Origin of the sequence: Pseudomonas sp. Xaverov 83 (assembly GCF_019352905.1) — a bacterium.
Lineage (GTDB): Bacteria > Pseudomonadota > Gammaproteobacteria > Pseudomonadales > Pseudomonadaceae > Aquipseudomonas > Aquipseudomonas yamanorum.
In genome coordinates this window covers 55,220-166,153 of sequence record NZ_JAAAFU010000097.1, presented here as the reverse complement: position 1 = coordinate 166,153, position 110,934 = coordinate 55,220, and the positions used below count along the sequence as shown (strand labels likewise).

Sequence of the window (110,934 nt, the reverse complement as noted above, 5' to 3'; positions counted from 1 at the left end):
TATCAACCATGCCGCCGCCTTCGCAGCCTCGCTAAAGCTCGACAGCTCCCACATTCGATTTGCGCAACCCGAGTGCTTGCGATCAAACACAACCCCCCAGACTTCCCCCGATCCCCTGTGGGAGCCGTCGAGCCCCAGCGAGGCCGCGATGGCGGTGTGTCAGGCAACCTCTTTATCAACCATGCCGCCGCCTTCGCAGCCTCGCTAAAGCTCGACAGCTCCCACATTCGATTTGCGCAACCCAAGTACTTGCTACCGAACACACAACTCCCAGACATCCCCCGCCCCCTGTGGGAGCCGTCGAGCCCCAGCGAGGCCGCGATAGCGGTGTGTCAGGCGACCTCTTTATCAACCATGCCGCCGCCATCGCAGCCTCGCTAAAGCTCGACAGCTCCCACATTTTACCGTGTCCACTTTAGCCGTCCCCGGCCAGGGAGGACTCATGGGTCCAAAGCCGGATAGGCACGCCCCCTCAAACACACACAATATAGTTAGCCTGCTTCCTTTTACCCAAAGCCCTTGCCATGATGCGCTCACCGCCCGCCCGCGAACGAGTTCCCATGCCTGCCACACAGCCCGCCGCCCCCAGCTCCTTGTCGATCACTCTGCAGATCGTCTCCATCGTCTTCTACACCTTTATCGCGTTTATCTGCATCGGCCTGCCGATTGCAGTGATACCCGGCTACGTCCACGGCGAACTGGGCTTCAGCGCAGTAATTGCCGGGATAACCATCGGCTCGCAATACCTGGCCACGCTGCTCAGCCGCCCGATGGCCGGACGCATGTCAGACAACGTAGGCACCAAACGCGCCATCGTGCTGGGCTTGAGCGGAATCCTGCTGAGCGGCGTGCTGACGTTTATCGCAACGCTGGTGCAAAGCCTGCCGTTGCTGAGCCTCGGCATCTTGATTGTCGGGCGGCTATTACTGGGGGTTGCGCAGGGCCTGATCGGCGTCGGCACCATCAGTTGGTGCATGGGCGCAGTCGGTGCCGAACACACCGCACGCTCGATCTCCTGGAACGGCATCGCCTCCTACGGCGCAATTGCCATCGGCGCACCGCTTGGGGTCGTGATGGTTGCAGACTACGGCTACACCAGCCTCGGAATCGCCCTCACGGTGCTATCCGCCCTGGGACTGCTGCTGATTCGCAACAAGCCTTCGGTGCCCGTGGTACGCGGCGAGCGGCTGCCCTTCTGGGCGGTCTTCGGACGTATCGCGCCGTTTGGCGCCAGCCTGTGTCTCGCATCGATTGGCTACGGCACCCTCACCACCTTTATCACCCTCTACTACCTGAGCCGAGGCTGGATCGGCGCGGCCTGGTGCCTGACGGTATTTGGCGTGTGCTTTATCCTGTCACGCCTGGTGTTTATCACGGCCATCAACCGCTTCGGCGGCTTCACGGCGGCGATAGCCTGCATGACCATCGAAACCCTGGGGCTGACGCTGCTGTGGCTGGCACCGTCCACCGGCGTGGCCTTGATCGGCGCCGGGCTGACGGGCTTTGGCTTGTCGCTGGTGTACCCGGCGCTGGGGGTGGAGGCGATCAAGCAGGTGCCCAACAGCAGCCGGGGCGCCGGGTTGAGTGCGTATGCAGTGTTTTTTGACCTGGCGCTGGCGATTGCCGGGCCGGTGATGGGCGCGGTGGCGTTGAACCTGGGCTATTCGTGGATCTTCTTCTGCGCCGCCTTGCTCTCCGTCACCGGCCTGGGCCTGACGTTGCTGCTCAAGCGCCGCGCTTACTGATCCGCCGTCTGCAAGCCCGCCCGGGTGGATTGCCCAAGGGTGTGATTGAAGAACCGCCCGGCCTCGGAAATCAGGTCGCGGTGGATGCTTTCACGGTCAACCCCGTCGGCATCGGTGCACATGGCCGGCATCGCGGCCAGTTGGCTCTCATCGCAAGGCGCCATGAACACGAAGTGCCCTGCCCCGGCCAACAGCTTGAAGTCCGGCGGCTCCGGCAGTTTGCGCGCCAGGGCCTCGGCGTTCTTGTCCACGGCCACCAGCTTGTCGCCGTCGCCACTGTAGAGCAGCACCGGTACATGCACGTCCGCCAAGGTGTGGCGGCCAAACATCAGGCTCAGCGGCGCCATCAGCATCAACGCATGAATGCGCGGGTCGGCCTGGGGCTGCAAATCGTCACGGTCGACGATCAACTCGCCCTTGGTGGTGCAGGCGTCGCGGTCTTCGGGGCGTTGTTGGCAGTAACGGCGCAGGCGGTCCAGGTCCGGCTTGGCACCGGCGAGGATCAGCGCGGTTTCGCCGCCGGCCGAATAGCCGATGACACCCACCTGGTCGACGTTGACGAACGGCGACAGCATCGGGTCGCCGAGGGTGGCGGTGATGGCTTCGGAGATCTGGATCGGGCGCCCATACAGGTTGCTCAAGGTCCCCAGGCGGCTGTGGTCCTTGTAGTTGTCGCCAGGGTGCAACACCGCCACCACGACAAACCCCTTACGCGCCAGGGAGGTCGCCAGGTCGTGCAGGGCCAAGGGTGTGCCGGTATTGCCGTGGGACAGCATCAACATCGGAAAACGGCCAATGGCGATTTTAGAATCTTCAGTGGCAGCGATGTGATAAGCGCCCACCTTGGTGATGTGTTCCTGGTCGGTGGACGGATAGAACGCGACGGCCTTCATCGGCTGAAGATCCAGCGGATCGAGAAACGTCATGCGATGAAAGCCCACACTCCAATGGGGGTGCGGTGCGGGCGCGGCTTGCACTGAAATCAGGCCACCGAGCAGAGAAAGAACCAAGACGGCACAAAGACGCATCATGAGGATGTCCACCTTTGCTGCATAAGCCCGCGTAGCTATTGAAGTATCCATGGTTCAGGCGCTCGGACTGGCAGGGTTTACCCATGCGTGCATAACCTGGGCCAAAGTAGTGACAGCGGGTAAACGAAAAAACTCCGTACTCCGTTCGCTTTTCAGGCGAGCAGAATACAGAGTTTAGGCGCCTCGATTCAGATTGATATCGAGGAACAGCAAAATTTACACAAGTCTTACGCTGCGGCGAACAACTGGTCGCTGATCAATACATGGGCGTCGCTCAGTGCCTTGGTGCGGGCCTCGTCACCATAGGCCAGGCCGTGGGCACGGACGAACTCGATGTCGGTGATCCCGAGGAAACCCAACAGCACGGTCAGGTAGTCTTCGTGGGCTGCGCCCGTCGGCTGGCCCACATGCAAGCCGCCGGAGGTGGAGACAATGATGACTTTCTTGCCGCCACACAGGCCTTCCGGGCCGGCTTCGGTGTAACGGAACGTCTGGCCGGCGACGGCAATGCGGTCGATCCAGGCTTTCAGTTGGGTCGGGATGGTGAAGTTGTACATCGGCGCGGCCAGCACTACGGCGTCTGCTGCCAGGAATTCGGCCAGGGTGGAAGCGCTCAGGTCGGCTTCGTGTTTTTGCACGGCATCGCGCAATTCGGCGGCAGTGCCCAGGGCGCCCAGAGTGACACCGGAGAAGTGGGTGATGGCGTCAGCGGCCAAGTCACGATAAACCACTTCGACACCCGGCTCTGCTGCCTGCCAGGCTTTGACGACACCGGCGCTCAACTGACGGGAAACCGAGTTGTCGCCAAGGATGCTGGAATCGATATGCAACAGTTTCATGGTTCATCTCCAAGTAAGCATCGCCTTTGGCGACGGAATGGAACTAAGCCTACAGATGAATCCAATCAACGATTAGTCGGGCAGAATGCGATTGTTTGTCCCACTGACAGGACAGTGATCCTAATGTGACGAGACATAGATCGACGCGCTCGTGGGCGGCGGCAACGCGTAGGTACGTTTCATCCAGTCAATCTCTTCATGGGGCGTGCGACCGAAAAACCGCTTGAACTCGCGGCTGAACTGGGAAGCGCTCTCGTACCCCACCCTGGCGCAGGCCGTGGCAGCGCTGATGTCACTCCTCAGCATCAGTAACCGCGCCTGGTGCAAGCGTGTCGACTTCAGGTACTGCATGGGCGAGGTGTCGGTCACCGTACGAAAATGCGCATGAAAACTCGGTACGCTCATCATCGCTTCGTTAGCCAACCCTTCCACGTCCAGGCGCTGGTGGTAACACGCGTGGATCTTGCGAATCGCCCGGGCCACCTTGCCAAACTGACCCTGGAGATTCAATGCAGCCCGCATCGAACCGCCCTGCTCGCCCGTGATAATGCGGTAGTAGATTTCACGCATCAGGGTCGGCCCGAGCACCCGCGCGTCCACTGGCACACTCATCACCTCCAGGAAGCGCAGCAACGACTCACTGAGCTTGTCATCCATCGGCGAGGCGTACATGCCCTTGGGCCTGGCGTCGGGCTGCGGGGCCACCGCGTCGAGCTCCAGCATCAGCTCGGCGCCCAGGTTGAAATCCAGGCGCAAATACACCGCGAGCATTGGCTCTGCTTCGCTGGCCTCGGTTTCCATGGTGAACGGCACCGGCACCGACACCACCAGGTAGTGCTGGGCGTCGTAGACGTAGATGTCTTCCCCCAGGAAACCGCGCTTGCGGCCCTGGCACACGATCACGATACCCGGGTCGTAAAGCACCGGAACCCGCGTCAGTGGCCGATTGGAGCGCAGGAAGCGCACGTCATCCAGCGGCGTCAGGTTGTAACCCTCCACGGGCGCCAACTGTCCCATCAGCTCGATGATTCGGCGGGTACGTGGCTGCTCAAGGTTCATTGGAATGCACTGGCCGGGGAAAACCAAAAGGTAACCCGTCGGTGCTTCACTGGCCAGCCAACCGTAGTCGCAAGCTTGCTCACCGCTGTATTTTGGGGTGGATTTGCCGACGTCAGGCGCGGATAGTTCGTCCCATCGACAGGACAATAGGCCGACCATGCAAGATCTGAATGACCTCTACTATTTCGCCAAGGTAGTGGAAGCCGGCGGTTTCGCCGCCGCCGGACGGCTGCTGGGGATCCCCAAGTCGCGGCTGTCGCGGCGCATTGCCGAACTGGAGGAGCGCCTCGGCGCCCGCTTGCTGCAACGCACTACCCGCCAACTGACCCTGACCGCCGTGGGTGAACGCTACCTGCGCCACTGCCAGGCGATGCTGCTGGAGGCGGAAATGGCCGATGAGGCGGTGGCCAGCATGTCCAGCGAACCCCGTGGCCGGCTGCGGGTCAGCAGCCCGGTGGGCTTGGCTCACCAATTCCTGCAAACCGTGGTGGCGGAGTTTCTCACCGCCAACCCGTTGGTGCAGTTGGAGATGAACCTGGTCAACCGCCGCGTCGACCTGGTGGCCGAAGGCATTGATGTGGCCTTGCGCGTGCGCGAACTGGGGGATGAAGACCCGCTGCTCGTCACCAAGCGCCTGCGCCAAGCCCAGACGGCGATTGTTGCCAGCCCCGGCTTTGTGCGTGAGCGGCAGATCAACAGCCTCGAAGACCTCAAGCAATTGCCGGTGCTGGGCGCCCTGGAAGCAGACCGCATGGTGCACTTCCGCATGCTCAGCCCGGAGGGCAACAGCCACGACCTGGTCATGGAAGCCCGATTGGGCATCGACGATTTCCTGGTACGCAAGGCCTGCGCCCTCGCCGGCCTGGGGTTTACCGTGCTGCCGATGATGTATTGCGAAGAGGAATTGGCTAACGGCCAGTTGGTGCAGCTCTTGCCCGAATGGTCATTGCCGGGTGGCTGGTTGCAGGCGGTGTACCCACATCGACGCGGCGTGTTGCCAGCGGTGCGAGCCTGGATCGACCATCTGGATAACGCCTTCAAAGGTTGCGGAGACCGTTTGCTATGAGAATGACCGAAGAACAAGTCGCCACGTTTTGCCTGGGCTTGCCCGGTGCGCGGGAGGATTACAAATGGGGTGGCGTGCGGGTGTTTTCGATTGCCGGCAACAAGATGTTTGCCTTGCAGAACCTGCGGGGTGACTCGCTGGCGTTCAAGGTCGACAAGGAGCTGTTCCTGGGCCACGTAGACCGCCCGGGCATCCATCCGGCGCCGTACCTGGCACGGGCGCAGTGGATCATCATGGAAACGCCCTACCCGCTGGGCGCTGAGGAACTGCGTGGCCTGTTGCAGCGTTCCCACCAGTTGGTGGTGAGCAAGCTGCCCAAGCGCACGCAGGTGGGGCTGAGGCTGGATGACTGATACACAGCCATCAGGCCAAAAAAGCCACCCTATTGAGTGGCTTTTTTGTATCTGAGGAGGAATCAGCATCCCGTTTCCGCAGCGGGTTGTTACCGTGGTAGCGGCTAAATAAGCACGCCCCCGCATCGGCCATTACTCCAGGGGCAAACCTTGCTCCACCAGTGAGGCCAATAAGCCTGCGCCGAGGGGGATGATGCTGTCGTTGAAGTCATAGTGATCATTGTGCAACTGACAGGAACCGGCGCCCTGGCTTGGGCTGCCTCCCTGCCCCAGATAAATATAGGCGCCCGGTCGTTGTTCCAGCATGTATGAAAAGTCTTCGGCCCCCATGGTCAAGGGTTCGTTGCACTTCACGTTTTCCTCGCCTATCAAGCTACGGGCAACCTGGGCGGCGAACAGCGCTTGCTCAGTGTGATTAACGGTCGGCGGATAGCCTCGCTGGTAATCACACGTGGCCGTGGCACCGAATGCGGTGGCGACGCCCTGGGCAATCTCACCAATGCGCCGGTCCAACAAATCCCGATTGGCCGCCGTAAAGCTGCGGGCAGTTCCACGCATTTTCACCTGTGCCGGAATAACGTTAGAAGTAGTAAGTTGGCTGGTTTGCATACTGGCAACTGTCACCACGCCCGCCTCCAGAGGGTGCAGGTTACGGCTGACAATGCTTTGCAGTGCAATGACGATATGGCTCGCGACCACCACCGGGTCAATGGTTTCGTGAGGAATGGCGGCATGGCCACCCCGACCGGTCACGATAATGTCGAACGTGTCGGCGGCCGCCTCCACAGGTCCCGGCTGAACTGCGATGACCCCTGCCGGGTAATCCGGATTGTTGTGCAGGGCATAAATCGAATCCACGTTAAATTGTTCGAACAGGCCTTGTTCAATCATCACCTGCGCGCCCCCGCCGCCTTCTTCCGCAGGCTGGAAAATCACCACTGCCGTACCGCGGAACCGGCGCGTCTGCGCCAGGTAGCGGGCTGCGGCCAGCAACATCACGGTGTGCCCGTCGTGCCCACAGCCGTGCATCAGGCCGGGGTGGACCGAGCGGTGCGCAAAGTCGTTGGCCTCGACCATGGGCAGGCAGTCCATGTCCGCCCGCAGGCCAATGCTCCCGCCGGGGCTGGCGCCATGGATGACACCGACAACCCCGGTACCCGCCAGCCCACGGAAAACCTCAATGCCCAACCCCTCAAGAAAGCTTGCGACGATCTGTGAGGTTCGATGCTCGTCAAACCCCAACTCCGGGTGGGCGTGGAGATCGCGTCTCAAGGCGGTCAGTTCTTCGAGGTCTGGACAGATTGCATCTACTGGGTTTTGTGACATGGACTGGCTCTTCTTATTGGAATAGTCGAACTGCAAATCTACAGGCCGTCAGCGTTAGTTCAAGCCTCAGGTGAGGCATCAGGCGCGTTTGCCGACCCTCCAAATACGCCAAGGTCGCGAAGGTGATGTATCAACTTCCTGGGCTGACGCACTGCGGGCGAACTCAAGCCAAATGGAACGCAGGGCTTTACCCTGAATTTCAAGGTCACTCCATACCGCGCCCTCAAGCATCGGCGCAGTTGACCAGGCACCTTCATCGCCTAACAAAAAGGGCAGTTCAATACAGTGGGCAGCGCCCCAGATAGAGTCGGGTGCTTGCCAGGAGAAGTTGTAGAGATAAACCGGCTGGGTACCGTCAGCCAGCGTGGAAGCCAGCTCTTTTATGCCATCGGTGAACAGCGAATGAGTCAATGCCTTTCCATGCTGGCGCATTGCCAACTTGCGTTGCTCCTTTGACAGGTGTTCCCCGTCCACCACGGGAAGGAACGGCAATGCTTCATCGTCTACCCATCCCATTAATGTCGGTATGCGACAGGCAGACCAGGCCTTTTCCAGTTCAGGCAATCCAGGCAGTGGGTAGCAATCGACAATCGGCCCTACGATCATCACGGACTCGATTTGCGCAGCGGCCTGGGCTTGTGCGGCCAACAACTCTTCTACCGTTGCGCTGAGCGGGTCTTTGCCCAGCAGTGCTGCGAACACGTTACCGAACGCCCTGGCAGTTTTTTGATCCTGGTGGGATCCCATGGGTGGACTTTGCAAAATGGCATGGGCGAACAGTGGACGGTCTTTTCCCATCGCCATCATATAAGCAATCGAATGAGCGCCCGCAGACTGCCCGAATAATGTGATGTTGTTTGGGTTACCCCCCAGTTTTGCGATATGGCGGTTCACCCAGCGAACGGCCTCAATCTGATCCAGCAGCCCCAGGTTGCCCTGGCAGACTCCATCCAGCATCAAGTAGCCGAATACGCCCAACCGATAGCTCACATTGACAACGATAACGTTACCTTCCTGCGCAAGCTTTTCAGCCCCGTACCAGGGCATTCCTCCACCGCCACTGAAGTAGCCACCGCCATGAAACCAGACCATCACCGCACGGTTTTCAACGTTGCCCGCTGGCAAAGTGATATCCAGCAGTAGGCAATCCTCACTCTGCGGCATATCCACCGACGGCTTCCCCATTACCCGCTCCAAACGTGAAGGCAACTGACAGGGGATCTTCGATAAGGTGGACGCCGATCGTAAATCTTCAGGAGGCAAGACCGGCTGTGGAGGCTGAAAACGTTCGGCTTGAGCGTAACGAATACCTGTCAGGCGCGTAATACCCGTATCGGGCAATGAACCTGAACCATTTTTTTCTTTCGACGACATGGAAACTTCCTGTTAGTTGGCGATTAATGAACACAACCGGATAAATATGACCTGACAATGAAACGTGATATAGGTCAGACACATGAATATCGAATTCCAGAGAACTATTTACCGTAACCCGGCTTTGGAGAGATTACATGGATGCTTACTCGAACTTGCTTCTTCAGGTGTTCCACGAAGAAATACTCACACCGTTAGCACTGTCATTCGCCTTAGTCATATTTTTGAACGGTATCGTCAAAAAGGTAAAAAACACCGCCCTGTGGAAAATATCGATACTGCTAACCCTGGGGCTGGTTTTAATCATTTTTTGGCCTCACGTTTGGTTTATGTTCTATCCCGAACCGTGCATTCAGGCGGCTGGCCCTCCAACAGCCCCTTGCCATTTCAGCCCTTGGGCTCGGATTAAACTGGGTTTGTTCTCCGCGATGCTCGGATGCCTGCTGGCTTTACTCTCGGTGAAAGCATGGCAGTTCTTGGGCGAAAGAATGCTTAACCCTAAATAGACATTTAAATCAGATATTGGCACGTAGTTGATCGTAGCCACGCACGTAATAATTAACGGCCGAGATCAACCAGCACAGCACAAAGATCCCAATAATCCAGTAGCCAATCTGGCCGAAGTTATCGCTGATGGCGTTGATTGGCGTCCAGATACCACCGGTCAATTCCAGCTTTTCGGAAATCAGGCCCAGTGCTTCAACACCACCGATAAACAGCGCAACGACAACCGAGGCCGCCGTGATGGTGATGTTGTAGTAGAGCTTGCGTACCGGCTTAGAGAACGCCCAGCCGTAGGCGCCCACCATCACGAAGTTATCCAGCGAATCGATCAGCGCCATGCCCACCGCAAACAGCACCGGGAACACCATGATCGACCACAGGCTGATGCCGTGTGAGGCGCTGGTGGCACTGATGGCCAACAATCCGACTTCCGTAGCGGTGTCAAAACCCAGGCCGAACAGAAAACCTACCGGGTACATGTGCCAGCTCTTGTTGACCAGGTTGAACACCCGCCGAAACAGGCGAGCCATCAGACCGCCGACATCCTGGAACCAGGCCATGTTGTCCTTGAATGCCATCGCGGTGACGGCAATCGCAAAGCATGCCAACACCACGATGGTGGAATGCCCCAACGAGAACCAGGTGCCCACCGCAATAGGCCGTTTGCCTTGTTGCATCAGCTTGCGGATTACGTTGTCGATAGCCGCGATATGGTCGGCATCCACCGCGTGGCGCAGACCGAAGCCGTAAGCCAGTAACGCGGTGCCCATCAGCACCGGGTTGTGGCAGAACTCGATCAACGCCCACGCCCACGCGAGGCCGTTGGCGGCAAGCAGGCCGGTGAGCAAGTAGAGTGCGTGTCGCTTGGTGGTTGCAGGCTCGCAGGTGCTGGATAACGGAGTGATAGCGTTCATTACGGTTTCTTGTTTGGCAGTGAGCGTGCGGGGTTGGCTCAGCGCCAAAGGACTGTGTGGTGACATGCCCGCAGGCACCCACAACCTGCCGTGGAGATCATGGTGACGCAGGGCAAACCGGGCAGCTCTTCGTCCCGTTACAACGTCTTCTGCACCAGCGACGGCACGCGCCGCTCAATGTCCGTCAGGACACTGCGATTGCCGCGCTTCTCAAAACCCAGGCGCAGATAACCGCTTTTGCCGACCGCCCCACTGGATCGAGGTCGAATGCGCAGTCACTGAGTGAACGTTTGGAAACAGCCGAATAATCGGCTGCTAGCGGAGGAGTCTAGGCTGCGGGGGGCACATTTGATCTTGATCGGCTCCCGCGAACCTGTAGGGAATTTCCCAAGGATAGATTTTTTCGGGCTAATAGGGCGTTAGAAAATCGATAACAGTGTGCCACCCAGGAACAACTGATCAATCCAGAACACCTGGTGCAGCAACACGATCAGCCAGAACACCACCTGGTAAGACACCTTGCGCGTCTTGTGGCGGAATACCTGCTGGGCAATCAACGCCCCCGGCCAACCGCCTGCCAGCTCCACGGCGTGCAGGACGTTTTCCGGGGTGCGCCAGCTGTCTTCGCGAGCCTTACGCTTGTCGCTCCAATACAGCAGGAACGCCACCACGCTGACCACGCCATAGGCCACCAGCGGGATCAGCGAAACCCCGCGGTACCACAGCAGCGCCGAACCAAACAGCGGCGCGGCGCACAACAGTGCAAACACCAACGCCTTGAAGCGCGGATGCTGGAGGGTCATGGCTTGACGGCCGACCAGTCGATCCAGCCGAACTGCCAGGTGGCCAGGATCACCAGGCCGAAGGCGATCCGGTACCAGGCAAACGCCGCGTAGCTGTGGCTGGCGATGAACTTGAGCAGCGCCTTGACCGCGATCATCGCGAAGATGAACGAGGTGACAAAGCCGATGGCGAACACCGGCAAGTCATCCGGCTGGAACAGGTGGCGGTACTTGTAGCCCGAATACACCGCCGCACCGACCATGGTCGGCATCGCCAGGAAGAACGAGAACTCGGTGGCGGTCTTGCGCGACAGGCCGAACAACAGGCCGCCAATGATGGTGGCGCCCGAGCGCGAGGTACCCGGGATCATCGCCAGGCACTGGGCGAAGCCAACTTTGATCGCGTCCTTCCAGGTGATGTCGTCGACGGTTTCGGCGTGCACTTCATGCTGGCGACGCTCGGCCCACAACATGATGACGCCGCCCACCACCAACGCCGCCGCCACGGTGATCGGGTTGAACAGGTAGTGTTTGATCAGGTCGGCGAAAATCACCCCCAACACCACCGCCGGCAACACGGCGATGATCAGGTTGACGGTGAAGCGTTGGGCATTGCGCTGGGTCGGCAAGCCGACCACCACGTCGAGGATCTTGCGTCGAAACTCCCACACCACCGCCAGGATCGCGCCCAGCTGGATGATGATATTGAACGCTTCAAAGCGTTCGCCACCAAAGTTGATCAAGTCGGCCACGATAATCTGGTGCCCGGTACTGGAGATCGGCAAAAACTCCGTCAATCCCTCTACAACGCCGAGTATCAGTGCCTGTACGGCGGTCCAAAGATCCATCGATTCCCCCAAAGGTCATGCCCACGGCATGCCTCGTTGATATTTTTTATACGTTCACTAACGAAGAGTGCGCTGCAAGCACAGCGCAAATAATCAAGGCCGAACTGCGAAAATTCCGTGAAAAATCAGGCAGGACTCAGGTTTTTTGATTCTGGGCCGAAAGCCTATCAGACAAGCCGGAAAAGTCGATGCAGCACCCAAAATTATAAGAACACGGAGTGACAGGACCATGAACAGTTTGCGCAATATGTCTATCAGCCGGCGCCTCTGGCTGATCCTGATCGTCGCCGTGCTGATGCTGCTAACCCTCGGCCTGCTTATGCTCAAGCAGATTCATGGCGACCTGTACCAGGCCAAGAGTGAGCAGACCCAGCGTGTGGTGCAAACCGCCAGCGGGATCCTGACTTATTATCACAGCCTCGAAACCAGCGGCGTCCTGACCCGTGAAGCGGCGCAGAAGCAAGCCTTGAGCGCGGTACGTGGCCTGCGCTACGGCAAGGACGACTACTTCTGGATCAACGACCTCACCCCCGTGATGATCATGCACGCGGCCAACCCCAAGCTCGACGGCCAGAACCTGTCGGCCATCCGTGACCCGGATGGCTTTGCGGTGTTCAATGAGTTCGTGATCCTGGCCAAGGCCAAGGGCGCCGGGATGGTGAATTACCGCTGGCCCAAGCCCGGCGCCGATGCACCGGTGGCCAAGACCTCCTATATCCAGCTGTTCGAACCCTGGGGCTGGATCATCGGGTCCGGCGTGTATGTCGATGACGTGCAAGCGGAATTCCGCGGCCAGGTGTGGAAGGCCTCGATGGTGGGCCTGGTGATCGCCGTAATCATGGCCCTGCTGGTGGTGCTGATTGCCCGCAGCATCGTGCGCCCGTTGCAGCAAGCGGTGAACGCGATGGCCAATATCGCCAGTGGCGAAAGCGACCTGACCCGCACCCTCGACACCCACGGCCAGGACGAGGTCACTCAACTGTCCCGGCACTTCAACAGCTTTACCGCCAAGTTGCGGCAGGTGGTCGGCCAGTTGCAGACCTGCGCCAACGCGCTGGGCCAGTCGTCCACCGAACTGGGCAGCAACGCCAGCGACGCCCATGACCGCAGCCAGCAGCAATCGCAGCAGATGGAACTGGTGGCGACGGCGATCAACGAAGTCACCTATGGTGTACAGGACGTGGCCAAGAACGCCGAGCACGCGGCCAGCGAAATGCGCGATGCACAGGTGCAAGCCGAACAGGGCCAGCTCAATATCGACGGCAGCCTGCAACGCATCGACCAACTCTCCAGAACCATCAGCCAGGCCGTGGACGTGATCCGCACGCTGTCGACTGAAAGCACAGAGATTGGCGGGGTACTGGAAGTGATCCGCTCCATTGCCGACCAGACCAACCTGCTGGCCCTCAACGCCGCCATCGAAGCAGCCCGTGCCGGGGAACAAGGTCGTGGGTTTGCGGTGGTGGCCGATGAAGTGCGGCTGCTGGCCCAGCGTACACAAAAATCCACCGCTGAGATCCAGGCCATGATCGAGCGCCTGCAAGGTCATTCGGAGGCAGCGGTCAAGGTCATCAGCGACAGCCACCAGGCCTCGCAACTGACCATTGAGCAAGCGGGCCAGGCGGGAGCGAGCCTGACTGCCATCGGCCAGGCGCTGCGTAATCTCAATGGCTTGAACGCTTCGATTGCCAGCGCCACGTTGCAGCAGGCGCATGTGGTGGAAGACATCAACCAGAATGTGACCCAGGCGGCTGGTTTGTCCCACAGCACGGCATTGGCGGCGCAGCAGTCCAGCGTGGCCAGTGCGCACTTGAAGGGCCTGAGCGAACAACTCGACAGCCTTCTGCACCAGTTCAAGGTCTGACGCCGATGATCGTTCCCACGCTCCGCGTGGGAACGCATCCTGTGACGCTCTGCGTCACCGTTGCGCAGAGCCGGGACGCGGAGCGTCCGGAACTGCATTCCCACGCAGAGCGTGGGAACGATCTACCCCCGCGCCCACCACTCTGGTTACAATCACCGCCCTCTTCGACTCCCCCAAGGAACCGCCATGTCCGGACTTGAACTGTTTGCCGCCGCCCTGGGGGTGATCGCTGTCTGGTTGACGGTTAAACAGAACCCGTGGTGCTGGCCCATCGGCCTGGTGATGGTGCTGCTGTACACCTGGATCTTCTTCGATGTGAAGCTCTACTCCGACATGCTCCTGCAAGTGATCTACGCCGCCCTGCAACTCTACGGCTGGTGGCAGTGGACCCGCGCCGGCGAGGTCAAGCAAGGGCGGCAAGTCACTAGCCTGGGCCTGCAACCGATCCTCCAAGGCCTGGCCGTGGGCGCTCTGGGCAGCCTGTTGCTGGGCGCCGCCATGGCCCACTGGACCGACGCCGCCCAACCCTGGCTGGACGCGGCCCTGACTGGCTTCAGCCTGGTGGCGCAGATGTGGATGGCGCAGAAGCGCGTGCAGTGCTGGCCATTGTGGGTTGCCCTGGATGTGATCTTTGTCGGGCTGTTCCTCTATAAAGGCCTGTACCTCACCGCCGCACTCTATGCCTTGTTCACCGTGATCGCGGTGCAGGGCTGGCGCGAATGGCGCGCCGACCCGGCGTTGCATGCATGAAAGTCGTGGTATTGGCCGGCCCGGAATCCAGCGGTAAAAGCTGGCTGGCCACGCAGTTGCAGGCGCATTTTGGCGGGGTGATGGTGGGCGAATACGTGCGCCATTTCATCGACCACCACCAGCGCGATACCACCCTGGCCGATATCCCCGACATCGCCCGTGGCCAACTGGCCTGGGAAGACGCCGCCCGCGCCCGGCAGCCAGCGTTGCTGATCCTGGACACCAACCTGCTGACCAACAAGCTGTGGAGCCAGACCCTGTTTGGCGACTGCCCGGCCTGGCTCGACAGCGAACTGCTCGCCCGCCACTACGACTTGCACCTGCTGCTGTCGCCGGAAGACGTGGAGTGGACCGCCGATGGTCAACGCTGCCAGCCGGAGTTTGCCGACCGCCTGGCGTTTTTCCAGGCCAGCCTTGACTGGCTGGAGCAACATCATCAGCCGTTACGGATCATCCGTGGGGATTGGCAAGCGCGCCAGGACCAGGCGTTTTCAGCGGTGGAACAACTGTTGGATTGACCGACGAGGACAGTTTTCATGAATAGCTCATTACGCATTGCCATCGTCGGAGGCGGCCCTGCCGGGCTGACCCTGGCACGGATTCTTACGATCAATGGCTTTACCGCCAGCGTGTTCGAGCGCGAGCGCGGGCCACTGGAACGACCTCAAGGCGGGACTCTGGATTTACACGTTGAATCCGGCCAGCTGGCGCTCAAAAAAGCCGGCCTTGAAGATGCCTTCCACACCATCGCCCGTTATGAAGACCAAGGCTCGCGCCTGATGGATAAACACGCGCGACTGCTGTTTGAAGACCCCAGTCCGGCCGCCGGCGACCGTCCGGAAGTCGATCGCACCGCCTTGCGACAAATCCTCTTGGATTCGTTGCCTGCTGATTGCGTGAAATGGGACGTCAACGTCAGCGAGATCCGCCAGGCAGGCGACACATGCTGGACCCTGCATCAGGGCGACACCGTCCACGGCCCGTTCGACCTGGTCGTCGGCGCCGACGGGGCCTGGTCGAAAGTGCGCCCCTTGCTGTCGCGCTATCAGCCTCAATACAGCGGGCTGACGTTTATCGAATTCGGGGTTGATGACGTCGACCGCCGCCACCCGGCCCTGGCCACGCTCGTCGGCCAGGGCAAACTGGACGTTTCGGGCGACGCCAGGTTGCTGGTCGTGCAACGCAACGCCAACGCGCATCTGCGCGGCTATGGAATCTTTCGCGTCCCCACTGACTGGGCGGCGCAGCAACTGGACTGGTCTTCGCCACAGGCGACCCGGCAATCGCTGCTGGCGCAGTTCGAAGGCTGGCACCCGGACATCCTCGCGCTGCTGCACGCCTCAAACGAGCGCTTTCTGTCCCGGGCCATTTACGCGCTGCCCGTCGGGCATCACTGGGCACACCGCCCAGGCCTGACCCTGATTGGCGATGCCGCACATCTGATGTCACCGTTTGGTGGCGAAGGCGTCAATGCGGCGATGCTCGATGCTGCGGAGCTGGCCCGGCACCTGATCGAAAACAGCACATGCTCCGAGGCGGTAAGGGCCTATGAAACGCAGATGTTCGACCGCATAGAGCCGATCGCCCGTGACAGCGCCGAAGCGGCCGTCACCCAACTCTCCCATGATGATATCGCCCTCTCCCTGGCGCATTTTCGCAGCCACAGTGCGCAAGACTGAAGACCGGTTATCGGGTCAACGCAGTTCTCCACGCAGGGCACAGGTCAATCCTTAAAAGGAGATTGGCCTATGAACATGCGCATTGTTGCCCGCTTGATCAACTTGCCCGAAGACCGCGGCGTTCGCGTTGAAACCGCCGCCCACAAGCTCCTGCTGGTGCGTTCGGGTAGCCAGGTGCGGGCCTATCAGGCGGAGTGCCCCCACGCCGGGGCGCCTTTGGAGCAAGGCGTAATCTGTGACGGGAGGATCATTTGCCCGTGGCACAAGGCGGCTTTCCGGGTAGACGACGGCCAGGTCTGCGAGCCGCCCGCATTGGTGCAGCTCACGCAATATCCGGTGGAGATTCACGATGGTGTGGTCAGCGTGGGAGACGAAGCGCTGCCCTCTTCATCAGCCCCACAACCCAATGATTCCCGCTGCTTTATCGTGATTGGCGCCGGCGCAGCCGGTTCGGCGGCCGTCGCCACCCTGCGCCGAGAAGGCTTCAGCGGCCGCCTGCTGTGGATCGACCAGGAGCAAAATCCTGCCTACGACCGCACTGCCTTGAGCAAATTCGTCATCGCAGGCGAGATGCCGCCCGACGAAACCCCACCGTTGCTGGATGAAGCCAGCTACCGCGACATCCAGATCCACGGCGAAGTCCAAAACCTTGACCCTCACGCCAAATGCCTCCAACTCGTAGACGGTCGCCGCTTCGACTACGACGCGGCGTTGCTGGCCACCGGCGGCGAGGCCAAACCGCTGGATATTCCGGGCACCGTACTCAATAACGTCTTTGTGCTGCGCTCACGAGACGACGCGGCGCGCATCGTCAAGGCTGCGCAACCGGGCAAATGCGCGGTGATCATCGGCGACAGTTTTATCGGCCTGGAGGCCGCGTCAGCGTTACGCAAGCGTGGGTTGACGGTGCAAGTGGTGGGCCGTCACGAGATTCCGCTGGCAGCCCAACTGGGCAAGCGCATCGGTGCATCACTGCGCCAATTGCATGAGGCCAATGGCGTGATATTCCACAGCGCCAGTGAGCCCGCGCGCCTCGAAGGACACGGGGACGTGACGACGGTCGTGCTGAAAAACGGCCACAGACTGGCCGCAGACCTGGTGCTGGTGGGCGTCGGCGTGACACCTGCCACCGGTTTTGTTCAGGGGTTGGAAAAGGCCGAGGACCAGTCACTGAAGGCCGATACGGATTTGCGGGTCGCACCCGGGCTATGGGCAGCGGGCGATATGGTGACCTTCCCATGGAACGATCAGCCCGTGCGCATCGAACACTGGCGCGTGGCGCAGCAACTCGGGGTGCTGGCGGCGCGCAACATGCTGGGAGCGCCGCAGGCGTATGCCGACGTGCCGTTCTTCTGGACCTATCACTTCGGCAAGACGTTCGAACTGCTGGGCCATCCCCGTCACTGGAATCAACTCCACGTGGAAGGTGACCTGCAGCACCACCACTTCATCGCCCTGCTCTGCCGTGGCGATGAAGTGGAAGCAGTGGTTGCCTGCGAACATCAGCGGGCCATGGCGCTGCTCTCGCAACGCATGAAGCACCCGCTGAAAAAAGCCGAGGTGCTTGAGCTGATCCGCGGGCTCTAACGGGCCTTGCGGGTGCCGAGCTGGATCCAGGTCGGCGCATGGTCGCTGGCATGGGGCTCGTTGCGCACCCACGCATCCACCCCGGCGCCTTTCAGATAAGGCTTGAGCGCCGGATTGAGCAGCAAGTGATCAATTCGCAGGCCGGCGTTTTTCTGCCAGTGCTGGCGGAAATAATCCCAGAAGGTATAGACCTGCTCGTCGGGATACAGATGGCGCAAGGCGTCCGTCCAGCCTTGCTCCAGCAGGCGCTGATAACACTCACGACTTTGCGGTTGCAACAACGCGTCCTTGAGCCAGGAGCGCGGGTTGTAGATATCGAGGTCGGTGGGCACCACATTGAAATCCCCGGCCAGCAACACCGGGTGTTCACTGGATTGCAGGTGCCTGGCGTAGTCGATCAGCCGTTCAAACCACGCCAGCTTGTAGTCGAATTTCGGCCCCGGCTGGGGGTTGCCGTTGGGCAAGTACAGGCAGCCCACCAGAATGCCGTGCACGGCGGCTTCGAGGTAGCGGCTTTGATGGTCGGCGTCATCACCGGGCAAACCCCGGCGGCTTTCCAGCGGTTGCGCGTCGCGGGCCAGAATCGCCACGCCGTTCCATGAGGCCTGGCCCAGGCACAACGCACCGTAGCCGGCGGCGTCAAAGTCGTTGAAGGGAAACAGGCTGTCGGGCGCCTTGAGTTCTTGCAGGCAGACAATATCCGGCTGTTCCCGCGCCAGCCATTCCAGCAGATTGGGCAGGCGGGCGCGGATGCCATTGATGTTGAAGGTCGCGATCTTCAGCGCTTTCATGGGAAGGGTCCTTCCAGGGCTCTTGGAGTAGAGCCTGGAAGGTGTTCGGTCGTTCCGTTTTCAGGCGCGATTGACCTCAGTAGCCCAACGACAACCCGGTATTGCGCCGTGGGTCGTTGGCCCCATAGAAACGGTTATTGCCCACCGGCTTGCCGTCCAGGGACGGTGCGCCCACCAGGATGGCTGCCAGGTGGTTGGCATCCTGCGGGCCGGCAAACTTGTGGCCCCAGCCTTCGAGGATTTTCTGGGTGTCGGGGCTCAGGGCATAGCGTTCGATATTGGTCGCCTCAGGCAGCCATTGCTGGTGGAAACGCGGGGCGTCCACGGCTTCCTGAATGTTCATCTTGTAGTCGATGACATTGAGGATGGTCAGCAAGGTGGCCGTGATGATGCGGCTGCCACCCGGCGTCCCCACAACCATCACCGCTTTGCCGTCCTTGGTGACGATGGTCGGGCTCATGGACGACAGCGGCGTCTTGCCCGGCGCGATAGCGTTGGCTTCGCCCTGGACCAGGCCGTACATGTTCGGCACGCCGATCTTGGAGGTGAAGTCGTCCATTTCGTCGTTGAGGATCACCCCGGTCTTGCTCGCCATCACGCCGGCGCCGAACCAGTCGTTGAGGGTGTAAGTCACCGAGACGGCGTTGCCCCACTTGTCGACGATGGAGTAGTGGGTGGTGTTATTGCCTTCGTGGGGCGAAACCCCGGGCTTGATGTCCTGGGAGATCCCGGCTTTCTGCGGGTCGATGGCGGCGCGCAGTTTGGCGGCGTAGTCCTTGTCCAGCAGGTGCTCGACCGGGTTCTGCACGAAGTCCGGATCGCCGAGGTAGCTGTTGCGGTCAACGTACGCATGGCGCATGGCTTCAATCTGGTAGTGCAGGCCCTGGGCCGAGTGATAGCCGAGGTCGGCCATCGGGTAACCTTCGAGGATATTCATGATTTCGCAGATGACCACCCCGCCCGAGCTCGGTGGTGGCGCGGACACCACGTGGTAGCCACGGTAGTCACACTCGATGGGCGCCAGTTCGCGGGTCTTGTATTTGTCCAGGTCGGCCTGGGTGATGATGCCTTTGCCCGACTGGCTGGAATCCACAATCGCCTTGGCTACCCAGCCTTTGTAGAAGCCGTCGGTGCCCTTGGCGGAGATTTCCCTCAGGGTTTTCGCCAGGTCTTTCTGCACCAGCTTCTGGCCCACCAGCATCGGCTCGCCACCGTGCAGGAAGATGCCGCGCAGGTCTTTGTCTTTCTTGAATTCGTCGGTAGCGGTGTGCAACAGGTCGACATCGCCCTGCTCCAGGGCAAAACCGTCTTCGGCCAGCTTGATCGCCGGGGCGATCACCTGGGCACGCTTGAGGGTGCCGTATTTGCTCAACGCCAGTTCCATGCCCGACACGGTTCCGGGTACGCCGACGGCCAGGTGACCCTTGGAGCTGAGGTCCGGAACGACGTTGCCGTCCTTGTCCAGGTACATGTCGGCAGTCGCCGCCAGCGGGGCTTTTTCGCGGAAGTCGAGGAAGGTCTTGCGTCCATCGGCCAGTTGCACGGTCATGAAACCGCCGCCGCCCAGGTTGCCGGCCGCCGGGTAGACCACGGCCAGGGCGTATCCCACCGCCACCGCCGCATCCACCGCATTGCCACCGGCCTTGAGCACATCCACCCCCACATGGGTAGCGAGATGTTGGGCCGTGACCACCATGCCATTTTCGCCAGCCACCGGGGCCTGGGAGGCCGCCTGTACACCGCTGACGGTCAGCACCAACGCGGTGGCAATCAAAGTTCGGGTAAACGGTTGGTATTTCATCCCTGGCTACTCTGCTTATTAGAAGAACTAGAAAGTAATACGTTTCCGATCCAAGCCCCAGCGTTATGCCGCGTTTGTGACAGAGCCTGTCGGTAACGGAATAATGCCCATGCTATATTCCGGGCCTTTACGCTGCGCAGCAGAGGCTTTTCGATGGTGATCAAGAAGACCGGTATCCGCGCCCAGCAAGCCGACCAGACCCGCGCGCGGATTCTCCAGGCGGCGGTCAAGGTCTTCACCCGCGACGGCTATTCCGGCGGGCGTGTGGAAAGCATTTCCCGGGAGGCCGACTCCAACGACCGCATGCTGTATTACTACTTCGGCAGCAAGGAGCACCTGTTTGTGCGTGTGCTGGAGCACACCTATGAGCAGTTCAATAAAGCCGAAAGCAAACTCAAGCTCGACCTGAGTGCGCCGGTGCAAGCGTTGCAGGCGTTGGTGGGGTTTATCTGGAATTACTACGTCAAGCATCCCGAGTTTGTGGCGATCCTGAGTATCGAGAACCTGCACAAGGGCAAGCATGCGAAGCAGTCCGGGGAGCTGCGGCGACTGTCCGGGGAGGCAGTCGGGGTGTTGCGGCCGATTATCGAGGCGGGTCAGGCCCAGGGGCTGTTTCGTGAGGATGTGGACATCAAGCACGTGTATTTGATGATTGCTTCGTTGTGCTACTTCTATAACTCCAACCAGCACACGCTGAGTTCGTTTCTGGGGGAGGATTTGGCGGACAAGAGCCAGCAGCGGGATTGGCTGGGGTTTATCAGTGATCTGGTGTTGCGTGGGGTACGGTAGAAACCGAATCAAAATGTGGGAGCTGGCTTGCCTGCGATTGCGGTGGGTCAGCTCATAATTCAGTGACTGGCGCACCTCTATCGCAGGCAAGCCAGCTCCCACATTTGATCTCCATATGGCTTGAATCCGTCAGTGAGTGCCGGGATTGGCTCGCAGGTGAGCGACCTTTTGCTCCAGGCCTTCCCACTGTGGCGCATTGGGCGCGAAGCGGGTACGCAGGTATGACGCCAGCTCTGCCACTTGGGTATTCGACAGGCTGTCCTTGAAGCCCGGCATATAGCCCAGGTCCCTGGTCGCCGGAGTGCTGATCCCTTGCAAAATCACCTTGATCAGATTGTCCGGTTCATCGCTGTGCACGTTGGTATTGGTCGCCAGTGACGGGCTGACCCCGAACAGCTTCGGCCCCTGCCCGTCGGCATGGCAGGCTTTGCACGAGCCTTCGAATACCCGCCGCCCGTTGGCATTGGGCACTGTCACAGCCGCCACCACCTGTGCTTCGGCGGCGCCGCTGTCATTCAGCGAGGCCAGGTATACCGCGATCGCGCGGATATCGGTCTTGGGCAGTTTGGCCAGCTCAGTCACCACCGGCCCCATCGGCCCCGTTGCCACCCCATGGGCATCGGAATAACCGGTGCTCAGATAGGTGAACAATTGGTCCTCGGTCCACGGCGTCGGCGCCTTGGACAAGCCATTCAACGCCGGAGCTTCCCAACCATCCACCCTGCCGCCCGCGAGGAATGCTTTACCGCCCTTCTCCGCTCCCATCAGGTTGCGCGGCGAGTGGCACGCCGCGCAGTGCCCCAACCCGTTGACCAGATAGGCGCCGCGATTCCATTGCTCACTTCTTTGGGGTTGCACGCTGATTTCCCCTCGGCGCAAAAACAGCGCGTTCCACCCGGCCATCAACGGCCGGATATTGAACGGAAACTTCATCGCATTCGACACCGGTGCCTGGCTGACCGGCGCCTGGGACATCAGGTAGGCGTACAGCGCCTGCATGTCCGCATCGTTGATATTACGAAACGCGGTATAGGGAAACGCCGGGTACAGGTTGCGCCCGTCACGGCCGATGCCGTCGCGCATCGCCCGCTCGAACGCCGGGTACGACCAGCCGCCAATCCCGGTCTTCTCATCCGGGGTGATATTGCTGCTGTACAGCGTGCCGAACGGCGTGTGCATCGCCAGCCCGCCGGCATTGGTGGCGCCACCCGGCGCCGTGTGGCACACCGCGCAATCCCCTACGGCCGCGAGCAAACGCCCACGTTCCAGGGTGGCCTTGGACCAGGTGCCGGCGCTGGGCGGCGCGATCGGGGCGATTTCACTGTGAAACGGCCACGCGGTGGCGGCCATGCCCAGCACCGCGCCAAAGGCGGCGAACAATGAGCCGAACAACCATTTGCGGCGCTTCTCCGGGGACTTCGCCGGCTCGCCCAATGTGCCTGCATTCAGCGCCGCCAATACCCGCTCGGGAGTAATCGGCAGCTCGCGAAAACGAATCCCGGTGGCGTCGTAGATCGCGTTGGCAATCGCGGCTGCGCTGGGCACCGAGGCGGATTCACCGGCGCCCATCGGTGGCTGGTCCTGGCGCGGCATCATCAGCACGTCGATCTGCGGCACTTCAGGGAAGGTCAGGATCGGATAACCGCCCCACTCTTTGCTCGCCACGGTGGACTCTTCAAAGGTCACGCGCTCCTTGAGCACGCGGCTGGTGGACTGGATCACATTGCCGTGGATCTGATGCTGCACCCCCGCCGGGTTGATCATCATCCCCGAGTCGTGCCCGATCACCACCCGGGTCACCGAGACATCGCCGGTCTGTTTGTCGATGGCCACATCCGCCACCCAGGCCGCCCACGCGGCGCCGAAGCCAGGGAACTTGCTGTGGATGTAGCGCGCGTAGGCAAAGCCCCGGCCTCGCAGCAGGTGGTCTTCGTTGGCAGTCTGCATCGGCGCGGTACGCGGTGCCCAGTTGGCCCGCTCGGCAGTGGATTTCACCAGGTCGATGGCGCGCTCGTCCTTCAGGTAACGCAGGCGGTATTCCACCGGATCGACGCCGGCGGCGAACGCGAGTTCGTCGATATAGGATTCATGGGCGAAGGTGTTGGGCAACGCCGACACGCCGCGCATCCACGAGGCGCGCACGATCGGTGCCATGTCGTTGATGGTGATGCGCATGTTCTCGATGTCGTAGGGCGGGATCGAGGTGCGATCGCCCATCTCGAACATCGCCGCCACCGGCTCGACCCGGCCGGTCAGCAGCAGTGCCAAAGTGGGCGCGCCGTTGGACGGGTAGCTGGTTTCAAAGTCATAGGCGGCGATGCTGCCGTCGGCGTTCAGGCCGCCGTCGACCTCCATCAGTTGCGCGGTGCCCTTGGGCTCCCACAGGTGTTCCTGTTCGCGGGTCAGTTGCACCCGCACCGGCTTGCCCACCGCACGGGACAGCAGCAAGGCGTCGGCACACACGTCATCGGCGCAGTTGCGGCCGTAGCAGCCGGCAGCCTCCATGCGGATCACCTCGATGGATTCTTCCGCGCATTCCAGCAGCCAGGCCAGGTCGGCCCGCAGCAGGTGCGGGTTCTGGCTGCCGGACCAGACCCGGCTGACCCCGGGCTGATAATCCGCCACGCCGCAGGAGGGGCCGATGGAGCCGTGCATCTGGTACGGCCACAGGTAGGTGCGCGGCATGCGCTGGCTGGCGGCGGCCAGGGCTGCGTCGACGTTGCCCTGGTCGAGCACGGTTCGGCGTACCCGTGGGTTATCGCGAATCGCCTGCTCCACGTCGCTCATGTCCGGCAGTTGGTTATTCCAGGGTTTCCAGTGCACCCGCAATTCCTGGGCGGCCTTGATCGCCTGTTCTTCACGCAAGGCGACCACACCGACAAAATCACGGATCACCACCACGGCAACAATGCCCGGGATATGGGCAACGGATGATTCGTCGACGTTCAGCAGGCTATTGCCGACAAAATCACCGCAATCCAGCCCCGCATAAGGTGGGCGGATTACCCGGCCGTGAAGCATGTCCGGTACGCGCATGTCGTGAACGTAAGTCAGCTCGCCGGTAGCTTTGCCGGGGATATCCACCCGGGCTGCGCCCTTGCCCACCAGGCGGTAATCGACGGTGGCTTTAAGCGGTGCATCGCCGCTGATGCGCAGTTCGTCATGCTCGCCCATGACCAGTTCGCCATAGGTGATGGTTCGTCCGTCTTCGGCGGTAATCACGCCCGCGTCGACCGTGAGGCTCTGTGCACTGACCGACCAACGTTGCGCCGCCCGCATCAGCAGGAAACGCCGGGCTTCGGCGGCAGCGTTGCGCAACGGGATTGCGGAGATCTGCAACGTTGCGCTGGCAATGGTCGCGCCCTGGTTCGGCGCCCGTTCGGTGTCGCCCAGCACCATGCGCACCTGCTCCATGGTCAGGTCCAGTTCTTCGGCGACGATCTGCGCCAGGGAGGTGCGAATGCCGGTGCCCAGGTCCACATGCCCGTTGAAGGCGTACACCAGCCCGTCATCGTTCACCGCAATAAACAGCCCCAGTTCCTTGGGTTTGATCGTCGGAGTACCGCCTTTGGCCACCGGCCCCGAAGGTGGCAGCACGTCGTCGACGATCAGCAGGACGCCGGCCTTGGCCAGCCATTGGTCGCGGGAAGGGATTGCGTCAGTCATGGTCATCGATCCACGTTCAAGGCGTTTGGCGGGCGGCACGCAGCACCGCGCGGAGGATTTCGATATGGGTGCCGCAGCGGCAGAGGTTGCCCGACAGCTCGGTGCGCACCTCGGCTTCGCTGGGGTTGGGATTGCGGTCGAGCAAGGCCTTGGCGGTCATGATCATGCCGTTGAGACAGTAGCCGCACTGGGCGGCCTGCTCGTCGATAAAGGCCTGTTGCACCGGGTGCGGGGTTTCGCGGGTGCCGAGGCCTTCGAGGGTGACGATGTCGCGGCCCACGGCGCCCGACAATGGGAAGACGCAGGAGCGTGCAGCCACGCCGTCGATGATTACCGTGCAGGCGCCGCACTCCCCCAGGCCGCAGCCGTATTTGGGGCCGTTGAGTTGCAGGTCATTGCGCAGAATCAGCAATAGCGGGGTGTCGGCCATTGCGCTGACTTCGGTGGTGTGGCCGTTGACCTCAAGCGTTACCGTGATGTGCTGGCTGATCATTCGCTTCGCCCGTTGGGTTTGGTGAAGTGCCCACTACATCAAACAGTCAAAAAAAAAGCGTCGCGCACCTGGGGTCTCGCGACACACTTGACTGGTGAAGTGGTTACTACATCAACGTAGAGCAAAAACGGTGCCAGACCATCGTGGAAATAACATATCCGCCGTAGCAGCTGTCGAGCCTTGGCGAGGCTGCGTGGCGGGCGACGCGGTTTTGTGCCTGGCTCGATAACGGCGGTGCGGCCGACGCGGTCTTGTGCCTGGCTCGATAACGGCGGTGCAGCCGACGCAGCCTCGCTGGGGCTCGACAGCTGCTACGGGGTTTGGGGGTCGTCGATCATTTTGCGTAGCAGGAACAGTACGGCGACGCGTTCGGCGGGGTTGAGGTTGCTCAAGGTCAGTTCGGTGATGGTGGCGGCGCAAGGCACGGTTTGCTGCACCAGGGCGGCGCCAGAGTCGGACAGGTTGACGACGACTTTGCGTTTGTCCTGGGGATCGGGTTCGAGGGTGATCAGTTCGCGGGCCTTGAGGCGTTCGACGATGCCGCGGATGGTCGCCTGGTCGACGGCGGTAGCCTTGACCAGTTCGGTGAGCGAACTTGCACCGTGATCGCGCAGGGCGCACAGGGTGACGAACTGCACGGCGGTGAGCTGGGAGTCGCCGACGTTCTGCTGGAAGATCGCCAGGTGGCGCTGGTAGGCCTTGCGCAACAGGTGGCCGACTTGCTCGGAGAAAACGTAGGAATCAGGCACGGCGGGCTCGGGAAGGCGGTGGTCGATGGAGTGGCATGATGGCGGGCTTACCCGAGGTTCTCAAGTTTCTCATCGAAGAAACCCGATCAAAAATGTGGGAGCTGGCTTGCCTGCGGTAGCGGTGTGTCAGGCACATTGGTGTTGAATGTGCCGGCGCTATCGCAGGCAAGCCAGCTCCCACAGAGATTTTCAGTGTGCCAGGGAGGCCTTGGGGGCTACGACGTCGCCGGCGATGACGACGGCTTGGTCATCGAGGTAGACGTCGCAATTGCGCAACGGGATGTCCATGTGGCACGGGGTTTTGCGGGTGCCGCCGACTTCGGTGTTCGGGCCGGTGGAGAACAGGAAGTTGCCGTAGAACGCCCGGGCGTCCATGCACATGCCGTCGTTCTTGTCGTGCAGGCCCATCGCCGTCCATTGCGCCCGTGGCTGCAGGCCCCAGCCGATGTGGGAGATGCCGTAAACCTCAGGGTCGTTGAAGTATTTCATATAGTCGCGCAGGTATTCGGCTTCGAAACCACCGTGGATTTTGGTGATGAAGCCCTTCTCGATCTCCAGGGTGATTTTCTCCCGGGTGTAGGTCTTGAACGGCAGCAGGATGTCGCCGATGTCCAGCACCAGCACGCCTTCGGCGGTTTCTTCGTTGGGCCAGGAGAACAGAAAGCCGCTCGGCCAGTGGTCCCAGCGCCCAGGTTCGTCAGCAAAACCGTATTCGGTGACGGACGGGTATTGCCCCAGCGCTGCGCGGAAATCGCTGCCGGCGCGGGATTTGACGTGGATCGAGCGGGCCTTTTTCAGCAGTTCTTCAGCGGCCAGCACCCGTACCTTGTCTTCTTCGGTGGGCAGCATGCGCGCCAGTACTTCCGGGGGTTCTACCGCCAGCAGGATGCGGGTGCCGGTCTTGAGGATCTGTTCCTGCTCCGGCGAGTGCAACAGCATCATGGTGTCGACGATCAGGTCCGCCGCTTCCAGCGCCCGCTGGGCCGCGATATTCCCGGTCAGCGCGGTGTCGCCGCAGTAGGCGGTCATGTCATTGCCCATCGCCCGGGGATGGTTGAACGACGGCAACTCCACCGCATACACCTTGGCCCCCAAGCGCTGCGCCGCGTCCATCGCGGCGCGCACGGTGCGCGGGTCGGAGTAATGGCTCTTGAGCACGGCAACGCTCTGGGTCGGGTCGACCTTCGAGAGCTTCAACACGTGTTCAAACATCTGGGTCAGTTCGCAATCACTTACCGGCATTTTCTGTCTCCTCAGCTGTTGCACCAAGATCTGGCAGCGCGCTTCACTTCAGTGCGTTTTTATAGCGTATACGCCAATTAAACACGATAAGAACTGATTTCGGCATGGACTGCAAGCACCACGCCAAAACGTTACGATTCCACACAACCCCAATGAAATATGGCTATTTACGGTTACACGGGATCGATGTGGCCAAAAAATAATTTTTCAGGTGTGGGCTTTTCATTTGAAAAAATGAGCGTATACACTTTAAAAACCTTGCGGACTGACGCCGCTGGCCATCATTCGAAAAAGAGGACCACGCCCCATGGCAAGCACACAAAAAATCGCAATCGTCGGCGCCGGCCTTGGCGGTGCCGCCGCTGCCACGCTGCTGCAACAGGCAGGGTTCGACGTGGACATCTACGAACAGGCGCCAGAATTTTCGCGCCTGGGTGCCGGGATCCACATGGGCCCCAACATCATGAAAATCTTCCGGCGCATGGGCATTGAAAAACAGCTGGACCTGATGGGCTCGCACCCCGAGCACTGGTTCAGCCGCGACGGTGAAACCGGTGATTACCTGTCCCGCATTCCCCTGACCGGCTACGGCGCGTCCTACATCACCGTGCACCGCGGCGACCTGCACGCGCTGCAGATGTCCACCCTCAAGCCCGGCACCCTGCACTTCAACAAGCGCCTGGAAACCCTCGAAGAAACCGACACCCAGGTGCGCCTGACCTTCGCCGACGGCGAGGTGACCTACGCCGACATCGTGATCGGTGCCGACGGCATCAACTCGCGCATTCGTGAAGAGCTGCTGGGCGCGGAAAAACCGCTGTACAGCGGCTGGGTCGCCCACCGTGCGTTGATCCGTGGCGATCAACTGGCCAAGTACGACCTGAAGTTCGAAGACTGCATCAAGTGGTGGACCGAGGACCGGCACATGATGGTCTACTACACCACCGGCAAGCGCGACGAGTACTACTACGTCACCGGCGTGCCGCACCCGGAATGGGACTTCCAGGGCGCCTTCGTCGACAGCAGTCGCGAAGAGATGTTCGACGCCTTCAAGGGCTACCACCCCACCGTCCAGGCCCTGATCGAATCCACCGAAAGCGTGACCAAATGGCCGTTGCGTAACCGCAACCCGCTGCCGCTGTGGAGTCGCGGCCGCCTGGTATTGCTGGGCGATGCCTGCCACCCGATGAAGCCGCACATGGCCCAGGGCGCCGGCATGGCCATCGAAGACGCGGCGATGCTCACCCGCTGCCTGCAGGAAACCGGCATCAGCGACTACCGCACCGCTTTCGAACTGTATGAAGCCAACCGCAAGGAACGGGCTTCCCGGGTACAAGCCGTGTCCAACGCCAACACCTGGCTGCGCACCCAGGAAGATCCTGACTGGGTCTACGGCTATGACCTCTACGCCCAGCAGCTGAAATCGGGGGTGGCCGCGTGAGCAGCTTTCTCTACGGCGGCAACGTCCAGGCAAACGGCATTCGCCAGCATTACCTGCGCTATGGCGGCAAGGGTCCGGCGCTGATCCTGATTCCCGGCATCACCAGCCCGGCGATTACCTGGGGTTTTGTTGCGGAACGCCTGGGCCTGCATTTCGACACCTACGTGCTGGATGTGCGCGGTCGCGGCCTGTCGTCCACCGGCCCGGAACTGGACTACAGCGCCGACACCTGCGCCGATGACATTGGTGCCTTTGCCGACGCTCTCAAGCTCGACAGCTATCACTTGGTAGGTCACTCCATGGGCGCGCGGTTTGCGGTGCGCAGTGCGGTGCGCCAGCCACGAGGGGTTAACCGTGTGGTGCTGATCGACCCGCCGGTGTCCGGCCCCGGTCGCCGTGAATACCCGAGCAAACTGGCGTGGTACGTCGATTCGATCCGCCAGTCGCTGGTGGGCATGGACGCTGAAGCAATGCGCGCCTTCTGCGCCACCTGGACCGAAGAACAATTGCAACTGCGCGCCGAATGGCTGCACACCTGCTACGAGCCGGCCATCGTTCGCGCCTTCAACGACTTCCACACCGTCGACTTCCATCAGGATCTGCCGCACCTGGAGGCCCCTGCCCTGTTAATTGTTGCCGGACGCGGCGGTGTTATTCAGCCCGAAGATGTCGCGGAAGTCCGGCAGTTACAGCCAAGCCTGCAGGTCGCCCATGTCCCGAATGCGGGGCACATGATCCCTTGGGACGACCTTGAAGGTTTTTTCAGCGCCTTCGGCGACTTCCTCGGCCAGCCCCTGACTGCATAACGGAGACCATCATGCTCAAGCCTTACCGCATCGGCCAGATCGTGCCGAGTTCCAACACCACCATGGAGACCGAGATCCCGGCGATGCTCAACGCACGCCAGGCGATCCGCCCGGAACGTTTCACCTTTCACTCCAGCCGCATGCGCATGAAGCAAGTGCGCAAGGAAGAACTGGCGGCGATGGACGGCGAGTCCGACCGGTGCGCCATCGAGCTGTCCGACGCCAAGGTCGACGTGCTGGGCTACGCCTGCCTGGTGGCGATCATGGCCATGGGGCTCGGTTACCACCGCAAATCCGAGCAACGCCTGCGCAAGGCCACTGCCGACAACGACGCCAACGCCCCGGTGATCACCAGTGCCGGCGCCTTGATCGAAGGCCTGAAAGTGATGGGCGCCAAGCGCATCGCCATCGTCGCACCGTACATGAAACCCCTCACCGAATTGGTGGTGAACTACATCCGCGAAGAAGGCTTTGACGTGGTGGACTGGCGCGCCCTGGAAATCCCCGACAACCTCGAAGTGGCCCGCCATGACCCGGCCAACCTGCCGGCCATCGTCGCCGGGATGAACCTGGAAGGCGTCGACGTGATCGTGCTGTCGGCCTGCGTACAAATGCAGTCGCTGCCGGTAGTGGCCAAGGTCGAAGCGCAAACCGGCCTGCCGGTACTCACCGCCGCCATCGCCACCACCTACGCCATGCTCAAGGCCCTGGACCTGGAACCCATCGTCCCCGGCGCCGGCGCCCTGCTCTCCGGCGCCTACTAAAAACGCTTTTGTGGCGAGGGAGCTTGCTCCCTCGCCACAGGTTATGTGCACTGTCCATTACCGAGGACTGAAAGATGAGCGAACAATCCGCCGATGCCAACTACCAGGGCGTCTGGGGCAACCGAATCGGCTTCGGCAAAAAATCCGCCTTGCTGATGATCGACTTCATGCAAGGCTATACCACCGAAGGCGCGCCACTGTTTGCCCCCGAAGTGCGCATCGCCGTGGCCGAAAGCGTCGAGCTGCTGGCCTGCGCCAGGCGTCACGGAATCAGCGTGGTGCACACCAATATCCGCTACCATCCCGGCCATTTCGCCGACGGCGGTATCTGGATCAAAAAGGCCCCGGTGATGAAAGACATGGTGGAGGGCAATCCCCTCGCCGCCTTTTGCACCGAGGTCTTGCCCCTGGCCAATGAAGTGGTGATCACCAAACAATACGCCAGTGCGTTTTTCGGCAGCAGCCTGGCCCCGATGCTGCACGCCCAGGGCATCGACACCGTGGTGCTCGCCGGCTGCTCCACCAGCGGCTGCATCCGGGCCACGGCGGTGGATGCGGTGCAACACGGCTTTCGTACCATCGTCGTGCGCGAATGCGTCGGCGACCGTCACCCGGCGCCCCATGAAGCCAACTTGTTTGATATCGACAGCAAGTACGGCGATGTGGTCAGCAAGCAGGAGGCGATGAGCAAGTTCAAGGAGCAATAAGGTTTCATAAGAACCGCGCCACAGAGCGCGGTCTTGCACTCTTCTGACACTGCCTTTGGACGTCGCTTTCACAGCACTCCGAAGTGCTGAAAAAAAGCGGCTGTATAAAAACCATAAGTCACCGCCAGGAGACACCCCAATGCCCATTGCGAATGCAGCGCCCGCGACTACGGTCGCCGATCCGGTCAACACGCTCTACCACAAGATCACCTGGAAGCTGATTCCGTTCCTGTGTTTCTGCTACCTGGCAGCCTACCTGGACCGCATCAATATCGGCTTTGCCAAACTGCAGATGCTCGACCAGTTGCACTTCAGCGAAACCGCGTTCGGCCTCGGCGCCGGGCTGTTTTTTGTCGGCTATATCCTCTTCGAAGTCCCGAGCAATCTGATCCTGGAAAAGGTCGGTGCGAAGATCTGGATCGCCCGCATCATGATCACCTGGGGCCTGCTCTCGGCCTGCACCATGCTGGTCACCTCCACCACCCAGTTCTACATCCTGCGGTTCCTTCTGGGCGCCGCCGAGGCCGGGTTCCTGCCGGGCGTACTGTATTACCTGACCACCTGGTTTCCCACCCATCGCCGGGGGCGGATCATCGCCCTGTTCATGATCGGCCTGCCGCTGTCCAGCGTGATCGGCGGCCCGCTGTCCGGCTGGATCATGGGCCACTTCGACAACATGGGCGGCCTGCGCGGCTGGCAGTGGCTGTTCCTGATTGAAGCAGTGCCCAGCGTATTGCTCGGTGTGTGGACCTTCTGGGCCCTGCCCAATACCTATCAGCAAGCCAAGTGGTTGTCGCCGGAAGAAAAGACCCTGCTGGAAAGCGAACTGCGCAAGGATGACGCCGACGGTGCCGACAGCAAGCACAGCTTCCGCGACGGGTTCTTCAACCTCAAGGTATGGATGCTCGGCGGTATCGACTTCTCGATCCTGCTCAGCGCCTATGCCATGGGGTTCTGGATGCCGACCTTTATCCGCAACGCCGGCATCACCGACACCTTTCACATCGGCATCCTCACCGCCTTGCCCAGCGTGGCGGCGCTGCTGGGTATGCTGCTGATCGGCGCCAGCTCCGATAAACACCGCGAACGCCGCTGGCACATCATCGTGCCGTTTTTCATCGGCGCAGCGGCGATGGCCACCAGCACCTTCTTCACCCATAACGTGGTCGCCACCGTGGCCTTGTTTGCGATTGCCTCCGCGGCAATCATCGGTGCGGTGCCGGTGTTTTTCAGCCTGCCGGCGACCTTTCTCAAAGGCACCGCAGCGGCCACCGGTTTTGCCCTGGCCTGCTCACTGGCGAACATCGCAGGCCTGGTAAGCAATTCGTTGATGGGGGTGGCGATCGACGTCACCGGCAGCAGTGCCGGGGCTTTATGGTTTTTCGCCGGCTGCCTGATTCTCAGCAGCTTCCTGGTCATCGCGTTGCCGGCGAAACTGGTAAACCGTTAACAACAATTCCTGGGGTGAGTCTCCATGCAAGGTTTCATCAAGCGCTGTGCCCTGCTTGTCGCCGTCGGCCTGTGTGCCGGTACGGCGCAGGCCGCAGAAAAGGTGATATTCGATACCGACTTCAACGTGCTCAACGATGACGGCCAGGCCTTTATCATGCTTGCCCAGCTGCATGGGCAAAAACGCATCGACCTGCTGGGCATGACCCTGGTCAGCGGTAACGCCTGGGTCGACCAGGAACAGGTGGACGCCCTCAAGGCCGTGGAGCGCATGGGCGTGGAAAAGGCAGTCGGCGTCTATTCCGGCGCCGCCTACCCGTTGCTGCATGACTACACCACCTATGAGGCGGAAAAAGCCCTGTTCGGTTCCGGCTGGCCGGGCGCATTCAAGAACCCGCGTCCAACCAGCGCATCCCAACTGGCAACCCCGCCGGACGGGCTGGCCACTCACACCCAACTGCGCAAGGAAACCGCCGTCCAGTTCATCGTCGACAGCGTGCGGGCCAACCCCCACGAGGTGACGATTCTGGCGGTCGGCCCACTGACCAACATTGCCCTGGCGATTCGTTCGGCGCCGGACATCGTGCCGTTGATCAAGCGCATCGTATACATGGGCGGCGCCTTGGAAATTCCGGGCAATACTACGCCGGCGGCGGAGTTCAACTGGTGGTTCGACCCGGAGGCCGCGAAGATCGTGTTGCGCTCGCCGATCGAACACGTGATTTTCCCCAACGATGTCTGTGAGAAAGTCACCTTCGACAAGTCGGTGTACCAGCGGGTGATTGCCCACAAAGGCGCAATTGCCGACCTGTATAAACACGAGTTCGGGCCGCTGTTCGACAAGGACCCGGCCTACCACAGCTTCACCTGGGACAGCCTGCCGGCGCTGTTTCTCGTCAGCCCCGAGATCGTCACCGAGTCCCGCGAACTGTGGGTGGATGTAGACGCCACCTTCGGCGCCGATTACGGCCGGGCACTGGGCTACCAGAAAGGCGCGCCGGTGGGCACGCAGAAGGCCAAGGTGGTGTTTGCCGTGGACCAGAAGAAGTTCTGGGATGGCTACGTCAACCTGGTGACGTTGCCCACGCCGGTCAACATCTCCCGCTGACTGCGCTGTAACTTGAAGGGCTGTGGTTTAATTGCGCGTTTTGCCCAGCCCTTCAAGGAATCCGTTGTCGATGAATCAGCCCGCCACCAAAGTCCTGGTCATTGGTTACGTTTGGCCAGAGCCCCGCTCCTCGGCAGCCGGCGGGCACATGATGCAGATTCTCGAGAGTTTCCTGGCCCAGGGTTGGGACATTACCTTCAGCAGCCCCGCCGCCTCGGGTGAGCACAAGGCCGACTTGCCCGCCCTGGGCGTTCGCGAATGTGCGATCGAGCTGAATAACAGCAGTTTCGACGAATTCATTCAGCAACTTGCCCCGGATATCGTGCTGTTCGACCGTTTCATGATGGAAGAACAGTTCGGCTGGCGCGTAGAGAAATGCTGCCCGAATGCGCTCCGCGTACTCGAAAGCTCCGACCTGCAAAGCCTGCGGGATGCCCGGCACCAGCGCCTCAAGGACTTCCTGAAGACGCAACCCGAGGCTGACGACTTCAGCCCTTTGTTCAGCCAGGACCTGGCCGCCGAATTCACTTACATGGCCGATACCGACCTGGCCAAGCGCGAGATCGCCGCGATCTACCGCTGCGACATCAGCCTGATGATCTCCGATGTGGAAATCCAGTTGCTGACCGAACACTTCAACGTGCCCGCCGCCCTGCTCCACTGGTGCCCGCTGATGGTGATACCGCCCACCGAGGCCTTCGCGCCGTTTGAAGACCGCGCGCACTTCCTGAGCATCGGCAACTTTCGCCATGCGCCGAACTGGGATGCTGTGTTGTGGATGAAGAACAGCGTGTGGCCGCTGATCCGCCAGCAACTGCCGGGTGTTCAACTCCACGTGTATGGCGCCTACACGCCGCCCAAGGCCACTGCCCTGCACAACCCGGCCCAAGGCTTCCATGTGATGAACTGGGCCGAAGACGCGTTGCAGGTCATGACTGCCGCGCGCATCTGCCTCGCGCCTCTGCGGTTTGGTGCCGGGATCAAGGGCAAGCTGGCCGACGCGATGCTCTGTGGCACACCGAGCGTCACCACACCAGTGGGTGCCGAAGCCATGGGTGAACCGTGGCCCGGCGTGGTCGAGCACAGCGCCAGTGCGCTGGCGGCGCAAGCGGTTGCGTTGTATCAGGACCAGGAGCGCTGGGCCCAGGCCCAGGAAGACGGTAGGCAATTACTCGCCCGCCGGTACGCTCAGGATCTTCACGGCCCGGCCCTGGTGGCGCGCCTGGAGCAGTGCCGCAGCGAGCTGGCCGAGCACCGCCGCAACAACTTCACCGGCAGCATGCTGCGCCATCACCTGCACAAAAGTACCCAATACATGGCGCAGTGGATCGAGGCGAAAAACCGCAGCCTGTAAACACAGACGCTGGCGAGGTGGCGCGCAAGGGGGCATTATCCTTTTTGCGCCCCCACAATAAAGCGACTGCAGCATGACCCGAGCAGCGAGAATCACCGATCCTTCCTATGAGCTGATGGACGATCACAACGGTCTGTCCATCATCTACCGCCAACACGGCTTCCCGTGCCCGTTGGTGCGCTGGCATTTCCACAAGGAATATGAGCTGCACCTGATCGTCGCCAGCTCCGGCAAGGTGTTTATCGGCGACTACATCGGCAACTTCTACCCGGAAAGCCTGTTCCTCACCGGCCCCAACCTGCCCCACAACTGGATCAGCCAGGTGGCCGAGGACGAAGTGGTGCCCAAGCGAGACATGCTGGTGAACTTCACCGACGAGCTGTTCGACGGCGGCAGCCATATCTTTGCCGAGCTCAAGACCCTGGCGCCGCTGCTGGAACGGGCGCAATACGGCATCGAATTTCGTTGCAAGAAGACCATCGCCCAGGCCATGACCCTGATGCAGCGCATCGAAGACGCCCAGGGCATGGCGCGCCTGGGGCATTTCTTCATCCTGATGGAGGTGCTCAGTGCCTGCGAGGATTACCAACTGCTCTCCGGCGTGACCACCCCGCAACTGGCAGACGAACACAGCATCGACCGCACCAACCGCGCGGTGGACTACATATTTGCCCACTACGCGCGTGAGTTGTCCCTGGAAGAAGTGGCCGAATACCTCGGAATGAAGCCCACCTACTTCTCCCGCGTATTCAAACAAGCCACCGGGCGCACCTTCATCGAATTCGTCAATCGGCTGCGCATCAGCAAGTCCTGTGAGCTGTTGGCCGATGGTGACAAGGCCGTGACCGATGTGTGCTTCGAGTCAGGCTTCAACAACATCTCCAATTTCAACCGCCGCTTCCAACAGCTCAAGGGCATGACACCGTCCCACTACCGGCGTTTGGCGGTGCAGCGGTTAACCGAGCAGAACCTGGCCTGAAAACCGCAACGCAGGGCTGCTTTACTGTGGGGAGCTGGCTTGCCTGCGATAGCGGCGGATCACCAATGGCTGAGTTGACTGGCACACCGCTATCGCAGGCAAGCCAGCCTCCCACATTGAACCGTGTTCCCGGGAAACCCTACCCGCCTGGTAAACCGTTTCAGTAATTTTCCGATGCAGTGCAAAAAAGTATCAGTAAAAGTGCTCCCAAGGATTTGTCAGCACGTCAATTGAAGGCTGTAATCAACGCACACTCTTCCAGCTGTCGTGGAAGACACAACAACAATAACTGTCCTTCTGCAGCCCCTGGGCGCAGAAATGGAGTGCGCGATGAAGTTCACAGCTAAAGCTCTGCTTGCCTGTACCTGCATGACCCTCAGCGCCGTCAGTCTTGGCGCGCAAACCCTGACCATTGCCACCGTCAACAACAGCGACATGATCCGCATGCAAAAGCTCTCGAAAACCTTCGAGACCGAGCATCCGGAGATCAAGCTGAACTGGGTGGTACTCGAAGAAAACGTCCTGCGCCAACGCCTCACCACCGACATCGCCACCCAGGGCGGACAGTTCGACGTGCTGACCATCGGCATGTACGAAGCTGCACTCTGGGGCGCAAAAGGCTGGCTGGAACCGATGAAGGACCTGCCTGCGTCCTACGACCTGGATGATGTTTTCCCGTCCGTGCGTGACGGCCTTTCCGTCAAGGGTTCGCTGTACGCCCTGCCGTTCTACGCCGAAAGCTCCATCACCTATTACCGCACCGACCTGTTCAAGGACGCCGGGCTGACCATGCCTGAGCACCCCACCTGGACGCAGATCGGCGAGTTCGCCGCCAAACTCACCAACAAGGACAAGGAACAGTACGGCCTGTGCCTGCGGGGCAAAGCCGGTTGGGGCGAGAACATGGCACTGATCACCACCCTCGCCAACGGCTACGGTGCACGCTGGTTCGATGAGAAGTGGCAGCCGGAATTCAACGGGCCTGAGTGGAAGGACGCGCTGAACTTCTACGTCGACAACATGAAGAAGTCCGGCCCGCCAGGTGCTTCCAGCAACGGTTTCAACGAAAACCTGGCGCTGTTCAACAGCGGCAAGTGCGCGATCTGGGTCGACGCCAGCGTCGCCGGCTCGTTCGTCACCGACAAGACCCAAAGCAAGGTGGCTGACCACGTCGGCTTTACCTTTGCACCGCACGAGAAGACCGACAAAGGTACTTCGTGGCTGTACTCGTGGTCCCTGGGGATTCCAACCAGCTCCAAAGCCAAGGACGCCGCCAAGGTCTTCACCACCTGGGCCACTTCCAAGGAATACAGCCAGTTGGTCGCCAAGACCGACGGGATTGCCAACGTACCGCCAGGTACCCGCACGTCGACCTACAGCGACGAATACATGAAGGCTGCGCCGTTTGCCAAGGTGACGCTGGAATCGCTGAAAGTCGCGAACCCGAAAGATCCGTCGGCCAAGCCGGTGCCGTATGTGGGTATCCAGTTGGTGACCATTCCTGAGTTCCAGGCGATTGGTACCCAGGTCGGCAAGTTCTTCTCCAGCGCACTGACCGGTGGCTCCACTGCCGAAAAAGCCCTGGCGGACGCACAGACCTTCACCGAACGCGAAATGAAGCGGGCCGGTTATCCCAAGTAAAGCGGGCACACCCCACTGAATGTGGGAACCCGCTTTTGTGTGAGAGGCTCTTGGTGGGAGCTGGCTTGCCTACGATGCACACACCTCGGTCTGTCAGTTAAACCGAGGGGATGCCATCGCAGGCAAGCCAGCTCCCACACAAGCCAGCTCCCACATCGACCGCGCTCGACGCTCGCTCTGCATGTACCTGACTGGTCCTGATCACCATGAATACCACCACTGCCCAAGTGCAAACCGCTTCGCCGGACAAGCCGCGTAAAAGCCGCCTGATAAATCCCGGCTGGTTCCTCGTCAGCCCCTCGGTGGCCCTGTTGCTGCTGTGGATGATCGTGCCGCTGGGCATGACCCTGTACTTCTCGCTGATTCGCTACAACCTGCTCTACCCCGGCGAAAACCAGTTCGTGGGGCTGGAGAACTTCACCTACTTCATCACCGACTCGGGCTTCTTGCCCGGCGCCACCAACACCCTGTTGCTGGTGGGCAGCGTCTTGCTGATCAGCGTGGTGTTTGGCGTACTGATCAGCGCCCTGCTGGAAGCCAGCGAGTTCTTCGGTCGCGGCCTGGTGCGGGTGTTGCTGATTTCACCGTTCTTCATCATGCCCACCGTCGGTGCGCTGATCTGGAAGAACCTGATTTTCCATCCGGTGTCGGGGATCCTCGCCTACGTGTGGAAGCTGTTCGGCGCCCAGCCAGTGGACTGGCTGGCCCATTACCCGTTGCTGTCGATCATTATCATCGTGTCCTGGCAGTGGCTGCCCTTCGCGATCCTGCTGCTGATGACCGCCATGCAGTCCCTCGACCAGGAACAGAAGGAAGCCGCCCGCCTCGACGGTGCCGGCGCCATCGCGATCTTCTGGCACCTGACCTTGCCGCACCTGGCGCGCCCGATTGCCGTGGTGGTGATGATCGAAACCATCTTCCTGCTCTCGGTGTTCGCCGAAATCTTCACCACCACCAACGGCGGCCCCGGCTACGCCTCGACCAACCTCGCCTACCTGATCTACAACCAGGCGCTGGTGCAGTTCGATGTGGGCATGGCCTCGGCCGGCGGCTTGATTGCCGTGGTCATCGCCAATATCGCGGCGATCATCCTGGTGCGGATGATCGGCAAAAACCTGACTGACAAGCCTTGAGGGCCGCGCCATGACGCTTCAACAATCCCGCCGCCTGCAAAGCGTGCTGCTCGGCACCCTGGCCTGGGCCATCGCGATCCTGATTTTCTTCCCGATCTTCTGGATGGTGCTGACCAGCTTCAAGACCGAAATCGACGCGTTCGCCACGCCGCCGCAGTTCATCTTCACGCCGACGCTGGAGAACTACCTGCACATCAACGAGCGCAGCAACTACTTCAGCTACGCCTGGAACTCGGTGCTGATCTCCTTCAGCGCCACCGCGTTGTGCCTGCTGATCTCGGTACCGGCCGCCTACTCCATGGCGTTCTACGAGACCAAGCGCACCAAGGGCACGCTGCTGTGGATGCTCTCCACCAAGATGCTGCCGCCAGTGGGCGTGCTGATGCCGATCTACCTGCTGGCCAAGAGCTTCGGCCTGCTGGACACGCGCATCGCGCTGATCATCATCTACACCCTGATCAACCTGCCGATTGTGGTCTGGATGGTTTACACCTACTTCAAGGACATCCCCAAGGACATCCTCGAAGCCGCACGCCTGGACGGCGCCACCCTGTGGCAGGAAATGGTCCGGGTGCTGCTGCCGATCGCCAAGGGCGGCCTGGCTTCCACGGTGTTGCTGTCGCTGATCCTGTGCTGGAACGAGGCGTTCTGGTCGCTGAACCTGACCTCGTCCAACGCTGCGCCGCTCACCGCGCTGATCGCCTCCTATTCCAGCCCCGAAGGTTTGTTCTGGGCCAAATTGTCTGCCGTGTCGACCCTGGCCTGTGCGCCGATCCTGATCTTTGGCTGGATCAGCCAGAAACAGCTGGTCCGCGGTTTGTCCTTCGGCGCCGTGAAGTAACGGTTCCTTTAAAAATATTTAGAAGCGGAGGCCCATCATGGCCAACCTGAAAATCAAGAATCTGCAAAAAGGCTTCGAAGGTTTCTCCATCATCAAGGGCATCGACCTTGAAGTGAACGACAAGGAGTTCGTGGTGTTCGTCGGCCCGTCGGGCTGCGGCAAATCCACCCTGCTGCGCTTGATTGCCGGCCTGGAAGAAGTCACCGAAGGCACCATCGAACTGGATGGCCGCGACATCACCGAAGTCACCCCGGCCAAGCGCGACCTGGCGATGGTGTTCCAGACCTACGCCCTGTACCCGCACATGAGCGTGCGCAAGAACATGTCGTTTGCCCTGGACCTGGCCGGCGTCGACAAGAAGATTGTCGAGAGCAAGGTCAACGAAGCAGCACGTATCCTGGAGCTGGGCCCTTTGCTTGAGCGCAAGCCCAAGCAGTTGTCCGGCGGACAGCGCCAGCGTGTCGCCATTGGCCGTGCGATTGTGCGTAACCCGAAGATCTTCCTGTTCGACGAACCCCTGTCCAACCTCGATGCCGCCCTGCGGGTGCAGATGCGCCTGGAGCTGTCGCGCCTGCATAAAGAACTGCAAGCCACCATGATCTACGTGACCCACGACCAGGTCGAAGCCATGACCCTGGCCGACAAGGTGGTGGTACTGAACAGCGGCCGCGTGGAACAGGTGGGCTCGCCGCTGGAGCTGTATCACCAGCCGGCCAACCTGTTTGTCGCAGGCTTTTTGGGCACGCCGAAAATGGGTTTCCTCAAAGGCAAGGTCAGCCGCGTGGATGCCCAGAGCTGCGACGTCGAACTGGACGCCGGCGGCCGCATCAGCCTGCCCCTGAGCAGCGCCACCTTGAGCGTTGGCAGCGCGGTGACCCTGGGCATTCGTCCGGAACACCTGGAAATCGCCACCCCTGGCCAGGCCACCCTGACCGTTACCGCCGACGTCGGTGAGCGCCTGGGCAGCGACACTTTCTGCCACGTCATCACCGCCAGCAAGGAGCCGTTGACCATGCGGATCCGTGGCGACATGGCCAGCCAGTATGGCGAAACCCTGCAGCTGTACCTGGACCCGACCCAATGCCATCTGTTCGACGCTGACGGTGTTGCCGTGGCCCGTCCACTGCGCGCCGCCGCCTGATTTCGCGAGAATTTCCCGATGAAACTGAACAAGCAAAACCTCACGCAACTGGCGCCTGAAGTGCAACTGCCAGCCTATGCGATTGCCAATACCAGCCAGGGCATCGCGCACATTGGCGTCGGCGGCTTCCACCGCGCGCACCAGGCGTATTACACCGACGCCTTGATGAATACCGGCGTGGGCCTGGACTGGAGCATTTGCGGCGTGGGCCTGCGGACTGAAGACCGCAAGGCCCGAGACGACCTGGCCGGCCAGGACTATCTGTTTACCCTGTATGAACTGGGGGACACCGACGACACCGAAGTGCGTGTGATCGGTTCCATCAGCGACATGCTGCTGGCCGAAGACGGTGCCCAGGCGCTGATCGACAAGCTGGCCAGCCCAGAGATTCGGATTGTCTCGCTGACCATCACCGAAGGCGGCTACTGCATCGACGACAGCAACGGCGAGTTCATGGCCCACCTGCCGCAGATCCAGCACGACCTGGCCAACCCGGGCTCGCCGAAAACCGTGTTCGGCTTTATCTGCGCTGCGTTGACCCAGCGCCGGGCGGCGGGGCTTCCGGCGTTTACCGTGATGTCCTGCGATAACCTGCCCCACAACGGCGCCGTGACCCGCAAGGCGTTGCTGGCCTTTGCCGCGCTGCATGACGCTGAGCTGCATGAGTGGATCAAGGCCAACGTCAGCTTCCCGAACGCCATGGTCGACCGCATCACGCCGATGACCAGCACTGCGCACCGCCTGCAACTGCATGACGAGCACGGCATTGACGACGCCTGGCCGGTGGTCTGCGAACCGTTTGTGCAGTGGGTACTGGAGGACAAGTTCGTCAACGGCCGCCCGGCGTGGGAAACCGTAGGCGTGCAGTTCACCGATGACGTGACGCCGTATGAAGAGATGAAGATCGGCCTGCTCAACGGCAGCCACCTGGCACTGACGTACCTGGGTTTCCTGAAGGGTTACCGCTTCGTCCACGAAACCATGAACGACCCGTTGTTCGTGGCCTATATGCGCGCCTACATGGACCTGGACGTCACGCCCAACCTGGCACCGGTGCCGGGGATCGACCTGACCGAATACAAGCAGACCCTGGTGGATCGCTTTTCCAACCAGGCGATTGCCGACCAGTTGGAGCGCGTGTGTTCCGATGGCTCGTCGAAGTTTCCAAAGTTCACCGTACCGACCATCAACCGCCTGATTGCCGACGGGCGCGAGACCGAGCGTGCCGCATTGGTAGTGGCAGCGTGGGCGCTGTACTTGAAAGGCGTGGATGAGAATGGGGTGATCTACCGCATTCCGGACCCCCGCGCCGAGTTTTGCCAGGGGCTGGTGACGGAAGATGCGTTGATCAGCAAGCGGCTGCTGGGGGTCGAAGAGATTTTTGGTACGGCTATTCCCAACTCGCCCGAGTTTGTGGCAGCGTTTGAGCGGTGTTTCGAAAGCCTGCAGGATGTGGGTGTGAGTAAAACGCTGGAGCGGCTGCTCGCCAATCTCAACTGACGGAACCGAATCAAACTGTGGGAGCTGGCTTGCCTGCGATAGCGGTGTATCAGTCACACCATTACTGACTGAACAGGCGCCATCGCAGGCAAGCCAGCTCCCACATTGATCGCATTCCACATCCCTAATGTGCTGAGCGACCTACCATGACCCAGCAAAACCTCTATCTCGGCATCGACTGCGGCACCCAGGGCACCAAGGCCATCGTGCTGGACGCCAGCAGCGGCAAAGTCCTGGGCCTGGGCGCCGCCAGCCACACGCTGATCAGCGGTGCCAATGGCCGCCGCGAACAGCACACCCAGGAGTGGCTGGACGCCTTTACCGAAGCCACTCACCGCGCCTTGCAACAGGCTGGCGTGGACGGCCAGGACATCCTCGCCATCGGCGTTTCCGGCCAGCAACACGGCCTGGTACTGCTCGACGACCAGGGCCAGGTGCTGCGCCCCGCCAAACTCTGGTGCGACACCGAAACCGCACCGGAAAACGATCGTCTGTTGCAGCACCTCGGCGGTGAAAGCGGCTCCCTGGAACGCCTCGGCGTGGCCATCGCGCCGGGCTACACCGTGTCCAAGCTGCTGTGGACCCGCGAGCAACACCCGGACGTGTTCGTGCGCATCGCGCATATCCTGCTGCCCCACGACTACCTCAACTACTGGCTCACCGGCCGCGCCTGCGCGGAATACGGCGATGCTTCCGGCACCGGTTATTTCAACGTACGCACCCGGGCATGGGACCTCGCACTGCTGCGCCACATTGATCCCGACGGGCGACTGGAAGCGGCACTGCCCGAATTGATCGAAGCGAATCAAGCCGTGGGCACCATCCTGCCCGCCATCGCCGAACGCCTGGGCATCAACCCGAATGCGCAAGTCTCCAGCGGCGGCGGCGACAACATGATGGGCGCCATCGGCACCGGCAATATCGCCCCCGGCGTGATCACCATGAGCCTGGGTTCATCCGGCACCGTGTATGCCTTTGCCGATCAGGCCAACGTCAGCCCGCAGGCATCGGTCGCGACCTTCTGTTCCTCCAGCGGCGGCTGGCTGCCGTTGATCTGCACCATGAACCTGACCAACGCCACCGGGGTCATCCGCGAGCTGTTCGACCTGGACTTGGCGGCGTTCAACGCGCTGGTGGCCGAGGCGCCGATTGGCGCCGACGGCGTGAGCATGCTGCCGTTCCTCAACGGCGAGCGGGTGCCCGCCCTGCCCCACGCCACCGGCAGCCTGCACGGCTTGACCATGACCAACCTGACCCGCGCCAACCTGTGCCGCGCCGTGGTCGAAGGCACCACCTTCGGCTTGCGCTACGGCCTGGACCTGTTGCGCCAGACCGGTCTGCAAAGCCAGAGCATCCGCCTGATCGGTGGCGGCTCGAAAAGCCCGGTGTGGCGTCAGATGGTCGCAGATATCATGAACACCGAAGTGGTCTGCACCGAACAAAGCGAAGCCGCGGCCCTCGGCGCGGCGATCCAGGCCGCGTGGTGCCAGTCCGGTGAGAGCCTGGCGCAGTTGTGCCAGCGTTGCGTCAGCGTCGACGCGACCAGCCGCACGGTGCCGAATGCCGGCAGCGTCAGTGCCTACCAGCAGGCTTATGAGCGTTATCAACAGCACGTGGCATCCCTTTAAGAGCGAACGAATATGTATTTGGTATGTGGCGAAGCGCTGTTTGATTTTTTCAGCGAGGACGATGCCAGCGGCAAGGCATCCAGGGTCAATTACAAGGCGATTGCCGGCGGCTCGCCGTTTAACGTCGCAGTAGGTTTGCGTCGACTGGGAATCGATGCGGGCTTTTTCGCCGGGATCTCCGACGACTACCTGGGTCGACGCCTGTTGCAGGTGCTCAAGGACGAAGGCGTGGGCGAGGAGTACCTCGTGGAGTTCGCCGCGCCGACCACCCTGGCAATGGTCGCCGTGGGTGCCAACGGTTCACCGCAATACAGCTTTCGCGGTGAAGGTTGCGCCGACCGCCAGTTGCGACTTGAGCATCTACCGGCGTTGGGCGACGAAGTGCGTGGTGTACACATCGGCTCGTTCTCACTGGTGGTGCAGCCGATTGCCGACACGTTGCTGGCCCTGGTGCGCCGGGAAAGTGGCAAGCGCCTGATCAGCCTCGACCCCAACGTACGCCTGAACCCCGAGCCGAACATCGAGCTGTGGCGCGCCCGCGTGGCCGAGCTGGTCAAGCATGCCGACCTGATCAAGGTCAGTGACGAAGACCTGCACCTGCTCTACCCCGGCCAAGCCCCGAAAAGCGTCCTGCAAGGCTGGTTGCAGCACCGTTGCCAACTGGTATTCCTGACCCGTGGCGGCGATGGCGCGACGGTGTTCAGCCGCCAGCACGGCAGCTGGTCGGCGCCAGCGGTCAAGGTCGTCATGGCGGACACGGTAGGGGCTGGCGATACATTCCAGGCCGCGTTGATTGCCTGGCTGACCGAGCAGCAACTGGACTCGGTGGAGGGCCTGCAACAGCTGACCCGGGAGCAGATCAGCAGCATGCTTGCCTTTGCCATCCGTGCTGCGGCACTCACCTGCAGCAAGACCGGGCCGGACCTGCCCTATCGTCGTCAGCTGGACTGACAAATACGCGGAAAAAAATCAATATGCCACTATGTAAGCCACGTATCACGTGGCTTACAGCCCTGCGGTTATCTGTCCGAAAATTCTGCATTGTGTAAAAAACTGTACTAAACCCAAAAAACATGTGCAGTTTTTATAACAAAAACAGGGCAGATCAATGCGTAATAAACGGACTTTTCAGCCTCGCGCCGTGTTGGCTGTCGGCATCCTCTCACTGCATTACCTGGCCCCCCAACAAGCCCTGGCGGCTTGCGTACTCACCCCGGGCCCGGGCAACGATACCTATACCTGCGACAGCGGCAGCAGCCCCACCGGCCTGACCGACCTTACGGGCAATAACACCCTGACCCTGCCTGCAGGCGGCACCGGCACTATCAACGGCAATATCACCTTCGGCGCCGGCACGGATTTCGTCGATATGAACTCCGGGCGCATCGTGGGCAGCATCACCCAGGGCGACGGTGCCGATCGCTTCCAGATCAGCGCGGGGACCGTGACCGGCGCCGTTTCCCAGGGCAACGGCATCGATGATTTCGTGATGAGCGGCGGGCAGATCCAGTCCCTGGCCCAAGGCGATGGCCGCGACACGTTCCTGATGACCGGCGGCACCATCGTCGGTGCTTTTGAGGATGGCGACGTGGCCCGGCAAACCGGTGGCACCATCGGCCGGGTCGACATGAAGCTGGACAACAATATCTATGACATGTCCGGCGGGGCAATCCTCGGCAATCTGGTGACCGCCTTCGGTACAGATACCATCATCGTCTCCGGCGGCAGCATCGGTGGCAATATCAGCACCAGTGGCGGCAACGACAGCATTACCGTGAGTGGCGGCGTCATCAGTGGCGAGATCCGCGCCAGTGTCGGTAATGACACCTTCAACTGGATCAATGGTGGCCAGATCAAGTCCGCCGTGCTGATGGGCGACGGCGACGACACCGCACTGATCAGCGGCCTCAATGAAACCCTGCTCGGCACTACGCCTTCGATTGACGGCGGCCTGGGCAATGACCAACTGACCTTCGACAACACCACTTCCAGCACCCCCGCCCGGTATATCGGGTGGGAAACAGTCAACCTCAACAACAACTCGCGTTTCGACCTGGCCGGCGACTTTTTCCTCGGCGACAGTGCCAGCAATACCGGCACCTTCAACATCGATGGCAGCAGCACCCTGGGCGTGACGCAAGGCAGTATCCGCCCCTACACCGCAGGCGCACTGGCCACCCTGAATAATGCCGGCACCGTCGACATGACCAGCCGCAGCAACAGCGCCACCGATACGTTGACGGTGTACGGCAACTACGTGGGCAACAATGGGCAGCTTTGGTTGCAAACCGTGCTGGGCGACGAGAACTCGGCTACCGACAAACTGGTTGTGTCTGACGGGACCATCAGCGGGCACACACAAATGACCGTGAGCAATCTCGGCGGCCTGGGCGGTCTCACGCAAAACAGCGGGATCGAAGTGGTGCAAGCCCTCAACGGTGCCACCAGCAGCACCGATGCGTTTGCCCTGAAAGGCTCGGTATCCGCCGGAGCTTATGAGTACCTGCTGTTCAAAGGTGGTGTAACCGCCGGCACGGAAAATAACTGGTACTTGCGTTCGTCGGTGGTCGCCGTGCAGCCACCGGTGGTTCCACCTGTCCCGCCGACGCCACCGGTGGTGGTGCCCGTGCCGCCGATCCCGCCAGTGCCGCCCGTGGTCGCGCCGGATGAACCGCCCGTGGAGCCACCGACCGCGCAACCCGTCGCGCCGGTGGAGCCCCCTGCTCCGCCACCCAGCCAGGTCGCGGCCGCCAACTCGCCGGAGTCGGCAGCGAGCAACCCGGTGTTGCCTACCGCCATCGCCGGGGCCGAGCCGATTCCGTTGTATCGCCTGGAGGTGCCGGTGTACTCGGTGGTCGTCCCTGCCGCGCAGTTGATGACGCTTCAGGCCCTGGGCACCTTCCACGACCGCCAGGGCGAACAAAGCCTGCTCAGCGAAACCGGGCCGGTCCCGGCGGGATGGGGCCGTGCCTATGGCAGTGGCTTCAACAAGAGCTGGTCGGGCACGGTATCGCCGAGTTTCGACGGTTCCATCAAGGGCTATCAGGTCGGCCACGACCTCTATGCCTCCGAGACCAGTGGCGGGCAGATCCAGCGTTTCGGCCTGTTTATCGGTCAAAGCCGCCTGCAAGGTGACATCAAGGGCTTTTCAATGGGCTTCCAGGACAACCGCTCCGGGCGGGTGAAGCTGGATGGCGATAACTTCGGCGCCTACTGGACCCTCACCGACCCCAAGGGCTGGTACGTGGACCTGGTAGCCATGGGCACACGCTTGGACGGTGACAGCAAGTCCGACCGTGACGTGAAGATCGACAACAAGGGCCACGCCCTGGCCCTGTCGGCAGAAGCGGGTTACCCGATTACCGTCTCCGAACATTGGGTGGTGGAACCTCAGGTGCAGGTGATCAACCAGCAGATTGACATGGACCACCAGAACGATGGCATCTCGAAGGTTTCATTCGATTCCCAGGACTACTGGACCGGCCGCCTGGGCGCACGCCTGAAGGGGCGTTACCTGGTGCAGAACACCCCGATCGAGCCCTATGTGCGGGCCAACGCCTGGCGTACCTTCGGTGGCAGCGACACGGTGACCTACGACGACGTGGACCGGATTAAAACCGATCACAAGTCATCCACCGCCGACCTCGGCGTGGGCGTTGTCGCCAAGCTGTCGTCCACCGTCAGCGTGTACCTGGCGGCGGACTACAACACCCAACTGGACAGCAATACGCTGGAGGGTTTCAGCGGTAACGCGGGGCTACGCGTGAGCTGGTAGGCTCACGCCTCCCTTGGGCAGGTGACCCCTCGCGCAACGATGGCGCCGATCATCGCGCCCACTGTCGGCGCCACCCAGAACAGCCACAGTTGCATCACGTACTCCCCCCCGGCAAATAACGCCGGCCCCGTGCTGCGGGCCGGGTTGACCGAGGTATTGGTGACCGGCATGGTCACCAGGTGAATGAGGGTCAGCGCCAGGCCGATCGCGATGGGCGCGAACCCCGTTGCCGAACCAGGGCCGGTGACGCGCATGATGATGAACACCAAAAAGAACGTCGCTACGGCTTCAACCACCAATGCCGCCAGCAGGCCGTATTGCCCCGGGCTCAACTGACCATAGCCATTGGCGGCGAAAGCGCCGATCTCGAAATCCGGGCGGCCGCTGGCGATCAGCGCCAACACGGCGGCAGCGACTATCGCACCGGCCACCTGGGCGATGATGTAGGGCACTACATCGATGCCGGCCACCCGACGGCCGACCCACAGGCCGATGGTCACCGCCGGATTGAAGTGCGCACCTGAAATGCCGCCCACCGCGTAAGCCATGGTCAACACTGCCAAGCCAGCGGCCAGGGCCACACCGGCAAAGCCAATACCCAACTCCGGGAATGCCGCGGCCAGTATCGCACTGCCACACCCCCCGAAGGTCAGCCAGAACGCTCCGAGAAACTCTGCTGCGATTTTCTTTTGCACACTCAACTCCGCCCTTTTACATGCACCATCCGATGGATGGATCCACAGGCGACGGTAGCAAGCACGAATACCTGGCCCGTATCGGACTATTCCGGATGATGTGAGCGATCTTGCGGATACGCTGAAGATGAAGCTTTTGTCAGTAAAGCCTCACTTAATCGATGGTTAATCCCCCGGGAAGACAGTTGATTCGACCGCACTCGCACGGCTCCAGCCGTTGCCCAGGGCGGCCGCGGCTCATCACGTTGATGCGCCTGCGAACGACTTGCGGAGAAACACCATGAAACTGCGTACGTTAATGCTCGGTGCTGCACTGGCCCTGACGGCTGTAACGGGGATGGCGCAGGCTGACACCGCCCCCGTCGTCACGCCTTATCACTACGGCGAGAAGATGGATGTGCAAAAGGTACTTGCCATGCACGAACCCGACACCAATGTCTGCAAAGTGATCAACGCCGATATCAAGTTCGTGGACAGTCAAGGGAAAGTCCAGGACGTGGGTTATCGCAAACTGTCGGAAGCCTGCGATTGGCAGAACTGATCCCGTGCACTTTGTGGTAGGAGCGAGCTTGCTCGCCAGCGAAACGCGGGAGTTCTGAATTGACGCCGTGACTTTGCGTTCTTCGCGAGCAAGCTCGCTCCTACATGGGTATCCTTGAGCGCTCGTTACGGCTGAAAGGATTCGCCATGCAATTGCACTTCCGTCCCCTCGCTACCTTCACTGCCCTGCTGTGCTTTGCCCTCGCGCTGATCTGGGGTTTGCGCCCGGACCTGCTCCTGTGGGTGTGGAGTGTTGAATACTCCAGTGCCACCGGCCTGGTTGCCCGTCGCAATGCCGCGCTGTTCCTGGCCATCGGCATCATGTTTTACCGCGCCCGCCACTCCCCCCCTGATGCGACACGGCACGCCATGACCTCCGGCTTTGTGATCGGCTGTTTTGTGCTGGCGATGTTGGGGATCAGCGAATGGATCAGCGGCCACGCGGGCCCGGGAATTTTGCTGGCGGTAATCACGGAAACGGCGTTGGGCCTGGCGTTTATCCAGGCCCGCAAGTCTTCACTGATTGAAGCTCAACCGTCCGTTTAATAGAAAGGACGCGCACCGGCTCGTTTGAGGGCCGGGGCATGGGTGTGGGTGTGCTTGAGGTCTTCACGCAACTCGGTAATCAAGTTGCAGATCGCCCGACTGCTGTCGAGCTTGTTCGCGCAAATGCCGGTGACCACCAGGTCGACCCGGTCATGGTCGATCTCGTGATAAACCTTCACCGTCAGCGAGGCGTCTGGCGCCTTGGTGACTTCACAGCGCTTAGGCAGAAAACTTCCTTCAATAATGCCGCGTAGTTCCAGATCCGAAAGCATGGCCGACCTCTCCTTTTATGAGATTGCCAATCGATATTTATCAATATTCGTACCGCTGGCGACCGCGATATCACGCTCACCGTTTGCGCCTTGCCAGCCCTGGCAGACGGCTTCACGTACCCAGCCTACTAGGCCCTTTGAAGTTGCGTTGGAACCTTTCCTCATAAGCGACCACATTACTTATATAAGTTACGTGGCAGACCGCTATTACCCCATCCGTTCGGGGTATTAACCGCTGTATTTGTTGCTCATTCAGAGTTGTAACAGGATCTTATAAAGCATTAACCGTGCCCGCAGACGCACAGCTGTGCGCACTAGAAAAATCGGGGCTTTCGGAAAAAAAACGCCCGCTGGTTCATGCGTATTGCAACGAGCCTCCGTTGGCGTCATGCAAATTGAAAGACAGCTCGTTATAAGTGCCCGCAAAAACTTTTTTCCACCTTAATAGCGGCTATCCAAACGGGTGAATGTAACTAAATTAAACATTCGTTAGATTAAACGTTTAACCTGCCTGGGCGGCCACTCGTTCAGCAACATGCCGCAAACTATCGAAGTTAATATTGGCCCCAGAGTTGATCGCCACCCATGTTTGCCCCTGGATGCCGGTCTTCGCCACATGCTTGCGGATACCGGCCACCGCCAGGGCACCTGAAGGCTCAGTAATCGATCGCGTATCGTCGTAGATCAGCTTGATGGCACTGCACAGCTCGTCATTGCTGACGGTGATCACCTCATCTACGTGGTGCCGACAGATTTCAAAGCCGTAGGCGCCGATCTGGGCCACTGCGGTCCCATCGGCAAAGCTGTCGACACTCGGCAGCACCACCCGACTCCCCGCACGCAAGGCTGCCAGCAGGCAACTGGAGCCTTCGGGCTCGACGCCGATGATGCGCACTTCGGGGCGCAGGTATTTCACGTAGGCCGCGATACCGGCGATCAACCCGCCGCCGCCCACCGGGACGAAGATCGCGTCCAGCGGGCCCTGCTGCTGACGCAGTACTTCCATCCCCACTGTGCCCTGCCCTGCGATCACGTCCGGGTCGTCGAACGGCGAGACAAAGGTGCTGCCCGTAGCCTCGGCCAGTTGCAACGCATGGGCCAGGGCAAACGGAAAGCTCTCCCCTTGCAACACCGCCTCGCCGCCTCGGGAGCGCACCCCCAACACCTTCAGTTCAGGGGTGCTGCAGGGCATGACGATCGTCGCCTTGATCCCCAATTCCCGCGCCGCCAATGCCACGCCCTGGGCATGATTGCCCGCCGACGCGGTGATCACGCCCCGGGCCTTTTGCGCGGCACTGAGCTGCACCAACTTGTTGTAGGCACCACGGATCTTGAAGGAAAAGGTCGGTTGCAGGTCCTCGCGCTTGAGCAGGATCTGATTGCCCAGCAAGGCCGACAGCGCCGGCGCCACCTGCAACGGCGTGCGCACCGCCAGGTCGTAGACCGGGGCGGCCAGGATCTTCTTCACGTAGTGCTCAAGCAATCCCGAATCTTGGGGCTGGCTCGCCGGGCGAGTACTCATGGATGTCTCCTGGGTGTTTACAAGGCCCTGGAGACGGAAAAACAAAACCCGCCTCTAGGGCGGGTTTGGGTGCAGCCGTGCGCTATCCCGCCAAATGAGGAATGGCGGTAATAATGCTTGGCTGGCAACGAAAGGTTTGAAATGTCATGAATCAAAATTAACCGGCGCCATCGGGCAAGTCAATGGCGAAACGCCAGGCTTTACGCGAAGCATACGAAACGTATACGCTTTGTATATCAACCCTGCACAGTGAAGCTCATGGGCATCGTCAAGATCACCGACCAATTGCACGAACAACTCCGTCTGGCCAGCGCCACCATGGACCGTTCCATCAACGCCCAGGCCGAGTTCTGGATCAAGATCGGCCTGCTGGCCGAGCTCAATCCGCACCTGGCCTATAACGACCTGATCAACAAGCTGTTGCTGGACAAACCCGACCTGATCCGGGGGCGCGCGCAATGATCAAGACGGCGGAACAACTCGCGGTGATGCGCGAATCCGGCCGTCTGTTGGCCCAGGTGTTTACCATGCTTGACGGCTTTGTTGCCGCCGGCCAGTCGACCCTGGAGATCGACAGCGCCGTCGAAGCCTTCATCCGCAACGACCTGCAATCACGGCCTGCGAGCCTGGGGCAGTACGACTACCCCTTCTGCATCAACACCTCGATCAACGAGGTGGTGTGCCATGGCATGCCGAGCGCCAAGGCCGTGCTCAAGGATGGCGACATCGTCAACATCGACATCACTCTGGAAAAAGGCGGCTATATCGCCGACTCCAGCAAAATGTACATGATCGGCAACGTCGCGCCCAAGGCCCGGCGCCTGGTGGAAATGACCTTTGAAGCCATGTGGGCCGGCATCCGCCAGGTCAAGCCCGGCGCGCGCCTGGGGGATATCGGCTACGCCATCCAGAGCCATGCCCAGAGCAACGGCTACAGCGTGGTGCGTGAGTATTGCGGACATGGCATTGGCCGCGAGATGCACGAAGAGCCGCAGATCCTGCACTTCGGCCGCCCCGGTACCGGCCTGGAACTGCGTGAAGGCATGGTGTTTACCATTGAGCCGATGCTCAACCAGGGCAGCGCCAAGGTGCGCAGCTTGAAGGATGGCTGGACGGTGGTGACGCGGGATAACAGCTTGTCGGCGCAGTGGGAACATACCGTGGCGGTGACGCGGGATGGGTTTGAGGTGTTGACGTTACAGCCGGACGTCTGAATGGCGCAAATCCCCTGTGGGAGCGGGCTTGCTCGCGAAAGCGGTGTGACAGTCGCCATCTACAGCGACTGATCCAACGCTTTCGCGAGCAAGCCCGCTCCCACATTTAGACCTCAGTGATATTCAAGATCTTAGTCAAACTGCCTTGTCGCCACTCCCCGCAATCCGCTTCAACCCCAACACCATCAACCCCGCTCCCAGCCCCATCGCCGTCATGAACAATGGGTACGAAATCCACCACGGCGTGCCCGCCGTCATCATGCTGAACTCCGACATCCCGCCCACGCTGGCGATCAGGTTCAACGGCAGGAACACCACGTTGATCAGCGTCAGCTTGCGCAGCAGGTTGTTCATGCTGTTGTTCATCAGGTTGCCCCGGGCATCGATCAGCCCGGAGAACACGTTGGAGTAAATCTCCGCCTGCTTGTAGCACTGGTTGTTCTCGATGATCAGGTCATCGATCAGGCCCAGGGTCTCAGCACTGAAATGCTCCTTTTCCCCATGGTTGCGCAGGCGCGTCAGAACCGCGCCGTTGCTGTGCAGGGCGTTGATGTAATAGATCAGGCTTTCGCTGAGGTTGAACATCTGCATCAGGTGGCGATTGCTCATCGATGCATTGAACTGCTGCTGCAACTCCCGGGCGACCATCTTGATCACCTTCAGGTGGCCCAGGTAGTGGTGGATGTTGTTGAGCAGCAAGTCCAGCAACACATCCAATGGCGTGCGTAATGGCCGGCGGGCGCCCAGCCCGGAAAGCTGGCTGTCGTCGGTGGCGATCACCAGCAACTGGTCCCCGGAAAACAGCAAGCCGCAGGACGCCACTTCAAACACAAGGTTGCCGCCGCCGGAATAGTTCTCCGGGCGCTTCCAGATCAGGAACAGGTTATCGGGGTGGAACTCGATGCGCGACACTTCGTCCGGGTCCAGCGCCGAGGCCAGGGCGTGTTCATCGAGCTTGTAGCAGTCGCGCAGGTACTTGCGCTCGTGGGGGTCAGGATTGCTGAACAGCAAGACATCCCCGCCGTCCCCCAGGCTGTTGTACAACTTGCCATCGGCTAATTCAAAGCGCTGGATCATCGCGCGTCACCACACCTGGCCTTGACGCTTCAACTCCAGGCGTCGTACGAACTCCTCCAGTATCAGGGAATACAAGTCGTCTTGCAGGTAGGCATCTTCGATACCGGCGTCCATGTTGGGGTTGTCGTTGACCTCGATCACCACCACCTTGTCGCCGGATTGCTTGAGGTCCACGCCGTACAGGCCGTCGCCGATCAGGTTGGCGGTTTTTACCGCCAGTTCCACTACCGCCTTGGGCGCTTCGTGGACCGCCAGGGTGCGGCACTCGCCGTTGATGTCCTGGCCGATGGCCTTGTGGTTATAGATCTGCCAATGCCCCTTGGACATGAAGTACTGGCAGGCAAAGATCGGTTTGCGGTTGAGGACGCCGATGCGCCAGTCGTACTCGGTGTAGAAAAATTCCTGGGCCAGCAGCAACACAGAATGCTCGAACAATTCGGCGGTGGCGGTCAGCAGCGCTTGCTGGCTTTCGACCTTGATCACGCCACGGGAGAAACACCCGTCGGGGATCTTCAGCACCAGCGGGAAGCCAAGGCGCTCCCCCACCCGTTCAAAGTCTTCGGGTCGCTCCTTGTAGAGAATTTCGGTGGCGGGCATGCCCAACTGGTGGCTTTTCAGCAGGTCGGTCAGGTAGACCTTGTTGGTGCAGCGAAGGATCGACGCCGGGTCGTCCATCACCACCAGCCCTTCGCTCTCGGCTTTTTTGGCGAAGCGGTAGGTGTGGTTATCGACGCTGGTAGTCTCGCGGATCAGCAAGGCGTCGTATTCGGCCAGGCGGGCGTAGTCCTTGCGTTCGATCAGCTCCACATCGATGCCCAGGCCCTTGCCCACCCGGACGAAATTGTCCAAGGCACGGGCGTTGGATGGCGGCAATTGTTCTTGGGGATCGTGCAGGATCGCCAGGTCGTAGCGGGCCAACCGTCGGGAGCGTGGTTGACGCCAGATCTTGCGGCTGAAGTTATCCAGCGCATTGGCAAATTGATCTTCCTGGTCATCGCGCAACTTGTGCAATACGCCAGACTTGATGCCTTCGATGTGCCAGCCGTTATTCTTGCGAAACTCAACTAACAGGATTGGACAAGGGAAGGCTTCAAACAACTGACGAGCCAAATCCTGCAAGGGTTCAATATTGGTTCGACCAAAATAAAGTGTCAGGGTAAAGCCTTCGGTGTTGCTGTAGAGATGATGACTCAAGGCTTTGTCGAGGGTTTTATCCAGGTCATCCAGGGCCAGGCCGTACAGAGACTTTTTCGTCAGTTCGCTGATGGTGCGCACCGACGGAATTACCTTGTGGCCCCGCGCCTCGGCCAACAGCGAGCAGTAGTAGCCGTGCCCCAGGTACTTGTAGCTGCGGCACAGGTTGATCACCTGCACACGCTTGCCCGTCTCGTTTTCCCGGGTTTGCTCAAGGTATTCCTGGGCGGTGACGATGTCTTCGCTGGGGAAGTACGACGCCCAGTCTTCCTTGCGCTCGACAATAATCACGACTTGACTTGCACTCTTGGGAGGGCTGGAAAAATAACCGCTGGAAGTTATTGTCGCCGCCACTGTTTGCTCGGATACTTCACGCCAATGACCTTGTACCGCTGACATATTGATTGATCCGCTTTAGAGAACTAGACCTTTTCTATTAAGCACGATCTTTTAGAGAAGTCCCGTTTCGTTACGCAACTTTTACGGCGGTCACATGGCTCTTTCCTTTCGCGTTGCAACACCCGATGACGTGCCTGCATTGGTGGCATTGGAACAGCACTGTTTCACCACGGACCGGCTCTCCACCCGCAGCTTCCAGTGGATGGTCAGCCGCGCCCACGGGCAACTGCTGGTGGCGGAAAAAGGCAACGATTTGCTGGGCTACGCCCTGGTGCTGTTCCACCGTGGCACCTCCTTGGCGCGCCTGTATTCCATCGCCATCGCCGAGTCCTCCCGGGGCCTGGGTTTGGGCAAGCAACTGCTGACGCGCATCGAAGCCTGTGCGGTGGAACATGACTGCGCCTACCTGCGCCTGGAAGTGCGCACCGACAACCCCGGCGCCATCGCCCTGTACGAGCGCAACGGCTATCGGCGCTTTGCCCTGGTCAACGACTACTACGAAGACCATGCCCCCGCCCTGCGCCTGGAGAAACGCATCCTCCAGCACCAGGACGCGCGAGCCTTGAGCGTGCCCTATTACCAACAGACCACCGACTTCACCTGTGGCGCCGCCAGCCTGCTGATGGCCATGGGCGCCCTGGAACCTGCACGGGTGGCCCAGCGCCGCGAAGAACTGCAGATCTGGCGCGAAGCAACCACCGTGTTCATGACCGCCGGCCACGGCGGTTGCAGCCCCCAGGGCCTGGCACTCGCCGCGTGGCGGCGGGGCTTTCGGGTGCGTATGCAGGTCAATGTCAGTGGGCCGTTGTTTCTCAACGGGGTGCGTGATCAGCATAAAAAAGACGTCATGCGTTTGGTGCACGACGCCTTCGAGGAAGAGTTGGCCTTGAGCGACGTTGAGCAAGTGCTCGGCGGCCCGCTGGATTTACCTCAGATGCTGCGGGACGGCGGGCAGCCGCTGGTGTTGATCAGCAGCTACCGGCTGACCCGCTCCAAATCGCCCCATTGGGTGATCGTCACCGACTGCGACGAAGACTTCGTGTACCTGCACGACCCGGACGTGGATCACAGCCAGCATCGCCAACCCATGGACTGCCAGCACCTGCCGGTCAGCCACGGGGAGTTCGAGCGAATGTGCCGGTTCGGCAACAACAAATTGCGGGCGGCGGTGGTGGTGTTCAGGCGACTTGCTTGATCCCGGCCTTGGCTTCCAGCTCGCGCACCAGCGGCAACACGCGCTGGCCGAAGTACTCGACTTCTTCCTGGAAGTGCAGGAAGCCAGCCAGCACCAGGTCCACGCCGACCGCCTTCAACGCCACGATGCGCTCGGCGATCTGTTGCGGGGTGCCAATCAGGTTGGTCTTGAAGCCGTCGTTGTATTGCACCAGATCCTCAAAGGTCGACTTGGCCCAGTTGCCCTCGCCTTCCGGCGATGCCTTGCCCGCCTGCTTTGCCGCATCGCCAAATGCGTTGACGGCTTCCGGGTCGGCCTGCTCGATGATTTGCGCGAGCACGGCGCGGGCTTCTTCTTCGGTGTCGCGGGCAATCACAAACGCGTTGACCCCGACTTTCACCGAGTGGTTGTTGGCAGCGGCCTTGGCGCGAATGTCGTCCACCTGAGCCTTGATGCCTTCCGGCGTGTTGCCGTTGGTGAAGTACCAGTCCGACACCCGAGCGGCCATGTCCCGCGCGGCCCGTGAACTGCCGCCCTGGAAGATTTCCGGGTGCGGTTCGCCCAGTGGCTTGGGCTTGAGGCTGTAATTGTCGAAGCGGTAGAAATCACCGCGGAAGGTGAAGTTGTCCTGGGTCCAGATGCCTTTCAGGGCGCGGATAAATTCTTCGGAGCGGCGATAACGCTCGTCGTGCTCCAGCCAGTGTTCGCCGATGGCCTGGAACTCACCCTTGAACCAGCCGCTGACGATATTCACGGCGACGCGGCCGTTGGTGAGTTGGTCGATGGTTGCCAATTGCTTGGCCGCCAGCGCAGGTTGCCAAGGGCCGGGCAAGATCGCCGCAATTACCTTGAGCTTGGTAGTGGCCGCCAGCAACGCGTGGCTGAACGCGACGGACTCATGCTGGTATTCGGCGCCATAGCCGGCGGTGAAGCGAATCTGCGTCAGGGCGTATTCGAAGCCGGCTTCCTCGGCCAACTGCGCCAGCTTGCGGTTGTAGTCGATGCCCCAGTGGGTGCGCTGTTCGATCTTGCTGACCACCAGGCCCCCGCTGACGTTGGGTACCCAGTAGGCAAATTTAACGGCTTGCTGACTCATCGGACTGTACCTCGTGGATTGGCATGTACAGCGTAGGGAGCAGCAACTGTGCCAGTCACCGTGAGAGGCCCGTCCCAAGTGGCCTGGCGCGCTGAAAAGGGCGAAAAACGACCTGCGGGAAGGTGTCATGGATTGCGGTGGTTTGTCGTTTTGCTGTTGCCGCAGCAACAGTTGGATTCGCCCCGCCCCCGCAAACAGGGCCGTTGGCACCCGGCATGGACCGTGCAACAGCTCCACTGTCCAACTGCCCAGGAGCCGTCCCATGACCGAACATCACATGATCAATCCACTGTCCACTGGCGTCGACTATCACGCCCTGGCCGAACGCTTCCGGCCGATTTTCCAGCGCATCGCCGAAGGTGCCGTAGAACGCGAACAAACCCGCGCCCTGCCCTACGAGCCGATCCAATGGCTCAAGCAAGCCGGCTTTGGCGCCGTGCGCGTCCCGGTGGAATACGGCGGTGGCGGCGCCTCCCTGCCCCAGCTATTCGAACTGCTGATCGAACTCGCCGAAGCCGACTCCAACGTGCCCCAGGCCCTGCGCGGGCACTTCGCGTTTGCCGAAGACCGCCTGAATGCCGCACCCGGCGCGGCGCGAGACCTCTGGTTCAAACGCTTTGTCGACGGTGACATCGTGGGCTGCGCCTGGACCGAAATCGGCAGCGTGGCCATCGGCGATGTTGTCACTAAAGTCAGCCCCGACGGCGATAAATGGAAACTCAACGGTGAGAAGTTCTACAGCACTGGCAGTCTGTTTTCCGACTGGATCGACGTCTATGCCCAACGCAGCGACACCGGCGGCGATGTGATTGCCGCCACCCGCACCCGCCAGCCTGGCGTGGTGCAAAGCGATGACTGGGACGGCTTTGGCCAGCGCACCACCGGCAGCGGCACCTCGCGCTTTACCGACGCGGTGGTGGAGGCAGAAAACGTCATCGACTTTGCCACCCGTTTCAAATACCAGACCGCGTTCTACCAGTTGGTCCTGCTCGCCACCCTGGCGGGCATCGGTCGCGCGGCCCTCAAGGATGTGGCGCATCAGGTGCGCAGCCGCAAGCGGATCTACAGCCACGGCAATGCGGCCCATGTGAGCCAGGATTCGCAGATTCAGCAAGTAGTGGGCGAAGTCGCGGCGCTGGTGTATGCCGCCGAAGCCAGTGCGCTGAAGGCCGCAGTTCCGGCGCAGCGGGCTTATGTGGCAAGGTTCGGTGGGGATGATGCGGTGGAGCGCGAAGCCAACGTCGCCGCTGAAATCGAATCAGCCACGGCGCAGGTGGTGGTCTCGGAACTGATCCAGCGCGCCACCACCGAACTGTTCAACGCGCTGGGGGCGTCGGATGTGCGCCAGGGCAAAGCCCTCGATCGGCACTGGCGCAATGCACGCACGGTGTCGTCCCACAATCCGGTGATCTACAAGGCGCGGATTGTCGGCGATTGGGTGATCAATGGCTCCGAGCCACCGTTTGTATGGCAGATCGGCAATGGGCCGGCGCGTTAAAGTGCCAGCTTGAAGCCGATCATCACCAGCATGAACGCCAGGCAAGGCCGCAATATCCCGTCCGGGACCTTGCCAGCCATGTGGCTGCCGACATAAATCCCCGGCAGCGAGCCCAGCAACAGGAAACCCAGCAGGGTCCAGTCCATGTTGCCCATGCTCGCGTGGCCGAGGCCTGCCACCAGGGTCAATGGCACGGCATGGGCGATTTCCGTGCCCACCAGGCGCTTGGTGGCCAGGAACGGGTACAGGATAAACAGTGCCACGGTGCCCAGGGCGCCGGCGCCGATGGAGGTCAGGGCCACCATGGTGCCGAGGATCGCGCCGGTGACGACGGTCAGCCCATTGAGGTTGCGCGGCGCCATCTTGTAGTCGTCGCCGGCGTGCCGCTGGGCGAAGGCCAACAGCTTGTTCTTGAACAGGATCGCCGTGGCCGTCAGCAGCAGCACCACGCCCAGGGATTGCTTGATGACCGCGTTCAAGGCGGCGGGATCGGTGTCCAGGCTCTTGAGGAACCACAAGGTCAGCAACACTGCAGGCACGCTGCCCAAGGTCAACCAGCCAGTGATGGTCCAGTCGATGTTGCGATTCTTGCTGTGAACCAGCACCCCACCCGACTTGGTGATGGCGGCATACAACAGGTCGGTGCCCACGGCGGTAGCCGGGTTGATGCCAAACCAGAGCAGGATCGGCGTCATCAACGAGCCACCGCCTACACCGGTCATTCCCACGATAAATCCAACAATCAGGCCAGCAATCGAGAAACCAAAATTACCTACATCCATTACCACTACCTGCGGCCTTATAAAATTCTGGCCGCAGCATAGCGATTTTTCTTATAACGACTTATATCAATACGATCTGACTTTATGCTTTTTTCGTCAGTCGCTGGCTGCGATAGGCCTGGGTCTGGTACGGGAACGCGACGGTCTCACGGCCACGCAAGGCCGGGTGGGTGTTGATCAGAGACTGCAACTGCTCGGTGACCAGCGCCTTTTCCGCCTCCGGCAACGCCGCGATAAAGCTCACGGAGAGGAAGCGATCCATGATCACTTCCTGAGGGCTGCCCACGTGGTTGTAGGGGAAGCAGGTCATTTCGGGGGCGGAAAAATACTCGCCGGTAAACGCCTCGCGCCAACGTCCGGTGTGAAAGCGCGGGGTGTCACCCTCGTAGGGCGTGATGATTTCGGTGATTGCCGCGACCCAATCCACCGACTCGTCACGCACGTTCCAGATCAACCCCAGGCGGCCGTCCGGCTTGAGCACCCGGTGAATTTCCGCCAGGGCCGCTTCCGTGGAGAACCAGTGGAACGCTTGGGCGCACACCAGCGCATCGGCGGTTGCCGCCTCAAGCGGAATGGCTTCGGCGATGCCCGACAGCAGGCGCACGTTCGGCAGCAGCTTTTTCAACTGCGCGCCCATCGCCTCCACCGGCTCGACCGCAATCAACGTCGGCGCCACGGTATTGAGCAAACGGGTGAACTTGCCGGTGCCCGCGCCCAAGTCGATGACTGTGGAGTGGGAATTGATCTGCAGGGCGTCGGTCAGCCAGCCCGTGAGCTGCCGTGGATAGTCCGGTCGGCCTTGGGCGTAGGTGACGGCCTGAGTAGAGAAACCCTGTTGAGCAGACGTGTGAACACCGGTCATTGCCAATCTCTCCTCTGGTAGTGCGGGGGGCCACAGTGTGCGCCCTTACCGATTTATTTTCTAATCGCTGCATCCGTTTGCGCGTGCCGTGGGTAGTACCGGTAGCAGCGCCTTGCTGCCCTTAAGGAGAGATACCGATGAACGCCAAAGCCCTGTTCTGCGTGACCTGCCTGTTTGCCGCTGCACCGACCGCCTTCGCCCAGACCGGTTTACCCGACAGCATCAAGGTGCCGGACGGTCACAAGGTGGCGATGGAAACCACTGGAGTCGGCGAAATCACTTATGAATGCCGGGACAAGGCCAACATTGTCGGCCAGACCGAATGGTTCTTCGTCGGGCCCAAGGCCGTGCTCAATGACCGCAGTGGCCAGCAGGTCGGCAGCTACTTCGGCCCGCCGGCCACCTGGCAGGCCAAGGACGGCTCGAAAGTCACCGGCACCCAGTTGGCGGTGGCACCGTCCAGCCCCGGCAACCTGCCCTATCAACTGGTCAAGGCCAACCCAGCCGAAGGCAAGGGGGCGATGAGTGGCGTCGCGTACATTCAACGGGTTGCCCTCAAAGGTGGCGTAGCACCAAGCACCGAATGCACCGCGGCCAACAAGGGCCAGCAGGCAGTGGTGAAGTACCAGGCTGACTACATCTTCTGGGCGGCCAATTAACCAAACTCGTCTACGCTGCTGCGAAAGCGCCCCGGGCTCACCGCCGGGGCCTCCACCTGGAAACCTGTCTTTGCCTGAAACCGATTTTGACTATGAAGCCTGCCTGCTGGCCTGCGCCCGTGGCGAACAACTGGCCTTGCGCGGGCTGTATCAACAGGAAAGCTCCCGGCTGTTGGGAGTTGCCTTGCGCATCGTGCGCGACAAGGCCGTGGCCGAAGACATCGTGCATGACGCCTTTATCAAGATCTGGAGGGGTGCCGCCAGCTTTGACCCGCACAAGGGCTCGGCCCGCGGCTGGGTGTACAGCGTGACCCGACACCTGGCGCTGAATGCTGTGCGCAGTAGTGGCCGCGAAGTGCCCCTCAGCGAAGAACATGAAAGCGCAGCGCCCACCGACACCTTCGACTATCAAGCGCGCTCGGGGCGGATCTACAGTTGCCTCGAACAACTCGACCCGGCCCGCCGCAATTGCATCCTGCATGCGTATGTAGACGGTTATTCCCACAGCGAAATCGCGCACAAACTCGGCACTCCATTGGGCACCGTGAAAGCGTGGATCAAACGCAGCCTCGCGGCATTGCGTGAGTGCATGGCATGAACAGCATCGACGAACTGGCCAGCGAATATGTGCTGGGCACCTTGCCCGCCGAACAGCGTGCCGAGGTGGAACAGCGCCTGGCAACCGACACCGCGTTGCGCGCAGCGGTGGACGCCTGGGAGCAGCGCCTGCTGCCATTGACCGAACAGGCTGCGCCCGCAACGCCGTCGGCGTATTTATGGCGACGCATCGAGCGCAGCCTGGGGCATTCGACCAATCACGATTCGCCCGTCTCGTGGTGGAACCGGCTGGCCCTGTGGCGCGGGCTGGCCGGTGCGGGCATCGCGGCAAGCCTGGTATTGGCGACGTTGCTACTGACCCGTACGGCTGCCATCAACCCGACCGCTTATGTGGTGGTGCTGGTCGCCCCGCAAAACCGGGCGCCGGGCTGGGTGATCCAGGCGAGTAATACTCAGGAAATCCAGCTGATTCCACTGGGCGTCATGGAAGTACCGGCAGACAAGACCTTGCAGTTCTGGACCAAGGGCGAAGACTGGCAAGGCCCGGTGTCGCTGGGCTTGGTCAAACCCGGGCAGACGTTATCTGTGCCCCTGGACAAACTCCCGCCACTGGCACCGAACCAGCTGTTTGAGCTGACCCTGGAAAATCCGGGCGGCTCGAAAACCGGCAAGCCGACAGGTCCGATTCAGGCAATCGGCCGGGCGGTTAAAGTAATCTGAACGTAATGCAATGTTGTGGAAGGCCAGTTCGTGCACTGGCATTACATCTCGGGGCTATGGCGTCACCATTGCGCTATAGAATCGGGCTCGAAAACCCGGCTCCCTGGACCCTTCATGCCCTCAAAAACCCGTTCGCTGCTGATTCTCGCCCTCGTCGTCATCTTCACCGGCATCGGCGCCGGCCTGGGCGGCATGCTCCTCGCCTTGCTGCTGCACGGCATTCAGCACCTGGCCTACGGCTACAGCCTCGACAGCCTGATCAGCCATGAAACCTTTCTGCTCGGCGTCACCGCCGCCGCGCCCGAACGCCGGGTGTTGGTACTGATCACCTGCGGCCTGGTGGCCGGTGTGGGTTGGTGGTTGATCTACCGCTATGGCCGCCCGTTGGTGAGCATCAAGCAAGCGGTCTCGGCCGACGCGCCGATCATGCCGCCCAAGACCACCCTCGCCCACGCCGTGCTGCAAATCATCACCGTGGCCTTCGGCTCGCCCTTGGGCCGTGAAGTGGCGCCACGGGAAGTCGGCGCGCTGGCCGCCACCTGGTTGTCACAACGGGCGCGGCTGGCGCCGGACATGCATCGGTTGATTGTTGCCTGCGGCGCGGGTGCCGGGCTGGCGGCGGTGTACAACGTGCCGCTGGGTGGCGCGGTGTTTGTGCTCGAAGTGTTGGTGGGCGTGTTCAGTTGGCCGGCGGCGGTAATCGCCCTGGCCACCTCGGCCATCGGCGCATCGGTGGCCTGGATTGGCTTGGGGGCAGAGGCGCAATACATGGTGCCGCACTTTGTGCTCAGCCCTGGCTTGATCGCCTGGGCGCTGGCCTGCGGGCCGGTGTTCGGGTTGGCCGCCTATGGGTTCACCCGCCTGACCGGCGCCGCCCGCAGCAACGCCGCCCGTGGCTGGCGGCTGCCGGTGCTGTCGCTGATCAACTTCACCATCATTGGCGGCCTGGCGATTTTCCTGCCGCAAATCCTCGGCAACGGCAAAGGCCCGGCGCAGTTGGGCTTCGACAACGAGCTGACCATCGCCTTGGCCGCCGTGCTGCTGGTGGTCAAAGTACTGATCACCGCCAGCAGCCTGCGCGCCGGTGCCGAAGGCGGTCTGCTGACCCCGGCGCTGGCCAACGGCGCCCTGCTCGCGATCATCCTCGGTGGCGCCTGGAACCTGCTGTGGCCCGGCGTACCGCTGGGGGCGTTCGCGATCATTGGTGCGGCGGCGTTCCTGGCATCGAGCATGAGCATGCCGTTGACGGCGATTGTGCTGGTGGCGGAATTCACCCGCATCGACCATGACTTCCTGGTGCCGATCATTCTCGCAGTGGCGGGTTCGATGTGCATGAGCAAGCTGTGCGTCCTGTGGGAAAAGCGTTGAAGAAGCTGGATTAAAACCCCGACACGCGCCATCCTCCGCGCTTTAAGCCGCCCCCTCAGCGGCGTTCTACGCACAAAGGATATGCCCATGCACGACCAACCCCTCGCCCCCGCCGATTTCGAGTTCATCGACGAAACCCTGCTCAAGTACGGCGACGACCATTCGGTGCTGAACCTGGCCGAGCTCGACGGCTACTTCACCGCACTGGTTTCAAGCCCCGCGCAGGTGGAGGTTGCCGAATGGTTTCCCGGTATCTTTGGTGGGCAGAACCCGGATTGGGAAAGCCCGGAAGAAGCCGGGCAGTTTCTTGAACTGTGCGTGCGCCATATGAATGCTATTGCCACGCAACTGGCGACCGATGCCCAAGGTTTCAAGGCGCGTTTCGAAGAAACCGAGCACCAGGACCAGCCACTGACCCTGGCGGAAGAATGGTGCTTTGGCTATATCCGTGGCGCCGCCATTGGCAACTGGCCAGAGCTGCCCGCCGAACAGGCCGGGCAACTGGAGAAGATTTCCTGGTGCGCCGAGCAGGACAACTTCGAACTGCCGGCAGACCTGGATGTTGATGCCCATCAGCAACGGGTAGCCGCTATCGAACCGGCCGCCCGCGCGTTGCACGACTACTGGTTGGCCCAGCGCTGATTGAGCGTGTGCTGAACGCAACACCTGTGGCGAGGGAGCTTGCTCCCTCGCCGCATTTATGTTGTTGCTCCAGGTTCAGTTGCCGCTAGTTGAAATCGACGTCAAATGCCTGGTAGAACGCATTGCCAGTGTTGGCTACGATCCACATCAACACCAGCACATGCCGGCCCTTCTTGCCCTTGGGCAATGTCACTTGATGCTCGACCTTGGCCTTCAATTCTGCCGAGTGCTGGTAATACGGCACCTGGGTGTAGAAATCCTCAAAGAAAGGCTTGGCCTCCAGTTGAGCACGGCTGATGCGCTGCTTGGGGTCCCAACCGTCCTTGGTGATCAACCAGCGATAGCCACGGGTCACGTGCGCGGCGGTGTAAGCCCACTGCACCTTGAATACCTGGCCGGCTTCAACATTCAACAACGGCCAGTTAAACGGGGTGTTGAGCTTCTTACCCATTTCTTCGTCGGTGAAGTTCACGCAGTCGCGGGCATCGGTCTTGCCGCCGCTGAGGATGTGCCCGTCGGCGGGGGGCGTGACGCTCTGATCGTCAGTTTCGTAAGGTGCCGGAAACGGTCCGGCGTTGAGGGCCGGGAAGTTCTTGCCGCCTTCCATTTCGTTGACTTGCCAGTTTTCCAACAGGCCACGCTCTACCGCCACCGAACCACGGCTGGCGGGGGTTACGACGCGACCATGCCTGAGTTGAGTCTGGGGTTTGTTCATTTCAGTCACTCCTTGATTGAAGACTTCCCCTCATGGGAAGCGCCTTGAACTTAGCCCACCCCGCCGGGTTGTCTACCCGACGGTTCTGTCAGACAAATCGCGTCATGCCCTTGTTTTGCGGAGTTTTTGTAGCGGTCCTGCATCGGTTCTGTCGTCGGTCCTACCCTGCAACAGGCGATCGGACTACAGCGGCCGTCCGTGAACACCTGGCCTCAGGTGTTCAGGATCAGCTCAAATCCGCCATAGATCATCCGCTGCCCATCAAACGGCATCGGATTGGCGTCCGCCTTCAGGCGCGGGTCTTCCATCACCTTGCTCATCCCGGCATCACGCACCTCGCGTGATGGCCACAGGATCCAGGAAAACACCACGGTTTCATCTTCCTTGAGCTTGACCGCCATGGGGAACGAGGTCACCTGCCCTTGGGGCACGTCATCGCCCCAACACTCGATGATATTCAGCGCGCCGTGTTCCTTGAACACCACGGCTGCGGCCTTGGCGTGCCGGATGAATTGTTCGCGGTTTGCGGTGGGCACCGCGATCACACAGCCATCTACGTAAGACATGATCATTCTCCTGACTCGACGGGTTGTTGTGCCTGTAGTCGATCCATCAGGCGCTCAATCGACATCAACGTGGGAAATGTCGACCAGTGGTGTGTTATCGATTGCGATGCCGGGTCGATTCTTGATATGACAGGCGCCTTCAACAACAAAGCCCACCCAAAGGACTGACCCGCCATGACCGCCCACGCTACCGCCTTCCACGCCCTGCACCATGCTCAACTGTTGATCCTGCCCAACGTCGCCGATGCCGGCGGTGCGCGCCTGGTGGCGCAACTGGGCAGCCAGGCCGTCGCCACCAGCAGCGCGGCCGTTGCCTGGACCCACGGCTATAAGGACGGCAATCAGCTGCCGCTGCCGCTGCTGGTCAGCACCGTGCAATCCATCGCCCGGGTGATTGACGTGCCGCTGAGCGTGGACATCGAGGCCGGTTATTCCGACGACCCGGAGCACGTGGGCCGGGTGATCAAGGCCGTAATCGACGCGGGCGCCATCGGCGTCAATATCGAGGACGGTGCCGGCACCCCTGAATTGCTGGCGCGCAAGATCGAGGTTGCCCGTCGTGTGGCGGACAGCTGTGGCGTGAAGCTGTTTATCAATGCCCGCAGCGACGTGTATTTGAAAGGATTGGCCCCAGAGCCACAGCGCCTTGAAGAACTCCTCAAGCGCGCGGCGTTGTACCAGGGCGCAGGCGCCGACGGGCTGTTTGCCGCCGGCATCCATCTGGAACACGAAATCCGTCAGCTCTGCCAGGCGACCAACTTGCCGGTCAACGTGCTGGCCTGGGCCGGCCTGCCCGCGCCCGAGACGCTGCAAGCCTTGGGCGTACGCCGCCTCACGGCCGGCTCGAGCATCGCCGAATTCCTGTATGGCGCCATGCACAGCCTGGCCGAAGGTTTCCTGCGAACCGGGAAGCTCGATACCCATGAGCTGAAGGCGTTCACCTACGGCGACTTGAATGGCCGCATGCCGGGTTAAGACGTCCCACGTACCAACGGCATATTGGCGACAATAAATTCGATAAACACCCGCAGCTTGGGCGGCACCTGCCGCCCCGACGGCCAGAGCAGGTTGAACTGGCCACCCTCCCAGGTGTAATCCCCAAGCACCTCCACCAGATGCCCGGCCGCCAGCGCCTCGCGCACCACGAAGTCGGCCGCATAAGTCAGGCCTTGGCCTTGCACCGCCAGCTCCATGCGCCCTTCCACCGAATTGCAGATCATCGAGCGCGGCAGCTCAAGCTCCAGCGCTCGCTCGTCGCGGCGCATCTGCCAGGCCTGGAGTTTGCCGGAGGCGGGAAAGCGGAAATGGATGCAGCGATGTGCGTGCAGGTCCTCCGGGCAACGCGGCGTTCCGTTCCGAGCCAGATAATCCGGGGAGCCAACGACCAACATTCGATAAGTGCCCAGCGGACGCGCCGACAGCCCGGAATCCTTCGGCGCACCGCTGCGGATGACCGCGTCGAAACCTTCGGCAATCACGTCTGCCAGACGGTCGTTGAAATCCAGGTCCAGCTGGATCTGCGGGTACAACGCCTGGAACTCGCCGAACATCCTCAGGAACGGCCGGGCAATCATCGGCAGGCCAACCCGCAGCGGTCCCTGGGGCGCGGCAAGGGTTTGCGACAGCTCTTCACCCGCCACTTCCAGCTCCGCCAACACCCGCCGGCAGCGCTCGACAAACTGCGTGCCCTGGGCCGTGAGGGTGATGCTGCGGGTGCTGCGATGGAACAGCCGCACACCAAACTTTGCCTCCAGCCGGGCAATGCTCTTGCTCACCGCCGACGCCGAGATGCCCAGCGCCCTGCCCGCGCCGACAAAACTGCGGGCTTCAGCCGCCGCGACAAACACGCCGATGGCATTCAGGCTTTCCATACGCTCCCCCATTAAGGACTCTGGAGTCCATTCTAAACAGAACCGAGGCCTGTTTTTCCGCTAATTGTTCACGCCTATGGTGGTGGCTCGTTCCCCAGCCACAGGCTTTTACCCATGAAGATTTTCCTTACCGGTGCCAATGGTTTCGTCGGCGGCAGCGTCGCCCATCACTTGATTGCCCAAGGGCACAGCGTGCGCGGCCTGCTGCGGGACCCGCAGAAAGCCGCACGCCTGCAAGCCCAGGGCATCACTCCAGTGATTGGTAGCCTGGATGATCGCCAGTTACTGATCGACGAAGCTCGCCAAGCCGATGCGGTGATTGATGCCGCCAACAGCGACCACGCCGGCGCCGTCGACGCGTTTATCGAGGCGCTGCGGGGCTCCGGCAAATTGCTGATCCACACCAGCGGCTCCAGCATCATCGGCGATGATGCGTTGGGTAATACGCTGTCCGAACACATCTTCGACGAAGACACGCCGTTCATCATCGAGGCCCCCAAGCAAGCCCGCTACGACATCGACCTGCGCATGATGGCTGCCGCCGACCTGGGTATTCGCAGCGTGGTGATCTGCCCGAGCAATATCTATGGCGTAGGCCATGGCCTGACCAATCACAGCTTCCAGCTGCCATTCCTGATGGCCCGCGCCCGGGAAACCGGAGTGATGCGTATTGTTGGGCGTGGGGTTAATCGCTGGTCCAACGTGCACATTGATGACGTTGCGCAATTGTTCCTGCTGGCCGTGGAAAAAGCCCCGGCTGGCGCGTTCTATTTTCTGGAGAACGGTGAAGCGTCGTTTATCGATATGGCCGCCGCGCTGGCCAAGCGCATGAACCTGGGCGCGGTGCAGTCATGGCCAGCCGACGAAGCCGAACGACACTGGGACCCGATGCACGTGCATTACACCTTCGGCACCAATAGCCGGGTCAAGGCCAAGCGTGCTCGCGCCGAGCTGGGTTGGGCGCCGCGTCACGCTTCGATCCTCGACTGGATCGGCAGCGAGATGCCGCTATGAGCCGCGTCTGGATGATTACCGGCAGCGCTGGCGGCCTGGGTGCCGGCATCGCCCGCGCGGCGCTGGTTAACGGCGACCAGGTGGTAGCCACCGACCTTGACGTGGCCCGTCTGGACCAGACCTACAGCAGCGACCAGGTGATGACCGCCGCGCTGGACATCCGCGATGAGCAACAGGCCCAAACGGTGGTGGCCGCCGCCATCGCACGATTCGGACGCATCGATGTGCTGGTCAATAACGCCGGCTACGGACAGTTCGGGCCATTCGAGGAAGTCGAACCCGAGGCCATCGAGCGCCAGTTCGCCACCAACGTGTTCGGCACCTTCAATGTCACCCGCGCGGTGCTGCCGGTGATGCGCCGCCAGCGCAGCGGCCACCTGGTGATGATGTCGTCCAATGGCGGCTTCAAGGGCGTGCGTGGGGCCTCGATGTATTCGGCGTCGAAGTTTGCGATTGAAGGGTTCTCCGAAGCCCTGGCCGAGGAAGTCGCCGAGTTCGGCATCCGCCTGACGCTGCTGGAGCCCGGGGCGTTTCGTACTGACTTTCTCGACAGCCGGATGCTCAAGCTTGGCACCCGGGCACTTGAGGATTACGCCGAATTTCGCGCCCGCACGCTGGCGGTCTTCGAGGCTCGTAATCACCGGCAAATCGGCGACCCGGATCGGCTAGGCCTGGCGGTTGTGCAATTGGCGGCTCTGGCAGCACCGCCCTTGCGCTTCGTCGCTGGCAGCGATGCGCTCAGTGTCGTCGAAGCCAAGCTGGACCAGGTTCGCGCCGATCTTGAACGCTGGCGCTCGCTGTCCACCTCCACCGATTTCCCTCAATAGAGACCTCTGTCATGACCGACCTCATCACCCGCGTAGAACAGCTGGAAACCCGCTTCGCCCTGGAGCGCCTGATCAGTGAGTACGCCCACGCCTTCGACGCTCGCGACGAAACGCTGCTGCGCAGCATCTGGCACGACGACGCACGGCTGGACCTCGGTGCCGCGTTTGGCTGCCATGACGGCGTTGCAGCGATTATTGCTTCCGCCCACCTCAACTGGGCAGCCATGCCGCATATGCATCACTGGATGGCCAACCCGCTGATCGACATCAGCGGCGACACCGCCAGCGCGAGGGTTGCGGTGGATTGCCTGTGCACCCATAACGAACTGGGACAGGTGCAGATCAGCGGTCTTTATCACGACCGGTTCGAACGCCGGCAAGGGCGCTGGGCGTTCAGCGAGCGGCGCTTTGAGCTGCACTTTCTGACGCCGCTGGCAGGCTGGAAGCCGGTGGCGGGGCTTGAGGCGTAGATCCATGCTCGACAAGGGTGGCGTGTTTGGCCGATTATTCGTGTCCGCCAAACGCCACCCGCCTTGAAGCAGGAGCCTTGTACCTTGAGTTCGCAGAAAACCGTGACCGTTACACCGCCCAACTTTCCACTGAACGGCAAGGTAGCGCCCCCCGGCTCCAAATCCATTACCAACCGTGCCCTGCTGCTGGCGGCCCTGGCCAAGGGCACCAGCCGTTTGAGCGGCGCGCTGAAAAGCGATGACACTCGCCACATGTCGGTGGCCCTGCGGCAGATGGGCGTGGTGATCGATGAACCGGATGACACCACGTTCGTCGTCACCAGTGTTGGCAAGCTGCAATTGCCGGCGCAACCGCTGTTCCTCGGCAACGCCGGCACCGCGATGCGCTTTCTCACCGCCGCCGTGGCCACCGTGCAAGGCACCGTGGTGCTTGACGGCGACGCCTACATGCAAAAACGCCCGATCGGCCCGCTGCTGGCGACCCTCGGCCAGAATGGCATCCAGGTCGACAGCCCTACCGGTTGCCCACCCGTGACCGTCCATGGCACTGGCCGCGTGCAAGCCAAGCGTTTCGAGATCGACGGCGGACTGTCGAGCCAGTATGTGTCGGCACTGTTGATGCTGGCGGCGTGCGGCGAAGCCCCCATTGAAGTGGCCCTGACCGGCAAGGACATTGGCGCCCGTGGCTACGTCGACCTGACCCTGGACTGCATGCGCGCCTTCGGTGCCCAGGTGGACATCGTTGATGAAAGCACCTGGCGCGTGGCCCCGACCGGCTACACCGCCCACGATTACCTGATCGAACCTGACGCTTCCGCCGCCACCTACTTGTGGGCTGCCGAAGTGTTGACCGGCGGCCGCATCGACCTCGGTGTCGCCCCGCAGGATTTCACCCAGCCCGATGCCAAGGCCCAGGCAGTGATCGCACAGTTCCCGCAGATGCAGCCGGTAGTCATCGGCTCGCAGATGCAGGACGCAATCCCCACCCTCGCCGTACTGGCCGCGTTCAACAACACGCCGGTACGTTTCACGGAACTGGCCAACCTGCGGGTCAAGGAATGTGATCGGGTGCAGGCACTGCATGACGGCCTGAATGAAATCCGTCCGGGCCTGGCGACCATTGAAGGTGATGACTTGCTGGTGGCCAGCGATCCGGCCCTGGCGGGCACCACGTGCAACGCGCTGATCGACACCCACGCCGACCACCGCATCGCCATGTGCTTTGCCTTGGCGGGCTTGAAGGTCTCGGGGATCAGGATTCAGGACCCGGACTGCGTCGGCAAGACCTATCCTGAGTACTGGAAAGAGCTGGAAAGCCTTGGGGTCCATCTGACGTATTAAGCCGCCGGCGCCGGTAACGGGAGGGAGACTGCATGACGATTCGCCAACCCTGCCCACCCGGCGTCTGCGACTGCAATCGTGAGCAACTGCTCGACGTTCCCGGCGCCGATCCGCGTATCCTGCACCTGACGCGCCAGGAAGAAAAACGCCTGCTCGAACGCCTCGAAAACCTGCAAAGCCTGCCCGACCTGGAGCGCATGCAACAGCTGATGCACCAGCAACTGGGGATTCGCGTGCATGTCGCGCCGGGCCATATGGAAGTGAAGACGATGCGCGGGATTCAGATCGTTATCGATGACTTGCCGGGGTTGTGTCGCAAGACCCGGCAGTCGATTCCGGCAGCGATTCGCAAGGGCATGGAGAAACGGCCGGAGATTGCGTATCGGTTGCTGGATGCTCATGACTTGTTTCGAGAGGGTTGAATCAGTTCCCTCTGCCACCTGCAAACGACCACTCATCCGCCGCCGTCGTCGTAATCACCACCATCACATCCTCGGGGCTCAGCCCAATCGCAGCCTCCAGCCGCTCTACCAATACTTGGTAAAACCGCCGTTTTGTCTCGGTATCACGAGGTTTACCGCCCGTGATCGCGATGAGTACATAGTCGTGGCTGCGGGGGCCGCCCAGGTAGTTGGGGTCGATGATCATCTCGTCAATTTCGTGCTGGTGGATCACGTGGAAGCGATCCGCGTCAGGAATCTTGAAGCTTTCAACCAGGGCGTCATGCAATCCCTTTGAAAGCGCTTGCAGATACTCAGGGGATTTCCCACGGTGCAGTGAGATTCGGGCGTAAGGCATGGTGGTTACTCCGCAGGAGGGATGGCTGCCAACAGGTTCAGCGCCGCCACGGTGATCAGGCTGCGCTCCCTGGGCGACAGGCCCTCGCGCTCCCAGATATCGGCGAACAGCACGTCGCGGGTCAGCTCGGTAAATTTGTTGCTCATGGGCTCTCGCTCCGACAATTCAGTTGACGGGCAAAAACTAGCAAGCCAGGATCATTCCGAATATCAGATTTAATGGCACCCACCATCCCGATTTAATGGACCATTCAATGCGCCGTCCCACCTTCGACCTTGATGTACTGCGCACCTTCGTCACCGGCGTGGAGCTGAACAGCTTTGCCAAAGCGGCGGACCGCCTGGGCCGTTCGACCTCAGCCGTCAGCGCGCAATTAAAGAAACTCGAAGAACAGGTCGGCACGCCGGTGCTGAGCAAATCCGGGCGCGGGCTGGTGCTGACGCCGGTGGGTGAAGCGCTGCTCGGCCACGCCAGGCGGTTGCTGGACCTCAATGACACTGTCTTCAGCAGCCTTAACGAAACCCAAACCGCAGGCACCTTGCGCCTCGGCTTGCAGGAGGATTTTGGCGAGCACGTGCTCAGTGACATCCTTCGACGCTTCGCCAGGTTGTATCCGATGATCAGTCTTGAAGTGCGGATAGGCCGCAATGCCGAGCTGCTGACCCTGATCGACAGCGCGAGCCTGGACCTGGCGCTGACCTGGGAAACCGGTCAGACATCGTCCTGCCGCACCCGCCTGGGGCAGACACCCATGCACTGGATCGGGCCCCGGGACAACCCCCTACTACCGCGCGCCGAAGATGCGCCGCTGCCCCTGGTGATGTTCGAGGCGCCCTGCGTATTGCGCAGCGCGGCCACTGAAGCCCTGGACCGCGCCGGCATTGCCTGGCGCATTGCCTTGACCAGCCCCAGCGTGGGCGGGATCTGGGCGGCGGTCGATGCCGGGCTGGGCGTGACCTTGCGCACCCGCATCGGTTTGCCTGCGCACCTGCGGGTGCTCGACGGCCTGCCGCCGGTGCCGTCCCTTGGCTATGAATTGCATTGCAGCCATCCAGCGCCAGGCGCTGCGGTAGCACAGCTGGCAGCGCTCATACAGAGCAGCCTGGTTTAGGCGGTTTCGCAAGGTTCAAGGGTCACGAACAGTTGTCGCCCCAACTTCGCCACCGTTTCCAGGTGCTGTTCGGCAGCGCCACTTTCCGAGTCCAGTAGCAGCTCGGATGTCAGCACTTTCGCACCGCAGTAATCAAAGATCCCGTGGTCGATTTGCGTACGCATGGCGTTGGCATAGCCGTGGCGTTCAAACACACCTTCGTCCGCCCCGCCGACGCCCAGCAAGTGCACCTGCAAGTGGCCGAGCTTTTTCACCACCTTCGTCTCAAGGCTGTAGTCGATCGCCCAACCGTTGACGAATACCCGGTCGATCCAGCCCTTGAGCAAGGCCGGCATCGACCACCAGAAGATCGGGAACACCAGCACCAAGGCGTCGGCGCGGTCGAGTCGGGCCTGTTCGGCCAGTACGTCGGCCGGCGGCGTGGCGCGGGTGCGATGCACTTTATGGTCGGCGGCGTTGTAACGCGGGTCGAAACCTTCAGCGGCGAGGTCGGCGATTTCAAAGGTGTGGCCGGCGGCGGTTATGCCGGCGGCGGCCTGTTTGGCGAGGCTGTGGGTCAGGGAGTGTGAGTCGTGGTGAGCAACAACGATCAGCGCGTGCATGGCGGTGACTCCGTCGGGGTAGCGATGAGAAGGCAAATTGAGTAGGCTTGAGCTAAGTTACCGTTGGTAAGTTACTTTTGGTATATAAGCATGTCAAGCGATCAATCCCCTGCCCCTCGCCGCCGCCTGTCCCGGGATGACCGGTTGCGCCAGTTGCTCGACGTGGCCTGGCAACTGGTGCGAGAAGAAGGCACCGATGCCCTGACCCTGGGGCACCTGGCTGAGTTGGCCGGCGTTACAAAGCCGGTGGTGTATGGCCATTTTGGCGATCGCGCGGGGCTGTTGGCCGCGCTGTATGAAGATTTCGACGCCCGTCAGAACCAGGTGTTTGCCGCCGCGATCGAAGCCAGCGAACCCACCCTGGACGACCGCGCGTGGGTCATCGCCTCGTGCTATGTCGACTGTGTGTTGCTGCAGGGACGTGAAATTCCGGGCGTGATTTCCGCCTTGGCTGGCAGTCCGGAACTGGAGAGCATCAAGCGTGAGTACGACGTGATATTCCTCGGCAAGTGCCGCGATGCCCTCGCCCCTTTTGCCATGGACGGTGTGATAACCCAGGCCGGTTTGAGGGGGATGCTGGGCGCAGCGGAAGCCTTGTCCCATGCCGCAGCGAGCGGGGAAATCAGCGCGCTGGAGGCACAGGAGGAGCTGTTTGCAAGCATCAAGTCGATGGTGAGTCGAGGAGCGCGTTAGCCCAGCCTTGCGTGCACAAACATCCGGGCCTTGTGGGTCATTTGGTCGAAGTGACGATCACGTTGTTTTTCCGCATCGATCATCGCCCGCTTACCGTGTTTTTGCAGGAGATAAGTGTGGATCTGTCGCACCTCCAGCGAGCTGTAGATCGACGCCACATCCAGCAAACCCATCAGACCGTCAGTGCTGTAGTCGCGGGTGTTCATCAGCACCTGGGTACCGCGCACGCCGCGCAGTTGAAAGCCCATGGACTCGAACGCCGGTACCTTCTCTACCGCGCAGGTCAGTTCGGCATGGGGGTAGCGGGCCAGCATGTCCTGCATCATCGCCCGCGCCACGCCTTTGCGCCGATGGCTGGCGTGCACCGCCATGTACGCCACGCCGCACGCCTCGGGATCGTCTTTCACCGGCAGGTACAGCAGGAAGCCGATCACCTGCTCCTGCGCGTCCAGTGCGACGATCAATTCAACCGCAATGCCTTTGGAGCCGCCCAGCGCTTCGAGGTACAGGTGCACTTCGTAGCCGATCGCGTACTGGTAGACGTTGTACAGCAGGTTGCTCGGCGGGATGGCGACCATGCTGATGTCCGTCAGGTTGTCGACCACCATCTGCAGGATCTGCGCGTTGATCGGCTCGGCGCATGGGGTTTCATAATGGGTAAGGCTGAACATTCGAATTCCTGGTGTTTCATTTTAAGGCCCGGCGGATTGTACCTGCTGAAGGGCCGCCGTGGACCCGGAAACACCCATTGTGGCGCTTTCCAAAGGGGTGTCCAGGCTCGGCTCATTGCGCACACACTTCCCGCAGGCAACCGCGCAGCCAGCGATGGGCCAGGTCGGCGTCCAGGCGCGGGTGCCAGAGCATCGACACGGTGAAGTCCGGGAAGGCAAACGGTAGCGCAAAGCGATGGAGGTCGCTGTGCAGGTTGGCGGTATGGCGCTCCGGCACGCTGGCGATCAGGTCGGTGCTGCGGGCTAACGCCAGGGCGGTGGAGAAGCCGGCGACGATGGTTACCACGTCCCGGGTCAGCCCCAGCGCTTCAAGGGTTTGATGGATCTGGCCCTGATCACGACCGCGCCGGGACACGTAGATGTGCTGGCCTTCGGCGAAGCGTTGCGGTGTGACGATGCCTTCGCTCAGCGGGTGCCCTTTGCGCACCACGCCGATAAACCGGTCGCGAAACAGCGCCTGGGTCAGCACCTCGGGGCTGGCGCTGCTGTCGACCACGCCGGTTTCCAAGTCGACGCTGCCGTCGCGCAGCGGCGTACTGCCTTTGTCCGGCTTCTGCACGAAGCGCAACCTCACGCCCGGCGCCTCCCGGGCGATCCGCGTCAACAGCGCCGGGCCGAAGTTTTCAACAAATCCGTCGCTGGTGCGCAAGGTGAAGGTGCGTACCAGTTGGCTCAGGTCCAGCGTCGCAGCGGGTCGCAGCACCGCTTCGGCGTCCTGCACCAACTGGCTGACCTGTTCGCGCAACGCCAACGCCCGCGGCGTTGGTACCAGGCCGCGTCCAGCACGCACCAGTAACGGATCGCCCGTGGTTTCCCGCAGTCGCGCCAACGCCCGACTCATCGCCGACGGGCTCAGGCGCAAGCGTTGAGCGGCACGGGCGACGCTGCCTTCGGCGAGCAACACATCCAGAGTGACCAGCAGATTGAAATCAGGTGTCGACACGGCAAACCTCACAGGGCGTTTGGCGCACGTATAAAGTGCAAATGCTGCGCCTTCCGCCATGTTAGGGGACGGCGTAGATTTCCGACAGCGGTCAAATCCAGGAGCCTCTTGATGAAATCACCTGCCCCCCGTGGCGCCCTCGCCGCCCTGTCACTGTCCATGTTGCTGGCGTCTTTGGGCACCAGCATCGCCAACGTCGGCCTGCCAAGCCTGGTACAGGCGTTTGACGCATCCTTTCAGGCGGCGCAGTGGGTGGTGCTTGCGTACTTGCTGGCGATCACCGCCGTGATCGTCAGCGTCGGGCGACTGGGCGACCTGATGGGCCGCAGCCGCTTGCTACTGGCGGGGTTACTGCTCTTCACCGTGGCCTCGGCCTTGTGCGGCATGGCCCCGTCCCTCGGGCTGTTGATTGCTGCCCGCGCCCTGCAAGGCCTGGGCGCGGCGATCATGATGGCGATGACCATGGCGCTGGTGGGTGAGACCGTCGCTCAGGAGCGTACCGGCCGTGCCATGGGTTTGCTGGGCACGATGTCGGCCATGGGCACCGCGCTGGGGCCAAGCCTTGGCGGGATGTTGATCGCCGGGTTTGGCTGGCGCGTGCTGTTCTTCATCACCGTGCCGCTGGGGTTGCTGACCTTTGCCCTCGCCCGGCGTTATCTGCGCGTCGACCGCCGCGAGCGACAGCCTGCTCAATCCAGGTTCAGTTTCCTGTCGACGCTACGGGATTCGACCCTGAGCGCCGGCCTGGCCATGAGCGCGCTGGTATCGGCGGTGATGATGGCGACACTCGTCGTCGGGCCGTTCTACCTGACCCACGGTGCGGGTCTCGACCCCGCCTGGATGGGCCTGACCATGGCAGTCGGGCCCTGCGTTTCCGCATTGATGGGCGTACCTGCGGGGCGTTTGACCGACCGTTTCGGCAGCGGGCCGATGACGATTGTCGGGCTACTGGCGATGCTGACCGGCTGCCTGTTGCTCGCACTGACGCCACCGAACCTCGGCATTGCCGGGTACATCGGCCCGCTGATTATCCTCACCCTCGGCTACGCCCAGTTTCAGGCCGCCAACAACACCGCAGTGATGAGCGACGTAAAGGCGGACCGCCGTGGCGTGGTCGCCGGCTTGCTCAACCTGTCGCGCAATGTGGGGCTGATCGCGGGCGCCTCGGCATTGGGTGCGGTCTTTGCGCACGTTTCAGGTGACCTCTCCACGGCCACTCCCGCCGACGTGGGAAGTGCGATGCAAGCCACGTTCGGCGTGGCATTGGCACTGATTGGTGTAGGTCTTTTCCTGGCCCTACGCGCCCGGTTCCGCGTGACGCCTGTCTTGACAAGGTAAAATCGTAACGACTATTGTCTGACAACCTGATTACCAAGGTTTTGCCATGCTTGAGCTCCAGCGCCCTGATTCGCTCGTTATGCGCGTTGTCAGCGCCATTCGTGCAGAAATCGACTCCGGCCAACTGGCGCCCGAAGCACGCCTGCCCACCGAACAGCAACTGGCTGAACAGCTCAATGTCAGCCGCTCGGTGGTGCGCGAAGCGATTGCCCAGCTCAAGGCCGACGGCGTACTGACTGCGCGGCGTGGCCTGGGCTCATTTATTTCCCAGACCCCGGCCGGTACCGTGTTCCGCTTTCCGGAAAAAAACGGCCGCCGCCCGGACCTCGCGCAAATGTTCGAAGTACGCCTGTGGATCGAAACCCAGGCCGCCTCGATTGCCGCCCAGCGCCGTGATGCCGCTGACCTGCACCGCATGAAAACCGCCCTGCAGGAAATGCACGACAAACGCGCCGACTTTGAAGCCGCCGCCCTGGCCGATGTGGAATTCCATCGCGCCATCGCCGAAGCCAGCAAGAACGACTATTTCGTGGCCTTCCATGACTTCCTCCGAAGCCAACTGGCCAGTGCGCGCAAGACCGCCTGGGAAAACTCTGCCACCCGCTTTGTCAGCGGTTCGGCCGACGCCACCCAGGAACACACCGCGCTGTACCAGGCCATCGTCGACGGCGACGCCCAAAGCGCCGCAGCCTGTGCCGAGGCCCACTTGCGCGCGGCAGCACGGCGTTTGCACCTGGAATTGCCCGCCATCAATTAAACGATCCAAACCCTTTTGAAGCGTGCCGTCGGGCACGCCGTTTTTTTAACAAAACCATTAGTCTGACAACCTGATAAGCAGACTGAAATGCGTAGGTACCTAAAACAATGATTTATGACTTTTGCATCATCGGCGGCGGCATCGTCGGCCTGGCCACCGCGATGGAGTTGCTCAAGCGCCAGCCGAACGCTTCCCTGGTAATCCTGGAAAAGGAAAGCCTGCTGGCCAAGCACCAGACCGGCCATAACAGCGGCGTGATCCATGCCGGCATCTACTACGCGCCGGGCAGCCTCAAGGCCGACTTGTGCAAACGGGGCGCCGAAGCCACCAAGCAGTTCTGCACCGAGCACGGGATCAAGTTCGAGGTGTGCGGCAAGTTGCTGGTGGCCTCGACCCCGCTGGAAGTGCAGCGAATGGAAGCCCTGTACGCCCGCTCGCAGCTCAACGGCATGAAGGTCGAACGCCTGGACGCCGACCAGTTGCGCCAGCGCGAACCAAACATCGTCGGGCTGGGCGGGTTGTTTCTCGACGCCACCGGCATCGTCGATTACCGCGAAGTCTGCGAAACCATGGCCCGGGTGATTCGCCGCGCCGGCGGGGAAATCTGCCTGGAGCGCACCGTGACCTCCATCGTCGAAGACACCGACAAAGTCACCGTCAGCACCCGAGGTGAAAGCTGGCAGGCCAAGCACCTGGTGGTGTGTGCAGGTTTGCAATCGGACCGTCTGGCGGTAATGGCCGGGGTCAAGATCGACCACCAGATCATCCCGTTTCGCGGCGAATACTTCCGCCTGCCGGAATCGAAGAACAACATCGTCAACCACCTGATCTATCCGATTCCAGACCCGGAGCTGCCCTTCCTCGGCGTGCACCTGACCCGCATGATCGACGGCAGCGTCACGGTCGGCCCGAATGCGGTACTGGGCCTTGGCCGCGAGAACTACCGCAAGTTCTCAATCAACTGGCGCGATGTGGCGCAGTACGCGAGCTTCCCCGGCTTCTGGAAAACCCTCTGGCAGAACCTCGGTTCAGGCAGCGTCGAGATGAAGAACTCGCTGTTCAAGTCCGGCTACCTGGAGCAATGCCGCAAGTACTGTCCGTCGCTGAACATCGAAGACCTGTTGCCCTACGAAGCCGGCATCCGCGCCCAGGCCGTGATGCGCGACGGCACCCTGGTGCACGACTTCCTGTTCGCCCAGACCCCGCGAATGCTCCACGTGTGCAACGCGCCCTCACCCGCTGCCACCTCCGCAATCCCTATCGGCGCGATGATCGCCGACCGCATGTTCAAGCCCGACTGACACCCTGCATCACGCGTCACTTTGACAATAAATATAATGACTCATAAGGAAGTACAGAATGACGGCAACAGCCCGCACCCCGGACGTTGAAACCCCCGAACAAACCCAGAAACGCCTGCGCAAAGTCGCGGCCGCGACGATCTTCGGCTCGATGCTGGAGTGGTATGACTTTTACCTGTACGCCACCATGGCGGCGATTGTGTTCTCGAAGATCTTCTTCGATAACAGCGACCCGAAGGCCGCCACGCTGATGGCGTTTTCTACCTTTGCCATCGGCTTCATCGCCCGCCCGTTCGGCGGCATTCTGTTTGGCTACCTGGGCGACAAGTTCGGGCGTAAACAAGTGCTGGTGCTGACCTTCTGCATGATGGGCGTGTGCACCACGCTGATCGGCCTGATCCCCAGCTACGCCTCCATTGGCATCTGGGCGCCGATCGTGCTGGTGTTTATCCGCATCATCCAGGGCCTGGGCGCCGGTGCCGAATTGTCTGGAGCGGCAGTCACCTCCTACGAGCATGCCTCGGAAGGCAAGCGCGGCAGCCAGGGTGCATGGCCGGCGTTGGGGCTGAACCTGGGTTTGCTGCTGTCGTCGCTGACCGTGTACCTGCTGACCATCAACGGCAACGAATTCCTGCTGGCCGGCGGCTGGCGGATTCCGTTCATTTGCAGCATCGCGCTGGTGGGTGTGGGCCTGTGGGTGCGCAACAGCATCCCGGAAACCCCGGAATTCAAGGAACTGAGCAAGGAAACCGCGAAGGCCAAGGCCTCGCCGCTCAAGGCGCTATTCAAGAATGACCTCAAGGGTTTGGCGGTGGTGTTCTTCGTGGCGATTGGCTACAACGCCCTGAGCTACATCTTCAAGACCTTTTCCCTGGCGTACCTGACCCAGTTCAAGGGCGTAGATGTGCACGTGACGTCGCTGTCGGTGACTATCGCCAGCCTGATCGCCATCGTCGCCGTGCCGTGCTTCGGCTGGTTGTGCGACAAGTGGAGCAGCAAGACCGTGCTGATGCTCGGCGGCCTGCTGTCGCTGCTGTTTGCCTACCCGTTCCTGGCGCTGCTCAATACCGGTGAGAGCCTGATGATCTACATTGCCATCGGCGTGGCCACCGGCATCCTCGCCCCGATGATGTTCGCGCCCCAGGGTTCGTTCCTGAGCCGGCAGTTTCCGACCCAGACCCGCTCTTCAGGCTTTGGCACCGGGCGCGAAATCGGCACCGCTATCGCAGGTGGCCTCGCGCCATTAGGCGCCTTGTCGATGGTTGCGGCGTCGGCCACCCACTCCACTGATGGCGTTGTGATAATCCTCGCCATCTCATCGCTGCTGGTGGTGGTGTTCGCCCTGTGCGATCAGGGCCGTAAACACTCGGCATTCAAGAACTGAGGCAAAAAGTTCGGACCAACGGGTGCATGGATGCCCCTTCATCGCGCATCATGGGCACTTTCAAGCTCAAGGGAAACGTCCATGCGCGTTCTGTCATTGATGATGGGTCTTACGACGCTGGCCGCCAGTCTGGTGTTTAGCGCCCAGGCGCAGGCGGGTGAAGAAAGCCTGTTGGTCGACTCGATCAATCAATACCGCAGCCAGGTTCAGCGCTGCGGCACTCAGGGTTCCCAGGAATTGCCTCCGCTGGCCAGCGACACGCGTCTGGTGCTGCCGGTCAACAGCGTCGGCGATCTGCAGCAGGCGTTGGCGCGGGCGGCGTACCCGATGGTCAACGTCCAGGCCATCAGCCTGTCGGGGCCCAAGAACGCCGAAGCCGCGATGAAAGCCGTGCGTGAAAGTTTTTGCCGGGTGGTGCTCGACCCGCAATTCATTGATATCGGCGTGAGCAACAGCGGCCAGGACTGGCGTATCGTGCTGGCCCGTCCGCTGTTGACCAGTGGCCTGGGCGAGACCCAGACCGAAGGCAGGAAGGTCCTCGACCTCATCAACGCCGCCCGCCAGCTACCCCACCAGTGTGGCGGCCAGGCCTTTGCCGCCACCACACCCCTGAGCTGGAACGAAGAACTGGCCACCGCCGCCGCCGGCCACGCCCGCAACATGGCCAATGGCAACTTCTTCGATCACCTCGACCACGACGGCCGCACGCCGGGGGACCGGGCTGAACTGGCGGGCTACATCGGCCAGCAGATCGGCGAGAACATCGCCGCCGGCATGGACACCCCGCGCAAAGTGGTCGACGGCTGGCTCGCCAGCCCCGGGCATTGCGCCAACCTGATGAACCCACAGTTCCGCGAGATGGGCGCCGCCTATGCCATGGACCCGAAAAGTGATGCCGGCATCTACTGGACGGGCTTGTTTGGGGTGCAGCAATAACGGTTTGTATCCCAACGTATCGTTGCGCCGAGGCGACACACTACGAAGCGCGCAGCCACTGGCGATGACACATTGCGGATACGCCAGCACGGTTTCCTGTGCACACCGGCCCCCCCGGGCCACTCACAAGGAAACCGTCATGTCCCAGAACAGCACCGTGCTCTACACCGGCAAAACCCACACCACTGGCGGCCGTGAAGGCGCGTCCCATAGCGATGACCTGCAACTGGACATCAAGCTGTCGCCGCCCGGTTCCAAGACGGCTGGCACCAACCCCGAGCAACTGTTTGGCGCCGGCTGGTCCGCCTGCTTTATCGGCGCAATGGGCAAAGCTGCACAAACCCTGCAAATCCGCCTGCCGGCCGACACTGCGGTGAGCGCCGAAGTGGACCTGGTGAACAGCCCGGAAAACGGCTATTACCTGCAAGCGCGCCTGCGGGTCAGCCTGCCGGGTATTGAACATTCGACCGCCCAGGCACTGGTAGACCTTGCCCACCAGACGTGCCCGTACTCCAAGGCCACTCGCGGCAATATCGAGGTTGCGATCAGCGTGGTCTGAAGGCGGTTTGGCGGGTCATTGTCCAGCGCAGGCATTAAAGTGCCATCTAGTGGATAATCCCGCTGAACTGGCTGGGTCCAGGGGTGTCTGTTGCTTGGCATCCCTGCTCAGCAAACCGTGGCAAAGAAGGCGTTCACCGAATGACAAACTGGCTGCAAGGCGGCGGCGAAATGGCCGAACGGGTCCGGCATCACGATTGGGCCAATACCCCACTGGGGCCGCTGGACCAATGGCCAGACGTATTGAAGACCACCGTCGCGCTATGCCTTGCCTCCAGTTTTCCCCAGGCGATCGTCTGGGGGCCTTCGCTGATCACGCTGTACAACGATGGGTTTATCCCGATCCTTGGCGACAAACCCGATGCCCTCGGGCGGCCTTTCAGCCACATCTGGCAGGAAGCCTGGCCCCAAATCAGTCCGTTTGCCGACGCAGCCTTCGCCGGTAAAGCCACTTTTATCGAAAATTACCCGTTGACGATCGAACGGGGCGGCGCGCCGGAGCAGGCGTACTTCACCTTCTGCTACAGCCCGATCCGCGACGTGCAGGGCAAGGTGGTCGGCATGCTCGACACCGTCACCGAAACCACCGCCACCGTTGTCCTGTCGCGACGATTGACCGAGTTGAATGCGAGCCTGGAGCAGCGTGTCAACGAAAGAACTGCCCTGCTGACCCAGACCGAAGCCGCATTACGCCAATCGCAAAAGCTCGAAGCCATCGGCCAGTTGACCGGAGGCGTGGCCCATGACTTCAACAACCTGCTGACCATCATTCGTTCATCCGTCGATTTCCTGCGCCTGCCGAGCCTGTCTGAAGAACGTCGCCAGCGCTACATGAGCGCCGTCACCGACACCGTGGAACGGGCCGGGAAATTGACCAGCCAGTTGCTCGCGTTCGCCCGCCGCCAGCCGCTCAACCCGGAAGTGTTCGATGCGGCCCAGCGGGTCAAGAACATCGGCGAGATGCTCGAGACGGTCACTGGCGCACGGATTCAGGTGCGCGTCGAAATGCCGGGGCAGCCGTGCTACATCCGCGCCGACTCCAGCCAGTTTGAAACCGCACTGATCAATATCGCCCTCAACGCCCGGGACGCCATGAACGGCCAGGGCACCCTGACCCTGCGCCTGGATGCCGAGCAGACACTGCCGAGCATCCGCGGTGACGCCGGCTCACGGCAGGCGTTTATTGCGATCTCCCTCACTGACACCGGCAGCGGGATTCCCGGTGAGACGTTCGAGCGCATCTTCGAACCGTTTTTCACCACCAAGGAAGTCGGCAAGGGCACCGGCCTTGGGCTGTCCCAGGTGTTCGGCTTCGCCAAGCAGTCAGGCGGCAACGTCGATGTGGCCAGCGAGGTCGGCCAAGGCACGGTGTTTACCCTGTACCTGCCGCAAGTGGTGCCCGAAGAGGGCTTCGAGCGCTGCGCCCCCGAGCGGTGTGGCCTGATCGCGGACTGCGCCCAGCGCCATATTCTGGTGGTGGAAGACAACCTGGAAGTGGGCCGCTTTGCCAATCAGATCCTCCAGGACCTGGGCTACCAGACCACCTGGGCTACCAATGCCGAACAGGCCCTGGAGCTGGCCGGTACAGAGGTAAAGGGCTTCGATGCGGTGTTTTCCGATGTGGTGATGCCCGGCATCACCGGCGTGGCGCTGGCCAGGGAACTGCGGCGGCGCAGGCCTGGCTTGCCGGTGGTGCTGACCTCGGGCTACAGCGAGGAGCTGGCAGAAAGCGGCTACGAAGGCCTGGCCTTCCTGCCCAAGCCCTACTCCGCCGACCAGGTCTCACAGGTATTGGCCAAGGCATTGCTCAAAGGCTGAGCCCTATTCGGCCACGGCCACCTGGTTACGCCCGAGGGCCTTGGCGCGGTACAGCGCCTTGTCTGCGGTGTTCATCAAGCCGTGCAGGTCCTGGTCCACCGCCCGGGCCCAGGCCACGCCGAGGCTCGCGGTCAACCCATGGACCGGCTCGCTGGCCAGCCCTGCGATGGCCTTGATCAACTGTTCGGCGATGTGCCGCCCGGTCTCCAGCGACGTATCCGGCAGCAGCACCGCAAACTCCTCGCCCCCCAGCCGTCCGTAGACATCGGCCTGGCGAAACGACGCGCTGATCACCCCGCCGATCTGCCGCAGCACCTGGTCCCCGGCCTGGTGGCCGTAGGTGTCATTGATGTTTTTGAAGTGGTCCATGTCCATCATCAGCGCGCACAACGGCTGCTGGTTATGCCGGCACTGTTCGTAGAGCAACTGCGCATGCTCGAAGAACGCCCGGCGGTTCATCAGCCCGGTAAGCTCGTCGGTTTGTGCGGCGCGGGTGGAGATATTGTGGGCACGTTCCATTTGCCGAGTCAGTCGAAAGGCTTTCTCCAAAGCATCCGACAACTTGCGCGTGGCGCCGCCAACAAACGAAGAGAACACCAGCACCGCCAGCGCCATGCCGACTTGCATCGAGGACGGTTGAAACAGCAGCCACAGGGTGCATGGCAGCAGAACCAGGCCCATAGAGACCAGGGTCATGTAGCGATAGGCCGAATAACAAGAAACGGCGCTGACCGACATGCCCACGGTGAACAACATCACCAGGGCCTGGGAGAGTCGGTCGTCGGTGGGCATCAGCGCGAGTGCACCGATCCCCCAGACCCCGGCTGACAACATCAGCGTCACCCAGTAACGCCGCTCCCAGCGTGCGGGGGTGCGATCACTGTTGGGGCAGCGAAACCAGGCCATGAACATCGACACTCGCAGCAGCGACGTGCCCGCCAGCACCACCAGCCAGACCAGCATTACCGAGTGATCAAAACGTTCCCAGCACAGCCAGCAGAGCATTGCGGCGGCCATATAACTGCCGAACACCGCAGAAAATGATTGGCGAAACAGCTGGTGCAATCGATCTGTTCGTACCTGCTCCTCGATGAAGCAATCCTGGTCCTGCCCACGCCCAAGGCCATTCATTTGGTCCGCCTGATCTTACTGCCGCGACAAAGTGCCATTGTGGCATCCTGCCAGTAGCCCTAACAACTGAATCAAGCGTGCTAGAGCGCCGAAAGCAGGATAAATATAGGTGAACACCTTCTCTCTCGCTCCAAGGACCAGAGCCCATCCATGAATACTCGCCCGATAACCACCTCACGCCTGATTCTCAGGGCCCCGACGGTCGACGATGCGGCCAGTGTATTCGCCATTTATGGCGATCCCGAGACCAACCGCTACAACCCGGCGGGCCCCTTGACCGACCTGGGTCAAGCCGAGGCCGCCCTGGCTCGCTGGCTGAAGCACTGGGCAGAACATGGCTTCGGCCAATGGGCGATTGCGACCCGGGAGGCGCCGGAGTGTGTGATCGGTTTCGGCGGCATCACGTTGTACAAGTACAACGACGTTGAGCGAATCAACCTGGGCTACCGCTTCGCGGTCAGCGCCTGGGGCCAAGGCTACGCGACGGAGCTTGCCAGGGCAGCGTTGCAGTTTGGCTTTGTCGAACTGGACCAGCCGCAGGTGTACGGCGTGGTGCGTCCGGCCCATACAGCCTCGATCAAGGTGCTGGAGAAAATCGGTATGCGGCCCATCGATGAGCTGGACGATGTGCCCGGGCAGGCGCCGAGCCTGGTGTTCGTGGCCACGCGCGCGGATTAATCCAGCGGCGGAATGACCCCGTCAGCCAGGGTTTTAAGCAACCGTGCGCGCCGCAGCTCAAGGTCGGCAATCTGCCGCTCGATCGAGGCCAGTCGTTCCCGCTGGGCAGCGGACGTCTGCGAACACGCGGCAGCCCCTTCGATCATGCGCATGCAGTCAGGGAAACTGCGGATCTCGGCCAGGCTGAAGCCCGTCGCGATCATCCGCTGGATCTGCCGGACCTGCGCCACGGCCGCAGCGGGAAACGTGCGATAGCCATTACTGGCACGGCTGGACGTGAGCAAACCATGCTCATCGTAATGGCGGATCGAACGCACACTCGCGCCGCTCTGCCGCGCAAGTTCGCCGATGCTCAAGGCGCTGGAGGCTTGGGTATTTTTCATCGAAAAAACATAACACGATTTTCCCCCTTGACCCTCACACCAGTGTGAGGGCTGACGCTAGGGCACCTACCCTGAACCGGAGCACCGTTCATGCCCTTTCGTACCCTCACCCGTCGCCTGTGCGCACTGTTGCTGGCAGGCGTGCTGCTTGCCGTATCCGCGGCCGCCCTTGCCCAGACCAACACCTATACCGTTACCGCGCCGGACGGCGTCACCCTGACGGTCCAGGAATCAGGAAACCCCGACGGCCCCACCCTGCTCTTCATTCACGGCTTGCTGGGCAGTCACTTGAACTGGGAAGCGCAGGTAAACAGCCCGCAACTACAACGTTTTCGCATGATCACCTACGACCTGCGCGGCCATGGCCTTTCGAGCAAACCCACCGAAGACGCGGCCTACATCGAAGGCCGTCGCTGGGCGGATGATCTCAATGCGGTGATAACCGCCTCCCATGCCGACAAACCCTTACTGGTCGGCTGGTCGCTGGGCGGCGCAGTGATTTCCAACTACCTGTCCCGGTACGGCGATAGCCAGATTGCGGGCGCGGTGTATGTCGACGGCGTCATTGAGCTTAAGGCGGACCAAATCGTGGCGCATCCCGAGGTGTACCGCGACTTGAACTCGCCAAACCTGAAGACTCATCTGGACACCGTGCGCGAGTTCCTGGCCCTGTGTTTTCACACCCAACCCGACAGCCGCACATTCGAACGCCTGCTGGCCAACGCAGCCATGGCTTCCTGGGACATGCAGCGCGCCGTGCAATCCATGACGGTCGACGCCGCCAAAGGCCTGGGCGGCGCGAAAGTGCCGGTGTTGCTGCTGTATGGCGCCCGCGATGCCCTGGTCCAGGCGGGGCCGGCCATCGCCCGGGCGAAACAGCTCAATCCACAGGTGCACAGTAGGTTGTATGCAAACGCCGGCCATGCACCGTTCGCCGAAGAGCCCGACCGATTCAATCACGACCTGGCAGGTTTCTTCGACGCGCTCCAGGCCAACGCCAATCATTAACCTGCCTTGTATCGCAGTGTGTCCAAACCACTCTGCGATACAAAAGCTTTAACCCAAGGGTTTTCCCGAAACAGGCGGGATACACAACTGCGTTCAACTGTGAGCCAGGCACATCACCCGCCGCTGGAGACTCACCATGCACACACAGTTGAACACCCCGCCCGGTTTCAAACCCCGCCGCCTGATGGGCGCGTCGTTGCTGGCCTTTGCGCTGTTGCAGTTCGGTGCCGTCGGCGTAGCCAGTGCACAGGACACACAAGCACCTGCGGTTGCCAGCGCAAGTGCCCACACCGCGCTTGGCCCGTTGAAGCATGTAAAGGCCGGCTTGCTGGATGTGGCCTACGCCGAAGTCGGCCCGGCCGATGGACCGGTGGTGATCCTGCTGCATGGCTGGCCCTACGACATTGACAGCTACTCCGAAGTAGCGCCGCTGCTGGCCGCCCAGGGCTACCGGGTGTTGGTGCCTTACGCCCGCGGCTATGGCGACACACATTTCCTGTCGGCGAAGACCCTGCGCAACGGCCAGCCGGCCGCACTCGCGGTCGATCTGATCGACTTCATGGATGCACTGAAAATCAAACACGCGGTGCTCGGCGGCTACGACTGGGGCGCACGCACCGCCGACATCGTCTCCGCGCTGTGGCCGGAGCGGGTCAAGGCGCTGGTGTCGGTCAGCGGCTACCTGATCGGCAACCAGGCTGCCGGCAAGAACCCGCTACCGCCCAAGGCCGAGCTGCAATGGTGGTACCAGTTCTACTTCGCCACCGACCGCGGCGCCGCCGGCTATGCAAAAAACACCCACGACTTCGCCAAGCTGATCTGGCAGATCGCCTCGCCGAAATGGGCGTTTGACGACGCCACCTTCGACCGCAGCGCCAAAGGCCTGGACAACCCCGACCATGTCGCCGTGTCGATCTTCAACTACCGCTGGCGCCTCGGGCTGGTGCAGGGCGAAAAGAAATACGCAGCGCTGGAGCAAAAACTCGCCACTGCCCCGTCCATCGGCGTACCCACCATCACCCTGGAAGGCGACGCCAACGGCGCACCGCATCCGGCAGCGGAAGACTACGCCAAGCGCTTTACCGGCAAATACGAGTACCGGTTGATCAGCGGCGGCATCGGCCACAACCTGCCGCAGGAAGCACCGCAAGCTTTTGCCAAGGCTGTAATTGATGCGGATCACCTGTGATGAAGCGCCTGCATCTTGCTGCACTCGTCGCTGCAACCGCCGCCGTGGTGGCCACGGCGACCGGGTTCGCCTTTGGCGGCTCTACCACCAGCGAGCCATCGCCGATCTACGGCGTGACGATTCCCGACGGCTACCGCCAATGGGAACTTGTCGCGCCGGCCCAGGAAGCCGACCCGTTGAATGAACTGCGCGTGGTACTGGGCAACAAGGTCGCGCTCAAGGCCTACCGCGACGGTACGCTGCCCTTCCCCGACGGCACCGTGCTGGCCAAGCTGGCGTGGAAACATGTGCAGTCGCCCGAGTTCAAGACCGCGTCGATTCCCGGCGCGGCCACCACCGTGCAGTTCATGGTCAAGGATTCGAAGAAATACGCAGCGACGGGAGGCTGGGGTTTTGGGCGGTTCATCAATGGCAAACCGGTGGACCAGGCGCAGCATGAGACGTGCTTTGCCTGCCATCAGGCGCTGGTGAAGAACCATGATTATGTGTTCACCCGGCTGGCGCCTTAGCGCAATAGCCCTCTCCCACAACAAACGCCGCGGCAACCGGACATCCCGTAGCAGCTGTCGAGCCCGAGCGAGGCTGCGTCGGCGGTGTGTCAGATACACCGCAAACGCAGCCTCGCTCGGGCTCGACAGCTGCTACGTTGTGTGGGGTGTTATCAGGCCGGCACGCCCAGGATGATATGGGACGCCTTGATCACCGCCGTGGCACTCACGCCCGGCTTCAAACCCAGCTCGGTTACCGCATCGCGGGTCACGATGGAAAACACCTTCGAACCGCCCGCCAATTCGATTACCACCTCAGCATTCACCGCGCCGTCATTCACGCTCAGCACCTTGCCTTCCAGGCAGTTGCGGGCCGACAGGCGGATGTCGCTGGATTCAGTCATCAGCATCACCCACGGCGCCTTGATCAGCGCGACCGCTTCCTTGCCTACGGCAATGCCCAGGTTGCGGATGCTTTCCATGGTCACCACCGCCACCAACTGTTCGCCGCCGGGCAGGGTCAACACCACTTCAGCGTTGACCGCGCCGTCCTGGACCTGGCTGACCTGGCCTTTGAATACGTTGCGTGCACTGATTTTCATGGGAACGGCCCTTTTCTTGACTTATAGGTTAGGAATTGCCGCGCATGATCAAACGTAGCGTTGTGTAAAAACAACTATAGCGCCCTGCTCTGCCGGAAATCCCGCGCAAAAAAAAAGGCCGTCCAATGGGCGGCCTTCGGGTGGAGCGTTTACCGAAGACTCATTAAAACAGCGCGTAGGTGTAGTTGAAGATCAGGCGGGTTTGATCCTGGTCGGCAGTACCGGTGTTGTGGCCGTGGTAGCTACCGGTACGGAAGGTGGTACCGAAGCCTTTCAGCGGGCCTTCCTGCACGACGTAATCAAGACGGAAATCGGTTTCGCGTTCCGACTGATCGCTGCCACCGGCAACCTTGGCCTTGATGTCGCTGCCGTTGAGGTAAGCAATGGACGCTTTCAGGCCAGGCACCAGGGTTCTGAAGTCATACAGATACTGGCCGAAATTGACTTGCTCGCCCGCGCGGGAGAACTGCCCAACCACTGCGTCCGTAAACAGGTAGAAGTCGGAGCCCGCCGCGCCTTGTGCGGTCGGGTCGGCGATGCTGCCCTGGTTGACCCAGACGAAGCCGCCGTCATCGCTCACGCCAATGTGGCCGAGCATCAACTGACTGCCGCCCAACTGGTACGTGAATGCAGCACTGTAGGTTTTGTTGTCGACTTCACCAGCGTGCTTGGCATAGCCGCCGTTGTTGTTGAACGCATAGCCGGCCGAACCGTTTTTACCGTCGCTGGTGCTGTCGAAATAGCGCAGGTCGGTTTTGAACGATTGGTCATTGCCCAGCGGCAGTACGTGCACCAGGCCGAAATAGTTCTGTTTGTAGAAGTCTTCCAGGTTGGCGTAGTAGTACTGCAACGTCAGGTTTTTAGCGATGACGTTGTCAGAAGAACCAAACGGCTGGTAGTCAACGCCGCCAAAACGGAAGCTGTCGCTGTCGCGAGTGGCACCGGCAACGCTCAAGCCTGTGGAGTTACTCGATGCACGACCTTCAGCCTTGTTCAGCTCGCCACCGGTGAAGGTGACGTTAGGGATGTCCTTGGAGGTCAGGATACCGCCGTCGAACGTTTGCGGCGCTGCGCGGCTATCGTTGGACACCAGGATCGGCAGGATCGGCGCCAAACCACCGCCCACGTGCAATTCAGTCTGGGAAATACGGAATTTAACGTTGCCGGCTGCACGACCGAAGCTGTCAGCAGGCTCGGTGCCGTTGTTCTTCACCGGGAAGAAGCTGTTGCCGTTACCCGACAGGCCATTGCCCGCTGCGTGGCCATCGCCACCGTCGAGACGCAAGGCGCCGAACGCCATCACGTCAAAACCTACCCCGATGGTGCCTTGGGTGTAGCCGGATTTGTAGTCGAAACGCAGTACTTGAGCCGCTTCACGCAGGTCGTTCGCGGTGCCGGAGTGAACGTCGGCGTTGTAGTACATGGTGCGCGAACTGATCGACGAGTGGCTGTCTTCGAGGAAGCCGCTATGGCCGTCACCCGTGCCGAGTGAACCAAGACCAAAACCATCTGCGCTGGCTTGTTGTGCAAGGACAGCCGCCGTGATGGCCAACGCTAATGTAGAGAGTTTCATTTACTGCGCCCCTGTGAACATTATTTTTTTACTGTCCTTCGAGCGAATACCGTTGCGGCCCTGCAAACGCTGCGGATTGTGGCATGGGGTCTATGGCGCAGATTGTGAAATCTTTGTCATGTTGGAATGAAAAAACCGTCATGAAAAGGCCGTAAAAGCCGGCCTTTTCCGAGGGTTGAATGCCGTTGAGTTGTATGACGACCGCTAACGTGCGGTGTGCTGATCAGGCTGGAGTCGGTGGCGAAAATGCGAGAAATGGTAGGCAACCGCCAGCCACATAAACCAGGCAGGCATCACGCAAAGGGCCAGGCGGGTATCTGGGCGAAGTGCCAGTAAGCAAAGTACGAACGCCAGGAAGCCAAGTGAAACCCACGCCAACGGCACGCCACCGGGCATTTTGTAGATGGATTTTTCATGTAGCTCCGGGCACTTTTTCCGATAGGCGATGTAGGACGCCAGGATAGTCGACCAGGTAAAGATCACCAGGATCGCCGAAACGGTGGAAACGATGGTAAAGGCCGTCATCACTTCCGGGACTATAAACAGCAGCAGCAAGCCAAGCAGCATCAGGAAGGTGGTAAACGCCAGGCTGATAAACGGCACGCTGCTTTTTGATAGCCGTCGGAATATCCCCGGTGCGTCCCCCAGATCCGCCAAACCAAACAACATGCGACTGGCCGAAAACACCCCACTGTTGGCCGACGAAGCCGCTGACGTCAGCACGACAAAATTCACAATCCCCGCGGCGGCAGGAAAGCCGGCCACCAGGAACAGCTCGACAAACGGGCTCTTGCTGGGGGACACCTGCTCCCAGGACGTCACTGCGATGATGCACGCCAGGGCCAGCACATAGAACAGGATGATCCGCAGCGGAATCGAGTTGATCGCCTTGGGCAGCGTCTTCTCCGGCGAGCGGGTTTCCGCCGCCGCCGTGCCAATCAACTCAGTGCCGGCAAACGAAAAGATCGCCATCTGGAATCCGGCAAAGAACCCGAACAAGCCATTGGGAAACGCCGCCTGCTTATCCAGCAAATGGTTGAGGGAAGCCGTGACACCGGTGGGTGACACAAACGAGCTGGCGATCAGCACCACGCTCACGCTGATCAAGGTCACCACGGCGATGATCTTGATGATCGCAAACCAGAATTCCACCTCGCCGAATAACCTCACCGTCAGCACATTCAAGGCAAACAGGGTCAGCAACATCGCTATCGCCGGGATCCAGGCCGGCACGTCCGGGAACCAATACTGGAAAAAGCCCCCGACCACCACCGCATCCCCCACCACCGCTACGCTCCAGCTCAGCCAATACGACCAGCCGAGAAAAAACGCCGCACGCGGCCCCAGGTAGGCACCGGCAAAGTCGGCGAAGCTTTTGAAGTTGAGGTTGGATAACAGCAGCTCGCCCATGGCGCGCATCACAAAATACACAAACAGCCCGATGATCATGTAGATCAGGATGATCGAGGTGCCGGACAGCGCGATGATCTTGCCCGAGCCCATGAACAGGCCAGTGCCAATCGCACCGCCCATGGCCATCAGCTGGATATGCCGGTTGTTGAGGGTGCGTTGCAAAGCGGGCTTTTCAATCAGCCCGGGCGCGGTTGTTTTCATCACAAAACCTCTTGTTATGTTTTTGAGTTTTGGCAGAAAAAAGTCAGGGTTTTTTTATTGTTGAAATGGCATCGGGATCAGGCGTGTTTGTTCTCGAAACCATGCAGCACGTTGACGGCATTGATGCCGATTTCATCGACCATGTAGCCGCCTTCCATCACAAACAGGGTGGGCACGCCGACGCTGGCGATGATCTCGCCAATGCCCAGGAAGTCGCGGCTTTCGAGGAGGAAATGGCTGATGGGATCGTCCTTGAAGGTGTCGACGCCGAGGGAGATCACCAACACTTCCGGCGAGAACTTTCGCAGTTGGATGCACGCGTCGAGCAACGCGTCTCTATAGGTGCTCCAACCGGTGTTTTTTGCCAGCGGGTAGTTGAGGTTGAAGCCCTCGCCTGCCCCTGTGCCGCACTCGGTACTGAAGCCCGAATAGTACGGATACGACACGGACGGTTCGCCATGCAGCGAGACGAACATCACGTCACTACGGTCGTAGAAGATGTTCTGCGTGCCGTTGCCGTGGTGGAAATCCACGTCCAGCACCGCAACACGCTTGGCGCCTTGAGTGATCGCGTGCTGCGCTGCGATGGCCGCGTTATTCAGGTAGCAATAACCGCCCATGTATTCCCGCGCCGCATGGTGGCCCGGTGGACGGCACAAGGCGAAGGCACTGTTGTGGCCTTCATCGATCAACGCCAGGCCGGTGAGCGCGATATCGGCGCTGGTCTTCACCGCTTCCCAGGTGGTACTGGTGATGGGTGAACCGGCATCCATCGCGAAGAAGCCGAGCTTGCCGTCGATGAATTCCGGCACCTGCTCATTGGCCAGGTCACGCACCGGCCACACCAGCGGCAAGGCGTCGTGGGCACGGCCGATGGCGGTCCATTCAGCCCAGGCGGTTTCCAGGAAAGACACGTAGCGTTCACTGTGGGCGTTGACGTAACAGACCCGGTCAAACTTGCGCGGGACGATGATATCGCCCAGGCCCACGTGCTTGACCCGGTCACGCACGGTGTCGGCCCGGCTGGGTTGTTCGAAGGACGGCTTGAGCACGCCATCCTTGAGTTCGGTGCCATGGTGCAAACGATGAGAATCACTAAAAACAGTCAACATGAAAGACATCCACCCGTGAAAGACAGGTGATTATTTTGTTCTGGCTACGGTGGGCTTTCTTTGCTTTTATGTGCGCCGATGCTAGCGTAATCGGGCATTTTTACCCCAATGAACCGCCATGAAGAAAAATAAAACCAAACTGGTCGCACTTGACGACACCGATCTCGCCATCCTCGCTTTGCTGCAGGAAGACGCGAGTATCTCCAACGCCGAACTCAGCGAGCGCCTGTCACTGAGCCTCACGCCGTGCTGGAGACGGCGTAAGCGGCTGGAGGAAGAAGGCGTGATCAAGGACTACCAGGCCAACCTCGATCGCAAGATGCTGGGCCTGGAAATCATGGCGTTTGTGCACGTGCGGTTTGCGGTGCATTCCGACCATACGCCGGAAGATTTTGAGGCAGTAATCAAGGAACTGCCTCAGGTGCAGGCGTGCCACAAAATCACCGGGGATGCGGATTATCTGTTGCAGGTGTTGGCGGAGGATCTGGATGCGTACAGCGATTTTTTGGAGAGCGTGTTGCGGCGGCAGTTGGGGATTGCGTCGATTCAGTCGAGTTTGGCGTTGAAGGAGGTGAAGGCGACGAGTCGGGTGGCGATTCCGGCGGCAGACCGGAATCGAACATAACGCCTCGACGCAAAGGCAGCTAACGGCTAGCGCAGGGACTGCTGCAGGAACTCACTGATCCAGCTGATTACCTGCTGCTGAATCTGCGGCTTGGGACGAGCCCCCTTGGCATCCAGGCAGATAAAGCCTTCACCGGGGTCGCTCTGTTCAATCCGCTCCACCGCGCCCGGCTTGCAGAGGGGCAGGAAGCTGAAGTGCGTGGCATCGCTGATTTCCACGTAGCGCGAAGTCTTCTGTGGCAGGCGTTTGGCCAAGTCGGCCGACTCCAGCGCTGCGGGCAACTCCGGGGACGGCGTACCCGCCGCAATCACCAGTGTTGGGCGGTTCAGCGCCGCGAGGCTTTCATCGCTGAAGCCACGGGCGAAGCCAAGATCCAGGGAAACGATGGCGGCCACACGCTTATCGCTCAAGTCCTCGGCCAGGCGCTGTTTGGCCTGCTCCGTGCGACCCACCTCGATCAGGTCGTACGCCTTGCAAGGGGCGATCTCGGAATGCACCTTGCAGTCCTCGGTAAAGCGCTGCGGGTCAAAGCGTGCGCCGCCAACTTCCATCGCGGTCCAGCCGCCGAGTGAGTGCCCCACCACGGCGATCTTGTGCTCGGCCACCGCGCCAAAGCGTTTTGGCTGTGCGATCACGGCATCAATCACCCGATGGATATCAAGGGGACGTTTCCATAGTTCGGAGGCCGCGGGCTGGGTGCGGTCCTTGCTGGTGGTGCCGGGGTGGTTGGGCGAGGCAACGATGTAACCCTGCCCGGCCAACGCACTGGCGAGCCACGACTGGTTGATCCAGTTGCCGAAAATGCCGTGGGAGATCACCACCAGCGGGTGTTCGCCAGCAGCCGGCGCGGCGTCCTTCAAGGCGGGTGCGCCGACAAACACCGGATTGTCAGCAATCAGTTCTGGTGTGCCGGAAGCATGGGTCGGGTACCACACCGCCACCTGCAATGGCCTGCCGTGTTCCGCGTCGGGAATCACTATTTCCTGGAAGCCTATCCAAACCTCATTGGCCTGGGCCAGGGTGGTTACAACCGTCAACAACAGCGCAGCACACAGCGTTTTCATCCTTGAGTTCCCTAAGTGGCTAAGCGCCATATTCTTGCACAGTATCGACAGCCCTGCGTCCATGACAGTAACCTGCTTCACCAATAAGGAAAGCCGCGTATACAGGGAGGCAGCATGGGCATTTGGGATCGTCTGTTTGGCGGGCGCTTTACCATGCCACCGCCCGAGGAAACCAACGCCAGCCATGCCGCCATCATGCGAGAGATGCGCCCTCCCGAATTCGCGCAGCAGAAGCAGGCGCTCAAAACACTGACCCAAACGCTGCTGGCCCGTGCGCCGGAAGAGGAAAGCGCCAGGCTGGTACGGCGAGTGCTGCGCCAGTACTCCGTCCGGCAAGACGCAGTCACTGCACTGTCGTTGGGTTTGCTTGAAGACACCCGCGGACAGAAACTCGACTACCTGACGCTGCTGGCTGTCGATTGGCGTGGGTATGACAGCTTTGAATACCTCGCGCCCTACCTGGCAAGCGCCAGCGGCGTGCAAGAACCTTACGTCTACGTGCATGACGGCAAGTCATCAATGGCTGAGGTGCTGGAACGTTTCGACCAATGGCTGGCTCGATTCGGCAAGCGTTACGTCCACCTGGACTCGGGAGATGACGATTTTCAGGGCTTTATCATCGATGCTGAACAGGTCGACGCAACCATCGAGCTGGCGCGTGTCGCCGGTATCAACGCCAGTCTTGAGAATTTCTGATTTCAGGTAAATATCCATGTCCATCACCGATAACCTGCTGGCCTTTACCTTCGCCGCCACACTGCTGACGCTGACCCCAGGGCTGGACACGGCCCTGGTGCTGCGCACCGCCACCGTCGAGGGCAAGCAACAAGCGCTGCGCGCCACCCTGGGCATCAACGCCGGCTGTTTGTTATGGGGTGCTGCGGTTGCCTTTGGGCTGGGCGCGTTGATTGCCGTGTCCGAGGTGGCCTTCAACGTCTTGAAGTATTGCGGCGCGGCTTACCTGGCCTGGCTGGGCCTGAACATGCTGTTGCGCCCGCGCAGCTCGCTGGCACCCGTCGAGGCCGATGGGAAACCCGGCGCCAACTGGTTTTTGAAGGGCATGATGGGCAACGTGCTCAACCCCAAGATCGGGATTTTCTACGTGTCTTTCCTGCCGCAGTTCATTCCCCAGGGGCATTCCCTGGTGGTGTGGACGTTCGGCCTGGTGAGCATCCATGTGGTGATCAGCCTGATCTGGTCACTGATACTGATTGGCGCCACGCAGCCTTTGGCCGGTGTGCTGCGGCGCGAAAAGGTCATCAAGTGGATGGACCGCACCACCGGCATGATCTTTGTGCTGTTCGCGGCCCGGCTGGCGTTCAGCAAGCGCTGAGGTCAGTGCCGGCCCCGGTGCCGCACCAGACCTTCGAGGGTGAACCGCGCCTGCATCAGCACCACCTCCCGCACCAATTCCATTTCCTTCTGGTTCACTTCAGTCCAGTTCAAAGCTGATAGCAGCTTGGGTTTCTGCACCCGAAACGCCAGGCCCTGGGTGAACAGCGCCATGGAGTGAATCACCGTGCGCTCGTCGTCAACGGCAAGGCCCGCCAGGCGCGCGATCAGCAGGCGGATCACGTTGGCGATGCGCGCCTTGAAGCGTTCCTCGAAAGCCATGGTCGCGCTTTCGGGGCACAGTCCAGCCTGATGACGATCAAGAAACGCTCGCCACGCAGTAGTCTGGGGACTGTCCTGGATCGTGGAAACCACTGCGCCCAGGATGCCCAATGAGGCTTCGATCAACCCTTGATCATTAGCGCCGTCTTCCGCCAATGCGCTTTCGGCCGCTTCAACAGTGGGCGCCATTTTCCGCCATAACAGCGTGATCAAATGCTCGACGCATTCCAGGTAGACGCCTTCCTTGCCGTCGAAGTAGTACTGGATCGCTGGCGCATTGACCCCGGCGGCATTCGCGATGTCCCGGGTGGACGCACCGTCGTAGCCGCGCTCGCCAAAGACCACGACGGCAGCCTCGACAATACGTGCACGGGTTTCTTCACCCCGCTGATAACCCCCTTCGGCGGCCGGTTTGTGTCGTGCCATGGGTAACTCCATTTTTTTAACGTAACCAAAATATACCAGTTGACAAATTTTCGCGAAAAAACGAATTTATTCCAACTGATATAAAACTGGAGTGACTTGATGTCCGCTGCACCTCCCTCTTCTCAGGTCATTCCTGAAACCACCGTCAACGGCCAACGCGGCAAAGCCCGACGGATTCTGCTGAGTCTCGCCGGCGTGGCGCTGTTGGCCGGGCTGGCGTGGGGCGCCTGGTGGTGGCTCACCGGGCGCTTTATCGAGACCACCGACGACGCTTACCTGCAAGCCGACAGCATCAGCGTCGCCCCCAAAATCAATGGCTACGTCGCCGAGGTGTTGGTGGCGGATAACCAGAACGTGAGGCGCGGCGACGTGCTGGTGCGCCTGGACGCCCGCAAATACCAAGCGGTGAGTGACGAAGCCTCGGCGACGATTGCCGCCCGCGAGGCCGACTTTGCCAAGGCCCAGGCCGACCTGGTGCAACAGGACTCGACCATCGCCGAGGCGCGCGCCCAACTCCAAGGCGCCCAAGCCGACGCCCAGCACGCTCAAACCGAAGTCGCGCGTTATGCACCCTTGGCGCGCTCAGGAGCCGAGCCGGAAGAGCGCCTGGCGCAGCTCAATAACCAACTCGCCCAAGCCCGCAGCACCGTGGCCGCCAAGCAGGCCGCATTGCGCTCCAGCCAAACCCGCTACGGCACCCTCGAAGCCCAGCTCAAGCAAGCCCAGGCGCAACTCGGCGTGGCCAAGGCCAGTGAAGCGCAAAGCCAGCTGGATGTGGACGACGCGGTGATCCGCAGCCCCCTCGATGGTCGCGTGGCTGACCGTGGTGTGCGTGTCGGCCAATACGTGCAGCCGGGCACGCGCCTGTTGACGGTAGTGCCAGTCAGCGCGATCTACCTGACCGCCAACTACAAGGAAACCCAGATCGGCGAGATGCGCGCCGGGCAGACCGTCACCGTGCATGTGGATGCACTGCCCGGCCATGCCATCCAGGGCCATATCGACAGCCTCTCCCCTGGCACGGGCGCACAGTTCGCGTTGCTGCCGCCGTCGAACGCCACCGGCAACTTCACCAAGATCGTGCAGCGCGTGCCAGTACGGATTTCCCTGGATGTACCGGATGACGACGTTCGCCAGGCACTGGTGCCCGGCTTGTCCGCCACCGTAGACGTCGACACTCGCACCCACACGGCAGACGCCAACCATGGCTGAAGCCATCTTGACCGAGGTGCCCGCGGACAAACCGCGCGACGCCTCGCTGACGGACTGGATCGCGGTCGCCGCCGGCTCGCTGGGGGCGTTGCTGGCGACCCTGGACATCTCGATCACCAACTCGGCGCTCCCGCAAATACAGGGCCAGATCGGCGCAACGGGCACGGAAGGCACGTGGATCGCCACGGGTTACCTGATGTCGGAGATCGTCATGATCCCCCTCGCCGCCTGGCTGACGCGGGTATTCGGCCTGCGCCGATTCCTGATCGGCACCGCGTTGATGTTCACGTTCTTCTCGATGTTCTGCGGGCTGTCGTCGAGCCTCGGCGCGATGATTGCCGGGCGCATCGGCCAAGGCTTTGCCGGCGGTGCAATGATCCCGACCGCGCAGACCATCGTGCGCACCCGCCTCCCCGCCCACCAGTTGGCAATCGGCACCACAATGTTTGGCATGACCGTGATCCTCGGCCCACTGTTGGGCCCGGTGATTGGCGGATGGCTCACGGAAAACATCAACTGGCGCTGGTGCTTCTTCATCAACCTGCCTGTCAGCATCACCTTGATCACCCTGCTGATCACCGGCCTGCCCAGCGAGCGCATGAACCTTCAGCAATTCATCAAGGCCGACTGGCTGGGCATCATTGGCCTGGCCATGGGCTTGAGCTCACTCACCGTGGTGCTGGAAGAAGGCCAGCGTGAACACTGGTTCGACTCGCAGTTGATCATCGGGTTAAGCATCACGATGGTGATCGGTTTCTTCCTGATCGCCGTCGGGCAAGTCCGCTCGAGCACGCCGATCCTGCGCCTGCAACTGGTGCTCAACCGCAGCTTTGGCAGCGTGCTGCTGATTGCCACGGCGGTCGGCGCCGGGTTGTATGGCACGGCGTATCTGGTGCCGCAGTTCCTCGGGATCTTGTCCGGCTACAACGCGCAACAGTCAGGTTCAATCATGCTGCTGTCGGGGATTCCGGCGTTTTTGCTGATGCCGATTCTGCCGAGAATGCTTGGCCGCCTGGACCTCAGGATGATGGTCGGCGTGGGTCTGTTGATGTACTGGGCCAGCTGTTTTCTCGACACCCAGCTCACCGCCCAGAGCGTCGGCCATGATTTTTACTGGTCGCAGATACTGCGGGGCTTCGGGCAGATCCTGGTGATGATGCCCCTCAGTCAGCTGTCCATGCGCTCGGTGGAAACCCGCGATGCGGGCGATGCCGCCGGGCTCTACAACATGTCGCGCAACCTCGGCGGCACCTTGGGGCTGGCGCTGCTCGGCGTACTGATGGACCGGCGCAGCCACTTCCATGACGACATGCTGCGCGAAGGCATCCAGGCCAACACCCAGTTGACCCAGGACCAGATGGCGAGCAACACCGCCAGCTACCTGGCGCAAAGCGGCGACCCGTCTACCGCCTCGCTGCAAGCCCTCAGCCACCTGGCCAACGACATCGCCCAACAAGCGGCGGTGATGGCCTATAACGACGCGTTCTACGTGCTGGGACTCGCCATGCTGGCGTGCCTTCCCCTGATCTTCATCCTGAAAAAGCGCGCGGCGCAGGCAGGCCAACGAACATGATTTATCGCTCACTTCCCCTGCTCTTCACCGTCGGCCTGCTGGCGGCCTGTACTGTGGGGCCGGACTACCATGGCGCACCGGATGCCGCGCCAAGAACCCTGGCGGCCGGGCGCTTGCCTCACGCAGGCAGCGAGTCGAGTACGCCGGGTGTCGCCCAATGGTGGCAGACCCTCGGCGATCCGCAACTCAATCAACTGGTGGCCCAGGCGCTGCAAAACAGCCCGGACATGGCGACTGCCCAGGCCCGACTCAAGCAATCGCGGGCCAGCCTGAGTGGCGCCAATGCCAACGCCCTGCCCAAGGTCACCGGCGATGCGGCGATGCTCAAGCTGCGCTCCCCCGACACCTCGGCGCTGGGTGGCAACAGTGGCGGCGGCCGCGGGCCATTGAGCCTTTACCTCGCCGGCTTTGATGCCAGCTGGGAAGCCGACCTGTTTGGCGGCACCCGGCGTGCCATCGAGGCGGCCCAGGCGGAAAACGACGCTTCGCAGGCGCAACTGGCCGATGCCCAGGTGCAGTTGGCGGCCGAGGTGGTGCAGACCTACGCCGACCTGCGCGACCAACAGGCACGCCTCGCCTTGGTGGACGCCAGTGTCGATATCGAGCAGCAGGCGCTGGACTTGACCCAGCAACGGCGCAGCCGTGGTGTGGCCTCACAGTTGCAACTGGAGCAGGTACTGACCCAGGCAGAAAATACCCGGGCCCAGCGACTGCCGTTGCAAGCCTCCATTGTCGAGGCCGTGGATCAACTGAACCTGCTCTGCGGCCTGGAACCGGGCGAGCTGGACGCACAGCTCAGCACGCCCCGCGCCCTGCCCGCCATCCCGAGCCAGGTGCCGTTTGCCGACCCGGCGGCGATCCTGAAAGCACGGCCTGACATCCGCGTCGCCGAGCGCCAGCTGGCCTCCAGCAACGCGCAGATCGGTGAGAAAACCGCCGACTGGTTTCCCAAGCTCAGCCTGATGGGTGACTTGTCGTTCTCGGCGGCCGACCCCGGGCACCTGGCGCGCAAGGACAGCGGCACCTGGCTGCTATTGCCGCGTTTGACCTGGAACGCACTGGATTTCGGCCGGGTGGCGGCCAGTGTCAAAGGCGCCGAAGCCGGGCGCGATGAGGCCCTCGCGCATTACAAAAGTGTGGTGTTGAGTGCGTTGCGTGATGCGGATGTGGCGTTGGCCCGGTATGGCAACCAGCGGCAGAACGTGGTGCTGCTGCGTAATGTGGAGTCTTCGGCGGTACGGGCTGCGGACCTGACGCGCCAGCGTTATAAAGCAGGCACGGCGAGCACGCTGGATTGGCTGGATGCGGAACGTACGCGGTACCAGGCGCAGGAAAGCCGGATTTCCGGGGATGCGGCGTTGCTCAAGGACTTTGCGTCGTTGCACAAGGCGCTGGGGTTGGGTTGGACTCTGTAACGCGTCAGGACAACGCTAAACCCTGTGGGAGCTGGCTTGCCTGCGATGGCATCAACTGGGTGTACCAGATACACCGAGTTGCCTGCATCGTAGGCAAGCCAGCTCCCACAAGGGTTCCTCACTAGCAGGTTAGCGCGCCGTATTGGCCCGCGCCGCGTGCAGCTTCTTGTAGCTGTCGATCAACCGCAGGTGCCGATCCAGCCCTTCCAGCTTCATGCTCGTCGGCGTCAAACCATAGAACCGCACGCTACCATTCACCGACCCTATCGCCGCATCCATCCGCTCGTTGCCAAACATGCGGCGGAAGTTCACTTCGTAGTCCGCCAGTTCCAGGTCTTCGTCCAGCTCCATCTCCAGCACCGCATTCACGGCCTGGTAGAACAAGCCACGCTCGACCGTGTTGTCGTTGTACTGCTGGAACATTTCCACCAGTTCCTTGGCCTCTTCAAACTGCTGCAAGGCCAGGTAAATCAGCAGCTTCAATTCCAGAATCGTCAGCTGACCCCACGCCGTGTTGTCATCAAATTCGATGCCGATCAAGGTGGTGATGTCGGTGTAGTCGTCCAGCTCGCTTTCCACCAGACGCTCAACCAGACCCTTCAATTCAGCCTCATCAAGGCGATGCAGGTTCAGGATGTCTTCGCGGAAAAACAGCGCCTTGTTGGTGTTGTCCCAGATCAGATCGTCGATCGGATAGATCTCGGAATAGTCCGGCACCAGGATGCGGCAGGCGGTCGCGCCGATGTGCTCGTACACCGCCATGTACACTTCCTTGCCCATGCCTTCGAGGATGCCGAACAAGGTTGCCGCCTCTTCGGCGTTGGAGTTTTCACCCTGGCCGGAGAAGTCCCACTCGACGAACTCGTAATCCGACTTGGAGCTGAAGAAGCGCCACGACACCACGCCGCTGGAGTCAATGAAGTGCTCGACAAAGTTGTTCGGCTCAGTCACCGCGTGGCCTTCAAACGTCGGCTGCGGCAAGTCGTTCAAGCCTTCGAAGCTGCGGCCTTGCAGCAGTTCCGTCAGGCTGCGTTCCAGCGCCACTTCCAGGCTTGGGTGCGCGCCGAACGAAGCAAATACGCCGCCGGTGCGCGGGTTCATCAAGGTTACGCACATCACTGGGAATTCACCGCCCAGGGACGCATCCTTCACCAGTACCGGAAAGCCTTGGGCTTCCAGGCCCTGAATACCGGCCAGGATGCCCGGGAACTTCGCCAGCACTTCCTGCGGTACATCCGGCAGCGCGAATTCGCCTTCGATGATTTCGCGTTTTACCGCACGCTCGAAGATTTCCGACAGGCACTGCACCTGCGCTTCAGCCAAGGTGTTACCGGCACTCATGCCGTTGCTGAGGTACAGGTTCTCGATCAGGTTGGACGGGAAATACACCACCTCGCCGTCGGACTGGCGCACGAACGGCAGCGAAACAATGCCGCGCTCCTCGTTGCCGGAGTTGGTGTCGTACAGGTGCGAGCCACGCAGCTCGCCATCGCGGTTGTAGATATGCAGGCAATGGGCGTCGAGAATCTCCGGCGGCAGTTCGTCCTTGCGGCCGGGCTTGAACCAGCGCTCATCCGGGTAATGCACGAAGGGCGCATTGGCGATGTCTTCGCCCCAGAACTGGTCGTTGTAGAAGAAGTTGCAGTTCAGCCGCTCGATAAACTCGCCCAACGCCGACGCCAGCGCGCCTTCCTTGGTCGCGCCCTTGCCGTTGGTAAAGCACATTGGCGAGTGCGCATCGCGGATATGCAGCGACCACACGTTGGGCACGATATTGCGCCACGAAGCGATTTCAATCTTCATGCCCAGGCCCGCCAGAATGGCCGACATGTTGGCGATGGTTGTTTCCAGCGGCAGGTCCTTGCCCGCGATGTAGGTGCCCGCATCCGACGCCGCGCTTGGCATCAGCAATGCCTGGGCATCGGCATCCAGGTTTTCCACTTCCTCGATCACAAACTCCGGCCCGGCCTGCACCACTTTCTTCACGGTGCAACGGTCGATGGAACGCAGGATGCCCTGGCGGTCTTTATCAGAGATATCCGCCGGCAGCTCTACCTGGATCTTGAAGATCTGGTTGTAGCGGTTTTCCGGGTCGACAATGTTGTTCTGGGACAGGCGAATGTTGTCGGTGGGGATGTTGCGGGTTTCGCAGTACAACTTCACAAAGTAAGCCGCACACAACGCCGACGAAGCCAGGAAGTAATCGAACGGACCCGGGGCCGAGCCATCGCCTTTGTAGCGAATAGGCTGGTCGGCCACCACGGTGAAGTCGTCGAACTTGGCTTCAAGTCGAAGGTTGTCGAGAAAATTGACCTTGATTTCCATGCGGGTTTACCAGAATAGCGAGCAAAATATGGCCGCCATTATCCGGGTTTCGAGGCGTAAGTCTTGTGCTTTCGGGCCTGTCTGTCGCTGGCGGTTGAGATCAGCTGTGCTGAAAGTCCGCAATCTGCTGCCACATCGCGATCGGGTTGGAGTACATCGGGAAGTGCCCGCACTGCGCAATCGGCGCCAGCCGCACGCCCTGCGCCTGGATATGCGCCAGGTACGACAGGTGTGCATTCTGCTCGCCGTACATGAACAGGCGCGGGCATTCCAGGCCGAGGAACTTGCCCATCAGGTCGGCGTTATCGGACAGCTCGACCATGGACTGGAAAATCCCCCGCACCGCACCGGCGCGCACCTTGTGCCTCAGGCTCGCCGAATACAGCGCGCTGGCGTAGGCCGGTGCCTGGCGAGTGCGCTCGATAAAAGCGCTGAAGAACGCCTCGGGATCATCTGCCGGGTAGTCGACGATCTGCCGGCTGAGGAAGCAGTCTTCCGGCGCGATATTGCCTTCGATATCGACAAAGCTCAGCACCCTGCCCGGGAACTGGTGCGCCAGCATCAGAGCGGTGAGCCCGCCCATGGAGTGGCCTACCAGATGGAAGCGCTCGATGTTGAAGTGGTCAAGCACTTGCGTGGCGGTTTGCAGCAGAAACGGGATCGAGATCTTCGACAGGTCGCTGCACTGGCTTTCACCGCAGCCAGGGGCGTCGTAGGCCACAAACGGGTGACCGTCGAATGCAGGTTGCTGGACGATGTCGGCGTAGTCTTCCTTGGTGGAGCCAAAGCCATGCAGGAACACGATTGGCGCCAGGCCGCCCGCGCGGTGGATCGTTGCGATGCTCAACGGCACACCGTCGACCGTCATGGGGAGCTGTGCATGGGTGAACGGTTCGGGTAGGGACATATGGCTGACTCGTTGAAAAAAACGACCGCGCCAATCTCAAGGAGATTCAGGCCTGTGTAAATTCCTGAGTCACTAAGGCACTCATAGCCCAATCGTATGATTCAGCGCGTCATGGTCAAGGACAGCGCATTACTTCTTAACCGGCGCATCCCAGCACTCCGGGTTACGTGCGCACACGTTGTATTGTCGGTCCATCAAGGCCATGCGATTGATATGCGCATCGGCAGCGGCGCGCAGCAATTGCTCGCTGGTCTTTATGTACTGCGACAGTCTATCGGCCATGCGGGCGTTCCACTGACGCCGCGTCTGCTCATTCAGCGTCGTAGGCGCCGTGGCCATGACTTGCAGCGTGCTGTCATCGACTCGGCTCAATTCGTCACGATACGTCTGCTCGTACTGCACACGGGCGGCGTCATGCTGGTGATTGAGGTCGTACTGCATCGCTTCAAGGTTTTGTTTGTAGAGTGCCCAGTAACCGTCAGGCAGTGCGCCGCCGTCTGCTTTGCGTAGTTTGGCGATGCGCGCATCGTTATCAGAGGCCGCGAGAACCGGCTTTTGCGATGAGATCACCACCGGGTCCCTGACGATGATCTGGTCGATCAGCGCAGTACGGACGCTGGTCTGCGCCAGCGGCTGGCCCAGGGGTTCAAGATCAAAGGGCGCCGCCGGTGCGACAGTAACCTGAGGGTTTGCACAGCCTGAAAGCAACAGCGCTAAGGCGAGATGGGTAAAAACGAGGACGTTACGAAATGGCATAAGCTCTCCATGAGCAGGTCAGGTTCAGGTTGAAACGTGTTTACTCTATCACCGCCACCGCCTCGGCAAACTGCGCATCGCTGACATCAGGGTTACCGCCAGCACCGCGAAAATCCCGCAACGCCTGCTCAAAATACGCACCCCGGATCTGGCCCTCGGACCCTACAAACGCCAACGCGTCATTCTTGGCTGAAAGAAAGCTGCCGGGACGGGTGGTCAGTTCCGAAGTCAGCAAGGTGAAGGTGGAGAACTTCAGGCATGACCACCCAAGCGGATCGTCGCCAAAGGAGACACCGTCTTTAGCCTCGGCAACGCTGCAACCGAGCAACAGGCCTAATCCCGCCAACCCGATCACTCCTCGAAAAATCCTCACGCGCGCTTCCTTCCTTGAAATGGCTAGTTACATCGGGGCGCAAGGCTACCCATCCCGCACGGTACACACAACTTTAAGGCGCTACCCCGCACTCAACCCCCACAACACATCCAGCACATGTTGCGTTGGCCGCTCGATGTCCCCGGCGCGGTGGGCAATCCCCAGTTGGCGCCACAGCAAGGGCTGGATTGGACGCATCACGATCCGGCTGTCAGGCAAAGGCGTGCTCGCTTCATGGGGCAACAACGTAGCGCCATAACCGGCAGCCACCAGGCTTTTGATTGCGTCGTTATAGTTGAGTTGAATACGCGGCGTGGGCTGATGCCCGTCACTGGCGAACCACTCCGAAGTCAGGCGTGAAAGCCGGGTGGTGGTGTCATTCAGAATCAAGGGCTGGGCGGCCAGCCAAGCAGGTGTCACCACTTCCGGGCATTCCCGGCGCGCCGGCAAAAACGCCATGACCGGATCCCGCCGCCAGGGCTCGATGCGCAAACCCTTCACTGGCGCCTGCGGCAGCGCCACCAGGCCAATTTCGAGTGCGCCTTCGGCAAGTTTCTTCAGCGTGTCCTGCGAGGTGAGCACTGCAACCTGCACATCGATGGCAGGATGGTGTTGGCTCAACGTCTCGAGGGCTTGCGGCAGCAACTGTGCGATGGCCCCGGTCGAGGCGCCAAGACGCACACGTCCAGCCAGGCCCTGCACCTGCCGCTCCACGTCTTCAAGCGCCTGTTCCGCATCCGCCAACAACCGGCGTGCACGCTCCACCAGGGTTTCGCCAATCGCCGAAGGCTGAACCCGCCCACGGGTACGCGACAACAGCTTGCCGCCCACTCGCGACTCAAGATCAGCAATGTGCAGGCTGACCGTCGGTGGCGCGAGGTTCAGCATGCGGGCCGCCTCGGCGAACGAACCAAGGTCGGCAATCGCCACGAGTGTGCGCAGGCGGTCCAGGCTGATTTCGCGCATGGGTCAATCCTTATTCAGAAAACCTGAACTTCATCGTTTGGAAATTCAACTTTTCCTATCCTAGCGGCTCGCCGAAGATTGGAACACCTGATTTCCTCTGCGAGTGCATCCCATGGCAAATCCTCTTGTATTTATCGACGGCGACCAAGGCACCACCGGGTTGCAGATCCATCAGCGCCTGCGCGACCGCGCCGATCTGCAACTGATCACCCTGAGCCCGGAACACCGCAAGGACCCGCAGCAGCGCGCCGAGATGATCAATGCTTGCGACATCGCGATTCTCTGCTTGCCCGATGACGCCGCACGCGACGCCGTCGCCAGCATCCAGAACCCGGCTGTGCGGGTGATCGACGCGAGTTCGGCCCACCGTACTCACCCTGACTGGACCTACGGTTTCGCCGAAATGAGCCCGCAACAGGCGCAACGCATTGCCACGGCGCAGCGGGTCAGCAATCCCGGTTGCTACCCCACCGGAGCGATCGGACTGTTGCGCCCCTTGCTTGAGGCCGGGCTGCTGCCAAAGGACTACCCGACGACCATTCATGCCGTGTCGGGTTATTCCGGCAAGGGCCGCGCCGGGGTGCAGGAACATGAGGGCGCGGATGCTTCACAAGCGCCCGCCTTCCTGGTGTATGGGCTCGGGCTGGCACACAAGCATGTGCCGGAGATTCAGTTGCAAAGCGGGCTGACGGAAAGGCCCATGTTTGTGCCGGCCTACGGGGCGTTCCGCCAGGGCATCGTACTGACCATTCCGCTGCAACTGCGGCTGTTGGCCCCGGGCGTGGACGCGACACGCTTGCATGCCTGCCTGACGCAGCACTACAGCGATACGAATCACGTCCAGGTGCTGTCGATGCAGGCCGCCAAAGAACTGACCTACCTCGATCCTCAAGCGCTGAACGGCACGGACGATGTGCGTTTGATCGTGTGTGAAAACTACGAGACGGGCCAGGTCCTGCTGGCGGCGGTGTTCGACAACCTCGGCAAGGGCGCTGCGGGTGCTGCCGTGCAAAACCTGGACTTGATGATCAAGCACAGACCTTAGCAATGAAGGCTCTCAAGTCCGCCAGCATCAACGCCGGCTGCTCCCAGGCCGCAAAGTGACCGCCGGCGGGCATCTCGCTCCAGTGCACGATGTTGAAGGTCTTTTCGGCAAATGAGCGTGGCGGCGGCACGAACACCGGGTCACGAAAGGCGGCAAATCCGGTCGGCACCTGGATGCGGGTGCCAGCCGGGAATCTCGATGAGCCCTCCAGGCGTTTGCCGTGGTACATCCAGGTCGCGGTGACCATGGAAGACGGCGCGAGATACAGCATGATGTTGGTGAGCAGATGCTCTTCGGTAAAGGTGTGCCAGAGGTCCGGACTGCCATCAGCGGTCCTGGGCAGATCGGCCCATGTACCGATTTTTTCGAGAATCCAGCCCGCGGCGCCCACCGGGCTATCAGCCAGCGCGACGCCCAGGGTTTGCGGACGGGTTTCCTGCTGGTGGTTGTAGCCGGTTTCCCAGTCGATCAGCACTTTACGCCGGGCGACGAAAGCCTCCTCCTCAGCCGTGGTTGCAACGGTGCCCTTGGCCAGCAGGTCGGCCATATTCAGGTGAATTCCCAATAACGCCTCAGGCCGATCATGGGCCATCCAGCCCGCGATGCCTGAACCCCAGTCTCCGCCCTGAACGATGAAGCGGGATGGCCCGAACAAACGAACCATCAGCCCGTGCATCAGTTCGGCAGCCCGGCGCGGCCCCATTACGCCGGTGATCGGCTTGGAAAACGCAAACCCCGGAAGCGACGGCACGATCATATCGTGTCCGTCAGCCGCCAGCGGCTCAAGCAACGCCTCGAACTCCAGGTACGAACCTGGCCAGCCGTGGAGCAACAGAACCGGCGGCTTGGAACCGTCCCCCCGCACATGGAGGAAATGCAGATGCTCGCCCTCAATTTCGGTGATGAAGTTGGGTAGTTGATTCAGATGTTTTTCGACCTGGCGCCAGTCGTAGGACTCAAGCCAGTAACGGGTCAGGCGCTTGAGGTCGCTGACGCCTACACCCGACTTCCACCCGCCCAGATCGGGAAGTTGGGTCCAATCGTAGGCGGCGACTTTGTCGCGGATGGCGGCAAGACGTTCGTCGGGGATGTTGATGGTGTAGGGCAAGATCATGGGGGGCTCCTGGTGAGTTTCCATGGACGCTGCCAGCGCACTCCATCACGACTCCGGGACTAGCTCGACATAGCTGGACTCCCCGCCGCCCGTCGCGCCTGACAACCAACCCCATACGAAGGCCAGGGTGGTCCGCCCGGTGTGATCAACGCTTACCGTGCCCCGCGACCAACCGGCCAGAATCTCGCCCTCTGTGGTCAGGCACTGATAAAGCAGCTCAATTGTATCGGGCCCTGTGGCGCGCCCGACCTGATTACCCATACGAATCCGGCCACCCTGGTAAGTTCCCCAGATGGCATTGGCGTCAACATGGTAATCAAACACGGTGCCTGTACCGGACAGTCCATGGGTGTTGCCCGCTACGACAAATCGGCGATTGTTCAGGCGTTCGCTGATTTGGGAAAAGGCGGTTGGCATATGAAGGCGCTTCCTTGGTCGACAGGGTCCGTTCCCTGGGTGGTCAACCTACCGCATATGGCTTTAACCGGTCATGCAAAACCTGCACAATTGCGGGCTTTTCCGCGACAGGACGCCCCTCATGCAACGCATCGTGATTCTCGGCAATGCCGGCAGCGGAAAATCCACCCTCGCCCGGGCCCTCGGCGAACGTCTGAGCCTGCCCGTGGTGCACCTCGACACCTTGTTCTGGTCGCCCGGCTGGGTCGAGCCCGATGCCGAGCAGTTCCGAACGCGGGTTCGCAACGCAGTCGCACCCGATGGATGGGTCTGCGAGGGCAACTACGCTCGACGCACGTTCGACCTGCGCCTGCCCCGGGCCGACCTGATCATCTGGCTCGACACGCCACGGCTCACCTGCTTCGGCCGGGTGATCCTGCGCAGTGTGCTGAACCGCCCGCGCCCGGACATTCCCGCAGGCTGTACCGAGAAACTCGACCGGGAGTTCCTGACGTTCCTGAAGTACGTGTGGACGTTTGATCGCAGCTACCGGCCCAGTATCGAGGCGGTGCGCCTGGCAGCAGGTCCGTTGGTGCCCGTGGTGCACTTGCGCGGTGGCCAGCAGATCGCCGAATTCCTCGACGGTTTGCCCGCAGCCTCTGCAGGCTGCTTTGAATAGATGGAGCAGGATATGAAAGAGCAAGGAGAAAAGCGCGTCGTGGTCATTGGCGCAGGCATCGTCGGCGCTTCCCTGGCGTATCACCTTGCCGTCAAAGGTGCGAGCGTGACCTTGGTCGAGGCTGCAGAAGTCGCCTCCGGCGTGACGGCCACTTCATTTGCCTGGATCACCACTTCACACCGAGGGCCGGACCCGATCGCCGCCTTGCGTGGTGAGGCCGTCAACGACTATCACCGTCTTGAAACCCAACTGCCGGGCCTGAACATTCGTTGGACAGGCGCCCTGTCTTACGGCGCGAACTCAAGGGCGTTGCAGCAACCTTCGGCGCACCGGTTGTCGCGCTCGCAGATTCTCGACCTTGAGCCCAACCTGAGAAACCCTCCCGAACATGCCCTGTATGTCGCCGAAGAAGGCGCCCTGGATGCGGTGCACGCCACCCATACGTTGGTCGCTGGCGCCCAGACGCTAGGGGCGAAGGTACTCACACAGACCCGGGTTCTCGGCTTCAAAACCGCGAATGGCCGGGTGACGGGCGTCGAAACCGCCAAGGGCATC

Annotated in this window: 109 protein-coding genes and 2 pseudogenes (1 of these 111 running past the window's edge); 66 read left to right on the top strand and 45 right to left on the bottom strand. The window is 61.3% G+C overall.

The window, feature by feature from the left end; translation table 11 throughout:
• The first annotated feature begins 560 nt into the window (after positions 1 to 560).
• Positions 561 to 1,745, top strand: a complete 1,185-nt coding sequence (locus K0H47_RS30935) for an MFS transporter (protein ID WP_063029893.1) — start codon at positions 561 to 563, stop codon at positions 1,743 to 1,745.
• Here K0H47_RS30935 and K0H47_RS30930 read toward each other — a convergent pair.
• From K0H47_RS30930 to K0H47_RS30920, 3 genes are all read right to left on the bottom strand, one after another.
• Positions 1,739 to 2,776 (bottom strand): dienelactone hydrolase, encoded by a 1,038-nt coding sequence (locus K0H47_RS30930; RefSeq protein ID WP_026077749.1) that lies wholly within the window; start codon positions 2,774 to 2,776, stop codon positions 1,739 to 1,741. The two genes, K0H47_RS30935 and K0H47_RS30930, sit on opposite strands and share 7 nt — an antisense overlap.
• 227 nt (positions 2,777 to 3,003) lie before the next feature.
• The gene (locus K0H47_RS30925) at positions 3,004 to 3,615 is read right to left on the bottom strand and encodes an FMN-dependent NADH-azoreductase (protein WP_063029889.1); all 612 of its coding nucleotides are present in this window, start codon (positions 3,613 to 3,615) and stop codon (positions 3,004 to 3,006) included.
• A 120-nt stretch (positions 3,616 to 3,735) separates the two neighbouring features.
• The gene (locus tag K0H47_RS30920) at positions 3,736 to 4,674 is read right to left on the bottom strand and encodes an AraC family transcriptional regulator (protein ID WP_219274239.1); all 939 of its coding nucleotides are present in this window, start codon (positions 4,672 to 4,674) and stop codon (positions 3,736 to 3,738) included.
• 157 nt (positions 4,675 to 4,831) lie between these two features.
• Between K0H47_RS30920 and K0H47_RS30915 the strand changes: the two genes are divergently transcribed.
• The gene (locus K0H47_RS30915) at positions 4,832 to 5,740 is read left to right on the top strand and encodes a LysR substrate-binding domain-containing protein (protein WP_063029885.1); all 909 of its coding nucleotides are present in this window, start codon (positions 4,832 to 4,834) and stop codon (positions 5,738 to 5,740) included.
• Positions 5,737 to 6,093, top strand: a complete 357-nt coding sequence (locus K0H47_RS30910) for an MmcQ/YjbR family DNA-binding protein (protein WP_063029883.1) — start codon at positions 5,737 to 5,739, stop codon at positions 6,091 to 6,093. Before K0H47_RS30915 ends, K0H47_RS30910 begins: the two co-directional genes overlap by 4 nt.
• Positions 6,094 to 6,225: 132 nt before the next feature.
• Here the strand turns inward: K0H47_RS30910 and K0H47_RS30905 are convergent, their stop codons facing one another.
• Positions 6,226 to 7,455 carry a M20 aminoacylase family protein gene (locus K0H47_RS30905; RefSeq protein ID WP_374106800.1) on the bottom strand — a complete coding sequence of 410 codons (1,230 nt, stop codon included), beginning with the start codon at positions 7,453 to 7,455 and terminating at the stop codon, positions 6,226 to 6,228.
• Between the two features lie 42 nt (positions 7,456 to 7,497).
• The gene (locus K0H47_RS30900; protein ID WP_219274237.1) at positions 7,498 to 8,793 is read right to left on the bottom strand and encodes a carboxylesterase family protein; all 1,296 of its coding nucleotides are present in this window, start codon (positions 8,791 to 8,793) and stop codon (positions 7,498 to 7,500) included.
• A gap of 137 nt (positions 8,794 to 8,930) precedes the next feature.
• On the opposite strand from K0H47_RS30900, the gene K0H47_RS30895 reads away from it, so the two are divergent.
• On the top strand, positions 8,931 to 9,299 hold the full coding sequence (locus K0H47_RS30895) for a hypothetical protein (RefSeq protein ID WP_063029879.1): 369 nt from the start codon (positions 8,931 to 8,933) through the stop codon (positions 9,297 to 9,299).
• A gap of 9 nt (positions 9,300 to 9,308) precedes the next feature.
• Here the strand turns inward: K0H47_RS30895 and K0H47_RS30890 are convergent, their stop codons facing one another.
• The 3 genes from K0H47_RS30890 to K0H47_RS30880 all read right to left on the bottom strand — a co-directional run bounded on the left by K0H47_RS30890 (position 9,309) and on the right by K0H47_RS30880 (position 11,841).
• On the bottom strand, positions 9,309 to 10,211 hold the full coding sequence (locus K0H47_RS30890) for a HoxN/HupN/NixA family nickel/cobalt transporter (RefSeq protein ID WP_219274234.1): 903 nt from the start codon (positions 10,209 to 10,211) through the stop codon (positions 9,309 to 9,311).
• 419 nt (positions 10,212 to 10,630) lie between these two features.
• On the bottom strand, positions 10,631 to 11,014 hold the full coding sequence (locus tag K0H47_RS30885) for a DUF1294 domain-containing protein (RefSeq protein WP_177026046.1): 384 nt from the start codon (positions 11,012 to 11,014) through the stop codon (positions 10,631 to 10,633).
• Positions 11,011 to 11,841 carry an undecaprenyl-diphosphate phosphatase gene (locus tag K0H47_RS30880; RefSeq protein ID WP_063029873.1) on the bottom strand — a complete coding sequence of 277 codons (831 nt, stop codon included), beginning with the start codon at positions 11,839 to 11,841 and terminating at the stop codon, positions 11,011 to 11,013. Before K0H47_RS30880 ends, K0H47_RS30885 begins: the two co-directional genes overlap by 4 nt.
• A 229-nt stretch (positions 11,842 to 12,070) precedes the next feature.
• Between K0H47_RS30880 and K0H47_RS31555 the strand changes: the two are divergent.
• The 6 genes and pseudogenes from K0H47_RS31555 to K0H47_RS30855 form a co-directional block, all read left to right on the top strand.
• Positions 12,071 to 12,850: pseudogene (locus K0H47_RS31555) on the top strand (cache domain-containing protein); the annotation flags it as partial.
• A 120-nt stretch (positions 12,851 to 12,970) separates the two neighbouring features.
• On the top strand, positions 12,971 to 13,705 hold the full coding sequence (locus K0H47_RS31550) for a methyl-accepting chemotaxis protein (RefSeq protein ID WP_374106802.1): 735 nt from the start codon (positions 12,971 to 12,973) through the stop codon (positions 13,703 to 13,705).
• Between the two features lie 186 nt (positions 13,706 to 13,891).
• Complete coding sequence (gene pnuC / locus K0H47_RS30870; protein ID WP_063029869.1) at positions 13,892 to 14,455, top strand: nicotinamide riboside transporter PnuC; 564 nt, start codon at positions 13,892 to 13,894, stop codon at positions 14,453 to 14,455.
• Entirely contained in the window at positions 14,452 to 14,973 is a 522-nt protein-coding gene (locus K0H47_RS30865) for an AAA family ATPase (protein ID WP_219274229.1), read from the top strand. The genes pnuC and K0H47_RS30865 overlap by 4 nt, the downstream gene beginning before the upstream one ends.
• 18 nt (positions 14,974 to 14,991) lie before the next feature.
• Entirely contained in the window at positions 14,992 to 16,134 is a 1,143-nt protein-coding gene (locus tag K0H47_RS30860) for an NAD(P)/FAD-dependent oxidoreductase (RefSeq protein WP_219274226.1), read from the top strand.
• Positions 16,135 to 16,203: 69 nt separating this feature from the next.
• Positions 16,204 to 17,721 carry an FAD-dependent oxidoreductase gene (locus K0H47_RS30855; RefSeq protein WP_219274223.1) on the top strand — a complete coding sequence of 506 codons (1,518 nt, stop codon included), beginning with the start codon at positions 16,204 to 16,206 and terminating at the stop codon, positions 17,719 to 17,721.
• On the opposite strand, the gene xth is transcribed toward K0H47_RS30855, so the two are convergent.
• A complete protein-coding gene (gene xth / locus K0H47_RS30850; RefSeq protein ID WP_177026050.1) occupies positions 17,718 to 18,512 on the bottom strand; it encodes an exodeoxyribonuclease III in 795 nt (264 codons plus the stop codon). The genes K0H47_RS30855 and xth overlap by 4 nt on opposite strands.
• A gap of 76 nt (positions 18,513 to 18,588) precedes the next feature.
• Positions 18,589 to 20,313: a gamma-glutamyltransferase gene (ggt, locus tag K0H47_RS30845; RefSeq protein WP_219274220.1), complete on the bottom strand. Its 1,725-nt coding sequence runs from the start codon at positions 20,311 to 20,313 to the stop codon at positions 18,589 to 18,591.
• A 153-nt stretch (positions 20,314 to 20,466) separates the two neighbouring features.
• Here ggt and K0H47_RS30840 point away from each other — a divergent pair, with 153 nt between their 5' ends.
• Positions 20,467 to 21,102, top strand: a complete 636-nt coding sequence (locus K0H47_RS30840) for a TetR/AcrR family transcriptional regulator (RefSeq protein WP_219274217.1) — start codon at positions 20,467 to 20,469, stop codon at positions 21,100 to 21,102.
• Positions 21,103 to 21,231: 129 nt separating this feature from the next.
• On the opposite strand, the gene K0H47_RS30835 is transcribed toward K0H47_RS30840, so the two are convergent.
• The 4 genes from K0H47_RS30835 to K0H47_RS30820 form a co-directional block, all read right to left on the bottom strand.
• Positions 21,232 to 24,768, bottom strand: a complete 3,537-nt coding sequence (locus K0H47_RS30835) for a molybdopterin cofactor-binding domain-containing protein (protein WP_219274215.1) — start codon at positions 24,766 to 24,768, stop codon at positions 21,232 to 21,234.
• A gap of 16 nt (positions 24,769 to 24,784) precedes the next feature.
• A complete protein-coding gene (locus tag K0H47_RS30830) occupies positions 24,785 to 25,261 on the bottom strand; it encodes a (2Fe-2S)-binding protein (RefSeq protein WP_063029855.1) in 477 nt (158 codons plus the stop codon).
• A gap of 311 nt (positions 25,262 to 25,572) precedes the next feature.
• Entirely contained in the window at positions 25,573 to 26,010 is a 438-nt protein-coding gene (locus tag K0H47_RS30825) for a MarR family winged helix-turn-helix transcriptional regulator (protein WP_063029853.1), read from the bottom strand.
• 189 nt (positions 26,011 to 26,199) lie between these two features.
• Positions 26,200 to 27,252 carry a 2,5-dihydroxypyridine 5,6-dioxygenase gene (locus K0H47_RS30820; RefSeq protein ID WP_093209646.1) on the bottom strand — a complete coding sequence of 351 codons (1,053 nt, stop codon included), beginning with the start codon at positions 27,250 to 27,252 and terminating at the stop codon, positions 26,200 to 26,202.
• 307 nt (positions 27,253 to 27,559) lie between these two features.
• Between K0H47_RS30820 and K0H47_RS30815 the strand changes: the two genes are divergently transcribed.
• The 16 genes from K0H47_RS30815 (at position 27,560) to K0H47_RS30740 (ending at position 47,519) form a co-directional block, all read left to right on the top strand.
• Positions 27,560 to 28,693 (top strand): FAD-dependent monooxygenase, encoded by a 1,134-nt coding sequence (locus tag K0H47_RS30815; RefSeq protein WP_177026053.1) that lies wholly within the window; start codon positions 27,560 to 27,562, stop codon positions 28,691 to 28,693.
• A complete protein-coding gene (locus K0H47_RS30810; RefSeq protein ID WP_219274213.1) occupies positions 28,690 to 29,499 on the top strand; it encodes an alpha/beta fold hydrolase in 810 nt (269 codons plus the stop codon). The genes K0H47_RS30815 and K0H47_RS30810 overlap by 4 nt, the downstream gene beginning before the upstream one ends.
• 11 nt (positions 29,500 to 29,510) lie before the next feature.
• On the top strand, positions 29,511 to 30,263 hold the full coding sequence (locus K0H47_RS30805) for an Asp/Glu racemase (protein ID WP_063029845.1): 753 nt from the start codon (positions 29,511 to 29,513) through the stop codon (positions 30,261 to 30,263).
• A 74-nt stretch (positions 30,264 to 30,337) separates the two neighbouring features.
• Positions 30,338 to 30,970 (top strand): N-carbamoylsarcosine amidohydrolase, encoded by a 633-nt coding sequence (locus tag K0H47_RS30800; RefSeq protein ID WP_219274211.1) that lies wholly within the window; start codon positions 30,338 to 30,340, stop codon positions 30,968 to 30,970.
• Positions 30,971 to 31,109: 139 nt separating this feature from the next.
• Positions 31,110 to 32,420 carry an MFS transporter gene (locus tag K0H47_RS30795; protein ID WP_063029841.1) on the top strand — a complete coding sequence of 437 codons (1,311 nt, stop codon included), beginning with the start codon at positions 31,110 to 31,112 and terminating at the stop codon, positions 32,418 to 32,420.
• Positions 32,421 to 32,444: 24 nt separating this feature from the next.
• Complete coding sequence (locus K0H47_RS30790; RefSeq protein WP_201141730.1) at positions 32,445 to 33,527, top strand: nucleoside hydrolase; 1,083 nt, start codon at positions 32,445 to 32,447, stop codon at positions 33,525 to 33,527.
• A gap of 70 nt (positions 33,528 to 33,597) precedes the next feature.
• Positions 33,598 to 34,881: a glycosyltransferase gene (locus tag K0H47_RS30785; RefSeq protein ID WP_219274209.1), complete on the top strand. Its 1,284-nt coding sequence runs from the start codon at positions 33,598 to 33,600 to the stop codon at positions 34,879 to 34,881.
• 73 nt (positions 34,882 to 34,954) lie between these two features.
• Positions 34,955 to 35,860: an AraC family transcriptional regulator gene (locus K0H47_RS30780; RefSeq protein ID WP_063029835.1), complete on the top strand. Its 906-nt coding sequence runs from the start codon at positions 34,955 to 34,957 to the stop codon at positions 35,858 to 35,860.
• A 330-nt stretch (positions 35,861 to 36,190) separates the two neighbouring features.
• Positions 36,191 to 37,501: a sugar ABC transporter substrate-binding protein gene (locus tag K0H47_RS30775; protein ID WP_063029833.1), complete on the top strand. Its 1,311-nt coding sequence runs from the start codon at positions 36,191 to 36,193 to the stop codon at positions 37,499 to 37,501.
• A gap of 206 nt (positions 37,502 to 37,707) precedes the next feature.
• The gene (locus K0H47_RS30770; RefSeq protein ID WP_017475596.1) at positions 37,708 to 38,634 is read left to right on the top strand and encodes a carbohydrate ABC transporter permease; all 927 of its coding nucleotides are present in this window, start codon (positions 37,708 to 37,710) and stop codon (positions 38,632 to 38,634) included.
• 10 nt (positions 38,635 to 38,644) lie between these two features.
• On the top strand, positions 38,645 to 39,475 hold the full coding sequence (locus K0H47_RS30765; RefSeq protein ID WP_003215312.1) for a carbohydrate ABC transporter permease: 831 nt from the start codon (positions 38,645 to 38,647) through the stop codon (positions 39,473 to 39,475).
• Positions 39,476 to 39,512: 37 nt separating this feature from the next.
• Entirely contained in the window at positions 39,513 to 40,616 is a 1,104-nt protein-coding gene (locus K0H47_RS30760; RefSeq protein WP_177071569.1) for an ABC transporter ATP-binding protein, read from the top strand.
• 18 nt (positions 40,617 to 40,634) lie between these two features.
• Positions 40,635 to 42,116, top strand: coding sequence for a mannitol dehydrogenase family protein (locus K0H47_RS30755; RefSeq protein WP_219274207.1), 1,482 nt, complete (start codon positions 40,635 to 40,637; stop codon positions 42,114 to 42,116).
• A gap of 146 nt (positions 42,117 to 42,262) precedes the next feature.
• Positions 42,263 to 43,744, top strand: coding sequence for a xylulokinase (gene xylB / locus K0H47_RS30750; protein ID WP_093209630.1), 1,482 nt, complete (start codon positions 42,263 to 42,265; stop codon positions 43,742 to 43,744).
• A gap of 12 nt (positions 43,745 to 43,756) precedes the next feature.
• Positions 43,757 to 44,695, top strand: coding sequence for a carbohydrate kinase (locus K0H47_RS30745; RefSeq protein WP_219274205.1), 939 nt, complete (start codon positions 43,757 to 43,759; stop codon positions 44,693 to 44,695).
• Positions 44,696 to 44,852: 157 nt separating this feature from the next.
• Entirely contained in the window at positions 44,853 to 47,519 is a 2,667-nt protein-coding gene (locus tag K0H47_RS30740; RefSeq protein ID WP_219274203.1) for an autotransporter outer membrane beta-barrel domain-containing protein, read from the top strand.
• 2 nt (positions 47,520 to 47,521) lie between these two features.
• Here the strand turns inward: K0H47_RS30740 and aqpZ are convergent, their stop codons facing one another.
• Positions 47,522 to 48,214 carry an aquaporin Z gene (aqpZ, locus tag K0H47_RS30735; RefSeq protein WP_219274201.1) on the bottom strand — a complete coding sequence of 231 codons (693 nt, stop codon included), beginning with the start codon at positions 48,212 to 48,214 and terminating at the stop codon, positions 47,522 to 47,524.
• A gap of 280 nt (positions 48,215 to 48,494) precedes the next feature.
• Between aqpZ and K0H47_RS30730 the strand changes: the two genes are divergently transcribed.
• Both K0H47_RS30730 and K0H47_RS30725 read left to right on the top strand, forming a co-directional pair.
• Complete coding sequence (locus K0H47_RS30730; protein WP_063029819.1) at positions 48,495 to 48,755, top strand: DUF2790 domain-containing protein; 261 nt, start codon at positions 48,495 to 48,497, stop codon at positions 48,753 to 48,755.
• 146 nt (positions 48,756 to 48,901) lie between these two features.
• The gene (locus K0H47_RS30725; RefSeq protein WP_093209622.1) at positions 48,902 to 49,300 is read left to right on the top strand and encodes a hypothetical protein; all 399 of its coding nucleotides are present in this window, start codon (positions 48,902 to 48,904) and stop codon (positions 49,298 to 49,300) included.
• Here the strand turns inward: K0H47_RS30725 and K0H47_RS30720 are convergent.
• Positions 49,297 to 49,572 (bottom strand): DUF1652 domain-containing protein, encoded by a 276-nt coding sequence (locus K0H47_RS30720; RefSeq protein WP_063029815.1) that lies wholly within the window; start codon positions 49,570 to 49,572, stop codon positions 49,297 to 49,299. The two genes, K0H47_RS30725 and K0H47_RS30720, sit on opposite strands and share 4 nt — an antisense overlap.
• A 502-nt stretch (positions 49,573 to 50,074) precedes the next feature.
• Positions 50,075 to 51,094, bottom strand: coding sequence for a threonine ammonia-lyase, biosynthetic (ilvA, locus tag K0H47_RS30715; protein WP_093209617.1), 1,020 nt, complete (start codon positions 51,092 to 51,094; stop codon positions 50,075 to 50,077).
• Between the two features lie 258 nt (positions 51,095 to 51,352).
• Between ilvA and K0H47_RS30710 the strand changes: the two genes are divergently transcribed.
• Together K0H47_RS30710 and map are read left to right on the top strand one after the other, a co-directional pair.
• Positions 51,353 to 51,556, top strand: a complete 204-nt coding sequence (locus tag K0H47_RS30710; protein WP_017475587.1) for a ParD-like family protein — start codon at positions 51,353 to 51,355, stop codon at positions 51,554 to 51,556.
• A complete protein-coding gene (map, locus tag K0H47_RS30705; RefSeq protein ID WP_063029813.1) occupies positions 51,553 to 52,308 on the top strand; it encodes a type I methionyl aminopeptidase in 756 nt (251 codons plus the stop codon). Before K0H47_RS30710 ends, map begins: the two co-directional genes overlap by 4 nt.
• A 135-nt stretch (positions 52,309 to 52,443) precedes the next feature.
• Here map and K0H47_RS30700 read toward each other — a convergent pair whose 3' ends face one another.
• Together K0H47_RS30700 and K0H47_RS30695 are read right to left on the bottom strand one after the other, a co-directional pair.
• Positions 52,444 to 53,385: a magnesium transporter CorA family protein gene (locus K0H47_RS30700; protein WP_063029811.1), complete on the bottom strand. Its 942-nt coding sequence runs from the start codon at positions 53,383 to 53,385 to the stop codon at positions 52,444 to 52,446.
• A gap of 6 nt (positions 53,386 to 53,391) precedes the next feature.
• On the bottom strand, positions 53,392 to 54,978 hold the full coding sequence (locus K0H47_RS30695) for a RimK family protein (RefSeq protein WP_257626784.1): 1,587 nt from the start codon (positions 54,976 to 54,978) through the stop codon (positions 53,392 to 53,394).
• 94 nt (positions 54,979 to 55,072) lie between these two features.
• Between K0H47_RS30695 and K0H47_RS30690 the strand changes: the two genes are divergently transcribed.
• Positions 55,073 to 56,173 (top strand): GNAT family N-acetyltransferase/peptidase C39 family protein, encoded by a 1,101-nt coding sequence (locus tag K0H47_RS30690; protein ID WP_219274199.1) that lies wholly within the window; start codon positions 55,073 to 55,075, stop codon positions 56,171 to 56,173.
• On the opposite strand, the gene sfnG is transcribed toward K0H47_RS30690, so the two are convergent.
• Positions 56,157 to 57,248, bottom strand: coding sequence for a dimethylsulfone monooxygenase SfnG (sfnG, locus tag K0H47_RS30685; protein WP_093209610.1), 1,092 nt, complete (start codon positions 57,246 to 57,248; stop codon positions 56,157 to 56,159). The two genes, K0H47_RS30690 and sfnG, sit on opposite strands and share 17 nt — an antisense overlap.
• A 262-nt stretch (positions 57,249 to 57,510) precedes the next feature.
• Here sfnG and K0H47_RS30680 point away from each other — a divergent pair, with 262 nt between their 5' ends.
• Positions 57,511 to 58,746: an acyl-CoA dehydrogenase family protein gene (locus tag K0H47_RS30680; protein WP_219274197.1), complete on the top strand. Its 1,236-nt coding sequence runs from the start codon at positions 57,511 to 57,513 to the stop codon at positions 58,744 to 58,746.
• On the opposite strand, the gene K0H47_RS30675 is transcribed toward K0H47_RS30680, so the two are convergent.
• Entirely contained in the window at positions 58,743 to 59,528 is a 786-nt protein-coding gene (locus K0H47_RS30675) for a sulfite exporter TauE/SafE family protein (protein ID WP_063029803.1), read from the bottom strand. The genes K0H47_RS30680 and K0H47_RS30675 overlap by 4 nt on opposite strands.
• Positions 59,529 to 59,610: 82 nt before the next feature.
• Positions 59,611 to 60,390: a class I SAM-dependent methyltransferase gene (locus K0H47_RS30670; protein ID WP_218262769.1), complete on the bottom strand. Its 780-nt coding sequence runs from the start codon at positions 60,388 to 60,390 to the stop codon at positions 59,611 to 59,613.
• 137 nt (positions 60,391 to 60,527) lie between these two features.
• On the opposite strand from K0H47_RS30670, the gene K0H47_RS30665 reads away from it, so the two are divergent.
• The 5 genes from K0H47_RS30665 (at position 60,528) to K0H47_RS30645 (ending at position 64,337) form a co-directional block, all read left to right on the top strand.
• Complete coding sequence (locus tag K0H47_RS30665; protein WP_218262768.1) at positions 60,528 to 61,049, top strand: DUF3455 domain-containing protein; 522 nt, start codon at positions 60,528 to 60,530, stop codon at positions 61,047 to 61,049.
• A 70-nt stretch (positions 61,050 to 61,119) separates the two neighbouring features.
• A complete protein-coding gene (locus K0H47_RS30660; RefSeq protein WP_218262767.1) occupies positions 61,120 to 61,647 on the top strand; it encodes a sigma-70 family RNA polymerase sigma factor in 528 nt (175 codons plus the stop codon).
• Positions 61,644 to 62,327, top strand: a complete 684-nt coding sequence (locus K0H47_RS30655; RefSeq protein WP_219274195.1) for an anti-sigma factor domain-containing protein — start codon at positions 61,644 to 61,646, stop codon at positions 62,325 to 62,327. The genes K0H47_RS30660 and K0H47_RS30655 overlap by 4 nt, the downstream gene beginning before the upstream one ends.
• A gap of 114 nt (positions 62,328 to 62,441) precedes the next feature.
• Entirely contained in the window at positions 62,442 to 63,695 is a 1,254-nt protein-coding gene (locus K0H47_RS30650; RefSeq protein WP_219274194.1) for a chloride channel protein, read from the top strand.
• 87 nt (positions 63,696 to 63,782) lie between these two features.
• Positions 63,783 to 64,337 (top strand): UPF0149 family protein, encoded by a 555-nt coding sequence (locus K0H47_RS30645; RefSeq protein ID WP_063029794.1) that lies wholly within the window; start codon positions 63,783 to 63,785, stop codon positions 64,335 to 64,337.
• A gap of 85 nt (positions 64,338 to 64,422) precedes the next feature.
• On the opposite strand, the gene K0H47_RS30640 is transcribed toward K0H47_RS30645, so the two are convergent.
• Positions 64,423 to 65,052 (bottom strand): lytic polysaccharide monooxygenase auxiliary activity family 9 protein, encoded by a 630-nt coding sequence (locus tag K0H47_RS30640; protein WP_177117397.1) that lies wholly within the window; start codon positions 65,050 to 65,052, stop codon positions 64,423 to 64,425.
• Between the two features lie 212 nt (positions 65,053 to 65,264).
• On the bottom strand, positions 65,265 to 65,618 hold the full coding sequence (locus K0H47_RS30635) for a DUF1428 domain-containing protein (RefSeq protein WP_063029791.1): 354 nt from the start codon (positions 65,616 to 65,618) through the stop codon (positions 65,265 to 65,267).
• 174 nt (positions 65,619 to 65,792) lie between these two features.
• On the opposite strand from K0H47_RS30635, the gene K0H47_RS30630 reads away from it, so the two are divergent.
• A complete protein-coding gene (locus K0H47_RS30630; protein ID WP_063029789.1) occupies positions 65,793 to 66,593 on the top strand; it encodes an isocitrate lyase/phosphoenolpyruvate mutase family protein in 801 nt (266 codons plus the stop codon).
• Here the strand turns inward: K0H47_RS30630 and K0H47_RS30625 are convergent.
• On the bottom strand, positions 66,590 to 67,489 hold the full coding sequence (locus K0H47_RS30625; protein ID WP_063029787.1) for a LysR family transcriptional regulator: 900 nt from the start codon (positions 67,487 to 67,489) through the stop codon (positions 66,590 to 66,592). The genes K0H47_RS30630 and K0H47_RS30625 overlap by 4 nt on opposite strands.
• A gap of 114 nt (positions 67,490 to 67,603) precedes the next feature.
• Between K0H47_RS30625 and K0H47_RS30620 the strand changes: the two genes are divergently transcribed.
• The 5 genes from K0H47_RS30620 to K0H47_RS30600 all read left to right on the top strand — a co-directional run bounded on the left by K0H47_RS30620 (position 67,604) and on the right by K0H47_RS30600 (position 71,563).
• A complete protein-coding gene (locus K0H47_RS30620; RefSeq protein WP_063029785.1) occupies positions 67,604 to 68,503 on the top strand; it encodes an NAD-dependent epimerase/dehydratase family protein in 900 nt (299 codons plus the stop codon).
• Positions 68,500 to 69,330 carry an SDR family NAD(P)-dependent oxidoreductase gene (locus K0H47_RS30615; protein ID WP_177071557.1) on the top strand — a complete coding sequence of 277 codons (831 nt, stop codon included), beginning with the start codon at positions 68,500 to 68,502 and terminating at the stop codon, positions 69,328 to 69,330. The genes K0H47_RS30620 and K0H47_RS30615 overlap by 4 nt, the downstream gene beginning before the upstream one ends.
• A gap of 11 nt (positions 69,331 to 69,341) precedes the next feature.
• Complete coding sequence (locus tag K0H47_RS30610) at positions 69,342 to 69,800, top strand: nuclear transport factor 2 family protein (protein WP_063029781.1); 459 nt, start codon at positions 69,342 to 69,344, stop codon at positions 69,798 to 69,800.
• A gap of 84 nt (positions 69,801 to 69,884) precedes the next feature.
• The gene (gene aroA / locus K0H47_RS30605) at positions 69,885 to 71,141 is read left to right on the top strand and encodes a 3-phosphoshikimate 1-carboxyvinyltransferase (RefSeq protein ID WP_093209582.1); all 1,257 of its coding nucleotides are present in this window, start codon (positions 69,885 to 69,887) and stop codon (positions 71,139 to 71,141) included.
• A 32-nt stretch (positions 71,142 to 71,173) separates the two neighbouring features.
• Positions 71,174 to 71,563, top strand: coding sequence for a hypothetical protein (locus K0H47_RS30600; RefSeq protein ID WP_201141700.1), 390 nt, complete (start codon positions 71,174 to 71,176; stop codon positions 71,561 to 71,563).
• A gap of 1 nt (position 71,564) precedes the next feature.
• Here K0H47_RS30600 and K0H47_RS30595 read toward each other — a convergent pair whose 3' ends face one another.
• Together K0H47_RS30595 and K0H47_RS30590 are read right to left on the bottom strand one after the other, a co-directional pair.
• Positions 71,565 to 71,939, bottom strand: a complete 375-nt coding sequence (locus K0H47_RS30595) for a tautomerase family protein (RefSeq protein WP_219274192.1) — start codon at positions 71,937 to 71,939, stop codon at positions 71,565 to 71,567.
• A 38-nt stretch (positions 71,940 to 71,977) separates the two neighbouring features.
• Positions 71,978 to 72,085: pseudogene (locus tag K0H47_RS30590) on the bottom strand (carboxymuconolactone decarboxylase family protein); the annotation flags it as partial.
• Between the two features lie 107 nt (positions 72,086 to 72,192).
• Between K0H47_RS30590 and K0H47_RS30585 the strand changes: the two are divergent.
• Complete coding sequence (locus tag K0H47_RS30585; RefSeq protein ID WP_219274191.1) at positions 72,193 to 73,050, top strand: LysR substrate-binding domain-containing protein; 858 nt, start codon at positions 72,193 to 72,195, stop codon at positions 73,048 to 73,050.
• Here K0H47_RS30585 and K0H47_RS30580 read toward each other — a convergent pair.
• Positions 73,047 to 73,652 (bottom strand): NAD(P)H-dependent oxidoreductase, encoded by a 606-nt coding sequence (locus K0H47_RS30580; RefSeq protein WP_177026076.1) that lies wholly within the window; start codon positions 73,650 to 73,652, stop codon positions 73,047 to 73,049. The two genes, K0H47_RS30585 and K0H47_RS30580, sit on opposite strands and share 4 nt — an antisense overlap.
• 90 nt (positions 73,653 to 73,742) lie before the next feature.
• Here K0H47_RS30580 and K0H47_RS30575 point away from each other — a divergent pair, with 90 nt between their 5' ends.
• Positions 73,743 to 74,345, top strand: coding sequence for a TetR/AcrR family transcriptional regulator (locus tag K0H47_RS30575; RefSeq protein ID WP_063029769.1), 603 nt, complete (start codon positions 73,743 to 73,745; stop codon positions 74,343 to 74,345).
• On the opposite strand, the gene K0H47_RS30570 is transcribed toward K0H47_RS30575, so the two are convergent.
• Positions 74,342 to 75,016 carry a GNAT family N-acetyltransferase gene (locus tag K0H47_RS30570; RefSeq protein WP_093209572.1) on the bottom strand — a complete coding sequence of 225 codons (675 nt, stop codon included), beginning with the start codon at positions 75,014 to 75,016 and terminating at the stop codon, positions 74,342 to 74,344. The two genes, K0H47_RS30575 and K0H47_RS30570, sit on opposite strands and share 4 nt — an antisense overlap.
• A 112-nt stretch (positions 75,017 to 75,128) precedes the next feature.
• A complete protein-coding gene (locus K0H47_RS30565; protein WP_093209569.1) occupies positions 75,129 to 76,019 on the bottom strand; it encodes a LysR family transcriptional regulator in 891 nt (296 codons plus the stop codon).
• A gap of 111 nt (positions 76,020 to 76,130) precedes the next feature.
• On the opposite strand from K0H47_RS30565, the gene K0H47_RS30560 reads away from it, so the two are divergent.
• From K0H47_RS30560 to K0H47_RS30530, 7 genes are all read left to right on the top strand, one after another.
• Complete coding sequence (locus K0H47_RS30560) at positions 76,131 to 77,357, top strand: MFS transporter (protein WP_219274189.1); 1,227 nt, start codon at positions 76,131 to 76,133, stop codon at positions 77,355 to 77,357.
• Between the two features lie 46 nt (positions 77,358 to 77,403).
• Positions 77,404 to 78,114, top strand: coding sequence for a FadR/GntR family transcriptional regulator (locus K0H47_RS30555; RefSeq protein ID WP_219274188.1), 711 nt, complete (start codon positions 77,404 to 77,406; stop codon positions 78,112 to 78,114).
• A gap of 107 nt (positions 78,115 to 78,221) precedes the next feature.
• The gene (lhgO, locus tag K0H47_RS30550) at positions 78,222 to 79,415 is read left to right on the top strand and encodes an L-2-hydroxyglutarate oxidase (RefSeq protein WP_219274186.1); all 1,194 of its coding nucleotides are present in this window, start codon (positions 78,222 to 78,224) and stop codon (positions 79,413 to 79,415) included.
• A gap of 58 nt (positions 79,416 to 79,473) precedes the next feature.
• Positions 79,474 to 80,799: an MFS transporter gene (locus tag K0H47_RS30545; protein WP_201141688.1), complete on the top strand. Its 1,326-nt coding sequence runs from the start codon at positions 79,474 to 79,476 to the stop codon at positions 80,797 to 80,799.
• Between the two features lie 81 nt (positions 80,800 to 80,880).
• A complete protein-coding gene (locus tag K0H47_RS30540; RefSeq protein ID WP_063029755.1) occupies positions 80,881 to 81,735 on the top strand; it encodes a CAP domain-containing protein in 855 nt (284 codons plus the stop codon).
• Between the two features lie 139 nt (positions 81,736 to 81,874).
• Positions 81,875 to 82,294 carry an organic hydroperoxide resistance protein gene (locus K0H47_RS30535; RefSeq protein WP_219274184.1) on the top strand — a complete coding sequence of 140 codons (420 nt, stop codon included), beginning with the start codon at positions 81,875 to 81,877 and terminating at the stop codon, positions 82,292 to 82,294.
• A gap of 140 nt (positions 82,295 to 82,434) precedes the next feature.
• Positions 82,435 to 84,111, top strand: a complete 1,677-nt coding sequence (locus K0H47_RS30530; RefSeq protein ID WP_177071551.1) for an ATP-binding protein — start codon at positions 82,435 to 82,437, stop codon at positions 84,109 to 84,111.
• Positions 84,112 to 84,114: 3 nt separating this feature from the next.
• On the opposite strand, the gene K0H47_RS30525 is transcribed toward K0H47_RS30530, so the two are convergent.
• Entirely contained in the window at positions 84,115 to 85,242 is a 1,128-nt protein-coding gene (locus K0H47_RS30525; RefSeq protein ID WP_063029748.1) for a GGDEF domain-containing protein, read from the bottom strand.
• Between the two features lie 150 nt (positions 85,243 to 85,392).
• On the opposite strand from K0H47_RS30525, the gene K0H47_RS30520 reads away from it, so the two are divergent.
• Positions 85,393 to 85,920, top strand: a complete 528-nt coding sequence (locus K0H47_RS30520; protein WP_063029746.1) for a GNAT family N-acetyltransferase — start codon at positions 85,393 to 85,395, stop codon at positions 85,918 to 85,920.
• On the opposite strand, the gene K0H47_RS30515 is transcribed toward K0H47_RS30520, so the two are convergent.
• Complete coding sequence (locus K0H47_RS30515; RefSeq protein WP_063029744.1) at positions 85,917 to 86,303, bottom strand: MerR family transcriptional regulator; 387 nt, start codon at positions 86,301 to 86,303, stop codon at positions 85,917 to 85,919. The two genes, K0H47_RS30520 and K0H47_RS30515, sit on opposite strands and share 4 nt — an antisense overlap.
• Positions 86,304 to 86,393: 90 nt before the next feature.
• Here K0H47_RS30515 and K0H47_RS30510 point away from each other — a divergent pair, with 90 nt between their 5' ends.
• The 3 genes from K0H47_RS30510 to K0H47_RS30500 all read left to right on the top strand — a co-directional run bounded on the left by K0H47_RS30510 (position 86,394) and on the right by K0H47_RS30500 (position 89,009).
• Complete coding sequence (locus K0H47_RS30510; protein ID WP_093209558.1) at positions 86,394 to 87,311, top strand: alpha/beta fold hydrolase; 918 nt, start codon at positions 86,394 to 86,396, stop codon at positions 87,309 to 87,311.
• A 136-nt stretch (positions 87,312 to 87,447) separates the two neighbouring features.
• Positions 87,448 to 88,500, top strand: coding sequence for an alpha/beta fold hydrolase (locus K0H47_RS30505; protein ID WP_063029740.1), 1,053 nt, complete (start codon positions 87,448 to 87,450; stop codon positions 88,498 to 88,500).
• Positions 88,500 to 89,009 (top strand): cytochrome P460 family protein, encoded by a 510-nt coding sequence (locus K0H47_RS30500; protein ID WP_063029738.1) that lies wholly within the window; start codon positions 88,500 to 88,502, stop codon positions 89,007 to 89,009. Before K0H47_RS30505 ends, K0H47_RS30500 begins: the two co-directional genes overlap by 1 nt.
• A gap of 152 nt (positions 89,010 to 89,161) precedes the next feature.
• Here K0H47_RS30500 and K0H47_RS30495 read toward each other — a convergent pair whose 3' ends face one another.
• The 4 genes from K0H47_RS30495 to K0H47_RS30480 all read right to left on the bottom strand — a co-directional run bounded on the left by K0H47_RS30495 (position 89,162) and on the right by K0H47_RS30480 (position 93,889).
• Complete coding sequence (locus K0H47_RS30495; RefSeq protein ID WP_219274182.1) at positions 89,162 to 89,590, bottom strand: molybdopterin-binding protein; 429 nt, start codon at positions 89,588 to 89,590, stop codon at positions 89,162 to 89,164.
• 163 nt (positions 89,591 to 89,753) lie between these two features.
• Positions 89,754 to 91,163, bottom strand: coding sequence for an OprD family outer membrane porin (locus K0H47_RS30490; RefSeq protein WP_063029734.1), 1,410 nt, complete (start codon positions 91,161 to 91,163; stop codon positions 89,754 to 89,756).
• Between the two features lie 204 nt (positions 91,164 to 91,367).
• Positions 91,368 to 92,777, bottom strand: coding sequence for an amino acid permease (locus tag K0H47_RS30485; RefSeq protein WP_219274180.1), 1,410 nt, complete (start codon positions 92,775 to 92,777; stop codon positions 91,368 to 91,370).
• Positions 92,778 to 92,854: 77 nt separating this feature from the next.
• Positions 92,855 to 93,889, bottom strand: a complete 1,035-nt coding sequence (locus K0H47_RS30480; protein ID WP_219274178.1) for a histone deacetylase family protein — start codon at positions 93,887 to 93,889, stop codon at positions 92,855 to 92,857.
• A gap of 118 nt (positions 93,890 to 94,007) precedes the next feature.
• Between K0H47_RS30480 and K0H47_RS30475 the strand changes: the two genes are divergently transcribed.
• Positions 94,008 to 94,514 carry an Lrp/AsnC family transcriptional regulator gene (locus K0H47_RS30475; protein WP_219274176.1) on the top strand — a complete coding sequence of 169 codons (507 nt, stop codon included), beginning with the start codon at positions 94,008 to 94,010 and terminating at the stop codon, positions 94,512 to 94,514.
• A gap of 26 nt (positions 94,515 to 94,540) precedes the next feature.
• Here K0H47_RS30475 and K0H47_RS30470 read toward each other — a convergent pair whose 3' ends face one another.
• Positions 94,541 to 95,578, bottom strand: a complete 1,038-nt coding sequence (locus K0H47_RS30470; protein ID WP_219274174.1) for an alpha/beta fold hydrolase — start codon at positions 95,576 to 95,578, stop codon at positions 94,541 to 94,543.
• Between the two features lie 114 nt (positions 95,579 to 95,692).
• Between K0H47_RS30470 and K0H47_RS30465 the strand changes: the two genes are divergently transcribed.
• Together K0H47_RS30465 and K0H47_RS30460 are read left to right on the top strand one after the other, a co-directional pair.
• Entirely contained in the window at positions 95,693 to 96,274 is a 582-nt protein-coding gene (locus tag K0H47_RS30465; RefSeq protein ID WP_177026090.1) for a hypothetical protein, read from the top strand.
• A gap of 16 nt (positions 96,275 to 96,290) precedes the next feature.
• On the top strand, positions 96,291 to 96,911 hold the full coding sequence (locus K0H47_RS30460) for a LysE family translocator (protein ID WP_219274172.1): 621 nt from the start codon (positions 96,291 to 96,293) through the stop codon (positions 96,909 to 96,911).
• 2 nt (positions 96,912 to 96,913) lie between these two features.
• Here K0H47_RS30460 and K0H47_RS30455 read toward each other — a convergent pair whose 3' ends face one another.
• On the bottom strand, positions 96,914 to 97,618 hold the full coding sequence (locus K0H47_RS30455) for a CerR family C-terminal domain-containing protein (RefSeq protein ID WP_017475540.1): 705 nt from the start codon (positions 97,616 to 97,618) through the stop codon (positions 96,914 to 96,916).
• A gap of 99 nt (positions 97,619 to 97,717) precedes the next feature.
• Here K0H47_RS30455 and K0H47_RS30450 point away from each other — a divergent pair, with 99 nt between their 5' ends.
• From K0H47_RS30450 to K0H47_RS30440, 3 genes are read left to right on the top strand one after another with little or no spacing between them, the layout of a single operon-like run.
• Positions 97,718 to 98,830 carry an HlyD family secretion protein gene (locus K0H47_RS30450; protein ID WP_177026091.1) on the top strand — a complete coding sequence of 371 codons (1,113 nt, stop codon included), beginning with the start codon at positions 97,718 to 97,720 and terminating at the stop codon, positions 98,828 to 98,830.
• Positions 98,823 to 100,403, top strand: a complete 1,581-nt coding sequence (locus tag K0H47_RS30445) for a DHA2 family efflux MFS transporter permease subunit (protein ID WP_063029720.1) — start codon at positions 98,823 to 98,825, stop codon at positions 100,401 to 100,403. The genes K0H47_RS30450 and K0H47_RS30445 overlap by 8 nt, the downstream gene beginning before the upstream one ends.
• Positions 100,400 to 101,818: an efflux transporter outer membrane subunit gene (locus K0H47_RS30440; RefSeq protein WP_219274171.1), complete on the top strand. Its 1,419-nt coding sequence runs from the start codon at positions 100,400 to 100,402 to the stop codon at positions 101,816 to 101,818. The genes K0H47_RS30445 and K0H47_RS30440 overlap by 4 nt, the downstream gene beginning before the upstream one ends.
• 129 nt (positions 101,819 to 101,947) lie before the next feature.
• Here the strand turns inward: K0H47_RS30440 and K0H47_RS30435 are convergent, their stop codons facing one another.
• The 5 genes from K0H47_RS30435 to K0H47_RS30415 form a co-directional block, all read right to left on the bottom strand.
• The gene (locus K0H47_RS30435; RefSeq protein WP_093209537.1) at positions 101,948 to 104,143 is read right to left on the bottom strand and encodes an OsmC domain/YcaO domain-containing protein; all 2,196 of its coding nucleotides are present in this window, start codon (positions 104,141 to 104,143) and stop codon (positions 101,948 to 101,950) included.
• Between the two features lie 100 nt (positions 104,144 to 104,243).
• Entirely contained in the window at positions 104,244 to 105,050 is an 807-nt protein-coding gene (locus K0H47_RS30430; RefSeq protein ID WP_063029714.1) for an alpha/beta fold hydrolase, read from the bottom strand.
• Between the two features lie 129 nt (positions 105,051 to 105,179).
• Entirely contained in the window at positions 105,180 to 105,806 is a 627-nt protein-coding gene (locus K0H47_RS30425; protein ID WP_219274169.1) for a hypothetical protein, read from the bottom strand.
• A gap of 40 nt (positions 105,807 to 105,846) precedes the next feature.
• Complete coding sequence (locus K0H47_RS30420) at positions 105,847 to 106,179, bottom strand: DUF2388 domain-containing protein (protein ID WP_374106799.1); 333 nt, start codon at positions 106,177 to 106,179, stop codon at positions 105,847 to 105,849.
• 81 nt (positions 106,180 to 106,260) lie between these two features.
• On the bottom strand, positions 106,261 to 107,145 hold the full coding sequence (locus tag K0H47_RS30415; protein WP_063029709.1) for a LysR family transcriptional regulator: 885 nt from the start codon (positions 107,143 to 107,145) through the stop codon (positions 106,261 to 106,263).
• 112 nt (positions 107,146 to 107,257) lie between these two features.
• Between K0H47_RS30415 and argC the strand changes: the two genes are divergently transcribed.
• On the top strand, positions 107,258 to 108,190 hold the full coding sequence (gene argC, locus K0H47_RS30410; protein WP_219274167.1) for an N-acetyl-gamma-glutamyl-phosphate reductase: 933 nt from the start codon (positions 107,258 to 107,260) through the stop codon (positions 108,188 to 108,190).
• On the opposite strand, the gene K0H47_RS30405 is transcribed toward argC, so the two are convergent.
• Together K0H47_RS30405 and K0H47_RS30400 are read right to left on the bottom strand one after the other, a co-directional pair.
• The gene (locus K0H47_RS30405) at positions 108,174 to 109,304 is read right to left on the bottom strand and encodes an epoxide hydrolase family protein (protein WP_219274165.1); all 1,131 of its coding nucleotides are present in this window, start codon (positions 109,302 to 109,304) and stop codon (positions 108,174 to 108,176) included. The two genes, argC and K0H47_RS30405, sit on opposite strands and share 17 nt — an antisense overlap.
• Before the next feature lie 45 nt (positions 109,305 to 109,349).
• Positions 109,350 to 109,721 carry a hypothetical protein gene (locus K0H47_RS30400; protein ID WP_063029703.1) on the bottom strand — a complete coding sequence of 124 codons (372 nt, stop codon included), beginning with the start codon at positions 109,719 to 109,721 and terminating at the stop codon, positions 109,350 to 109,352.
• A gap of 121 nt (positions 109,722 to 109,842) precedes the next feature.
• Here K0H47_RS30400 and K0H47_RS30395 point away from each other — a divergent pair, with 121 nt between their 5' ends.
• Entirely contained in the window at positions 109,843 to 110,379 is a 537-nt protein-coding gene (locus K0H47_RS30395) for an AAA family ATPase (RefSeq protein ID WP_201141968.1), read from the top strand.
• Positions 110,380 to 110,391: 12 nt separating this feature from the next.
• Positions 110,392 to 110,934 carry the 5' portion of an FAD-binding oxidoreductase gene (locus tag K0H47_RS30390; protein WP_219274164.1) on the top strand. Its footprint extends 516 nt past the window's final position, so the window shows 543 of its 1,059 coding nt (coding positions 1–543); the start codon lies at positions 110,392 to 110,394; its stop codon lies off the right edge, out of view.

What these genes read in the sequence shown, in the direction of transcription:
- K0H47_RS30935 (WP_063029893.1), top strand. Translation starts at nt 561, where the DNA reads ATGCCTGCCACACAGCCCGCCGCCCCCAGCTCCTTGTCGATCACTCTG.
- K0H47_RS30930 (WP_026077749.1), bottom strand. Translation starts at nt 2,776, where the DNA reads ATGATGCGTCTTTGTGCCGTCTTGGTTCTTTCTCTGCTCGGTGGCCTG.
- K0H47_RS30925 (WP_063029889.1), bottom strand. Translation starts at nt 3,615, where the DNA reads ATGAAACTGTTGCATATCGATTCCAGCATCCTTGGCGACAACTCGGTT.
- K0H47_RS30920 (WP_219274239.1), bottom strand. Translation starts at nt 4,674, where the DNA reads ATGAACCTTGAGCAGCCACGTACCCGCCGAATCATCGAGCTGATGGGA.
- K0H47_RS30915 (WP_063029885.1), top strand. Translation starts at nt 4,832, where the DNA reads ATGCAAGATCTGAATGACCTCTACTATTTCGCCAAGGTAGTGGAAGCC.
- K0H47_RS30910 (WP_063029883.1), top strand. Translation starts at nt 5,737, where the DNA reads ATGAGAATGACCGAAGAACAAGTCGCCACGTTTTGCCTGGGCTTGCCC.
- K0H47_RS30900 (WP_219274237.1), bottom strand. Translation starts at nt 8,793, where the DNA reads ATGTCGTCGAAAGAAAAAAATGGTTCAGGTTCATTGCCCGATACGGGT.
- K0H47_RS30895 (WP_063029879.1), top strand. Translation starts at nt 8,931, where the DNA reads ATGGATGCTTACTCGAACTTGCTTCTTCAGGTGTTCCACGAAGAAATA.
- K0H47_RS30890 (WP_219274234.1), bottom strand. Translation starts at nt 10,211, where the DNA reads ATGAACGCTATCACTCCGTTATCCAGCACCTGCGAGCCTGCAACCACC.
- K0H47_RS30885 (WP_177026046.1), bottom strand. Translation starts at nt 11,014, where the DNA reads ATGACCCTCCAGCATCCGCGCTTCAAGGCGTTGGTGTTTGCACTGTTG.
- K0H47_RS30880 (WP_063029873.1), bottom strand. Translation starts at nt 11,841, where the DNA reads ATGGATCTTTGGACCGCCGTACAGGCACTGATACTCGGCGTTGTAGAG.
- K0H47_RS31550 (WP_374106802.1), top strand. Translation starts at nt 12,971, where the DNA reads ATGGAACTGGTGGCGACGGCGATCAACGAAGTCACCTATGGTGTACAG.
- pnuC (WP_063029869.1), top strand. Translation starts at nt 13,892, where the DNA reads ATGTCCGGACTTGAACTGTTTGCCGCCGCCCTGGGGGTGATCGCTGTC.
- K0H47_RS30865 (WP_219274229.1), top strand. Translation starts at nt 14,452, where the DNA reads ATGAAAGTCGTGGTATTGGCCGGCCCGGAATCCAGCGGTAAAAGCTGG.
- K0H47_RS30860 (WP_219274226.1), top strand. Translation starts at nt 14,992, where the DNA reads ATGAATAGCTCATTACGCATTGCCATCGTCGGAGGCGGCCCTGCCGGG.
- K0H47_RS30855 (WP_219274223.1), top strand. Translation starts at nt 16,204, where the DNA reads ATGAACATGCGCATTGTTGCCCGCTTGATCAACTTGCCCGAAGACCGC.
- xth (WP_177026050.1), bottom strand. Translation starts at nt 18,512, where the DNA reads ATGAAAGCGCTGAAGATCGCGACCTTCAACATCAATGGCATCCGCGCC.
- ggt (WP_219274220.1), bottom strand. Translation starts at nt 20,313, where the DNA reads ATGAAATACCAACCGTTTACCCGAACTTTGATTGCCACCGCGTTGGTG.
- K0H47_RS30840 (WP_219274217.1), top strand. Translation starts at nt 20,467, where the DNA reads ATGGTGATCAAGAAGACCGGTATCCGCGCCCAGCAAGCCGACCAGACC.
- K0H47_RS30835 (WP_219274215.1), bottom strand. Translation starts at nt 24,768, where the DNA reads ATGACTGACGCAATCCCTTCCCGCGACCAATGGCTGGCCAAGGCCGGC.
- K0H47_RS30830 (WP_063029855.1), bottom strand. Translation starts at nt 25,261, where the DNA reads ATGATCAGCCAGCACATCACGGTAACGCTTGAGGTCAACGGCCACACC.
- K0H47_RS30820 (WP_093209646.1), bottom strand. Translation starts at nt 27,252, where the DNA reads ATGCCGGTAAGTGATTGCGAACTGACCCAGATGTTTGAACACGTGTTG.
- K0H47_RS30815 (WP_177026053.1), top strand. Translation starts at nt 27,560, where the DNA reads ATGGCAAGCACACAAAAAATCGCAATCGTCGGCGCCGGCCTTGGCGGT.
- K0H47_RS30805 (WP_063029845.1), top strand. Translation starts at nt 29,511, where the DNA reads ATGCTCAAGCCTTACCGCATCGGCCAGATCGTGCCGAGTTCCAACACC.
- K0H47_RS30800 (WP_219274211.1), top strand. Translation starts at nt 30,338, where the DNA reads ATGAGCGAACAATCCGCCGATGCCAACTACCAGGGCGTCTGGGGCAAC.
- K0H47_RS30795 (WP_063029841.1), top strand. Translation starts at nt 31,110, where the DNA reads ATGCCCATTGCGAATGCAGCGCCCGCGACTACGGTCGCCGATCCGGTC.
- K0H47_RS30790 (WP_201141730.1), top strand. Translation starts at nt 32,445, where the DNA reads ATGCAAGGTTTCATCAAGCGCTGTGCCCTGCTTGTCGCCGTCGGCCTG.
- K0H47_RS30785 (WP_219274209.1), top strand. Translation starts at nt 33,598, where the DNA reads ATGAATCAGCCCGCCACCAAAGTCCTGGTCATTGGTTACGTTTGGCCA.
- K0H47_RS30780 (WP_063029835.1), top strand. Translation starts at nt 34,955, where the DNA reads ATGACCCGAGCAGCGAGAATCACCGATCCTTCCTATGAGCTGATGGAC.
- K0H47_RS30775 (WP_063029833.1), top strand. Translation starts at nt 36,191, where the DNA reads ATGAAGTTCACAGCTAAAGCTCTGCTTGCCTGTACCTGCATGACCCTC.
- K0H47_RS30770 (WP_017475596.1), top strand. Translation starts at nt 37,708, where the DNA reads ATGAATACCACCACTGCCCAAGTGCAAACCGCTTCGCCGGACAAGCCG.
- K0H47_RS30765 (WP_003215312.1), top strand. Translation starts at nt 38,645, where the DNA reads ATGACGCTTCAACAATCCCGCCGCCTGCAAAGCGTGCTGCTCGGCACC.
- K0H47_RS30760 (WP_177071569.1), top strand. Translation starts at nt 39,513, where the DNA reads ATGGCCAACCTGAAAATCAAGAATCTGCAAAAAGGCTTCGAAGGTTTC.
- K0H47_RS30755 (WP_219274207.1), top strand. Translation starts at nt 40,635, where the DNA reads ATGAAACTGAACAAGCAAAACCTCACGCAACTGGCGCCTGAAGTGCAA.
- xylB (WP_093209630.1), top strand. Translation starts at nt 42,263, where the DNA reads ATGACCCAGCAAAACCTCTATCTCGGCATCGACTGCGGCACCCAGGGC.
- K0H47_RS30745 (WP_219274205.1), top strand. Translation starts at nt 43,757, where the DNA reads ATGTATTTGGTATGTGGCGAAGCGCTGTTTGATTTTTTCAGCGAGGAC.
- K0H47_RS30740 (WP_219274203.1), top strand. Translation starts at nt 44,853, where the DNA reads ATGCGTAATAAACGGACTTTTCAGCCTCGCGCCGTGTTGGCTGTCGGC.
- K0H47_RS30730 (WP_063029819.1), top strand. Translation starts at nt 48,495, where the DNA reads ATGAAACTGCGTACGTTAATGCTCGGTGCTGCACTGGCCCTGACGGCT.
- K0H47_RS30725 (WP_093209622.1), top strand. Translation starts at nt 48,902, where the DNA reads ATGCAATTGCACTTCCGTCCCCTCGCTACCTTCACTGCCCTGCTGTGC.
- K0H47_RS30720 (WP_063029815.1), bottom strand. Translation starts at nt 49,572, where the DNA reads ATGCTTTCGGATCTGGAACTACGCGGCATTATTGAAGGAAGTTTTCTG.
- ilvA (WP_093209617.1), bottom strand. Translation starts at nt 51,094, where the DNA reads ATGAGTACTCGCCCGGCGAGCCAGCCCCAAGATTCGGGATTGCTTGAG.
- K0H47_RS30710 (WP_017475587.1), top strand. Translation starts at nt 51,353, where the DNA reads ATGGGCATCGTCAAGATCACCGACCAATTGCACGAACAACTCCGTCTG.
- map (WP_063029813.1), top strand. Translation starts at nt 51,553, where the DNA reads ATGATCAAGACGGCGGAACAACTCGCGGTGATGCGCGAATCCGGCCGT.
- K0H47_RS30700 (WP_063029811.1), bottom strand. Translation starts at nt 53,385, where the DNA reads ATGATCCAGCGCTTTGAATTAGCCGATGGCAAGTTGTACAACAGCCTG.
- K0H47_RS30695 (WP_257626784.1), bottom strand. Translation starts at nt 54,978, where the DNA reads ATGTCAGCGGTACAAGGTCATTGGCGTGAAGTATCCGAGCAAACAGTG.
- K0H47_RS30690 (WP_219274199.1), top strand. Translation starts at nt 55,073, where the DNA reads ATGGCTCTTTCCTTTCGCGTTGCAACACCCGATGACGTGCCTGCATTG.
- sfnG (WP_093209610.1), bottom strand. Translation starts at nt 57,248, where the DNA reads ATGAGTCAGCAAGCCGTTAAATTTGCCTACTGGGTACCCAACGTCAGC.
- K0H47_RS30680 (WP_219274197.1), top strand. Translation starts at nt 57,511, where the DNA reads ATGACCGAACATCACATGATCAATCCACTGTCCACTGGCGTCGACTAT.
- K0H47_RS30675 (WP_063029803.1), bottom strand. Translation starts at nt 59,528, where the DNA reads ATGGATGTAGGTAATTTTGGTTTCTCGATTGCTGGCCTGATTGTTGGA.
- K0H47_RS30670 (WP_218262769.1), bottom strand. Translation starts at nt 60,390, where the DNA reads ATGACCGGTGTTCACACGTCTGCTCAACAGGGTTTCTCTACTCAGGCC.
- K0H47_RS30665 (WP_218262768.1), top strand. Translation starts at nt 60,528, where the DNA reads ATGAACGCCAAAGCCCTGTTCTGCGTGACCTGCCTGTTTGCCGCTGCA.
- K0H47_RS30655 (WP_219274195.1), top strand. Translation starts at nt 61,644, where the DNA reads ATGAACAGCATCGACGAACTGGCCAGCGAATATGTGCTGGGCACCTTG.
- K0H47_RS30650 (WP_219274194.1), top strand. Translation starts at nt 62,442, where the DNA reads ATGCCCTCAAAAACCCGTTCGCTGCTGATTCTCGCCCTCGTCGTCATC.
- K0H47_RS30645 (WP_063029794.1), top strand. Translation starts at nt 63,783, where the DNA reads ATGCACGACCAACCCCTCGCCCCCGCCGATTTCGAGTTCATCGACGAA.
- K0H47_RS30640 (WP_177117397.1), bottom strand. Translation starts at nt 65,052, where the DNA reads ATGAACAAACCCCAGACTCAACTCAGGCATGGTCGCGTCGTAACCCCC.
- K0H47_RS30635 (WP_063029791.1), bottom strand. Translation starts at nt 65,618, where the DNA reads ATGTCTTACGTAGATGGCTGTGTGATCGCGGTGCCCACCGCAAACCGC.
- K0H47_RS30630 (WP_063029789.1), top strand. Translation starts at nt 65,793, where the DNA reads ATGACCGCCCACGCTACCGCCTTCCACGCCCTGCACCATGCTCAACTG.
- K0H47_RS30625 (WP_063029787.1), bottom strand. Translation starts at nt 67,489, where the DNA reads ATGGAAAGCCTGAATGCCATCGGCGTGTTTGTCGCGGCGGCTGAAGCC.
- K0H47_RS30620 (WP_063029785.1), top strand. Translation starts at nt 67,604, where the DNA reads ATGAAGATTTTCCTTACCGGTGCCAATGGTTTCGTCGGCGGCAGCGTC.
- K0H47_RS30615 (WP_177071557.1), top strand. Translation starts at nt 68,500, where the DNA reads ATGAGCCGCGTCTGGATGATTACCGGCAGCGCTGGCGGCCTGGGTGCC.
- K0H47_RS30610 (WP_063029781.1), top strand. Translation starts at nt 69,342, where the DNA reads ATGACCGACCTCATCACCCGCGTAGAACAGCTGGAAACCCGCTTCGCC.
- K0H47_RS30600 (WP_201141700.1), top strand. Translation starts at nt 71,174, where the DNA reads ATGACGATTCGCCAACCCTGCCCACCCGGCGTCTGCGACTGCAATCGT.
- K0H47_RS30595 (WP_219274192.1), bottom strand. Translation starts at nt 71,939, where the DNA reads ATGCCTTACGCCCGAATCTCACTGCACCGTGGGAAATCCCCTGAGTAT.
- K0H47_RS30585 (WP_219274191.1), top strand. Translation starts at nt 72,193, where the DNA reads ATGCGCCGTCCCACCTTCGACCTTGATGTACTGCGCACCTTCGTCACC.
- K0H47_RS30580 (WP_177026076.1), bottom strand. Translation starts at nt 73,652, where the DNA reads ATGCACGCGCTGATCGTTGTTGCTCACCACGACTCACACTCCCTGACC.
- K0H47_RS30575 (WP_063029769.1), top strand. Translation starts at nt 73,743, where the DNA reads ATGTCAAGCGATCAATCCCCTGCCCCTCGCCGCCGCCTGTCCCGGGAT.
- K0H47_RS30570 (WP_093209572.1), bottom strand. Translation starts at nt 75,016, where the DNA reads ATGTTCAGCCTTACCCATTATGAAACCCCATGCGCCGAGCCGATCAAC.
- K0H47_RS30560 (WP_219274189.1), top strand. Translation starts at nt 76,131, where the DNA reads ATGAAATCACCTGCCCCCCGTGGCGCCCTCGCCGCCCTGTCACTGTCC.
- K0H47_RS30555 (WP_219274188.1), top strand. Translation starts at nt 77,404, where the DNA reads ATGCTTGAGCTCCAGCGCCCTGATTCGCTCGTTATGCGCGTTGTCAGC.
- lhgO (WP_219274186.1), top strand. Translation starts at nt 78,222, where the DNA reads ATGATTTATGACTTTTGCATCATCGGCGGCGGCATCGTCGGCCTGGCC.
- K0H47_RS30545 (WP_201141688.1), top strand. Translation starts at nt 79,474, where the DNA reads ATGACGGCAACAGCCCGCACCCCGGACGTTGAAACCCCCGAACAAACC.
- K0H47_RS30540 (WP_063029755.1), top strand. Translation starts at nt 80,881, where the DNA reads ATGCGCGTTCTGTCATTGATGATGGGTCTTACGACGCTGGCCGCCAGT.
- K0H47_RS30535 (WP_219274184.1), top strand. Translation starts at nt 81,875, where the DNA reads ATGTCCCAGAACAGCACCGTGCTCTACACCGGCAAAACCCACACCACT.
- K0H47_RS30530 (WP_177071551.1), top strand. Translation starts at nt 82,435, where the DNA reads ATGACAAACTGGCTGCAAGGCGGCGGCGAAATGGCCGAACGGGTCCGG.
- K0H47_RS30525 (WP_063029748.1), bottom strand. Translation starts at nt 85,242, where the DNA reads ATGAATGGCCTTGGGCGTGGGCAGGACCAGGATTGCTTCATCGAGGAG.
- K0H47_RS30520 (WP_063029746.1), top strand. Translation starts at nt 85,393, where the DNA reads ATGAATACTCGCCCGATAACCACCTCACGCCTGATTCTCAGGGCCCCG.
- K0H47_RS30515 (WP_063029744.1), bottom strand. Translation starts at nt 86,303, where the DNA reads ATGAAAAATACCCAAGCCTCCAGCGCCTTGAGCATCGGCGAACTTGCG.
- K0H47_RS30510 (WP_093209558.1), top strand. Translation starts at nt 86,394, where the DNA reads ATGCCCTTTCGTACCCTCACCCGTCGCCTGTGCGCACTGTTGCTGGCA.
- K0H47_RS30505 (WP_063029740.1), top strand. Translation starts at nt 87,448, where the DNA reads ATGCACACACAGTTGAACACCCCGCCCGGTTTCAAACCCCGCCGCCTG.
- K0H47_RS30500 (WP_063029738.1), top strand. Translation starts at nt 88,500, where the DNA reads ATGAAGCGCCTGCATCTTGCTGCACTCGTCGCTGCAACCGCCGCCGTG.
- K0H47_RS30495 (WP_219274182.1), bottom strand. Translation starts at nt 89,590, where the DNA reads ATGAAAATCAGTGCACGCAACGTATTCAAAGGCCAGGTCAGCCAGGTC.
- K0H47_RS30490 (WP_063029734.1), bottom strand. Translation starts at nt 91,163, where the DNA reads ATGAAACTCTCTACATTAGCGTTGGCCATCACGGCGGCTGTCCTTGCA.
- K0H47_RS30485 (WP_219274180.1), bottom strand. Translation starts at nt 92,777, where the DNA reads ATGAAAACAACCGCGCCCGGGCTGATTGAAAAGCCCGCTTTGCAACGC.
- K0H47_RS30480 (WP_219274178.1), bottom strand. Translation starts at nt 93,889, where the DNA reads ATGTTGACTGTTTTTAGTGATTCTCATCGTTTGCACCATGGCACCGAA.
- K0H47_RS30475 (WP_219274176.1), top strand. Translation starts at nt 94,008, where the DNA reads ATGAAGAAAAATAAAACCAAACTGGTCGCACTTGACGACACCGATCTC.
- K0H47_RS30470 (WP_219274174.1), bottom strand. Translation starts at nt 95,578, where the DNA reads ATGAAAACGCTGTGTGCTGCGCTGTTGTTGACGGTTGTAACCACCCTG.
- K0H47_RS30465 (WP_177026090.1), top strand. Translation starts at nt 95,693, where the DNA reads ATGGGCATTTGGGATCGTCTGTTTGGCGGGCGCTTTACCATGCCACCG.
- K0H47_RS30460 (WP_219274172.1), top strand. Translation starts at nt 96,291, where the DNA reads ATGTCCATCACCGATAACCTGCTGGCCTTTACCTTCGCCGCCACACTG.
- K0H47_RS30455 (WP_017475540.1), bottom strand. Translation starts at nt 97,618, where the DNA reads ATGGCACGACACAAACCGGCCGCCGAAGGGGGTTATCAGCGGGGTGAA.
- K0H47_RS30450 (WP_177026091.1), top strand. Translation starts at nt 97,718, where the DNA reads ATGTCCGCTGCACCTCCCTCTTCTCAGGTCATTCCTGAAACCACCGTC.
- K0H47_RS30445 (WP_063029720.1), top strand. Translation starts at nt 98,823, where the DNA reads ATGGCTGAAGCCATCTTGACCGAGGTGCCCGCGGACAAACCGCGCGAC.
- K0H47_RS30440 (WP_219274171.1), top strand. Translation starts at nt 100,400, where the DNA reads ATGATTTATCGCTCACTTCCCCTGCTCTTCACCGTCGGCCTGCTGGCG.
- K0H47_RS30435 (WP_093209537.1), bottom strand. Translation starts at nt 104,143, where the DNA reads ATGGAAATCAAGGTCAATTTTCTCGACAACCTTCGACTTGAAGCCAAG.
- K0H47_RS30430 (WP_063029714.1), bottom strand. Translation starts at nt 105,050, where the DNA reads ATGTCCCTACCCGAACCGTTCACCCATGCACAGCTCCCCATGACGGTC.
- K0H47_RS30425 (WP_219274169.1), bottom strand. Translation starts at nt 105,806, where the DNA reads ATGCCATTTCGTAACGTCCTCGTTTTTACCCATCTCGCCTTAGCGCTG.
- K0H47_RS30415 (WP_063029709.1), bottom strand. Translation starts at nt 107,145, where the DNA reads ATGCGCGAAATCAGCCTGGACCGCCTGCGCACACTCGTGGCGATTGCC.
- argC (WP_219274167.1), top strand. Translation starts at nt 107,258, where the DNA reads ATGGCAAATCCTCTTGTATTTATCGACGGCGACCAAGGCACCACCGGG.
- K0H47_RS30405 (WP_219274165.1), bottom strand. Translation starts at nt 109,304, where the DNA reads ATGATCTTGCCCTACACCATCAACATCCCCGACGAACGTCTTGCCGCC.
- K0H47_RS30400 (WP_063029703.1), bottom strand. Translation starts at nt 109,721, where the DNA reads ATGCCAACCGCCTTTTCCCAAATCAGCGAACGCCTGAACAATCGCCGA.
- K0H47_RS30395 (WP_201141968.1), top strand. Translation starts at nt 109,843, where the DNA reads ATGCAACGCATCGTGATTCTCGGCAATGCCGGCAGCGGAAAATCCACC.